Annotated in this window: 106 protein-coding genes (1 of these 106 cut by a window edge); 65 read left to right on the top strand and 41 right to left on the bottom strand. The window is 71.4% G+C overall.

All coding sequences use genetic code 11. From position 1 onward, the window contains the following. Together ACIPKM_RS01840 and ACIPKM_RS01835 are read left to right on the top strand one after the other, a co-directional pair. A protein-coding gene (locus ACIPKM_RS01840) for an ABC transporter ATP-binding protein (RefSeq protein ID WP_071295618.1) crosses the window boundary here: on the top strand, positions 1-351 show its 3' portion. It extends 600 nt beyond the left edge of the window; 351 of the gene's 951 nt are visible here — the last part of the coding sequence; the start codon falls outside the window, past its left edge; the stop codon is at positions 349-351. After that, positions 338-1,228 carry an ABC transporter permease gene (locus tag ACIPKM_RS01835; RefSeq protein WP_309886295.1) on the top strand — a complete coding sequence of 297 codons (891 nt, stop codon included), beginning with the start codon at positions 338-340 and terminating at the stop codon, positions 1,226-1,228. Before ACIPKM_RS01840 ends, ACIPKM_RS01835 begins: the two co-directional genes overlap by 14 nt. On the opposite strand, the gene ACIPKM_RS01830 is transcribed toward ACIPKM_RS01835, so the two are convergent. From ACIPKM_RS01830 to ACIPKM_RS01815, 4 genes are all read right to left on the bottom strand, one after another. Further along, positions 1,225-2,286, bottom strand: coding sequence for an NADP-dependent oxidoreductase (locus ACIPKM_RS01830; RefSeq protein ID WP_402736047.1), 1,062 nt, complete (start codon positions 2,284-2,286; stop codon positions 1,225-1,227). The genes ACIPKM_RS01835 and ACIPKM_RS01830 overlap by 4 nt on opposite strands. A gap of 147 nt (positions 2,287-2,433) precedes the next feature. Further along, positions 2,434-3,348 carry a metallophosphoesterase gene (locus ACIPKM_RS01825; RefSeq protein ID WP_402736046.1) on the bottom strand — a complete coding sequence of 305 codons (915 nt, stop codon included), beginning with the start codon at positions 3,346-3,348 and terminating at the stop codon, positions 2,434-2,436. Positions 3,349-3,451: 103 nt separating this feature from the next. After that, entirely contained in the window at positions 3,452-3,793 is a 342-nt protein-coding gene (locus ACIPKM_RS01820; protein WP_402736045.1) for an L-rhamnose mutarotase, read from the bottom strand. Positions 3,794-3,849: 56 nt separating this feature from the next. Continuing rightward, complete coding sequence (locus tag ACIPKM_RS01815) at positions 3,850-5,211, bottom strand: MFS transporter (RefSeq protein ID WP_402736044.1); 1,362 nt, start codon at positions 5,209-5,211, stop codon at positions 3,850-3,852. 123 nt (positions 5,212-5,334) lie between these two features. Here ACIPKM_RS01815 and ACIPKM_RS01810 point away from each other — a divergent pair, with 123 nt between their 5' ends. The 10 genes from ACIPKM_RS01810 (at position 5,335) to ACIPKM_RS01765 (ending at position 20,163) form a co-directional block, all read left to right on the top strand. Continuing rightward, positions 5,335-6,345 (top strand): LacI family DNA-binding transcriptional regulator, encoded by a 1,011-nt coding sequence (locus ACIPKM_RS01810; protein ID WP_071295613.1) that lies wholly within the window; start codon positions 5,335-5,337, stop codon positions 6,343-6,345. A gap of 347 nt (positions 6,346-6,692) precedes the next feature. After that, positions 6,693-7,787 (top strand): LacI family DNA-binding transcriptional regulator, encoded by a 1,095-nt coding sequence (locus tag ACIPKM_RS01805; protein ID WP_071295612.1) that lies wholly within the window; start codon positions 6,693-6,695, stop codon positions 7,785-7,787. Positions 7,788-8,280: 493 nt separating this feature from the next. Beyond that, positions 8,281-9,603: an ABC transporter substrate-binding protein gene (locus ACIPKM_RS01800; RefSeq protein WP_070418239.1), complete on the top strand. Its 1,323-nt coding sequence runs from the start codon at positions 8,281-8,283 to the stop codon at positions 9,601-9,603. A gap of 79 nt (positions 9,604-9,682) precedes the next feature. After that, positions 9,683-10,537: a carbohydrate ABC transporter permease gene (locus ACIPKM_RS01795; RefSeq protein ID WP_083295454.1), complete on the top strand. Its 855-nt coding sequence runs from the start codon at positions 9,683-9,685 to the stop codon at positions 10,535-10,537. 92 nt (positions 10,538-10,629) lie between these two features. Then, positions 10,630-11,433: a carbohydrate ABC transporter permease gene (locus ACIPKM_RS01790; RefSeq protein ID WP_071295632.1), complete on the top strand. Its 804-nt coding sequence runs from the start codon at positions 10,630-10,632 to the stop codon at positions 11,431-11,433. Between the two features lie 121 nt (positions 11,434-11,554). Next, positions 11,555-13,870, top strand: a complete 2,316-nt coding sequence (locus tag ACIPKM_RS01785) for a family 78 glycoside hydrolase catalytic domain (RefSeq protein ID WP_402736043.1) — start codon at positions 11,555-11,557, stop codon at positions 13,868-13,870. Between the two features lie 210 nt (positions 13,871-14,080). Further along, positions 14,081-15,250: an L-rhamnose isomerase gene (gene rhaI, locus ACIPKM_RS01780; protein ID WP_402736042.1), complete on the top strand. Its 1,170-nt coding sequence runs from the start codon at positions 14,081-14,083 to the stop codon at positions 15,248-15,250. 5 nt (positions 15,251-15,255) lie between these two features. After that, complete coding sequence (locus tag ACIPKM_RS01775; protein WP_402736041.1) at positions 15,256-17,343, top strand: bifunctional aldolase/short-chain dehydrogenase; 2,088 nt, start codon at positions 15,256-15,258, stop codon at positions 17,341-17,343. A 22-nt stretch (positions 17,344-17,365) separates the two neighbouring features. Continuing rightward, positions 17,366-18,841, top strand: coding sequence for a rhamnulokinase family protein (locus ACIPKM_RS01770; protein WP_402736040.1), 1,476 nt, complete (start codon positions 17,366-17,368; stop codon positions 18,839-18,841). Between the two features lie 128 nt (positions 18,842-18,969). Beyond that, positions 18,970-20,163 carry an alpha-hydroxy acid oxidase gene (locus tag ACIPKM_RS01765; protein ID WP_309780466.1) on the top strand — a complete coding sequence of 398 codons (1,194 nt, stop codon included), beginning with the start codon at positions 18,970-18,972 and terminating at the stop codon, positions 20,161-20,163. A gap of 152 nt (positions 20,164-20,315) precedes the next feature. Here ACIPKM_RS01765 and ACIPKM_RS01760 read toward each other — a convergent pair whose 3' ends face one another. Continuing rightward, a complete protein-coding gene (locus tag ACIPKM_RS01760; RefSeq protein ID WP_402736039.1) occupies positions 20,316-20,849 on the bottom strand; it encodes a hypothetical protein in 534 nt (177 codons plus the stop codon). A gap of 51 nt (positions 20,850-20,900) precedes the next feature. Between ACIPKM_RS01760 and ACIPKM_RS01755 the strand changes: the two genes are divergently transcribed. Further along, positions 20,901-21,104, top strand: coding sequence for a hypothetical protein (locus tag ACIPKM_RS01755; protein ID WP_402736038.1), 204 nt, complete (start codon positions 20,901-20,903; stop codon positions 21,102-21,104). Positions 21,105-21,160: 56 nt separating this feature from the next. Here the strand turns inward: ACIPKM_RS01755 and ACIPKM_RS01750 are convergent, their stop codons facing one another. The 3 genes from ACIPKM_RS01750 to ACIPKM_RS01740 are packed head-to-tail and all read right to left on the bottom strand — an operon-like array spanning position 21,161 to position 23,697. Further along, positions 21,161-21,949: a hypothetical protein gene (locus tag ACIPKM_RS01750; protein ID WP_402736037.1), complete on the bottom strand. Its 789-nt coding sequence runs from the start codon at positions 21,947-21,949 to the stop codon at positions 21,161-21,163. Then, the gene (locus ACIPKM_RS01745) at positions 21,939-22,478 is read right to left on the bottom strand and encodes an RNA polymerase sigma factor (protein WP_092386613.1); all 540 of its coding nucleotides are present in this window, start codon (positions 22,476-22,478) and stop codon (positions 21,939-21,941) included. Before ACIPKM_RS01745 ends, ACIPKM_RS01750 begins: the two co-directional genes overlap by 11 nt. 43 nt (positions 22,479-22,521) lie before the next feature. Continuing rightward, positions 22,522-23,697, bottom strand: a complete 1,176-nt coding sequence (locus ACIPKM_RS01740; protein WP_402736036.1) for an ROK family protein — start codon at positions 23,695-23,697, stop codon at positions 22,522-22,524. Positions 23,698-23,830: 133 nt separating this feature from the next. On the opposite strand from ACIPKM_RS01740, the gene ACIPKM_RS01735 reads away from it, so the two are divergent. The 6 genes from ACIPKM_RS01735 (at position 23,831) to ACIPKM_RS01710 (ending at position 31,012) form a co-directional block, all read left to right on the top strand. Continuing rightward, positions 23,831-25,129, top strand: coding sequence for an extracellular solute-binding protein (locus ACIPKM_RS01735; RefSeq protein WP_309886280.1), 1,299 nt, complete (start codon positions 23,831-23,833; stop codon positions 25,127-25,129). A 10-nt stretch (positions 25,130-25,139) separates the two neighbouring features. Beyond that, complete coding sequence (locus ACIPKM_RS01730; protein WP_402736035.1) at positions 25,140-26,108, top strand: carbohydrate ABC transporter permease; 969 nt, start codon at positions 25,140-25,142, stop codon at positions 26,106-26,108. Then, positions 26,108-27,013, top strand: coding sequence for a carbohydrate ABC transporter permease (locus tag ACIPKM_RS01725; RefSeq protein WP_070418228.1), 906 nt, complete (start codon positions 26,108-26,110; stop codon positions 27,011-27,013). The genes ACIPKM_RS01730 and ACIPKM_RS01725 overlap by 1 nt, the downstream gene beginning before the upstream one ends. 36 nt (positions 27,014-27,049) lie before the next feature. Further along, positions 27,050-28,720 carry a glycoside hydrolase family 13 protein gene (locus ACIPKM_RS01720; RefSeq protein WP_092386155.1) on the top strand — a complete coding sequence of 557 codons (1,671 nt, stop codon included), beginning with the start codon at positions 27,050-27,052 and terminating at the stop codon, positions 28,718-28,720. 127 nt (positions 28,721-28,847) lie between these two features. Further along, the gene (locus ACIPKM_RS01715; RefSeq protein WP_070418226.1) at positions 28,848-29,795 is read left to right on the top strand and encodes an ABC transporter ATP-binding protein; all 948 of its coding nucleotides are present in this window, start codon (positions 28,848-28,850) and stop codon (positions 29,793-29,795) included. Next, the gene (locus tag ACIPKM_RS01710) at positions 29,792-31,012 is read left to right on the top strand and encodes an ABC transporter permease (protein WP_402736034.1); all 1,221 of its coding nucleotides are present in this window, start codon (positions 29,792-29,794) and stop codon (positions 31,010-31,012) included. Before ACIPKM_RS01715 ends, ACIPKM_RS01710 begins: the two co-directional genes overlap by 4 nt. Before the next feature lie 22 nt (positions 31,013-31,034). On the opposite strand, the gene ACIPKM_RS01705 is transcribed toward ACIPKM_RS01710, so the two are convergent. Beyond that, a complete protein-coding gene (locus ACIPKM_RS01705) occupies positions 31,035-31,667 on the bottom strand; it encodes a TetR/AcrR family transcriptional regulator (protein ID WP_070418224.1) in 633 nt (210 codons plus the stop codon). Between the two features lie 56 nt (positions 31,668-31,723). Beyond that, positions 31,724-32,389: a nicotinamide riboside transporter PnuC gene (pnuC, locus tag ACIPKM_RS01700; RefSeq protein WP_070418223.1), complete on the bottom strand. Its 666-nt coding sequence runs from the start codon at positions 32,387-32,389 to the stop codon at positions 31,724-31,726. A 345-nt stretch (positions 32,390-32,734) separates the two neighbouring features. On the opposite strand from pnuC, the gene ACIPKM_RS01695 reads away from it, so the two are divergent. The 5 genes from ACIPKM_RS01695 to ACIPKM_RS01675 all read left to right on the top strand — a co-directional run bounded on the left by ACIPKM_RS01695 (position 32,735) and on the right by ACIPKM_RS01675 (position 36,081). Continuing rightward, positions 32,735-33,289, top strand: a complete 555-nt coding sequence (locus ACIPKM_RS01695) for an alternate-type signal peptide domain-containing protein (protein WP_070419449.1) — start codon at positions 32,735-32,737, stop codon at positions 33,287-33,289. A gap of 135 nt (positions 33,290-33,424) precedes the next feature. After that, on the top strand, positions 33,425-34,021 hold the full coding sequence (locus ACIPKM_RS01690; RefSeq protein ID WP_071302732.1) for a TasA family protein: 597 nt from the start codon (positions 33,425-33,427) through the stop codon (positions 34,019-34,021). Beyond that, positions 34,018-34,911 carry a hypothetical protein gene (locus ACIPKM_RS01685; protein WP_071295597.1) on the top strand — a complete coding sequence of 298 codons (894 nt, stop codon included), beginning with the start codon at positions 34,018-34,020 and terminating at the stop codon, positions 34,909-34,911. Before ACIPKM_RS01690 ends, ACIPKM_RS01685 begins: the two co-directional genes overlap by 4 nt. Beyond that, positions 34,908-35,552 carry a signal peptidase I gene (locus ACIPKM_RS01680; RefSeq protein WP_092386607.1) on the top strand — a complete coding sequence of 215 codons (645 nt, stop codon included), beginning with the start codon at positions 34,908-34,910 and terminating at the stop codon, positions 35,550-35,552. Before ACIPKM_RS01685 ends, ACIPKM_RS01680 begins: the two co-directional genes overlap by 4 nt. Before the next feature lies 1 nt (position 35,553). Beyond that, positions 35,554-36,081 (top strand): hypothetical protein, encoded by a 528-nt coding sequence (locus ACIPKM_RS01675; protein ID WP_402736033.1) that lies wholly within the window; start codon positions 35,554-35,556, stop codon positions 36,079-36,081. A gap of 196 nt (positions 36,082-36,277) precedes the next feature. Here the strand turns inward: ACIPKM_RS01675 and ACIPKM_RS01670 are convergent, their stop codons facing one another. Further along, positions 36,278-37,147, bottom strand: coding sequence for an SDR family oxidoreductase (locus ACIPKM_RS01670; protein ID WP_402736032.1), 870 nt, complete (start codon positions 37,145-37,147; stop codon positions 36,278-36,280). 164 nt (positions 37,148-37,311) lie between these two features. Here ACIPKM_RS01670 and ACIPKM_RS01665 point away from each other — a divergent pair, with 164 nt between their 5' ends. Further along, complete coding sequence (locus tag ACIPKM_RS01665) at positions 37,312-38,835, top strand: cryptochrome/photolyase family protein (RefSeq protein ID WP_402736031.1); 1,524 nt, start codon at positions 37,312-37,314, stop codon at positions 38,833-38,835. Between the two features lie 51 nt (positions 38,836-38,886). Here ACIPKM_RS01665 and ACIPKM_RS01660 read toward each other — a convergent pair whose 3' ends face one another. Continuing rightward, positions 38,887-39,816, bottom strand: coding sequence for an NADP-dependent oxidoreductase (locus ACIPKM_RS01660; RefSeq protein ID WP_402736030.1), 930 nt, complete (start codon positions 39,814-39,816; stop codon positions 38,887-38,889). 90 nt (positions 39,817-39,906) lie between these two features. Between ACIPKM_RS01660 and ACIPKM_RS01655 the strand changes: the two genes are divergently transcribed. The 10 genes from ACIPKM_RS01655 to ACIPKM_RS01610 all read left to right on the top strand — a co-directional run bounded on the left by ACIPKM_RS01655 (position 39,907) and on the right by ACIPKM_RS01610 (position 48,013). Beyond that, a complete protein-coding gene (locus ACIPKM_RS01655) occupies positions 39,907-40,401 on the top strand; it encodes a MarR family winged helix-turn-helix transcriptional regulator (RefSeq protein WP_402736029.1) in 495 nt (164 codons plus the stop codon). Positions 40,402-40,520: 119 nt separating this feature from the next. Beyond that, positions 40,521-41,840, top strand: a complete 1,320-nt coding sequence (locus ACIPKM_RS01650; protein WP_402736028.1) for a GNAT family N-acetyltransferase — start codon at positions 40,521-40,523, stop codon at positions 41,838-41,840. Continuing rightward, the gene (locus ACIPKM_RS01645) at positions 41,840-42,295 is read left to right on the top strand and encodes a DUF2087 domain-containing protein (RefSeq protein WP_402736027.1); all 456 of its coding nucleotides are present in this window, start codon (positions 41,840-41,842) and stop codon (positions 42,293-42,295) included. The genes ACIPKM_RS01650 and ACIPKM_RS01645 overlap by 1 nt, the downstream gene beginning before the upstream one ends. A 173-nt stretch (positions 42,296-42,468) precedes the next feature. Then, positions 42,469-43,428, top strand: coding sequence for a prenyltransferase/squalene oxidase repeat-containing protein (locus ACIPKM_RS01640; RefSeq protein ID WP_402736026.1), 960 nt, complete (start codon positions 42,469-42,471; stop codon positions 43,426-43,428). Positions 43,429-43,527: 99 nt separating this feature from the next. Next, positions 43,528-43,776, top strand: a complete 249-nt coding sequence (locus tag ACIPKM_RS01635) for a hypothetical protein (RefSeq protein ID WP_402736025.1) — start codon at positions 43,528-43,530, stop codon at positions 43,774-43,776. Positions 43,777-43,805: 29 nt separating this feature from the next. Further along, complete coding sequence (locus ACIPKM_RS01630) at positions 43,806-44,594, top strand: DUF4129 domain-containing protein (protein WP_402736024.1); 789 nt, start codon at positions 43,806-43,808, stop codon at positions 44,592-44,594. Continuing rightward, positions 44,591-45,127 carry a hypothetical protein gene (locus tag ACIPKM_RS01625; RefSeq protein ID WP_402736023.1) on the top strand — a complete coding sequence of 179 codons (537 nt, stop codon included), beginning with the start codon at positions 44,591-44,593 and terminating at the stop codon, positions 45,125-45,127. Before ACIPKM_RS01630 ends, ACIPKM_RS01625 begins: the two co-directional genes overlap by 4 nt. Continuing rightward, complete coding sequence (locus ACIPKM_RS01620) at positions 45,124-46,155, top strand: AAA family ATPase (protein WP_402736022.1); 1,032 nt, start codon at positions 45,124-45,126, stop codon at positions 46,153-46,155. The genes ACIPKM_RS01625 and ACIPKM_RS01620 overlap by 4 nt, the downstream gene beginning before the upstream one ends. Further along, positions 46,152-47,480 carry a DUF58 domain-containing protein gene (locus ACIPKM_RS01615; RefSeq protein ID WP_402736021.1) on the top strand — a complete coding sequence of 443 codons (1,329 nt, stop codon included), beginning with the start codon at positions 46,152-46,154 and terminating at the stop codon, positions 47,478-47,480. The genes ACIPKM_RS01620 and ACIPKM_RS01615 overlap by 4 nt, the downstream gene beginning before the upstream one ends. After that, on the top strand, positions 47,477-48,013 hold the full coding sequence (locus ACIPKM_RS01610; protein WP_309780183.1) for a hypothetical protein: 537 nt from the start codon (positions 47,477-47,479) through the stop codon (positions 48,011-48,013). Before ACIPKM_RS01615 ends, ACIPKM_RS01610 begins: the two co-directional genes overlap by 4 nt. On the opposite strand, the gene ACIPKM_RS01605 is transcribed toward ACIPKM_RS01610, so the two are convergent. The 5 genes from ACIPKM_RS01605 to ACIPKM_RS01585 all read right to left on the bottom strand — a co-directional run bounded on the left by ACIPKM_RS01605 (position 48,010) and on the right by ACIPKM_RS01585 (position 54,797). After that, the gene (locus ACIPKM_RS01605) at positions 48,010-49,008 is read right to left on the bottom strand and encodes an ABC transporter permease (RefSeq protein WP_071295586.1); all 999 of its coding nucleotides are present in this window, start codon (positions 49,006-49,008) and stop codon (positions 48,010-48,012) included. The genes ACIPKM_RS01610 and ACIPKM_RS01605 overlap by 4 nt on opposite strands. Next, a complete protein-coding gene (locus ACIPKM_RS01600) occupies positions 49,005-49,943 on the bottom strand; it encodes an ABC transporter permease (RefSeq protein WP_229086871.1) in 939 nt (312 codons plus the stop codon). Before ACIPKM_RS01600 ends, ACIPKM_RS01605 begins: the two co-directional genes overlap by 4 nt. Continuing rightward, positions 49,940-51,628 (bottom strand): dipeptide ABC transporter ATP-binding protein, encoded by a 1,689-nt coding sequence (locus ACIPKM_RS01595; protein ID WP_402736020.1) that lies wholly within the window; start codon positions 51,626-51,628, stop codon positions 49,940-49,942. The genes ACIPKM_RS01600 and ACIPKM_RS01595 overlap by 4 nt, the downstream gene beginning before the upstream one ends. Then, positions 51,625-53,292, bottom strand: a complete 1,668-nt coding sequence (locus ACIPKM_RS01590; protein ID WP_070418206.1) for an ABC transporter substrate-binding protein — start codon at positions 53,290-53,292, stop codon at positions 51,625-51,627. The genes ACIPKM_RS01595 and ACIPKM_RS01590 overlap by 4 nt, the downstream gene beginning before the upstream one ends. 212 nt (positions 53,293-53,504) lie before the next feature. Further along, positions 53,505-54,797 carry an MFS transporter gene (locus ACIPKM_RS01585; protein WP_402736019.1) on the bottom strand — a complete coding sequence of 431 codons (1,293 nt, stop codon included), beginning with the start codon at positions 54,795-54,797 and terminating at the stop codon, positions 53,505-53,507. A 56-nt stretch (positions 54,798-54,853) separates the two neighbouring features. On the opposite strand from ACIPKM_RS01585, the gene ACIPKM_RS01580 reads away from it, so the two are divergent. Then, the gene (locus tag ACIPKM_RS01580) at positions 54,854-55,807 is read left to right on the top strand and encodes a DUF5937 family protein (protein WP_402736018.1); all 954 of its coding nucleotides are present in this window, start codon (positions 54,854-54,856) and stop codon (positions 55,805-55,807) included. Positions 55,808-55,821: 14 nt separating this feature from the next. Here the strand turns inward: ACIPKM_RS01580 and ACIPKM_RS01575 are convergent, their stop codons facing one another. The 6 genes from ACIPKM_RS01575 to ACIPKM_RS01550 all read right to left on the bottom strand — a co-directional run bounded on the left by ACIPKM_RS01575 (position 55,822) and on the right by ACIPKM_RS01550 (position 63,379). Further along, positions 55,822-56,658 carry a cation-transporting ATPase gene (locus ACIPKM_RS01575; RefSeq protein WP_402736017.1) on the bottom strand — a complete coding sequence of 279 codons (837 nt, stop codon included), beginning with the start codon at positions 56,656-56,658 and terminating at the stop codon, positions 55,822-55,824. A gap of 96 nt (positions 56,659-56,754) precedes the next feature. After that, complete coding sequence (locus tag ACIPKM_RS01570; RefSeq protein ID WP_402736016.1) at positions 56,755-58,014, bottom strand: D-arabinono-1,4-lactone oxidase; 1,260 nt, start codon at positions 58,012-58,014, stop codon at positions 56,755-56,757. Positions 58,015-58,024: 10 nt separating this feature from the next. Beyond that, positions 58,025-59,566, bottom strand: a complete 1,542-nt coding sequence (araA, locus tag ACIPKM_RS01565; protein ID WP_402736015.1) for an L-arabinose isomerase — start codon at positions 59,564-59,566, stop codon at positions 58,025-58,027. After that, positions 59,563-60,261 carry an L-ribulose-5-phosphate 4-epimerase gene (locus ACIPKM_RS01560; protein ID WP_402716503.1) on the bottom strand — a complete coding sequence of 233 codons (699 nt, stop codon included), beginning with the start codon at positions 60,259-60,261 and terminating at the stop codon, positions 59,563-59,565. Before ACIPKM_RS01560 ends, araA begins: the two co-directional genes overlap by 4 nt. Further along, entirely contained in the window at positions 60,258-61,991 is a 1,734-nt protein-coding gene (locus tag ACIPKM_RS01555) for a xylulokinase (RefSeq protein WP_402736014.1), read from the bottom strand. The genes ACIPKM_RS01560 and ACIPKM_RS01555 overlap by 4 nt, the downstream gene beginning before the upstream one ends. A 338-nt stretch (positions 61,992-62,329) precedes the next feature. After that, positions 62,330-63,379: a LacI family DNA-binding transcriptional regulator gene (locus ACIPKM_RS01550; protein WP_070418201.1), complete on the bottom strand. Its 1,050-nt coding sequence runs from the start codon at positions 63,377-63,379 to the stop codon at positions 62,330-62,332. Positions 63,380-63,544: 165 nt separating this feature from the next. On the opposite strand from ACIPKM_RS01550, the gene ACIPKM_RS01545 reads away from it, so the two are divergent. From ACIPKM_RS01545 to ACIPKM_RS01530, 4 genes are read left to right on the top strand one after another with little or no spacing between them, the layout of a single operon-like run. Continuing rightward, positions 63,545-65,521, top strand: coding sequence for a glycoside hydrolase family 127 protein (locus tag ACIPKM_RS01545; protein ID WP_402736013.1), 1,977 nt, complete (start codon positions 63,545-63,547; stop codon positions 65,519-65,521). 4 nt (positions 65,522-65,525) lie between these two features. Then, the gene (locus ACIPKM_RS01540; protein ID WP_402736012.1) at positions 65,526-66,833 is read left to right on the top strand and encodes an ABC transporter substrate-binding protein; all 1,308 of its coding nucleotides are present in this window, start codon (positions 65,526-65,528) and stop codon (positions 66,831-66,833) included. 51 nt (positions 66,834-66,884) lie between these two features. Continuing rightward, positions 66,885-67,835 (top strand): carbohydrate ABC transporter permease, encoded by a 951-nt coding sequence (locus tag ACIPKM_RS01535; RefSeq protein ID WP_402736011.1) that lies wholly within the window; start codon positions 66,885-66,887, stop codon positions 67,833-67,835. 3 nt (positions 67,836-67,838) lie between these two features. After that, entirely contained in the window at positions 67,839-68,792 is a 954-nt protein-coding gene (locus ACIPKM_RS01530; RefSeq protein ID WP_402736010.1) for a carbohydrate ABC transporter permease, read from the top strand. Positions 68,793-68,940: 148 nt separating this feature from the next. Here ACIPKM_RS01530 and ACIPKM_RS01525 read toward each other — a convergent pair whose 3' ends face one another. Next, positions 68,941-69,990, bottom strand: coding sequence for a substrate-binding domain-containing protein (locus ACIPKM_RS01525; protein ID WP_070418196.1), 1,050 nt, complete (start codon positions 69,988-69,990; stop codon positions 68,941-68,943). Between the two features lie 179 nt (positions 69,991-70,169). Here ACIPKM_RS01525 and chvE point away from each other — a divergent pair, with 179 nt between their 5' ends. The 3 genes from chvE to mmsB all read left to right on the top strand — a co-directional run bounded on the left by chvE (position 70,170) and on the right by mmsB (position 74,128). Then, positions 70,170-71,300, top strand: a complete 1,131-nt coding sequence (chvE, locus tag ACIPKM_RS01520; protein WP_402736009.1) for a multiple monosaccharide ABC transporter substrate-binding protein — start codon at positions 70,170-70,172, stop codon at positions 71,298-71,300. Positions 71,301-71,406: 106 nt separating this feature from the next. Then, complete coding sequence (mmsA, locus tag ACIPKM_RS01515) at positions 71,407-72,960, top strand: multiple monosaccharide ABC transporter ATP-binding protein (protein WP_070418195.1); 1,554 nt, start codon at positions 71,407-71,409, stop codon at positions 72,958-72,960. Further along, positions 72,947-74,128 (top strand): multiple monosaccharide ABC transporter permease, encoded by a 1,182-nt coding sequence (gene mmsB, locus ACIPKM_RS01510; protein ID WP_071295576.1) that lies wholly within the window; start codon positions 72,947-72,949, stop codon positions 74,126-74,128. Before mmsA ends, mmsB begins: the two co-directional genes overlap by 14 nt. A gap of 89 nt (positions 74,129-74,217) precedes the next feature. Here the strand turns inward: mmsB and ACIPKM_RS01505 are convergent, their stop codons facing one another. Further along, on the bottom strand, positions 74,218-75,558 hold the full coding sequence (locus tag ACIPKM_RS01505) for an alpha-amylase family glycosyl hydrolase (protein WP_402736008.1): 1,341 nt from the start codon (positions 75,556-75,558) through the stop codon (positions 74,218-74,220). Between the two features lie 66 nt (positions 75,559-75,624). Between ACIPKM_RS01505 and ACIPKM_RS01500 the strand changes: the two genes are divergently transcribed. From ACIPKM_RS01500 to ACIPKM_RS01490, 3 genes are all read left to right on the top strand, one after another. Beyond that, entirely contained in the window at positions 75,625-76,023 is a 399-nt protein-coding gene (locus ACIPKM_RS01500) for a DUF3253 domain-containing protein (protein WP_070418193.1), read from the top strand. A 37-nt stretch (positions 76,024-76,060) separates the two neighbouring features. After that, positions 76,061-77,161: an SDR family oxidoreductase gene (locus ACIPKM_RS01495; RefSeq protein WP_402736007.1), complete on the top strand. Its 1,101-nt coding sequence runs from the start codon at positions 76,061-76,063 to the stop codon at positions 77,159-77,161. Positions 77,162-77,292: 131 nt separating this feature from the next. Next, a complete protein-coding gene (locus ACIPKM_RS01490; protein WP_139199296.1) occupies positions 77,293-77,469 on the top strand; it encodes a CsbD family protein in 177 nt (58 codons plus the stop codon). A 51-nt stretch (positions 77,470-77,520) separates the two neighbouring features. Here ACIPKM_RS01490 and ACIPKM_RS01485 read toward each other — a convergent pair whose 3' ends face one another. After that, positions 77,521-78,594: a spore photoproduct lyase family protein gene (locus ACIPKM_RS01485; RefSeq protein WP_402736006.1), complete on the bottom strand. Its 1,074-nt coding sequence runs from the start codon at positions 78,592-78,594 to the stop codon at positions 77,521-77,523. Between the two features lie 140 nt (positions 78,595-78,734). On the opposite strand from ACIPKM_RS01485, the gene ACIPKM_RS01480 reads away from it, so the two are divergent. Continuing rightward, entirely contained in the window at positions 78,735-79,046 is a 312-nt protein-coding gene (locus ACIPKM_RS01480) for a biopolymer transporter Tol (protein WP_402736005.1), read from the top strand. Beyond that, positions 79,043-79,483 carry a hypothetical protein gene (locus ACIPKM_RS01475; protein ID WP_402736004.1) on the top strand — a complete coding sequence of 147 codons (441 nt, stop codon included), beginning with the start codon at positions 79,043-79,045 and terminating at the stop codon, positions 79,481-79,483. Before ACIPKM_RS01480 ends, ACIPKM_RS01475 begins: the two co-directional genes overlap by 4 nt. A gap of 12 nt (positions 79,484-79,495) precedes the next feature. Here ACIPKM_RS01475 and ACIPKM_RS01470 read toward each other — a convergent pair whose 3' ends face one another. From ACIPKM_RS01470 to ACIPKM_RS01450, 5 genes are all read right to left on the bottom strand, one after another. Then, a complete protein-coding gene (locus tag ACIPKM_RS01470; protein WP_402736003.1) occupies positions 79,496-79,648 on the bottom strand; it encodes a hypothetical protein in 153 nt (50 codons plus the stop codon). Positions 79,649-79,692: 44 nt separating this feature from the next. Next, positions 79,693-81,546 carry a beta-galactosidase family protein gene (locus ACIPKM_RS01465; protein WP_402736002.1) on the bottom strand — a complete coding sequence of 618 codons (1,854 nt, stop codon included), beginning with the start codon at positions 81,544-81,546 and terminating at the stop codon, positions 79,693-79,695. Between the two features lie 71 nt (positions 81,547-81,617). Continuing rightward, positions 81,618-82,952: an ABC transporter substrate-binding protein gene (locus ACIPKM_RS01460; RefSeq protein WP_402736001.1), complete on the bottom strand. Its 1,335-nt coding sequence runs from the start codon at positions 82,950-82,952 to the stop codon at positions 81,618-81,620. A gap of 98 nt (positions 82,953-83,050) precedes the next feature. Further along, positions 83,051-84,040 carry a carbohydrate ABC transporter permease gene (locus tag ACIPKM_RS01455; protein WP_402736000.1) on the bottom strand — a complete coding sequence of 330 codons (990 nt, stop codon included), beginning with the start codon at positions 84,038-84,040 and terminating at the stop codon, positions 83,051-83,053. After that, entirely contained in the window at positions 84,037-84,972 is a 936-nt protein-coding gene (locus ACIPKM_RS01450; RefSeq protein WP_070418185.1) for a carbohydrate ABC transporter permease, read from the bottom strand. The genes ACIPKM_RS01455 and ACIPKM_RS01450 overlap by 4 nt, the downstream gene beginning before the upstream one ends. 134 nt (positions 84,973-85,106) lie before the next feature. Here ACIPKM_RS01450 and ACIPKM_RS01445 point away from each other — a divergent pair, with 134 nt between their 5' ends. Together ACIPKM_RS01445 and ACIPKM_RS01440 are read left to right on the top strand one after the other, a co-directional pair. Beyond that, complete coding sequence (locus ACIPKM_RS01445) at positions 85,107-86,144, top strand: LacI family DNA-binding transcriptional regulator (RefSeq protein ID WP_402716493.1); 1,038 nt, start codon at positions 85,107-85,109, stop codon at positions 86,142-86,144. A 163-nt stretch (positions 86,145-86,307) separates the two neighbouring features. Further along, on the top strand, positions 86,308-86,601 hold the full coding sequence (locus ACIPKM_RS01440) for a hypothetical protein (RefSeq protein WP_402735999.1): 294 nt from the start codon (positions 86,308-86,310) through the stop codon (positions 86,599-86,601). A 317-nt stretch (positions 86,602-86,918) separates the two neighbouring features. Here the strand turns inward: ACIPKM_RS01440 and ACIPKM_RS01435 are convergent, their stop codons facing one another. After that, complete coding sequence (locus ACIPKM_RS01435; RefSeq protein WP_070418182.1) at positions 86,919-88,421, bottom strand: alpha-N-arabinofuranosidase; 1,503 nt, start codon at positions 88,419-88,421, stop codon at positions 86,919-86,921. Between the two features lie 226 nt (positions 88,422-88,647). Between ACIPKM_RS01435 and ACIPKM_RS01430 the strand changes: the two genes are divergently transcribed. The 4 genes from ACIPKM_RS01430 (at position 88,648) to ACIPKM_RS01415 (ending at position 92,617) form a co-directional block, all read left to right on the top strand. Next, positions 88,648-90,015: an extracellular solute-binding protein gene (locus ACIPKM_RS01430; protein WP_070418181.1), complete on the top strand. Its 1,368-nt coding sequence runs from the start codon at positions 88,648-88,650 to the stop codon at positions 90,013-90,015. Positions 90,016-90,038: 23 nt separating this feature from the next. Next, positions 90,039-91,010, top strand: a complete 972-nt coding sequence (locus tag ACIPKM_RS01425; RefSeq protein WP_070418180.1) for a carbohydrate ABC transporter permease — start codon at positions 90,039-90,041, stop codon at positions 91,008-91,010. Position 91,011: 1 nt separating this feature from the next. Next, positions 91,012-91,926, top strand: coding sequence for a carbohydrate ABC transporter permease (locus tag ACIPKM_RS01420; protein WP_083413944.1), 915 nt, complete (start codon positions 91,012-91,014; stop codon positions 91,924-91,926). Positions 91,927-92,104: 178 nt separating this feature from the next. Beyond that, positions 92,105-92,617 (top strand): hypothetical protein, encoded by a 513-nt coding sequence (locus ACIPKM_RS01415; RefSeq protein ID WP_402735998.1) that lies wholly within the window; start codon positions 92,105-92,107, stop codon positions 92,615-92,617. Between the two features lie 16 nt (positions 92,618-92,633). Here the strand turns inward: ACIPKM_RS01415 and ACIPKM_RS01410 are convergent, their stop codons facing one another. Next, positions 92,634-93,473, bottom strand: a complete 840-nt coding sequence (locus ACIPKM_RS01410; protein ID WP_402735997.1) for a siderophore-interacting protein — start codon at positions 93,471-93,473, stop codon at positions 92,634-92,636. 28 nt (positions 93,474-93,501) lie between these two features. Between ACIPKM_RS01410 and ACIPKM_RS01405 the strand changes: the two genes are divergently transcribed. From ACIPKM_RS01405 to ACIPKM_RS01390, 4 genes are read left to right on the top strand one after another with little or no spacing between them, the layout of a single operon-like run. Next, positions 93,502-94,581 carry an iron ABC transporter permease gene (locus ACIPKM_RS01405; protein WP_254790889.1) on the top strand — a complete coding sequence of 360 codons (1,080 nt, stop codon included), beginning with the start codon at positions 93,502-93,504 and terminating at the stop codon, positions 94,579-94,581. Continuing rightward, entirely contained in the window at positions 94,578-95,702 is a 1,125-nt protein-coding gene (locus ACIPKM_RS01400; protein ID WP_402735996.1) for a FecCD family ABC transporter permease, read from the top strand. Before ACIPKM_RS01405 ends, ACIPKM_RS01400 begins: the two co-directional genes overlap by 4 nt. Beyond that, the gene (locus ACIPKM_RS01395) at positions 95,699-96,565 is read left to right on the top strand and encodes an ABC transporter ATP-binding protein (RefSeq protein ID WP_070418178.1); all 867 of its coding nucleotides are present in this window, start codon (positions 95,699-95,701) and stop codon (positions 96,563-96,565) included. Before ACIPKM_RS01400 ends, ACIPKM_RS01395 begins: the two co-directional genes overlap by 4 nt. A gap of 11 nt (positions 96,566-96,576) precedes the next feature. Further along, on the top strand, positions 96,577-97,599 hold the full coding sequence (locus ACIPKM_RS01390; protein ID WP_071302771.1) for an ABC transporter substrate-binding protein: 1,023 nt from the start codon (positions 96,577-96,579) through the stop codon (positions 97,597-97,599). 72 nt (positions 97,600-97,671) lie between these two features. On the opposite strand, the gene ACIPKM_RS01385 is transcribed toward ACIPKM_RS01390, so the two are convergent. The 5 genes from ACIPKM_RS01385 to ACIPKM_RS01365 all read right to left on the bottom strand — a co-directional run bounded on the left by ACIPKM_RS01385 (position 97,672) and on the right by ACIPKM_RS01365 (position 103,541). Continuing rightward, a complete protein-coding gene (locus ACIPKM_RS01385; protein WP_402735995.1) occupies positions 97,672-99,723 on the bottom strand; it encodes a transglycosylase domain-containing protein in 2,052 nt (683 codons plus the stop codon). Between the two features lie 136 nt (positions 99,724-99,859). Further along, the gene (locus tag ACIPKM_RS01380) at positions 99,860-100,507 is read right to left on the bottom strand and encodes a response regulator transcription factor (protein WP_070418175.1); all 648 of its coding nucleotides are present in this window, start codon (positions 100,505-100,507) and stop codon (positions 99,860-99,862) included. Next, positions 100,508-101,767, bottom strand: coding sequence for a sensor histidine kinase (locus ACIPKM_RS01375; protein WP_402736173.1), 1,260 nt, complete (start codon positions 101,765-101,767; stop codon positions 100,508-100,510). A gap of 2 nt (positions 101,768-101,769) precedes the next feature. Further along, positions 101,770-102,633 (bottom strand): ABC transporter permease subunit, encoded by an 864-nt coding sequence (locus tag ACIPKM_RS01370; protein WP_402735994.1) that lies wholly within the window; start codon positions 102,631-102,633, stop codon positions 101,770-101,772. Continuing rightward, positions 102,630-103,541, bottom strand: coding sequence for an ABC transporter ATP-binding protein (locus ACIPKM_RS01365; RefSeq protein WP_402735993.1), 912 nt, complete (start codon positions 103,539-103,541; stop codon positions 102,630-102,632). Before ACIPKM_RS01365 ends, ACIPKM_RS01370 begins: the two co-directional genes overlap by 4 nt. 113 nt (positions 103,542-103,654) lie before the next feature. Here ACIPKM_RS01365 and ACIPKM_RS01360 point away from each other — a divergent pair, with 113 nt between their 5' ends. Both ACIPKM_RS01360 and ACIPKM_RS01355 read left to right on the top strand, forming a co-directional pair. Beyond that, complete coding sequence (locus ACIPKM_RS01360) at positions 103,655-104,647, top strand: alpha/beta hydrolase (protein ID WP_070418173.1); 993 nt, start codon at positions 103,655-103,657, stop codon at positions 104,645-104,647. 54 nt (positions 104,648-104,701) lie between these two features. Beyond that, the gene (locus ACIPKM_RS01355) at positions 104,702-105,253 is read left to right on the top strand and encodes a GNAT family N-acetyltransferase (RefSeq protein ID WP_402735992.1); all 552 of its coding nucleotides are present in this window, start codon (positions 104,702-104,704) and stop codon (positions 105,251-105,253) included. A 42-nt stretch (positions 105,254-105,295) separates the two neighbouring features. Here the strand turns inward: ACIPKM_RS01355 and ACIPKM_RS01350 are convergent, their stop codons facing one another. The 3 genes from ACIPKM_RS01350 to ACIPKM_RS01340 all read right to left on the bottom strand — a co-directional run bounded on the left by ACIPKM_RS01350 (position 105,296) and on the right by ACIPKM_RS01340 (position 108,034). After that, a complete protein-coding gene (locus tag ACIPKM_RS01350) occupies positions 105,296-105,667 on the bottom strand; it encodes a VOC family protein (protein ID WP_402735991.1) in 372 nt (123 codons plus the stop codon). 95 nt (positions 105,668-105,762) lie between these two features. After that, complete coding sequence (locus tag ACIPKM_RS01345) at positions 105,763-106,458, bottom strand: helix-turn-helix transcriptional regulator (protein ID WP_402735990.1); 696 nt, start codon at positions 106,456-106,458, stop codon at positions 105,763-105,765. Between the two features lie 94 nt (positions 106,459-106,552). Further along, positions 106,553-108,034 carry a mannitol dehydrogenase family protein gene (locus ACIPKM_RS01340; RefSeq protein WP_402735989.1) on the bottom strand — a complete coding sequence of 494 codons (1,482 nt, stop codon included), beginning with the start codon at positions 108,032-108,034 and terminating at the stop codon, positions 106,553-106,555. A gap of 145 nt (positions 108,035-108,179) precedes the next feature. Here ACIPKM_RS01340 and ACIPKM_RS01335 point away from each other — a divergent pair, with 145 nt between their 5' ends. The 5 genes from ACIPKM_RS01335 (at position 108,180) to ACIPKM_RS01315 (ending at position 113,671) form a co-directional block, all read left to right on the top strand. Next, on the top strand, positions 108,180-108,818 hold the full coding sequence (locus tag ACIPKM_RS01335; RefSeq protein WP_139219791.1) for a TetR/AcrR family transcriptional regulator: 639 nt from the start codon (positions 108,180-108,182) through the stop codon (positions 108,816-108,818). 73 nt (positions 108,819-108,891) lie between these two features. After that, entirely contained in the window at positions 108,892-111,528 is a 2,637-nt protein-coding gene (locus tag ACIPKM_RS01330; RefSeq protein WP_402735988.1) for an MMPL family transporter, read from the top strand. Between the two features lie 276 nt (positions 111,529-111,804). Continuing rightward, entirely contained in the window at positions 111,805-112,248 is a 444-nt protein-coding gene (locus ACIPKM_RS01325) for a MarR family winged helix-turn-helix transcriptional regulator (RefSeq protein ID WP_402735987.1), read from the top strand. A gap of 63 nt (positions 112,249-112,311) precedes the next feature. Beyond that, a complete protein-coding gene (locus ACIPKM_RS01320) occupies positions 112,312-112,524 on the top strand; it encodes a hypothetical protein (RefSeq protein ID WP_175473687.1) in 213 nt (70 codons plus the stop codon). Between the two features lie 52 nt (positions 112,525-112,576). Next, complete coding sequence (locus ACIPKM_RS01315) at positions 112,577-113,671, top strand: alkene reductase (RefSeq protein ID WP_402735986.1); 1,095 nt, start codon at positions 112,577-112,579, stop codon at positions 113,669-113,671. The last annotated feature ends 157 nt before the right edge of the window (positions 113,672-113,828 follow it).

Here is a 113,828-nt window from a genome sequence, read left to right as displayed (position 1 = left end):
CTCGCCGAGATCGAGCAGGTGTGCACGCACGCCGCCGTGATGCGGACCGGCAAGCTCGTCGCGCAGGGGCCGCTCGACGAGCTCCGCGCCGCCGGTGCCCGGACGGTCACGGTCCGGACGCCCGACCTCGGGCAGGCCGGCACCGTGCTGAGCCGTCTCGGCCTGACCCCGCGGCACGAGGGCGGTGCCGACGTCCTCGTGGCCGACCTGCCACCAGAGGTCCTGCCCGAGACCATCACGACCGAGCTCGTCCGCGCCGACGTCCGGGTGCGCGGGCTCACCGTCGGCGGCGGCACCCTCGAGGACCTCTTCGTCGCCCTCACCGGAGAGGGCTTCGATGTCGCAGCCTGACGCCGCCACCGTGCCGACGGACGACCCGCAGTCGCACGACGTCCGCGCCTCCCCACGTCCCCGCCAGCGCCCCTTCGCACTCCTCGGCTCCGAGCTCGCCCTCGTCTTCCGACGCCGCCGCACGTGGGCGATGCTCGGGGCGCTCGCCCTCGTGCCGATCCTCATCGCCGTCGCCGTCCGGCTCACGACCGGCGACGACTCAGGCGGCCCCGCGTTCCTCGGCGACATCACGAACAACGGGTTGTTCGTGGCGTTCACCGCGCTGACCGTGTCGATCCCGCTGTTCCTGCCGCTCACCGTCGGCGTGGTCGCGGGTGACACCGTCGCGGGCGAGGCCAGCCACGGCACCATCCGCTACCTGCTCGTGGCCCCGACCGGCCGCGTGCGGTTCATCCTCGTCAAGTACGCGGGGGCGGTGGCGTTCTGCCTCGCCGCGACGCTCCTCATCGTCCTGGTCGGGGCCGCGATCGGTGCCGTGCTGTTCCCGATCGGACCGGTGACCCTGCTCTCGGGCACGCAGGTCGACGGCTGGTCCTACGCCGGCCGGGCCGTGCTGCTCGCGCTCTACGTGACGTTGTCGATGCTCGGGCTGTCGGCGATCGGGCTGTTCGCCTCGACCCTGACGAGCGTGCCGGTCGGTGCGATGGCCGCGACGGTGGTGCTCGCCGGGGCGTCCCAGGTGCTCGACCAGCTACCGCAGCTCGACTGGTTGCACCCGTACCTGTTCTCGCACCAGTGGCTCGGGTTCGGCGACCTGCTCCGCGACCCGATCGCGTTCGACTCGTTCGGGTCGAACGCCGTGCTCCAGCTCGGCTACGTCGTCGTCTTCGGCGCGCTGGCGTACAGCCGGTTCACCACGAAGGACGTCCTGAGCTAGACGCTCGGGCTCGCCGACCCGCCCGCCATCGTCTCGGAGTCGCTCCCCCGCGCGTCGGCGTACCGGTCGCGCAGGTCCCGGGCCTTCTCCGAGCGGTACCAGTCCATGCGTGCACCGGTCTCGACGGTCTGCATCCCGATCACGACCTTGCCGCGGGACTTCATCTCGGCGAGGTCCTCGTACGCCTCGACGATGTACTCGAACGGGTAGAACCCGGAGATGAGCACCTGCACGCGACGGTCCTGCACGGCCTTCGCCAGGAGGGTCAGGAGCTCCCGGGTCTCCTCGTCCTCGGCCGGCGCCCGCAGGAACCGGATCTCGATGTCGCGCCGCGCCTCGGACGACACGAACCGTCCCGGTGCGACGCCGAGGCGTTCCGCGAGTTCCTCGGCCCGGCTCTCCCCGTGGTTGTCGATGAACGCGGTGACCGGGCGGCCGTCCGCGATCGCACGGATGCGTTCCTCCTCGCCCTCGCCGTACACGACGGGCAGGGTGCCGATCTGCCGGAGGTAGTCGTGGTTGCGCGCGCTGCCGAGCGCGATGACGGTCGCTCCGGCGTCGTGCGCGAGCTGGCACTCGATGTGCCCGACGCCGCCGGCCGCGGCGGTGATGACGACGGTGTCCTCCGGTCCGAGCTTGAGGCTGCGGACGACCGACACCGCGGTGCACCCGGCCAGGTAGAGGCCGCCGGCGACCTCCCAGCCGACGTGCTCCGGCTTCTTGATGACGGCAGCGCGCGGCACGACGAGCCAGGTGGCGTGCGACCCGCCGTTCGGTGCGTGCCCCATCACCTCGTCGCCGACGCGCAGGTCCTTGACCCCGTCGCCGCGTGCCCGGACGATGCCGGCGAAGTCGACGCCCTGACGAGCCGGGAACGTGAGCTCGATGTGGTCCTGGAGCTTGCCCTCCCGCAGGAACCGTTCGATGTGGTTGAGCCCCGCCGCGACGATCTCGACGACGATCTCGCCGGGACCCGCCTCCGGGCGTTCCTGCGGGACGAGCTCGACGACGTCGAAGTCGCCGTACCGGTCGTACTGCACTGCACTGCCGATCCGCATGGGGTGCTCCTTCGCTCCAGGTGTGCCACCGGCCTACTCGGAGTTCCCGACTGCAACCCGAACGCGCGGGGTACCGGCGTCCGCACACGACGGACGGGAGGGACGGTGCGGGCCCGCACCGTCCCTCCCGTCCGACGAACGGCGCGTCTACTGCCCGGTGGACGCCTCGATGACGCGCGCCACGGTGTCCGCGTCGAGCGCGAACGCGAGCGGATCGGAGTCCGGTCGCGGCACGCGGACCGGGGTCGACCAGACCGAGCCGTCCTCGGCGACGTCGACGACGAGCGCTCCGGAGTCGACGTACGCGGACTCCTCGTCGTAGGCGCCGGTGACGTCGGTGTCGTTCGCGACACCGGGCGCGACGAGCACGGGCACGCCCGCGAGGGTCCCGGCGAAGTGGTGGTGGTAGTGCCCCGCGAGCACGACCCGGACGTCGGAGCCGCGGATCGCGTCGGCGAGCGCCTCCGGGTTGCGGAGTCGCAGGGCCTCGTGCAGCGCGGTCGGTGCCGGCAGCGGCGGGTGGTGCAGCACGACGACGGTGCCGTGCGGCGCGTGGTCGCCGGCGAGCGCGGCGCGGAGTCGTTCGAGCGACGCCTCGGCGATCTCGCCGTAGCCGACCCCGGGGACGCTCGTGTCGACCGTGACGATCCGCCGCCCCGCGACGAGGGACTGCCCCCAGACCGGCACGGTCGGCGGGTGGTACTCCATGGTGTGCATGAGCGGCCGGCCGCCCTCGCCGAGGACGTGGCCGTTCGCGAGGACCTGTCGGAACCCCTCGCGGAGGTCGTGGTTGCCCGGGACGGTGACGAGCGCCGCACCGTGGCGTTCCGCCCAGCCGCCGACGCGCTCGAGCACCGCGGCGTACGACTCCGGGGAGCCGTCCTCGGAGACGTCGCCGGACACCACCACGAGCCCGATCCCCGGGACGCCGTCGACCCGGGCGAGCACACCCTCGAGCGCGGCGGTCGTGTCGACGGACCCCTGGTGCAGGGCACCGTCGCCCGTGAGGTGGGTGTCGGACAGGTGGAGGACGCGGAGGGTCCCGGCTGCGGGCTGCTGCATGGCCCCACGGTAGCGAGGGCGCCTTGCAGTCCCCGGTGCCCCGCGGGCGTCGTCCGGTGAGCAGGAATGGTCGGGTCCGTCGACGGGACCCGACCATTCCTGCTCACGATGCGCCCGACGCGAGCTGGTCCTCGAGGTTGAAGACCTCCGGCAGCACGCGCGCCGTCTGGTCCGCCCGCCCGGTCGCGCCGTCGAACAGGTCCTGCATGTGTGCCTCCCACGCGGCGGCCACCTCGGACGCGGCGAGCGACGCGTCGGCATCCGCCACCGAGTCCGTCTCGTAGTACCCGATGAGCAGGCCGTCGTCGTCGAGGAACAGCGAGTAGTTCCGACGTCCCGCGGCCGCGATCGCCCGCAGCATCGCCGGCCAGACCGCCGCGTGCCGCTCGCGGTAGGCGTCGAGGTGCTCGGTCCCCACCTGCAGGCGGAAGCAGACGCGGGTCACGTGATCCGCGCCTCCAGTGCCATCCGGGAGGCGCGCATCACGCTGGTCCGCGTCGCTCACCGTGGCGTCCGCTCGTCTCGCGCACCCCGCAGCGTCTGTTGACGCGCGGCGTGCTCCTCGGGCGTGCGGACCGTGCCGGTCGCGCTGGTGACGGTGCCGTAGCGTTCGGCCTCGATCTCCTCGAGGGTCTTGCCCTGCGTCCGCGGCGCCCAGATCGTCCCGACCAGGAACGACAGCGCGAGCAGGCCGAGGATGAGCCCGCCGAGTGCACGGAGCCCGATGTCGGAGAGCAGGAGCGGGAACCAGATGCTCAGCAGCCCGACCATGACCCGCGCGGCGAGGAACAGGACGCCCTGCGCGCTCGCCCGGTACCGGGTGGCGAACAGCTCGCTCGTCCAGAGCCCGTAGAACGCCTGCGCGCCGATGCCCGACGAGATGCCCCACGCGATCGCGAAGAACAGCAGCGTGCCGAGGTTCGCGGGCGCGTAGATGAGGACGGCCCAGGCGACGACCGCGAGCGCGGCGCCGATCGCGTAGAGCAGCCTCCGGCTCATCCGGTCGGCGAAGCGCATGAACCCGAAGTACGTCGCGGCGACGGTGCAGCCCCACACGAGGATCTGCAGCCCGTACTGCTCGGTGACGCTCGTCACGCCGGTGGCGGAGTAGACGCGGGGCTGGAAGATGCCAGCCTGCCCGGCCACGGTGTTCCAGAGCGCGTAGACGCCGAACAGGAACAGCATCGCGCTGAGGTTCTTGCGGCGGCTGAACAGCTGGGTGAAGCCGTGGAAGAAGTTCGCGGAGCCGGTGGCCGCGCGCTCGTCCTTCCAGATCGTGGACTCGGGCAGGCCGCGTCGCAGCCACCACACGATCGCGGCGACGACGAACAGGTGCGCGAAGATCAGACGGCTGCCGAGGAGCCCGAGCGGCGCGGCGGCGATGGCCAGGGCGAAGCCGACCATGGGGCCGATCGACCAGGCGAGCTGCGCGGTGCCGACGTGGGCAGCGCGCTTGTCGGCCGGGGCCTGCTCGGCGATGTAGGTCCAGCTCGCGGGGACGCCCGCACCGACCGCGATGCCGGTGAGGATGAACCCGACGAGGAGCATGCCGTAGCTGCCGGCGAACACCGCGAGCAGGATCCCGAGCATGTAGAGCAGCAGGTCGTAGGTGTAGATGAACTTCCGGCCGTAGCGGTCGCACAGGGGTCCGCCGATGATGGCACCGGCCGCTGCGCCGAACGCGTTCGCGGACAGGCTGGCGAGGAGCCCGACCTGCAGGTCCCCGACGTGGAACTGCGCCTGCCAGAGGCTGAGGCTCGTGGCGATCGCGATGATCGACCCCGACTCGATGTAGTTCGACATGGCGACCGAGATCGTCGCCTTCCAGCCCGTGGTGTTGCGGGCTCCGATACGGACCGCCATTGGTCCTCCGTTCGCGTGTTCGTCAGTGAATCGTTTCAACGGTGCTGCGGAGACGGTACTCGTCGTTCGGCCGGAGGGCAAGTCGCTCCACCGGAACGCCCGCCCCGATGCCAGGATGACCCCATGGCAGTGAGCGTTCGGGACGTCGCAGCGCTCGCCGGCGTGTCACTCGGCACCGTCTCGAACGTGCTGAACCGTCCCGACAAGGTGGCACCGGGGACCGTCGAACGCGTGCAGTCCGCGATCGCCGAACTCGGGTTCGTCCGCAACGACTCCGCCCGCCAGCTCCGCGCCGGCCGCAGCTCGACCGTCGGGCTCATCGTGCTCGACGGCGGCAACCCGTTCTTCACCGACGTCGCGCGCGGCGCCGAGGACGCGGCCATGCAGAAGGGCCTGGCCGTCCTCGTCGGGAACTCCGACGAGTCGGTCGACCGCGAGCACACCTACGTCGACCTCTTCGAGGAGCGACGCGTCGCCGGACTCCTCATCTCCCCCGCCGGGGACGACCTCGGCCGCCTCGAGCGCCTGCGCGACCAGGGCACCGCCGTGGTCCTCGTGGACCGCCGTGCCGACGACGAGCACTTCGCGTCCGTCTCCGTCGACGACGTCGCCGGAGGCCGCATCGCCGTCGCACACCTCACCGCGATCGGACGCCGGCGGATCGCCTTCGTCGGCGGCCCGTTCGGCATCCGGCAGGTCACCGACCGCCACTCCGGCGCGGTCGCCGCGGCCGAGGCGGCGGGTGCGGCGCTCGAGGTGATCCCGACCACGTCGCTCTCCGTCCTCGAGGGTCGGCGCGTCGGCGAGGAGATCCAGGCCCGCCCGGCCGCCGACCGCCCGGACGCGGTGTTCGCGGCGAACGACCTGCTCGCCGTCGGCCTCGAACAGGCGTTCATCATGCGCGGGTCGATCCGGGTGCCGGAGGAGATCGCGATCGTCGGGTACGACGACATCGCGTTCGCCGAGGCCGCGGTCGTCCCGCTCACCTCGGTGCGGCAGCCGGCGCAGGACCTCGGGCGGCGGGCGATCGAGCTGCTGCTCGCCCAGGTGGACCAGGGGCAGGGCACGGACCAGCTGCACGTTGAGTTCACGCCCGAGCTCGTCGTGCGGCAGTCCACCGTCGCCGAGCGCTGAGGCGCGCTGGGCGCTTTGCGCTTCGCCGCGCGCCCGTGATCGTGCCGCCGGAGCGACAGGACACAGGAAGGCCCCGGCATCCGTGCCGGCAGAGCGACAGACCCCTGGCAACCGTTCGCGGCACACCATCGCGTTCGCGGACCGGGCGGCGAGCCGCGTCGGACGGGAGGCGCGGGTCGGCGCCGCACCGCGCCTCCCGTCACGGCCGTCGCCCCGCTGGCGCGGTGCGCCGGAACCGGCTGGTGGGGCCCACCTCCTGTCCGGCGGACGGCCGGGAGGGCGCGCCGGTCCGCCGGCCTGTCCGGCGGATGGCCGGGAGGGCGCGCCGGTCCGCCTACGATCGGAGCATGGTGCATGTCCCCCGGCGCGACGGACCGCCGAGCGTGCACCACGTCGCCGCTCGGGCGGGTGTCTCGCTCGCGACGGTCTCGAACGTGCTGAACCACCCGGAACGCGTGGCCGACGCGACCGCAGCGCGGGTCCGTGCCGCGATCACCGACCTCGGGTACACGCCGAACCGCAACGCGCGGGCACTCGCCTCGGGGACCACGCGGGCGATCGGGCTCGTCGTGATGTCCCTCCGCAACTCCCTGTTCAGCGACATGGTGAACGGTGCGCAGCTCGCCGCGCGTGAGCGTGGGCTGACCCTGCTCATCACGAGCAGCGAGGACGACCTGCAGGCGCAGGGCGAGCACCTCGCGTTCCTCGAGAGCGCACGCGTGTCGGGGATCCTGCTCGCCCCGATGACCCAGTCCCGCGAGCAGGTCGAGACCACGCGGCGGCACGGGCGACCGGTGGTCTACGTGAACTTCGAGCCGACCGAGGTCGATGCGTGCTCGGTGGTGGTGGACAACGAGCAAGCGGCCTTCCTCGCGACGGAGCACCTCATCGAACGCGGCTGCCGACGCATCGGGTTCGTCAGCGCCCGCGCGGAGCTGCAGCCCGTCGAACGTCGGCGGGCGGGGGTGCTCCGTGCGGTCGCCGCTCACCCCGAGGTCACGCTCGTCGACATCGACGCGGGAGACATCGACCCTCCCGGCGGGACCGACGCCGGTGCACGCATCGCCGCCATGCCGGTGGAGGAGCGGCCGGACGGCATCCTCGGCGTGACGGACCTGCTGGCCATGGCGGTCGTGTCCGAACTGCGCGCGGCGGGGATCCGGGTGCCGGAGGACATCCCGGTGTCGGGCTGCGACCACAACTCGGTCGCGTGGGGCGGTGCCGTGCCGCTGACGTCGGTGACGATGCACGGGTCGGAGATGGGCGCGGCGGCGGTCGAGCTCATGCTGGCCGAGCTCGACGAGGACCCCGCGGAGCACGTGCACCGGACGGTCGTGCTCGGGAGCGAGCTCGTGCCGCGCGAGAGCACCCTCGGGCGGGCGGGGGCGGCCGAGGCGGCTGCCCGGACGGCGCCGAGCGACCCGAGGCGCACCGAGGCCTGAGGGGCCGCGCGCGGCGCTCGGCGTTCCCGAGTCTCACCTCGGCGGACACTTTCGCGGGCGCGGAGCCGCGAAAGTGTCCGCCGAGGCGAGTCTCGCGCGGTGGCCCGCGCGCGAAACGTCGCGACCGCCCACCCGCCCCGCTCCGCCAAAGCGACAGTTCACAGGACGGCTCCGCGCTCGACCCCGCCGAAGCGACACATTCCCACGCGGGTTCGGCGGCACGGTGTCGCTTTGCCGCCAGCGCAGCCGCGCCCGCCCCGCCCGCCCAGCGCACCCCGCCCGCCGGGGCCGCCCCGCGCCTCCCGGCTCCCGCGGCCGGCGGGACCGCGCACTTGCGTAACGAATCAGGATCGGTGATTGACACGCTTCAATCCGCATGGTTCCATTCCGATTGAAACGTTCTAAACAGCACCACCGGGAACCGCATCGGCGCGGTGACCGGGTCCGTTTCACCCGGGTTCCCCCAGTCCCGGGCCTTACGAGGAGGTAAGGAATGTCAGCTCGTCCCCTGACCACCAGGTTGCTCGCCATCGGCGGCGCCGCGGTCCTCATCGGCAGCCTGGCCGCGTGCTCGTCGGGCGGCTCCGCCGACACCGGCAGCGGCGGCGGCAAGGTCACGATCACGTACCTCGCCGACAACGCCGAGGCCACCGCCGCCACCGCGAAGCCGCTCATCGCCGCGTTCGAGAAGGCGAACCCCGACATCACCGTCAAGTTCGACACGAAGCCGCAGGGCACCGACGGCGACAACCTGGTGAAGACCCGGCTGTCGACCGGCGAGATGGCCGACGTCTTCAACTACAACTCCGGCTCGCTCATGCAGGCGCTCAACCCGGACAACACCCTCGTCGACCTCTCGAAGGAGAGCTGGGCGAAGGACGTCGACCCGCAGTTCACCAAGGTCGTCAGCACCGACAAGGGCATGTACGGCGCACCGTTCGGCACCAGCTTCGGCGGCGCCGTCCTCTACAACAAGAAGGTCTACGCGGACCTCGGCCTGAGCGTCCCGACCACGTGGGCGGACTTCATCAGCAACAGCGAGAAGATCAAGGACGCCGGCATCGCGCCGATCATCCAGACCTACGGCGACACCTGGACCAGCCAGCTGTTCGTCCTCGGTGACTTCGCGAACATCACCGCGCAGCAGAAGAACTGGGCGACGCAGTACACGAAGCACAAGGAGTCCTACGCGGAGCAGCCGGCACTGGCCGGGTTCCAGCACCTCCAGGAGGGCAAGGACAAGGACCTCTACAACGAGGACTACGCGTCCGCCACGCAGGCGAACGGCCTGAAGATGCTCGCCGAGGGCAAGGGCGCCCAGTACCCGATGCTGACCAACGCGATCTCGGCGATCCAGCAGGACTCGCCCGACGCGGTGAACGACATCGGAGCCTTCGCCCTCCCGGCGGAGAACGCGGACGACACGAACCTCACCATCTGGGAGCCGAACGGCCTCTACATCCCGAAGACGACCACGGGTGACAAGCTCGCGGCCGCCAAGAAGTTCGTCGCCTTCGCGAACTCGTCCGAGGGCTGCAAGGTGCAGAACGACACCGGCACCCCCGGTGGCCCGTACGTCATCTCGACCTGCACCCTGCCCGACTCCGTCCCGCCGATGATCGGCGACCTGCAGAAGTACCTCGACGACGGCAAGGCGAGCCCGGCACTCGAGTTCCTCTCTCCGATCAAGGGCCCGAACCTCGAGAAGATCTGCGTGCAGGTCGGCTCGGGCATCACGAACGCCGCGAAGGGCGCTGACCAGTACGACGACGACGTCGTCCAGCAGGCCCAGCAGCTCGGCATCAAGGGCTGGTGATCCGGTGACCGCGACCCTCACGACGGCGGTGGCCCCGCCGCAGACCACGAAGGCAGGCCCCGGGCCGGCACGGCGCCGCATGCGCTCGTTCTACCCGGCCTGGTTCTTCATCCCGGCGATCGCGCTCTACGTCGTGTTCTTCGCGGTCCCGACCTTCGCGGGGTTCTACTTCTCGCTCACCCGCTGGACGCTGTTCGACCAGACCTTCATCGGCTTCGACAACTTCGTCCGGTTCTTCCAGGACCCGCAGCTCGTCTCCGGGTTCGTGCACACGTTCGAGTACGGGTTCGTGACGAGCGCGGCGAAGGTGGTCCTCGGACTCGCCCTCGCCCTGCTCCTCACGAGCCCCGTGCTCGGGCGCGGGTACCTCCGAGCGGTGGTGTTCTTCCCCGTGCTGGTGTCGACCATCGGCATCGGCATCACGTTCAAGGCGCTGATGGACCCCTTCCACGGGATCATCAACGGCGCCCTCGGGGCGGTCGGCCTCCCCACTCCGGGGTGGCTGACCGACCCGGCCCTCGCCCTCTGGAGCGTCGCCGCGGTGGACGTCTGGAAGGGCGTCGGCATCGCGACGCTCATCTTCATCGCCGGCATCGTGGCGATCCCGCAGGAGTACTTCGAGGCCGCCCGGGTCGACGGCGCCAGCGCGTGGACGATCTTCAAGAACATCACGCTGCCGCTGTCCCGCCCGGCGATGGGGACGGTCATCATCCTGTCGCTCATCGGCGGCCTGCGGTCGTTCGACCTCATCTGGGCGATGACCGGCGGCGGACCCGGCTTCACGAGCGACGTCATCGCGAGCGTGATCTACAAGCAGTACCAGGCCGGGTTCTACGGGCTGTCGACCGCCGGCAACGTCGTGTTGTTCATCGTGGTGACGGCGATCATGGTCCCGATCTCCTGGCTCATCAACCGCAAGGAGGCGGACCTGTGACCGCGATCACCACCAGCCGACGTGCCGGCGCCGGCGCCGCGAAGACGCCCACCCCGCGCCGACGGAGCCCGCACACCGCACGCAAGTGGGTCATCGGCATCGTCGCGATCGTCGTCAGCTTCGTGGTCTTCCTCGTGCCGTTCGTCTTCGTCCTGCTGCAGGCCGCGAAGAGCCCGGCCGAGGCCAACCAGCTCGGCTTCAGCCTGCCGACCCAGTGGCAGCTGTGGCAGAACCTCGTGGCGGTCATGCAGACCGGCGACGGCGGGATCCTGCGCTCGTTCCTGAACAGCGCCGTGCTCACCGTGGGGAGCGTCATCATCATGGTGGTGTTCTCCGCGATGGTCGGCTACGTCCTGCAACGGCGGCCGAGCAAGTGGAACGGCCTGATCAACTTCTTCGTCCTGGCCGGCCTCATCGTCCCGCCCGCGATCGTCCCGACGATCTGGGTGCTGCAGGGGCTCAACCTGTTCAAGACCATGGGCGGGATGATCCTCATCGAGGCGACCTTCGGCCTCTCGTTCTGCATCCTGCTCTTCCGGGCGTTCGTCGCGACGATCCCCAAGGAGCTCGACGAGGCAGCCGTCCTCGACGGCGCCGGTCCGATCCGCCTGTTCTTCGGGGTCGTCCTGCCGCTGCTCAAGCCGGTCATCATCACGGTCGTGCTCGTGCAGTCCGTGACCGTGTTCAACGACTTCACGAACCCGCTGTACTTCCTGCCGGGTTCCGAGAACGCGACGGTGCAGCAGACGCTGTACACGTTCCAGAGCCAGTCGGTCAGCCAGCTGAACCTGCTGTTCACGGACGTGCTGCTCATCACGATCCCGCCGCTGATCCTCTACATCTTCTTCAACCGTCAGATCGTCGCCGGCATGACGAGCGGCGCCGTCAAGGGCTGACGCCCGATCCACGGCCTGGAGGCGCGACCCGCCTCCACCACCCCGCCCCCGCGGGCGGGTGGCCGGGCCCACGACCCCCGCACCGGTCGACGACGACCGGTCGCGTGAAAGGACACACCACATGACCGCCTGGACAGCACCGTTCATCGCCAGCGACGCCGACCTCGGGAGCGCACCGATCCTGCGCCGGGAGTTCACCCTCGACGACGGCCACGGCGCCGTGACGAGCGCGACCCTCGACGTCAGCGCCCTCGGCGTCGTCGAGGCCTGGCTCGGCGGGCAGCGCGTCTCCGACCACCTGCTCGAGCCGGGGTGGACGAGCTACGAGTGGCGCGTCCGCGTCGTCTCGCACGACGTCACGGCACACCTCGCCGGTGCCGAGCCGGGCGGCGCCGCCGTCCTCGCGCTCGTCCTCGGCAAGGGCTGGGCCGCCGGACGCCTCGCCTGGGGCGGCGGTGGCGGCTGGTACGCCGACGAGGTCGCCGGGTTCGCCGAACTCCGCGTCACCTTCGCCGACGGCCACGAGCAGCTCGTCGCGACCGACACCGACTGGCAGGCGCTGTCGAGTGCGATCACGGCCGACCAGCTCTACGACGGCGAGGACGTCGACGCCCGCCTGCGCGACGGCTCCTTCCTCACGCCCGGTGACGTGACGGTGCCGAGCGTGGACGGACACGAGGGCCGCACGAGCACGGTGCACACGGTGGACCTCGGGGAGCGCGAGCTCGTCGCCGACACCGTGCCGCCCGTCCGACCGCTCGCCGAGATCGCCCCGGTCGAGGTCTGGACGAGCCCCGGCGGCGCCACGCTGGTCGACTTCGGCGTGAACCTCGTCGGCTGGATCCGGGTGACCGCGTCCGGCCCGGCGGGGACGGTCCTGACCCTGCAGCACGCCGAGGTCCTCGAGCACGACGAGCTCGGCACGCGCCCCCTGCGCACCGCGAAGGCCACCGACCACTTCACCCTCAGCGGGGACGGCCAGGACGTCTTCGAGCCGCGCTTCACGTTCCACGGCTTCCGGTACGCCCAGGTCGACGGGTGGCCCGGCACGCTCGACGAGCTCCGCACCGCCCTCACCGCGGTGCAGGTCGGGTCGGACCTCCCCCGCACCGGCACGTTCGAGTCGAGCCACGAGCTGCTGAACACCTTCCACGACAACGTGGTGCGGGGCATGCAGGGCAACTTCCTCAGCGTGCCGACCGACTGCCCGCAGCGCGACGAACGACTCGGGTGGACCGGCGACATCGCGGCGTTCGCGCCGACGGCCTCGTACCTCTTCGACACGCGGGCGTTCCTCGGCGACTGGCTCCGCGACGTGTGGCTCGAGCAGCAGCACGCCGACGGCATCATCCCCTTCGTCGTGCCGGACGTGCTGAAGTACTCCCCCGCCGAGGACTTCGGCAAGCCCGACGCCACCGCAGTCTGGTCGGACGCCGGGGTGTGGGTGCCCTGGACGCTCTACCAGGCGTACGGCGACACCGCGGTACTCGAGGAGCAGTTCCCGTCCATGGCCGCGCACCTCCGGCGGATCCGCGACCACCTCTCCCCCGAGGACCTGTGGGACACCGTGTTCCAGTTCGGCGACTGGCTGGACCCGGACGCCCCGCCGGAGGACCCCGCGGCGGCGAAGGCCGACAAGGGCGTCGTCGCGACGATCTGCGCGTACCGGTCCGCCACCATCGCGGCGGACGCGGCCGAGCTGTTGGGCGGCCACGAGGCGGAGGCGAGCGAGTTCCGGGAACTCGCGTCGCGCCTCCAGGCCGGCTTCCGGACCCACTACCTGCAGGACGACGGTCGGATCCTGTCCGACTGCACGACCGTGTACACCCTCGCGATCGTGTTCGGGATCCTGTCCGAGGCGGAGCGGGCCACGGCCGGCGACCGTCTGGCGGAGCTCGTCGAGCAGTCCGGGTACCGGATCTCGACGGGCTTCGCCGGGACGCCGTTCATCACGGATGCGCTGACGCAGACCGGACACCTCGAGGACGCGTACCGGCTGCTGCTGCAGACCGAGTGCCCGTCGTGGCTGTACCCGGTGACGATGGGCGCGACGACGGTGTGGGAGCGGTGGGACTCGATGCTGCCGGACGGCACGATCAACCCGGGCCAGATGACGTCGTTCAACCACTACGCGCTCGGTGCCGTGGCGGACTGGATGCACCGCGTGGTCGGGGGTCTCGCGCCGTTGACGCCCGGGTACGAGTCGGTGCTCGTGGCGCCGCAGCCCGGAGGCGGTCTCACGTGGGCGTCGACCTCGCTCGACACCGTGCACGGGCACGTCGCCGTGCGGTGGGAGCTCGCCGACGGGGAGCTGCTCGTGCGGGTGACCGTGCCCGAGGGCGTCACCGCGGTGGTGCGGCTGCCCGATGCCGCGGAGCAGCGCGTGTCGGGAGGCACGCACGAGCTGCGCGCGCCGGCCGCGGTCCCCGCGGGGTAGCGGCGGCCGCGGGGCGGCGGCGGCGGCTTGCGGGGCGTCGCTCCGCCCCGTGTCGAACCACGTTCCCGACGTCGAACCAGCCTCACCGCCCGGTTCGATGTCGGAAACGTGGTTCGTCGCCCACACCGGCTCGCGCCCACCCCGGCTTGCGCGAACCCCGCGCAGCACGTACCGTATGAAACGATTCAATCGACACGAGGAAGTGACACGATGACATCAGCGAGCTTCAGCTCCGTCGCCGGCCAGCTGGCCCGGCAGGCGATCGAGCTCCCGAGCTGGGCGTTCGGCAACTCCGGCACCCGCTTCAAGGTGTTCGGGACCCCCGGCACCCCGCGCGACCCCTACGAGAAGATCGCCGACGCCGCCCAGGTCCACCGGTACACCGGGCTCGCACCGACCGTCGCGCTCCACATCCCGTGGGACCTCGTCGACGACTTCGCCGACCTGAAGCGCCACGCGGAGGAGCACGGCGTCTCCCTCGGCACCGTCAACTCGAACACCTTCCAGGACGACGACTACAAGTTCGGCGCCCTGACCCACGTCGACGAGACGATCCGGCAGAAGGCCATCGACCACCACCTGCGCTGCATCGACGTGATGGACGCCACGGGTTCCCGCGACCTGAAGATCTGGCTCGCCGAGGGCTCGAACTACCCCGGCCAGGAGGACATGCGCTCCCGCCAGGACCGCCTCCACGACTCGCTGACCACGATCTACGACCGACTCGGCCCGGACCAGCGCCTCGTGCTCGAGTACAAGTTCTTCGAGCCGTCGTTCTACCACACGGACGTCCCGGACTGGGGCACGAGCTACGTGCAGACGGCGGCGCTCGGCGAGAAGGCCATGGTCTGCCTCGACACCGGCCACCACGCCCCCGGCACGAACATCGAGTTCATCGTCATGCAGCTCCTCCGCCTCGGCAAGCTCGGCAGCTTCGACTTCAACTCGCGCTTCTACGCCGACGACGACCTCATCGTGGGCGCCGCCGACCCGTTCCAGCTGTTCCGCATACTCGTCGAGGTCATCCGCGGCGGCGGCTACGACAACCCCGACGTCGCGTTCATGCTCGACCAGTGCCACAACATCGAGGACAAGATCCCCGGGCAGATCCGCTCGGTGCTCAACGTCCAGGAGATGACGGCCCGAGCACTGCTGCTCGACCGCGTCGCACTGACCGCCGCACAGGAGGCGCACGACGTCCTCGGCGCGAACGAGATCTTCATGGACGCATACCAGACCGACGTCCGCGCCGACCTCGCCGCGTGGCGCGAATCCCGCGGGCTCCCCGCGAACCCGATGCGCGCCTACCTCGACTCCGGTTACCAGCGGCAGATCGCCGAGGACCGGGTCGGCGGCGTCCAGGCCGGCTGGGGCGCGTAGACATCATGACAAGCACAGGACTGGAGGCCCGGGTGGACCCCGCAACGCACGGCACCGACGCAGACACGACGATCAGTGCGCTCGTCGCACGTTCGAACGCGCTCGGCTCGGATCCGCGGATCACGAACTACGCGGGCGGCAACACCTCCGCCAAGGGCATCGACACCGACCCGGTCACGGGCGAACCGGTGGAGCTGCTCTGGGTGAAGGGCTCCGGGGGTGACCTCGGCACCCTCACGCCGGCGGGCCTCGCAGTCCTGCGCGTCGACCGGGTCCGCGCACTACAGGACGTCTACCCCGGCGTGGAGCGCGAGGACGAGATGGTCGCCGCGTTCGACCACACCCTGTTCGGTCGCGGTGGGGCGGCACCCTCCATCGACACCGCGATGCACGCCCTCGTCGACGCCGCGCACGTCGACCACCTGCACCCCGACGCCGGCATCGCCATCGCGACCGCCGCCGACGGCCCGGCCCTGACCGAGCAGGTCTTCGGCGACAAGGTGGTCTGGGTGCCGTGGCGCCGACCGGGGTTCCAACTCGGGCTCGACATCGCGGCGGTCAAGCGGGACCACCCCGCGGCGATCGGCACGATCCTCGGCGGCCACGGCATCACCGCCTGGGGCGACACCAGCGACGAGGCCGAGGCGAACTCCCGCTGGATCATCGACACGGCAGAGGCCTTCATCGCCGAACACGGGAAGGACCAGCCGTTCGGCCCCGTCCGCCCCGGCTTCGAGGCGCTCCCGACGGACGAACGCCGCGCGCGCGCCGCCGCCCTCGCCCCGACGATCCGGGGCATCGCCGGCCACGACAAGCCCGTCGTCGGCAGCTTCACCGACAGCCCGGTGGTGCTCGACTTCCTCGCGTCGTCACGGGCAGAGGAGCTCGCGGCCCTCGGGACGAGCTGCCCGGACCACTTCCTCCGCACCAAGGTGAAGCCGCTCATCCTCGACCTGCCCGCCACGGCATCGGTCGAGGAGCGGACCGCCCGCCTGCACGAGCTCCACGAGCAGTACCGCGTCGACTACCAGGCCTACTACGACCGGCACGCCGACGAGACGAGCCCGGCGATCCGCGGCGCCGATCCGCTCATCGTGCTCGTCCCAGGCATCGGCATGTTCTCCTACGGCAAGGACGCCCAGACCGCCCGCGTCGCCGGCGAGTTCTACGTGAACGCCATCAACGTCATGCGCGGCGCGGAGTCCCTCAGCACGTACGCCCCCATCGACGAGGCCGAGAAGTTCCGCATCGAGTACTGGGCCCTCGAGGAGGCGAAGCTCCAACGGATGCCCGCACCGAAGAAGCTCGCCACGCGCATCGCCCTCGTCACCGGAGCCGCGAGCGGCATCGGCAAGGCCATCGCGAAGCGCCTGGCGGCCGAGGGCACCGCGGTCGTCATCGCGGACCTCGACCTCGCCAAGGCGCAGGAGGCCGCCGCCGAGATCGGGAACACCGACACGGCGATCGGCGTCGCCGCGAACGTGACGGACGCCGGCGCGATCGACCACGCGATCGAGCAGACGCTCCTGCACTTCGGCGGCCTCGACCTCGTCGTGAACAACGCCGGGCTGAGCCTCAGCAAGAGCCTGCTCGAGACCACCGAGCAGGACTGGGACCTGCAGCACGACGTCATGGCGAAGGGCTCGTTCCTGGTGTCGAAGGCGGCCGCGAAGGTCCTCATCGAGCAGGGCCTCGGCGGTGACATCGTGTACATCTCGTCGAAGAACTCGGTGTTCGCCGGCCCGAACAACATCGCCTACTCGGCGACCAAGGCCGACCAGGCGCACCAGGTCCGGCTGCTGGCGGCCGAACTCGGTGAGCACGGGGTGCGCGTCAACGGCATCAACCCCGACGGTGTCGTCCGCGGCTCGGGCATCTTCGCGTCCGGCTGGGGTGCGAACCGGGCGAAAACGTACGGCATCGAGGAGCAGGACCTCGGCAAGTTCTACGCCCAGCGCACGATCCTCAAGCGCGAGGTCGTGCCCGAGAACGTCGCCAACGCCGTCTACGCCATCTGCACCGACGACTTCTCGCACACGACCGGCCTGCACGTCCCCGTGGACGCCGGTGTCGCGGCAGCGTTCCTGCGCTGATGTCCGGGACAGAGGGAGCAGCGTGACGAACAGCGGCAGCGTCGCCGCGGTCGACCTCGGCGCCACGAGCGGGCGGGTGATCGTCGGCCACGTCGACACCGACGGCGTCCGGATGGAGCACGTCGCCCGGTTCCCCAACGGCCCGGTCGCGCTCCACGAGGGCGACCACGACGCCCTGCACTGGGACGTCGTCGAGCTGTACCGGCAGGTCACCGCGGGCCTCGGCGACGCCTTCGCCCGGACGCCGGACATCGCCAGCATCGGCATCGACTCGTGGGCGGTCGACTACGGGCTGCTCCGTGGCGGGCGGCTGCTCGGGCTGCCGTCCCACTACCGCGACGCACGACACGAGGGCGGCGTCGCGACCGTGCACGAGCGGCTCTCCGCCGCCGAGCTGTACGCCCGGAACGGCCTGCAGCACCTGCCGTTCAACACCCTGTTCCAGTTCGCCGCCGACCCGTCCCTGCAGCTCGCGCAACGGGCGCTGCTCGTGCCCGACCTGCTCGGCTACTGGCTGACCGGCGTCGAGGCGGCCGAGCGCACGAACGCCTCGACGACCGGGGTCCTGAACGCGACCACCCGCGGGTGGGACCCGGCGTTGCGGGCTGCTGCGCGCCTCCCGAGCGGACTCCTGCCCACCCTGCGCGACCCGGGCCACCGACTCGGTCCCCTGCTGCCCGCCGTCGCCGAGGCGGTCGGCGGCACCGCGCCGGTCACGCTCGTCGGCTCCCACGACACGGCCTCGGCCGTGGTGGCGGTACCGGCCACCGACCCGGACTTCGCGTACATCTCGTCCGGCACCTGGTCGCTCGTCGGCGTCGAGCTCGACGCACCCGTCCTGTCGGACGCGGCTCGCGAGGCCAACTGCACCAACGAGGGCGGCGTCGACGGACGCGTCCGGTTCCTGAAGAACGTGTCCGGGCTGTGGCTGCTCTCCGAGAGCGTGCGCACCTGGGAGCGCGGTGGCGAGCGCGTCGACCTGGAGGCGCTGCTCGCCTCCGCAGCGGACGTCACCGCCCCGGTCCCCGTCTTCGACGTCGCGGACGACACGTTCACCGCGCCGGGTGACATGCCGGAACGGATCGCCGCCTGGTGCGGTGCACACGGACTCGCCGCCCCGGCGTCGCGGGCCGAGACCGTGCGGTCGATCCTCGAGTCGCTCGCCTCGGCGTACGCCTCGACCCTCGAGACGATCGTTGCCGTCACGGGCCGAGACGTCCGACAGGTGCACGTCGTCGGCGGAGGATCGCAGAACCGGCTCCTCTGCCAGCTCACCGCCGACCGCACCGGGCTCCCCGTGCTCGCCGGACCGGTCGAGGCGACCGCGCTCGGCAACGTCCTCGTGCAGGCGCGGGCCGTCGGGCTCGGCGGCCTCGGTGGCGCCTCACTCGAGGCCCTGCGCTCGACGATCGCCCGTTCCGTCGAACCCGTGCGCTACACCCCGCGAGCCGATCACTCCACCCACCGATCCACCCCGAGACGTAGGATGTCTGTATGACCTCGACCGACGACCAGCACCGCGTCGACCCCGCGACGGGCGCTCCGGCAGCGACCCCCGGGGCGCCGTCGGCCCGGCGTACTCCGATCAAGCGGCAGCTGCCGACCGTGCGCGACCTCGCGCCGCTCATGCAGTTCAAGAAGCCGTCGCTGCCGGGTCGGCGACAGCGTCTCGAGTCGGCGCTGACGATCTGGGACCTGCGCGACATCGCCGCCCGGCGCACGCCGAAGGCCGCGTTCGACTACACCGAGGGCGCCGCCGAGGCCGAGATCTCCCTCGCCCGTGCCCGCCAGGCGTTCGAGGACATCGAGTTCACCCCCGCGATCCTGCGCGACGTCTCGAAGGTCGACACGTCGCGCGACGTGCTCGGTGCGCCCGTCGCCCGCCCGTTCGGCATCGCCCCGACCGGCTTCACGCGCATGATGCAGACCGAGGGCGAGCGCGCCGGAGCCCGGGCAGCGGGCCGCGCCGGCATCCCGTTCTCGCTCTCCACGATGGGGACCACCGCGATCGAGGACGTCCGCGACGCCAACCCGTCGGGCCGCAACTGGTTCCAGCTCTACATGTGGAAGGACCGCGAGAAGTCGATGGCGCTCGTCTCCCGCGCCGAGAAGGCCGGGTTCGACACGCTGCTCGTCACCGTGGACGTGCCCGTCGCCGGTGCTCGGCTGCGGGACAAGCGCAACGGGTTCTCCATCCCGCCGCAGCTGAGCGCCCGCACCGTGCTGAACGCGATCCCGCGGCCCTGGTGGTGGTTCGACTTCCTCACCACCGAGCCGTTGGCGTTCGCGTCGCTCGACCGCTGGTCCGGCACCGTCGGCGAGCTCCTCGACCACATGTTCGACCCGACCGTCACCTACGAGGACCTCGAGTGGATCCGGTCGCAGTGGAAGGGGAAGGTCGTCGTCAAGGGCGTGCAGTCACTGGCGGACGCGAAGCGCCTCGCTGACATGGGCGTCGACGGGATCACGCTGTCGAACCACGGCGGCCGGCAGCTCGACCGCGCTCCCGTCCCGTTCCACCTGCTCCCCTCCGTCGTCCGCGAGGTCGGCAAGGACACCGAGGTGCACCTCGACACGGGCATCATGTCCGGCGCCGACATCGTCGCCGCGGTGGCCCTCGGCGCGAAGTTCACGATGGTCGGTCGGGCGTACCTGTACGGCCTGATGGCGGGTGGCGAGGCCGGGGTCGACCGGATGATCCAGATCCTGTCCGAGCAGATCGAGCGGACGATGCGGCTGCTCGGGGTGGCATCGCTCGACGAGCTCGAGCCGGGGCACGTGACGCAGTTGCAGCGGTTGACGCCGGTCGCGCGGGGCTGACCGGCGCGGCGGTCACGCCGGCGGTCCGACGTGGCCGACCTGGCCGACGTGGCCGACGCGGGTGTTGAACCACGAATCCGACGTCGAACCAGGCAGCGCCGCTGGTTCGACGTCGGATTCCTGGTTCGGCGCGGACGAGGCGGCGGCGGGGGTCAGCGGGGGTCGGGCGAGCGGCGGCGCACGACGAGGGTGCCGATGCCCTGGACGACGAAGTACGCGCCACCGCCGACCAGGACGATCGTCCGGATCACGGTGAGGACCGACATGCTCCCGAGCCCGAGCGTGCCGACGGCGAGCGCGATGAAGATCCCGCCCATCACGATCAGGATGACCGGGTTCGGGGCGACGAAGAAGCGTCGGCCGCCGTTCGCGTCGGCGATCGCACGGTCGCGGGCACGGGCGACGGCGCCGGGCGCGCGGCCTTCACTTCGGTCGCGGCGACGTTGTCGAGCGCGCAGCAGCAGCCACGTCGTCACACCGACGGCGATGGCTCCCGCCCACACGACCCATTCGGGCGCTTGGACGAAGCCGAGCACCCAGGACGTGACGAGGCCGACGCCCGCGCCGACCGCCGCCGCAGTCGTAACCCGGTCGGTCCGGCCGTCGATGGCGGTGACGTAGCCCGGGCGCCGGGCGTACGGGTCGTGCTCCGGCTCGGTCTGGTCAGCTGATCGTTCGTTCCCCACGCTCCGACCGTACCGAGATCGTGACCCGATGGACCGCTCGGAGGTGGGGCGGTGACCATCACGCCCGCGTCGACCGGCGACCCGGTGCTGCTCGGGCGGCCGACCCCGCAGGGCGAGCACTTCACGGTCGCCGGGCGCTTCGACCTGCCCGACGACCTGCCGGTGGGCGACGCCGTCCTCGACGTGAGCAGCCACGACGGCGACGGGTCCGGGGCGAGCCTGCCGGTGACGATCAGCGCGGACGGCGCCAGGTGACCGAGGAGCGCCGGTGGAAGTGCGTGTCGTGGTTCCAGTGCCCGGTCACCTCCGTCTCACCGCCACGTCTGCTGGACCAGCACCTCGAGCAGCCCGTCCGTGGGCGTGTTGGTCTGCGTGACCGAGATCCACGTGTCCCCCCGGACGAAGAACGTGTGGGTGGTCTCCAGCGGGTCGCCGTGGTAGTCCGACGACTCGCTGTGCTGACAGGCCCGCCCACCGAGCCGATCGGTGCACGACCAACCCGCCTGCTCGTGTGCGCTGAGTCGCTCGTCGAGGGCCCCTTCCGCGGTCGACCCGATCGCGAGGAAGAGGTTGTCCGATTCTTCCGGGCTCCCGGTCTGGGACCACCGGCAGACGAGGGCCGCGTCGGCGACGAACGGCTCGTCCGGGTCGACCCAGTAGTCCGATCCGACTCCGCCGGGTGCGACGGGTCGGATCTGCTCGACCTTCCGCTGGCCGAACAGCCGCGCGGAATCGGCTGACGGCACTGCCGCGGCGCACGAGTCCGGGATCGATGCCGCGACACCACCGGACGTCGGTGAGGACGGCCGGGTGGTCGGGCGGATGGGAGCCGACGAGGCCGTCCGGTCCGGCCGGGGCTCGGCCGCGGGACTCGAAGCGCTCGGAGCCGGCGGCGCGGCGATCGGACTCGGGATCATCCCGAGCGCGACCGCTCCACTCGCGGTGCCGACACCGAGCAGCGCCACGATCGCGACGGCGATCCCGACACGCTTGCGGACGGAGACCCGACGGGGTTCGGCGTCGAGGTGTGCGACGAAGCGCTGGCGCATGCCGACGATCATCTGCTGCAGGTCGTCTCCGACGGGAGGTTCAGAGCTCATCGTGCGTCACCGCCTTCTTGATCCGGGCCCGCGATCGCGCGACCCGCTGTCTGACCGCTCCGACGCTCAACCCGAGCGCAGTCGCGGCTTCGGCGTACGAACGGCCGTCGATGAGGCACAGCTCGCACACCTGCCGGTCGATCGGCGAGAGCGCGTCGATCTCGGCTCTGACCCAGCGCAGCCGGTCGCGGGCGTCGTCGTCCTCGACCGGTGCCGGCAGGTCGTCCGGCAGTTCGTCGCCCCGGTGCCGCTGGTGCGTGCGCCGGAGGTTCGCCGCGTGGTTGCGGCTGACCACCAGCAACCACGGCAGGATCGACTCGTCGGGGAGCTCGATGGAAGCCGCCCGTCGCCAGAGCGTCACGAACGTGTCCTGGACGACCTCCTCGACGTCCTGGCGCGACGGGACGAGCGCCCAGGCGTACCGGGTCACCGTCGCCACGTAGCGGTCGAAGAGCGCGACGCCCGCTGCCCGGTCGCCGTTCCCCGCCGCCCGGACCAGTGCTGTGTCCGGTTCTCGTGATCGGTCCATGACCACCCCCTTCACACCAGCAGTGTCCGGACCGGTCCGATCGTCACAGTGCGGGGACAGCCGGGCGTGTCGTGAGGGCGAAGGACAACGGCGCCGCCCGGACCGCGTCGACCGCGTGCGCGACCGCACCGAGCACGACGACGTCGGCGCCCAGCGTCGACGCGACGATCTCGGGGACCGGGTCGAACCCCGCGCCGTCGAGCCAGGCCCGGGCCCGGTCGATCACGGCACCGGCGGGCTCGGCGATGGCCCCCGCGACGACCACGCGGTCGATGTCGAGCAGGCTGACGAGCAGGACGCAGACGCGGGCCAACCGGTCCCCCAGGCGGTCGACGATGCCGAGGGCGACCGGGTCGCCGTCGTGCGCCGCGCGGAACAGAACGGAGGCGTCGGCGTCCGCGGCGAGGGGGCTGTCCGGCGGGACGTCTCCCGCGGCGAGCGCTTCGGCGACGAGCCGGCGGGCGGTGGCACCGATGCCGTCGGACGACCCGACGCCCTCGACGAGGTCGAGCACGCGCATCTCCCCCGCGCCGCCGTGGGCACCCCGGAGCAGGACCCCGTCGACGACGAGTCCGCTGCCGAACCGCTCGCCGGAGAGCAGGGCTGCGAACGAGGCGTCGCCCGAGGAGGGCCGTTCGGCGAGCGCGGCGAGGTTGGCGTCGTTCTCGACCACGACCCGGTGCCCCGGGACGGCGTCGGCGAAGCCCGGGTTCATCCGGTCCCAGAACCCGCCGTCGCCGGGCGACGCGCCGCCGGCGTCCACGGGCGCGGGGATGCCGACGACGGAGACGAGCACCCGCAGCGGGTCGACCCCGGCGTCGAGCAGTGCGGCGGCGACGGTCTCGCCGACGACCCCGAGCCGGACCGGGACGTCGAGACCGGAGTCGCCGAGGGCCCCCTCGGCACGGCCGAGCACGGTGCCGCGCAGATCGGCGACGAGCACGGTCACCCGGTGCTGCCCGGCGTCGATGCCGACGACCACGCCGCCGGCGGTGTCGAGCTCGTACCGGCGCGCCGGTCGGCCGATGCGGTACTCCCCCGCGGCCCGGGCGTCGTCGAGTTCGCGGACCCAACCGAGGCGGACGAGCTCCTCGCACGCGGCGAGGACGGTAGAACGGGTCAGGCGGGTCGTGTCGATCGCCTCGGTCGCGGTGAACGCGCGCACGGAGAAGGCGTACGCGAGCAGCGTCTCTGCGCTCGTTCCACGGGGCGGCGGCATGCCCGCACACTACCGCGGAAACAGTTCCTTGCAGAATTAGATTTTGTCGCTAGATTTAGTTCTGCGGGCGGCAGTGGAGCCGGACCGCGAACCGGAACGGCAGGGACGCCGGGTCCGGACGGACGGAGACGACGTGCAGACACACGCCACCACCAGGAACGCCGCCGCGCTCAGCCGCCGCGGGTTCCTGCTCGGGGCGGGCGGCATCGGAGCGGGCCTGGCCCTCGCCGGGTGCGCCCCGCTCGGTTCCTCGAGCAGCCGCCCCGAGACGATCACGTTCTACGTGTCGAAGCCCGAGGTCATCGGCTACTTCGACGAGGTCATCGCGAAGTTCCACGACAGCCAGTCGAGGATCCGCGTCATCCGCGACTCGACGTCCAACATGTCCGCCAACTTCGTCCGGAACCGACCGCCGGACCTCGGCTGCCTGAACTACAACTACGCGATGGTCTCGTTCGTCGAGCACGGCGCCCTCTCCGACCTGTCGGACCTGCCGGAGAAGGACACGATCAACCCCGACCTGTGGCCGCTCATGAAGCAGACCGCGGACTACCCGGGTCGGACGAGCGTGCTGCCGTACTCGGTGACCGCGGCGTCGGTGATCTACAACAAGCAGATCTTCGCCGACCAGGGCATCGACGTGCCGACCACGTGGAGCGAGTTCCGCGACGTCTGCGAACGACTCACCAAGGCCGGCATCACGCCGATGTACGGCACCTACAAGGACAACTGGACGATCGCCCAGGGCATGTTCGACTACTCGGTGGGCGGGATGCTCGACCTGCAGCAGACCTTTGCGGCACTCGACCGCGAGGGCACGAAGGTGGGCAAGAGCTCGAGCGTCTCGTTCGAGAAGGACTTCGCCGCCCCCGTCGACCGCATGGTGGACCTCCTGCAGTGGCACCAGAAGGGCGCGGCGAGCCGCGGGTACGGCGACGGCAACCTCGCGTTCGCGCAGGGGAAGGCCGCGATGTACCTGCAGGGGCCGTGGGCGCTCGGTGAGATCGCGAAGTCGAACAAGGACATCGACCTCGGCACGTTCCCGTTCCCGGCGACCGACGACGCCGCCGACAACAAGGTGCGCGTGAACGTCGACCTCGGCCTCTGGATCCCGGAGGCGTCCCGCAAGAAGGAGGCGGCGCGCGAGTTCCTATCGTTCCTGATGAGCCCCGCCGTGAACGACAAGTACAACGCCGACAACAACGGTTTCGGCGTCCGGAAGGACTCGCCACCCGCATCGAACCCCGCGCTCCGCGGCATGCAGGACTCGTACGACCAGGCGAAGTTCTCCCTGGGCGCCTCGCAGCTCATCCCCGCCGAGATCCCGGTGGCGAACTACCTGCAGTCCATCGCCTTCGGCGGTGCCCCCGCTCCCCAACTCCGCACCCTCGACGGCGACTGGGCGCGTCTCGCGCTCCGTACGGCCGCGTAAGGAGACGACCTTGGCCACCACGACCACAGAATCCGTCACGACGGCGGGCAGCCGCCGACGGGGCGGAGCCGCACCGCGCCTCCAGTCCGGACGACGGGGCGGAGCCGGACTGCGCACGAAGCGCAGCCGGACCGACCCGCTCTTCCTGGTCTTCCTGATCCCCACCCTCCTGCTCTTCACCCTGGCGATCACGCTCCCCGCCGTGATGGGCATCGTGCTGAGCTTCACCGACTCCGTCGGCTTCGGCGACTTCCGGTTCATCGGCCTGACGAACTACGTCGCCGTGTTCAGCGACCCGGCGATCCTGCAGGCGTACCTGTTCACGATCGGGTTCTCGCTCGTCACGGTCCTCGTCGTGAACGCGGTCGCGTTCCTGCTCGCCATCGCCCTGACCTCGAAGATCCGCGGCAAGATCACCCTCCGAGCCGTGTTCGTGCTGCCGATGGTGATCTCGGGCATCGTCATCGCCTACGTGTTCTCGTTCCTGTTCGCGAACAGCCTGCCGGCGCTCGCGACCACGCTCGGCTTCGCGCCGCTCGAGCAGAGCATCCTCGCGAACCCGGACCTGGCCTGGGTCGCGATCGTGGTCGTCACCGCGTGGCAGGCGATCCCGTCGACACTGCTCATCTACATCGCCGGCGTGCTCTCGATCCCGGCCGAGGTGTACGAGGCGTCGGCGCTCGACGGCGCGAGCGCCTGGCGGCAGCTCGTGTCGATCACGGCACCGCTCACGGCGGGCTACATCCTCATCAACCTCGTGATCGGGTTCAAGAACTTCCTGAACTCGTACGACATCATCGTCGGTCTCACCGACGGCGGCCCCGGCACCTCGACCACCAGCGTGGCGATGTCGATCTTCAAGGGCTTCAACGGCGGCGACTACGCCTACCAGATGGCGAACGCCACGATCTTCTTCGTCATCGCGGTCGTCATCGCCGTGATCCAGCTGCGGGCGACCCGCGGGAAGGCAGCGCTCTGATGACCATCCAGGCACCCCTCCAGCCGGGGACCACCGCGACCGGCACCATCCGCTCCGTCGACGCCGATCGGAACGCCGGCCGTCGTGGCGAGCGCTTCAACTGGCCGGTCACGGTCGTCCTCGTCCTCTGCACCCTGTCCGTCCTCGTCCCGCTGTACGTGACGATCACGATGGCGTTCAAGACGACGAGCCAGGCGGTCGACGGCAACGCGTTCTCCCTCCCGGCGCCGTTCAGCGTCGACGGCTTCGTGCAGGCCTGGCAGCTGACGGACTTCCCGCGCGCGTTCGGCGTCTCGGTGCTCGTCGCCGCGATCACCGTCGTCGGCACGATCCTGCTCGCCTCGTTCACGGCGTACGCGATCGCCCGGAACTGGGACCGCAGGCTCTTCCGCTGGTCGTTCTTCTACCTGCTCGCCGCGATGTTCCTGCCGTTCCCGGTGCTCGCCCTGTCGCAGGTGAAGCTCACCGGCCTGGCGCACCTCGACAACCCGTTCGGCGTCGCGATCCTGCACGTCATGTTCCAGCTGTCGTTCAGCGTGCTGCTCTTCACCGCGTTCCTGCGGTCGATCCCGGCCGAACTGGAGGAGAGTGCCCGCATCGACGGTGCGAGCACGGGGCAGGTGTTCTGGCGACTCGTGTTCCCGCTGCTGGCACCGATGAGCGCCACCGTCGGCATCTTCGCGTTCCTCGCGTCCTGGAACGACTTCGTGATGCCGTCGCTGATCACCTCGAACCCGGCGCTGCAGACCCTGCCGGTGCTGCAGCAGATGTTCCAGACGCAGTTCAGCAACAACTACAACGTGTCGTTCGCCTCGTACCTGATGGCGATGGCGCCGGCGATCATCGTCTACCTGTTCACGCAGCGCTGGGTGATGGCCGGGGTCACGCAGGGCGCGATCAAGTGACGACCACCGACTCCGCAACCGAGAGGACCCCCCACCATGACCGACGTCGTCGAGACCGCCGCCGCACCCGCGACCGAGGACGGGAGCAGCACCTGGTGGCGCCAGGCCAGCGTCTACCAGATCTACCCGCGGTCCTTCGCCGACGCGAACGGCGACGGCATCGGCGACCTGCCCGGTGTCACCGCGAAGGTGCCGTACCTGGCGTCCCTCGGGATCGAGGCCGTCTGGCTCAGCCCGTTCTACCCGTCCGCCCTCGCCGACGGCGGCTACGACGTGGACGACTACCGTGACGTCGACCCGCGCCTCGGCACGCTCGAGGACTTCGACGAGATGGTCGCGGCGCTGCACGGTGCCGGGATCCGCGTGATCGTCGACGTCGTCCCGAACCACACGAGCGACCGGCACGAGTGGTTCCGCGAGGCGCTCGCAGCGGAGAAGGGCTCCCCCGCCCGCGACCGGTACGTCTTCCGTGACGGGTCCGGTCCCGACGGGGCGGAAGCGCCCGCCGACTGGGTGTCGATCTTCGGCGGCCCGGCCTGGACCGCGGTCGGTGACGGCCAGTGGTACCTGCACAACTTCGCGAAGGAACAGCCCGACCTCAACTGGGCGAACCGCGAGGTCCGCGACGACTTCCTGCACACCCTCCGCTTCTGGTCCGACCGCGGTGTGGACGGGTTCCGCATCGACGTCGCGCACGGCCTGGCGAAGGACCTGCCGTCGGGACCGCTCCCGACGTGGGCCGAGGTCCTCGCGTCGCCGAAGGACGGCTCGCACATCCTCTGGGACCGCGACGACGTCCACGAGATCTACGCCGAGTGGCGGAAGGTCTTCGACGAGTACACGCCCGCACGCACGGCCGTCGCCGAGGCGTGGGTCGCCGCCGATCGCCGCGCCCGGTACGCCAGCGCCGAGGGGCTCGGGCAGGCGTTCAACTTCGACCTGCTCGAGGCCGACTTCGACGCCGGGCAGTTCCGGAGCATCATCGAGTTCAACCTCGGGCTCGCCGAGGAGTCCGGCTCGTCGACCACGTGGGTCTTCTCGAACCACGACGTCGTCCGGCACGCCACCCGCTACGCCCTGCCGGCACGCAACGGCGCCGAGGAGAAGCAGGGCAGCGCCTGGCTGCTCGCCGGCGGCTCGCAGGACGCGCTCGACCGCTCGCTCGGGCTCCGCCGTGCCACCGCGGCGACGCTGCTCGAACTCGCGCTGCCCGGCTCGGCCTACCTCTACCAGGGCGAGGAGCTCGGCCTGCAGGAGGTCGGCGACATCCCCGAAGCCGACCGCCAGGACCCGGCGTTCTTCCGGAACCCGGGCGTCGACGTCGGCCGTGACGGCTGCCGCGTGCCGCTCCCCTGGACCCGGAACGGCAGGAGCTTCGGGTTCGGCGACGGCGGTGCGCACCTGCCGCAGCCGGCATGGTTCGCCGATGTGTCGGTCGAGGCCGAGGACGCCGACCCCGACTCGACGCTGAACCTGTACCGGAAGGCGCTCGGCCTGCGCGGCCAGCTGCAGTCCGAGGAACACCTCGAGTGGCTCGAGACCGGCCGCGACGACGTGCTCGCGTTCCGTCGGCCGAACGGCTGGACGAGCGTGACGGTGTTCGGCGACGAGCCGTACGACCTCCCCGCAGGCGAGCTGCTGCTCGCCTCCGCGCCGGTGGCAGACGGCGCACTGTCGGGTGTGGGGACGGCCTGGTTGCGTTCCTGACGGAAGGTGCGCGTCGTGGACGCGACCAGGTGACGGACGAGAGGCGCGGTGCGGGCAGGCACCGCGCCTCCAGTCCGTCAGGCGGTCACGCCCGAGCGCCGTCAGGCGCTGCCGGTAGGGTCGCGGCATGAGCGGGGCGACCATCAGCGTGCAGGACTTCGTGATGCGGTTCGGGGACCGGAACGTGGTCGACGGGCTGTCGTTCGACATCGCCCCCGGCGAGACCTTCGGCCTGCTCGGCAGCAACGGCTCGGGCAAGACCACGACCATCCGTGCGCTGCTCGGCATCACCACCCCGACCGCCGGCACCCTCACGATCGACGGGCAGCCCTACCGACCGGCCACCGGCGGGATCGGCTACCTGCCCGAGGAACGCGGCCTGTACCGCAAGGAGTCGGTCATCGACGTGATGACGTACTTCGGGCGGCTCCGCGGCCTGCGCGGGCCCGAGGCGACGGCGTGGAGCATGGACTACCTCGCCCGCGTCGGCCTGGCGGACCGGGCGAAGCTCCGGGTGGACAAGCTCTCCGGCGGCCAGCAGCAGAAGGTCCAGCTCGGCATCACGATCATGGACCGGCCCCGCCTGCTCATCCTCGACGAGCCGACGAAGGGCCTCGACCCGGTCAACCGTCGGTTGCTGCTCGACCTCGTCGACGAGCGGAAGGCCGACGGTGCCACGGTCGTCCTCGTCACCCACCACATGGACGAGGTCGAGCGCCTCTGCGACCGCATCCTGCTCCTGAAGGACGGCACCGCGGCCGCGTACGGCACCATCCCGGACGTGCAGGACGCCTTCGGCGGCGCGGTCGCCCGGGTCGGCCTCGACGGGCCGGTGCCGCCGTCGCCGCTGTACCGCCTCGCCCGGCACGAGGGGCACGTCGCCTACCTCGTGCCGATGCCCGCGGCCGCGGCCGACGGGTCGGACATCCTCGCGTCGCTCGTCTCGGCCGGCGTGCACGTCACCGGGTTCGAGATGCGGCGCATCCCGCTCGACGAGATCTTCGTCCAGGTGTACGGCCACGACGCCGGAGCCGACGCGGCCGCCGACACCGCACGGGCCGGAGCCGCCGCGTGAGCCGCCTCGGGACCGTCATCCGGTTCGAGTTCGTGCGTGCGGTGAAGAAGCCCGCGTTCTGGATCGGCACGCTGGCGCTGCCGGTCGTCATCGTCGTGGTGTCGCTCCTCGTCGGGGTCGGGCAGTCCGCCGGGACCGACTCGGTGGTGTCGAGCTCGTCCGCGACGAAGACGCCCTTCCGGTACGTGGACGACTCCGGCCTGGTGTCCGAGAGCATCGCCGCGAAGTGGGGCGGGTCGCCGTCGACCGACCCCGCCGCCGACCGGGCCGCGGTGCGCTCCGGGACCCTCGACGCGTTCATCACCTTCCCCGAGTCGCCGTCGACGTCGCCGATCCGGGTCGAGGCGGCCGACCGCGGGCTCTTCGGGAACGGCGGGTACTCCTCGCTGGCGGAGCGGGTCCTCGAGCAGAGCGTCGCCGCGACCGTCGACGACCCGGAGTCCGTCGAACTCCTCCGGAACCCGCCGGACACCGACCTGACGACCTACGCGGACGGCCGGGTGGCGCCGGGCTGGTTGTCGATCGTGCCGCCGTTCCTCTACGTCGCCGCGTTCTTCGGGCTCGTCATCCTGCTCGCCACCCGCATGGTCACGGTGGTGGTCGAGGAGAAGGAGAACCGCATCTCCGAGATGATCCTCACGACCGTCACGGCCGGCGACCTCATCCGCGGCAAGGTCATCGCGATGCTGCTCGTCGGGTTCGTCCAGGTCGGGGTGTTCGTCGTCCCGGGGCTGATCGGGCTGCTCGCCGCGCTCCCCCTCGTGGCGTCACGGCTGGGCGGGCTGACCATCGACCCCTGGCGGATGGTGGTCGGTGCGCTGCTCCTCGTCGGCGGGGTCCTGCTGGCGTCGGCGCTGTTCGTCGCGGTCGGGGCCGCTGTGCCCTCGATCAAGGACGCCTCGGCGCTGCAGTCGGTGGCGATCTTCTCGCTGATCATCCCGCTCTACGCGGCGTTCTTCGTGATGACGACGCCGACCTCACCGGTGGCGTCGTTCTTCACGTACTTCCCGACGTTCACACCGATCACCGCGATGGTCCGGAACGCGGTCGGGTCGCTCACCGTCACCGAGTCGGTGGTCTGCATCGTCGAGGTGTTCGTGGTCGCGGCCGTGCTGCTGTGGTTCGCCGAGTACCTGTTCCGGCACTCCGTCGCGCAGTACGGCTCGAAGGTGACGCTCCGGCAGATCGTGTCGTGGCGGCGTCGGTCGCGGGCCTGACCGGCCTGACCGGCCCGACGGGCTAGCTGGTGAGGACGACCTCGTCGAGGTCCCACGCCCGCACCTCGCGTTCGCGCCACCCCTGACGGAGGGTGCGGACGGCACGGTCGAACTCCACGAGCACGTCGATGTGCGGGCGCACGAGCATCTGGATCTGCAGCCCCTCGTACACCGCGAGCAGCTGCGTCGCGGCCTGGTACGCGGGGATCGCCAGGCGCTCGGACCCGGACTCGACGTCGCGCTCGAGCCCGGACGAGAGCTGCTCGGCGTACTCCTCGAAGCGCTTGCGGAAGAGCTCGGCGAAGCCGGTGTCGGCCGCCGCGATCGTGATGGCGCCGGCGAGCACCCGCACGAGGCCGGGGTCGGCGACGTCCTCGGCGAGGGTCATCCGGACGTGCTCGATCGTGCACGTCGGCGGGTTCCTCCGACGCGTCCCGCGCAGCTGCGTCCACCGGTCGTAGGTCACGAGCAGCAGCGCGTCCCACGTCGGGAAGAGCCGCTCCACCGTGGTCACCTCGATGCCGGCGACCTCGGCGACCACCTCGGCGTCGACGCTGTCGAACGGGTGCAGTCGGTAGGCGCGGATCGCGGCGCGGACGATCCGTTCGGCCAGGGACTGTTCGTCCTCGAAGGCCGCGTCGTGGTGGTGTGCCATCCGACCATCACACACTGTTCCCGAGGGTTTGTCTCGTCCCAGAGCGGGGGCCTCGGTCAGCCGACCGTGACCGGGGCCGCCGAGGGCTTCGTGCGCTGGCGCATCCAGACGAAGAACCCGGTCAGGGTGAAGACGCCGTAGAACACGTACATGAGCCCGGAGGCGTAGTACCCGGCCGAGAACAGGAGCGGCACACCGACGAGGTCGACCGCGACCCAGATCAGCCAGAACTCCACCCAGCCCTTGGCCATGCCGTAGGTCGCGAGCAGCGAGCCGACGAAGATCCAGGCGTCGCTCCACACCGGCTCGTACGAGCCGAGGGCGCGGAACACCGGGGTCAGGACGGCGGTGCCGCCCACCATGACGAGGACCATCAGTCCACGAGCCTTCCAGGAGGCCCAGCGCGGCTCGATCACGGTCGTCGCGTCGTCGGGACGGTGCGTCCAGCGGTACCAGCCGTAGACGCTCACGATGATGAACATCACCTGGCGTCCGGCCTGACCGAGCAGGTTCACCGGGTTGGGGGTGTCGAAGAGCGCTCCCATGAAGACCGTGAAGAGCAGGGCGTTGCCGACGATGCCGACCGGCCAGGCCCACACCTTGCGGCGCATCCCACCGAGGGCGCTGAGCAGGCCGAACACGTTGCCGATCACCTCGCGCCAGAGCACGGTCTGGTCGCCGATGACGAGCTGCGCGTCGAACAGCCACCGCACGATGCCCATGGGCCCTCCTCGTTTCCGGACGGTGCAACGGTACGGGGGCGGTCGGCATTCCTTGCACGACCGAGACCGATCGGGGTACAAACCGTGTCGGCACTCTCGGGGACGAAAATGACCCCTGTACTGGGTCCATTCAGACGCATGTTCCCACTTGTCCGCACTTTGGGGGACCGGTAGCGTCGACACCAGAGCGAGTCCAGCCCGCCCGAGACGTATCACGTCGCGGAGCCCGGCGACAGCTCTCCGGCACAGGTCAGCCGCGACCCGCACGAACCACGGGTCGATGACATCGTCCCGTCGGCACTGCCGATGGTCGCAGCGCGCCCGAACGCGCAGAACGGACCCCCCATGCACAAGATCGTGACCGGTGCCATCGCCGGCGCCGCCGGTGTCGCCCTCCTCCTCGGCGGCGCGGGCACCTTCGCCCTGTGGAACGCCAGCGCCAGCACCGCGGCCTCCTCGGTGAGCTCGGGATCGCTGACCCTCAGCGCGAACAACGACGGCGTCTGGACGGACATCACGAACGGCCGCTCCGCGACGATCAACCCGGCGAGCGCCCTCATGGTGCCGGGCAACTCGTACCAGTTCACGCAGACCCTGACGATCGGTGCCACCGGCCAGGACCTCAAGGCGAACCTGACCTACGCGAGCCAGAGCATCACCGGTGACAGCGCCCTGCTCGCCGCGACGACGAAGACCCTCGCGGTGACCTCGTCGAGCGCCTCGGTCGTGCAGTCGACCGCGAACGCGAACACCTTCGTGGTCTCCCCCTCCGCCGCGACCTCGACCGTCAAGGTCGTCTTCACGATCACCCTGCCGTCGTCGGCCACCACGGGCCAGGGCGGCACGCTCAACGTCGGCGCGCTCGCGTTCACGCTGACCCAGACCGCGATCGGTTCCTGACCCGCGGAAGCAACCCGGGCCGTGGAGCCCGTGGTCTCGATGGGTCCCTGATCCGCCGATCGCGACCACGCGCCTCCTGGCCCACCCGCACCGCCGGACGGCGGTGCACACCACCACGACGACCAGGGGACGGACATGACCAGCACACCGAGGACGAGCGGACGCCACGCGGCGCCGCGTCGTCACCGGTGGATCTGGCCCACTGCCCTCGCCCTGGTCGTCGCGGTCGTGACGGCGCTGCTCGGCACGGGCGGCACCTACGCGCTCTGGAACGGCACCGCCAGCACCTCTGCCTCGACGGTGCGGTCCGCGACCGCCACCATCACCACCGGCCCGCTCTCCGCGATGAACACGTCCGTCCTCGGTCCTGGCGGCGGCGTCACCGGCACGTTCACGGTCCGCAACACCGGCTCGATCCCGCTCACCATGCGGGTCGCCACCACCTCGACGAACGTCGCCTACGCCACGAACGCGACCCCGACTGCGGTGCTCGGTGAGCTGACCCTGCGCCTCGCGGTGGTCGGCAGCACCGCCGACTGCCGCACCGGCCTGTCCGGCGCGAGCGGACGGCTCGCCGCCTTCGACACCGGCAGCGGCTCGTTCACCCTCGCGGCCGGCGCGAGCGCGGTCGGGTGCGTCGAGATGGACCTCGACGCCGACGCACCGCAGACCGTCGCCGGGGCCGTCACCGACTTCACCCTGACCGTGACCGGGACGCAGGTCAGCGCATGAGCCGCCGACTCCGCACCGTGCTCGCCGGGCTGCTCGCGCTGGCGTTCGTCGTCGGCGGGTCGTCCGCCGCGTGGGCGCTCTGGAGCGCGACCGGGACGACCGCGTCGAGCGTGACCATCGGGAAGACCGGGGCGTCCCTGACCGGCACGAGCGACATGACGACCACGTTCTCCTCGAGCGTGACGAGCACGACGAAGCCGCTCACCCTGACCAACGCGGGGTCGCTCGCCGGCACCGCCACCACCACCGTCTCCGTCGTGTCCGGCAGCTCGACCGCCCTCGCACAGGCCGTGAGCGTCGTCGCGTGGCCCGTGACCGGGACCGCGGCCTGCACGGCGTCGACCTCGGTCGGCACCGGCTCCGTCTCCGGCACCTGGGCGTCGCTGCCGAGCCTGACCACGAAGCTCGCCGCCGGGGCGAGCGCCGTCTGGTGCACCCGCAGCACGCCGTCCTCGTCCGCGCCGGCGTCGAGCACCGCGAACGTGAACGTGAACCTCACGGTGACGGCCGGCACGTGGAGCTCGGGCGTCGTGTCCGGCGGCTTCTACCTGAACACCTCCGCCGCCACGCCCGCCCTCACGTGCACGGACCACAGCGGCAACTACGTCGAGGTCGCCTGGGCCACCTCGTCCCGTCCGAAGGACACCTGGTACGGCGCCTACGCCGGGCGCGACGCGTCCACGATGGTCGCCCCGAAGCAGCAGGACTACTACGGCCGCTTCACCATCGCGCCGAGCCAGATCCCCGCGAGCGTCGCCACGAGCGGCCCGGTGCTGATCACCGTGAAGATCCTCGACAGCGCGGGCAACCCCACGAGCACCGTGGTCGGGACCGGGCAGATCACCCTCTTCACCCAGAACGACGGGGCGGCCGTCCGGTGCGGCGCATGAGCGCGGCCACCGACGGCGCTGCCCGGCGCGCCCGGCGCCCGCCGCGCACCGGCTGGCGTGCGGTCGTCCACGCCCTCGCGCTCGGGCTGAGCACGGGGCTGCTCGTCATCGTCGCCGGGCTCGCCGTCGTGCTCATCGTCGTGCCGAAGGCGACCGGGTCCACGCCGCTCACCGTGCTCACGCAGTCGATGGACCCGACGCTGCCGCCCGGCACGCTCCTCGTCGTCCGGCCGACGCCCGTCGAGGACATCCGCATCGGCGACGTCGTGACCTACCAGATCACCTCCGGGCAGCCGGCGGTCATCAGCCACCGGGTGGTCTCGGTCGCGTCGTCGTCGGACGGGTCCCGGACGTTCACGCTCAAGGGCGACAACAACGCGCTCGCCGATCCCGCACCGGTGACGGCCGCCCAGGTGCGCGGCGTCGTCTGGTACAGCCTGCCGGACATCGGCCTGGTGAACCAGCTCGTCAACGGGTCGCGCTCGTGGCTCGTGCCCGCGATCGCCGGGGTCCTGCTGGCGTACGGCGCGGTGATGGTCACGATCGGCACCGTGTCGGCCGTGCGTCGCCGACGCGCCGCGGGCGACGCCGACGGACGGGGGCCACGCGGTCGCGGCGCCCACCGGGCTACGCTCGGGTGACGTGACGGACGGCGTGGAACGGGCGAGGGCGCTGCTCGACGGCGCCGCGCGACGGCTCCGCGACGCCGACGTCCCGGACGAGGCCCTCGGCGAGTACGTCGAGCCGAAGGCCGTGCTCGGCATCCGGCGCGAGCCCACCATCCGATCGCTCGGCCGGGTGTGGCGGGTCGGCGCGCTGCTGCTCGGGTCCTCCCCCGAGACCGACGGCCGGGTCTGGGCGACCGGACGGATCACGCGCGTCACCGAACCCGGGCGGTCGCAGTTCGTGTCCGTCTCCGCCGAGGTCCGTCGGGCCTACCGGGCAGCCGCGCAGAAGGGGCACTTCGAGCCCGGGGACACCGTGAACCACGGCGCGACGCCGATCCCGGTCGACGGGTCGCTCGTCGGCTCGGACGGCGTGCTGTTCGTCGAGGACGGGAGCTCCTTCGTCCGCTGGTCCCCCACCGCGGGTGCTGCCGTCCCGCTCGAGGCGTACCTGGCGGACCGCGTCGGGCTGCTGGTCGATCCCCCGCGCGGCGCGACCGACTGACCACAGCACGACCACGCGGCGTCACCACGCGTCCGCCCGCGCCGTCGCGGTGGATGCGACCAGTCGCGGTGGACAGCGACCCGTCGCGGTGGACAGGACCCGCCGTCGGACGGGAGGCGCGGTGCCGGCCCGCACCGCGCCTCCCGTCCGACCGTGGCCACGTCAGGACCGTGGCCGGGTCAGGACCGTGGCCACGTCACAGACTGAAGCCGCCGTCCGACGTGAGGACCTGCCCGACGACCCAACTGCCCGAGGCCGTCGCGAGCCACCCGATGAGCTCGGCCGGGTCCTGCGGCGTCCCGACACGACCGAACGGCGTGCTCGCCAGGTACTCGTCGAGGCCGTCGAGCGACCGGTCCGTGGTCTCCGGGTCCATGTAGCCCGTGTTCACCGGCCCGGGGTTGACGGTGTTCAGCACGATGCCGAGCTCGAGCAGCTCCTTCGCGACCGTGGCGGTCACCCCGGCGAGCGCGGCCTTGCTCGCGGCGTACGCGACCTCGCCGATCATCGCCCCGTGGATCTGCCCCGAGGTCATCCAGAACACGTGCCCCTCTGCCTCGGCGTACGGGCCGGTCCCCACGATCCGGTCGCCCGGCCGTCGTGGCTCGTCCGTCCGTGGTGCGCGGCGCCGGGCGAACTCGGCGGTCAGCAGCATCGTCGCGCGGGTGTTGACCTCCCAGAAGGCGGTGAGCCGCTCCGGCGTCATGTCGAGGATGCTGCCGTCGTCCCCGCTCTTGGCGTGGTTGCACACGAGGACGTCGAGGCGGCCGGTGAGCGCCGTCGCGGTGTCGATCAGCTCCGGGATCACGGAGGGATCGGACAGGTCGCCGGGGACGTCCGCGAACCGGGCGCCCTCGGTGAGGTGTGCGCGCAGTCCGTCGCGGACGGCGTCGAGGTCGTCGCCGCCCCACGGCAGGTCGAGGTCGTGCGGGCGGTGGTGGTGCACGACGATGCTCGCGCCGAGGTCGGCGAGCTTCGACGCGACGGCGAACCCGATGCCACGGCGTCGTGAGACACCGGTGACGAGGGCGGTCTTGCCGGCGAGGGGCAGGGTGGATGCGGGCATGCTGAACCTTTCGACGGCCCCGACGGGGCACTGGAGGGAGTCGGAAGCGGGTTCAGCGGCACTGCATGTCCGCCACCCTACACAGGAGGGCGCGCCCGCGGAACCGCCGTGGAGTCGGGGGACGTCCCGGGCCCGCACCCGCGTGCTCGCGTACCGTCCGCCGCATGACGGACGCGCGCACCGCCCCGGCCGACCGACGCTCCGAGCGGCGCCGGCGCCTCATCCTGCCGGGACAGTACGGCCCGGACTTCGACGACGGCGGCCCGCTCCTCGTGGTCGAGGCCCGCGAGTTCTTCACCGCGCGTCCCGTGCACCGTGCGAAGGCGCACCTGTGGCTGAGTGCGCTCCGGCACCTGGTCCGCGACCTCCGCGACCGGGGCGAGGGCGACCGCGTCGAGCACGTGCAGGTCGACACGCTCCGGCAGGCGCTGGTCGGCCGGGACGACCTCGAGGTCGTCGACCCGCCGTCGCGGACGCTCCGCGCACAGGTGCGGCACTGGGGCAGGGGCACCGAGGTGCTGCCGAGCCGCGGCTTCGTGACCGACGAGGACGAGTTCGCCGAGTGGGCCGCGCAGGGCACCGGCCGCTTCCGGATGGAGACGTTCTACGAGCGGGTCCGCCGTCGCGAGGGCTGGCTGATGCGCTCGGACGCGCCCGTCGGCGGGAAGTTCAGCCTCGACGAGCAGAACCGGGAGTCGCCGCCGAAGGGTGCGACCACGCTCGGACTCCCGGAGCCGTGGTGGCCCGAGGAGGACGAGGTCGACGAGGAGGTCCGACGTGACCTGGACCGCTGGGAGCGGGACGGCATCGCCCGCTTCGTCGGTGCGGACGACCGCCGGCGCTTCGCGGTCACGCCCGACGAGGCCCAGATCGCCCTCGACGACTTCGTGCGCACCCGGCTGAACGACTTCGGCCCGTTCGAGGACGCCACGCTCACGAACGACTGGACCATGGCGCACTCGCTGCTCAGCGTCCCGATGAACCTCGGTGTCCTCGACCCGCGCGATGCGATCGAGGCGGCACTCGTGGCCCACCGCGACGACGACGCCCCGCTCGCGAGCGTCGAGGGGTTCGTCCGGCAGATCGCCGGGTGGCGCGACTACGTCTGGCACCTCTACTGGTGGTTCGGCGACGACTACGGGGCGTCGGAGAACGCCCTCGGAGCGCACGAGCGGCTCCCCCGGTGGTGGCGGGAGCTCGACGCGTCCCGGGTCGAGGCCGCCTGCCTCGGCACCGCGATCGAGGGCCTGCACGACCACGGCTGGCTGCACCACATCCAGCGGCTCATGGTGCTCGGCAACTGGGCGCTGCAGCGCGGGTACGACCCCGTGCACCTCACCGAGTGGTTCACGGACGTGTTCGTCGACGGGACCGACTGGGTGATGCCCGCGAACATCATCGGGATGTCCCAGCACGCTGACGGCGGGATGGTCGCGACGAAGCCGTACGCGTCCGGTGGTCGGTACATCGATCGGATGTCGGACCACTGCGGCGGGTGCCGCTACGACCCGACGAAGCGGCTCGGCGAGGACGCCTGCCCGTTCACCGCCGGCTACTGGGCCTTCCTCGCGCGGACGGAGCCCGCCCTGCGGGACAACAACCGGATGGCCCGTCCGCTCCAGCAGATGCGGAAGCTGGCGGACCTCGACGAGGTGGTGGCCCAGGAGGCGCGGCGCGGCTCCCCCTGACGCGCCCGGCCCGGTGGTGGGTCACGATCCCCCCACCGGGTCGCTGGTCGCTCAGACGAGGACGACGACCTTGCCGGCGATCCGTCCGGCGGCGCCCTCGGTGTGCAGCGCCTGCAGCTCGGTCAGCGGGATGCGCCGCGTCACCTCGACCGTGAGCTCCCCGGCGTCGACGAGCCGGACGAGTTCGGCCAGCCGTTCGCGGTTCCGGAGCACGAACACCGTCGCAGCACGGACCCCGCGGGACTCGTCCCCCGGGGTCGCCATGAACGCCGTCGTGCTCACGACCGCGCCCCCGTCGCGGACGGCGGCCACGAACGAGGCGAACTGCTCCGGCTCGATCGGGGCGAGGTTGAGCAGGAGGTCGACCTGCCCGTCGACCGCCTGCAGCACGTCGGTCGTGGTGTGGTCGACGACCTGGTCGGCACCGGCGGCACGGACAGCATCGGCGCTGCGCGGGCTGGCCGTGGCGACGACCTCGACACCGGCGCGCTTCGCGAGCTGGATCGCGTACTTCCCGACCACACCGCCCGCGCCGACGACGAGCACGCGCTGCCCGGCCTCGAGCCGACCGTCGTCGAAGAGCGCCTGCCACGCCGTGAGCGCCACCGACGGCAGCGCAGCCGCGTCCGCCAGCGGGATGCTCGTCGGGGCGGCGACGAGCGCGTCCGCCGGAGCGACGACGTACTCGGCCGCTCCGCCGTCGCGTTCCATCGGCAGGAAGCCGATCACCGCGTCGCCGACCGCCAGGTCCGTGACGTCGTCCCCGAGGGACGCGACCGTGCCGGAGACGTCGTACCCGGGGACGTGGGGCAGGGCGACCGGGATGGGCAGGAAGCCGGCGCGCATGCCGTTGTCCGCCGCGTTGTACGCCGATGCCGTGACCCGGACGAGGACCTCGCCCGGGCCGGGGGTGGGCTGGTCGACGTCGCCGTAGGTGAGGACCTCGGGACCGCCGACCTCGTGGAACTGCACTGCCTTCATGATGACTCCTCCGTCATTTGCTTCGAAATCGAAGCGATTGATGGAACCGTAGCACTGCTTCGAACTCGAAGCAACAGGTAGGATCGGATCATGTCCGAAACCCCCTCGTCCCTGACGCCGACGCAGCTGCGCGCCTACCTGTCGTTCACCGAGGTCAGTGCGCTCCTGCGCCCCTCGGTCGAGCAGCAGCTCAAGGACGTGGGCGGGTTGTCGTACGTGCAGTTCCAGCTGCTGGCACGACTCGGGGACTCCCCCGACGGGCACCTGCGGATGACGGACCTCGCCGACGGGGTGGTCTACAGCCGCAGTGGGCTGACCTACCAGGCGCAGTTGCTCGAGCAGCGCGGACTCGTCACGCGCGGCCCCTCGCCGGACGACGAGCGCAGCACCGTGGTGTCGCTGACCGACGACGGGCGAGCCGTCCTCGCGGCGGTGTTCCCCGGGCACATCGGCACGGTGCACGGGCTGCTGTTCGCACCGATCACGGACGAGGACGCCGCGGAGCTCGACCGGATCCTCGGGCGGATCAGCGAGCACCTCCGGAAGAACCCGCCCCGATCGGCGTCCCGCCGCACCGCGAGGTGAGCCGACGCGCGACGGCGTGACCGACGCCCGCGGGCGGCGCGTGCCGGGGACGACCCGCGCCTCCTGGCCCGCTCGTCGCGCCTGTCGTTCCGTCACCGGACCCCGATAGGGTCGGGAACGTGAGCAACGAGGCATTCGACGACCGCTACGAGCTGCGCGCCTTCGCGCCCGGGACGGACGAGCAGGGGGCACCGAACGCCGAGACCGAGGCCTGGATGCAGGCCGTCGGACTCGGGTTCCACGAACCGCACCCCGGCGACGAGGCGGCCGCGCGCATGGTCGCGCACTTCATCGAGGACGACGAGACCTGGCTCGGCGCGTACGTCCGCCGACCCGCACCGGGCTCCGTCGACGAGACCTGGCCGGCCGGTACCTTCGCCTGGTTCGGCAAGGAGCTGAGCTGGGGCGACGGTTCGTCGATCGACACCCAGGCGATCTCCGCCGTGACCGTCCGACCGACCGAGCGCCGCCGCGGGATCCTCCGCGCGATGATGACGCACGCCCTCGCGCGCGGTGTCGCCGAGGGCTACGCCATGGCCTCGCTGACCGCGTCCGAGGGCACCATCTACCGCCGCTTCGGCTTCGGCAGCGCGATCCGCGAGCGGGCCGTCCGGGTCCGCCGCGAGCGTGCGCTCCCGCTCCTCGCACCGACCACCGGTGTCGTCAGCGTCGTCACGCCCGAGTGGCTCGCCGGCGGCCCCGGCCGTGCCGTCTTCGACCGGTTCAACGCGCGGACGCCGGGCTCCATGGTGCGCAACGCCGGCACCTGGCCCGTCGTGTTCGGGCTGCGCAACGGTGACGGTGAGAAGGCGAAGGACGTCCGCGCAGCCGTGCACCGCCCGGACGGCTCCGACGAGCTCGACGGCTACGTGACCTGGCGCGTCAAGGAGAGCCGCGACGGCGACACCACGCTCGAGGTCGTCGACCTGGTCTACGCGACCGACGACGCCTACCTGTCGCTCTGGGAGTTCCTGCTCTCGATCGACCTCAACGACGTCGTCACGTACAACCGGTCGCGGCTCGACGACCCGATCGTCGCCGCGCTCGGCGACAACCGCGCGTACGACGTCGACCACGAGGAGGACCACGTCTGGCTGCGCGTCCTCGACGTCGAGCGGGTGCTCGCGTCGCGTCCGTACGCCGTCGACGGTTCGCTGACGCTCGCCGTGACGGATGCGCTCGGGTTCGCCTCCGGCACGTACCGGCTGGACGTCCAGGAGGCGCGGGGCACCGTGACGAAGACCGCCGACGACGCCGACGCGGCCGGGTCCGACCTCCAGCTCGACGTCGCGGACCTCGGTGCGTTGCTCATCGGGTCGGTGTCGCCGACGACGCTCGCGGCGGCCGGGCTCCTCCGCGCGGCGGACCCGGCGGCGCCGGCACTCCTGCGGGCGATGCTGACCCCGCCGCGGACGCCGCACGGCATCACGTACTTCTGATGCCCCTCCGCGAGTCGGTCGCACGGGCTCGCCAGGCCGTCGCGGTGCTGGCGAGCCCGTCGCTCCGGTCCGCGATCGTCGGCGGCGCAGCCCTCGACGAGCGGACGACTGCTGCCGTCGCGGCCTTCGACTGGGTCGGCGACGACGGACCCGACACGGCGCTCCTCGGGCGGACGGCGCAGGAGCTGCAGCGGCTGCAGGGGCCGGCGGCGCTGCTCGAGTTCGACCGGATCGCCCGGATGCCGGTGCCGGACGACCAGCGCCATCCGCTCTCCGTGCGCATCGTGGAGCTCGTGTTCGAGCGGCTCGGCACGGGCAGGCCGGTCCCCGAGCCGGTGCTCAACGCCGCGATCGCCATGTTCGCCGAGGACGTCGCGATCGTGCGGCGGGACGCGGTGGACCTCGGCGTGCTCGTGCGGACGGACGACGGGGCGTCGTACCGCTCCGTCGGCTGACGCGGGGGCGCGGCGGGCCTGGCGCCCGGCGCGGCGCTGGCGCGGTTCGGCGCGGTGGCGCACAACCGAAGTGCGCGCGAACCACGGGAACGCACGGCTCCGATCGACTCCCGTTGTGCGGACCCGGCCGCGCGCAGGCGCCCGCGCGCCGTGGTCGGCGTAGTGTCCGCGCCATGGACGACACGGTGGTCGACTGGCTCCTCGACTCGGACCCGGCCCTGCGGTGGCAGGTGGAACGGGACCTCGTCGGCGCGCCGGCACCGACCTGGCAGGCCACGCGTGCCCGGGTCGCGACCGAGGGCCTCGGCGCCGCACTCCTCGCCCACCAGGACCCCGACGGACAGTGGGCAGGCGGCGCGTACTTCCCCGCCGAACCCGAGCCCGAGGGACCCGGGCAGCCGTACACCGCGACGACCTGGTCGCTCAACGCCCTGCGCGAGTGGGGCCTGGACGCCGCGGTCCTCGGCGACACCGCCGCACGACTCGACGCGAACAGCCGATGGGAGTACGACGACCTGCCGTACTGGGGCGGCGAGGTCGACTGCTGCATCAACGCCTTCACCCTCGCGAACGGCGCGTGGCTCGGCGCCGACGTCGACGGCATCGCCGACTGGGTGCTCGAACACCAGCAGCCCGACGGCGGGTGGAACTGCGAGTGGGTCGAGGGCTCCACGGTCTCGTCGTTCCACTCGACCCTCAACGTGCTCGAGGGGCTCCTGCAGCACGAGGTCCTGACCGACGGACGGCATCCCCGCGCGGCCGAGCTCCGGGACGCCCGCCACCGAGCCGCCGACTACCTCCTCGACCGACGACTGCTCCACCGGAAGTCCGACGGCGCGCTCGTCGGCCCCTGGGCCACGGAGTTCGCGTACCCGTTCCGCTGGCGGTACAGCGTGCTCCGCGCGACCGACCACCTCCGGGCCGCGGCGCTCCGGGACGAGGCGGCGCCGGACCCCCGCACCGCTGAGGCGATCGAGGTGGTCCGCGCTGCCCGTGGTGCTGACGGACGGTGGCTCCAGGGCGTCCGCCCGCCGGGCCGGCAGTGGTTCGAGGTGGACGTGCCGGCCGGCGAGCCGTCCCGCTGGCTCACGCTCGTGGGCACGCGCGTGCTGCGGTGGTGGGACGGCGACTGACGGCTCGACGGCCGCGTCCTGTTGCACGATCGAGACCGACGGGCCGCCCGGACCGTGCGAGCCTGGTCGTCACTGATGACGTCGGGGACGGAGCGGGTCGTGGAGCGAGTGGTGGGGTGGAGCACGGTCGCCGTCATCGTGGCCGTGACGGTGCTGTGGTTGGTCCTGGTCCAGGTGACCAGCTGCTCCGATGCCGCACCCGGCCAGGGCACGAGCTCCTGCGAGACCGAACCCGTGCTCGGGGTCGCCGGATCGTGGATCGCCGGGGCGGCTGGGGCCGCCGTCGTCGCCGTCGCGGTCTGGCAGGTCGTCCGGGCTGCACGGTCCGCCGAGCCGGTCGACGGCTGAGCCCGCTCGACCCGGGGTAGCGTGACGGCATGGCGAACGACGACGGTCCGCACCGCGGCGGCTTCCCGTTCGTCCCCGTCGCTGCCTTCACCCTCGGCGCGCTGGTCGTCATCGCCGCCGGACTCGGAGCGCGCCCCGTCCTGACCGGCGCCCGCTGGTCCCCCGCGGTCGCCCCGGCCCGCGCACCGGTCGTCGAGCCGACCGCCTCGCCGCCCACCACCGACGAGCCGCAGACGCTCGGAGCGCCGGCCGCCCAGCACGTCGACGCATCGTGGGTCCTCGTCGTCCTGGGGGTGATCGGCACTGCCCTCCTCGTGCTCGTGGTCCTGCACCTCGTGAGGAAGCGACGCCGTCGTACTCGCCCGGGTGCGATCGAGGTGGCCGGCCTCGCGGTCGAGGTGCCGGCCGATCCCTCGACGGAGGTCGGGCGCCAGCACCTGCGTCGCGGGATCGGTCGTGCCCTCGAGGTGCTGTCCGGACCCCGCGACCCGTCCGACGCCGTCACCGCGGCGTGGCTCGGCCTGCAGGAGTCGGCAGAGGACGCCGGGTTCCGTCGGGAGGCCGCGGAGACGCCGACCGAGTTCACGACGCGGATCCTGCGACGGCTCGACGTCGACGAGACCGCCCTCGGCACCCTTCGTCGCTGTTACCTCGCGGTGCGTTTCGGCGGGACCCCGGCGACCGATGCCGACGTCGCCGACGTCCGTGCCGCGCTGCGAACGCTCGACGGGCAGTGGGCCGAGGCACCGGCCGACACCCGGGCGGACACGCCGGCCACCACCCCGGCGGACGCCGACACGGCGACGGGCCGCCCGTGACACGCCGCCGCACCGCTGGGGTGCTCGTGCTCGCCGTCGTGGCTGCGGCGATCACGTGGTTCTTCGGCGTCGGCGTGGTGCAGTCGCTCGCCGTGGGCGGCGTCGTGGCCGCGGTGGGTCTGACGTGGAGCGCGGTCCGTGAGGACGTCCCGTTGACCTGGCCCGTGCCTCCCGTCCGGTCCGAACCCGGTGCCCGACGCGACCTGTCCGAGACGGCGTGGGCGCTGCGCGCCCGTGGCGGCGTGCCGGAGCGGACGCTCGCCCGAGCGCGTGCGGTGGCCCGACACCGCCTGTGGACGCGCCACCGACTCGACCTCGACGACCCGCGCGACCAGACGGCGATCGATGCCGTCCTGCCGTCGGGCGTGGTCGCCGTCCTCGTGCGCGAGCGGCGGTCCGAGATCGACCTCGTCGCGTTCGGGAACGTCCTCACCGCGCTCGAGACGCTGGGACCCGCGACCGAGCAACACGGCACCGGGCGTGCCGCCGAGCAGCGCACCACCGACCACACCACGATCGAGAGGCACCCGTGACCGACCCCCAGACGCCGAGCGCACCGTCCCTGCCCATCGCCGACGTCGCCGCGCGCGCCCGCGACGTCCTCGACACGGTCAGCGCGGTCGTCGTCGGGATGCGGGAGCCGCTCGAGCTGGCGTTCGCGAGCATCCTCGCGGGCGGCCACGTCCTGTTCGAGGACGTCCCCGGCCTCGGCAAGACGCTCGCGGCGCGGAGCCTCGCGGCCGCGTGTGGTCTCGACTTCCGCCGTCTGCAGTGCACCCCGGACCTCCTGCCCGCCGACATCACCGGATCGTTCGTCTACGCCCCGGCGACCGCGGACTTCGTCTTCCGCCCGGGCCCCGTCTTCACCGGGATGTTCCTCGCCGACGAGATCAACCGGACGTCGCCGAAGACCCAGTCGGCGCTCCTCGAGGCGATGGCCGAGGGACAGGTCACGGTCGAGGGCGAGGGCTTCCCGCTCCCCCGGCCGTTCCACGTCATCGCGACGTCGAACCCGATCGAGTACGAGGGCACGTACGCCCTCCCGGAGGCCCAGCTCGACCGCTTCATGGTGCGCCTCTCGGTCGGGTACCCGACGCGCGAGGGGGAACAGCAGGTGCTCCTCAACCGGATCGGCCGACGGCAGGAGGTCGCGACGGTCTCCGCCGTGGTCGACGCGACCGACGTGCTGCGCATGCAGGCGACGGTCGAGGGGGTGCACGTCGACGAGGACATCGCGTTGTACTGCGTCGACCTCGCGGCCGCGACGCGCACCCACCGCGACGTGCAGGTCGGGTCGTCGCCGCGCGGCGCACAGGCGCTCATGCTCGTCGGCCGTGCGCGAGCCGTCATGGACGGGCGCGACTTCGTCACCCCGGAGGACGTCAAGACCGCGGCCGTCGCGGTGCTCGCGCACCGGATCTCGCTGACGCCGCAGGCGTGGGCGAACGGGGTGGACCCCGCGGCGATCGTGCGGGGCATCGTCGCGCAGGTGCCGGGGCCGCCGGTGGTCGGGTCGGGAGCGTCCGGAGGGCGGCCAGTGTCCGGCCTGGAGGCACGGTGAGCGTTCCCGACGAGCCGTCGGTCCGACCCGCCTCCGGGTCAGGGACCGCGCCGCTCTGGGTCCGGAACCCGGCGCTGGTCTCGGGGCTCGCCGTCGGCGTGCTGCTCGCAGGGCTCGCTCTCCTCACCGGACGTCCCGAGCTCGCGGTGGTGGCGCTGCCGGCGCTCGTGACCGCCGCCTTCGGCGTCCGCCCCCGACTCGACACGACGCCCGTCCGCACCACGACCACGCTCGCGCCGTCCGACTCCGGTGAGGGCGTGGCGTTCCGGACGGAGGTCGCCCTGCCGTCCGCCGCGGAGGCCGTCGCCGTCGAGTTCCGTGTCGCCGGCGACCGACGGCACGTCGTCGTGGTCGACCCTCGCCGCGCGAGGCGGCTCACCGGTACCGTCCCGGTCACGCACTCCGGCCCCCAGGAGATCCTGCGGACGCACCTGTCGCTCCTCGGCCGGGGCGGCACCGCCGTCTCCGTGCCGGCGGCGGGCCCGGTGCGATCCGCGGTCGTCCCGCCACCGCACCTGCGCGTGCAGCACCTGCCGATGCCGAGCCGGGTGACGGGCATCACCGGTCCGCACGACTCCGCCCGCCCCGGTGACGGCGGCGAGTTCCGCGACGTCGCGCTCTTCGCCCCGGGCGACCGGCTCCGGCGGATCGACTGGCGGCGCACCGCACGGCGAGCCGAGCGCCCGGGAGAGCTCTACGTGCGCCGGACCTTCGCCACGGCGGACGCCCTCGTCGTGCTCGTCCTCGACAGCCGGGACGACCTCGGCGCCGACGTCACGGAGTGGAGCGGCGCCCGGCACGGCAGACAGCAGGCGACGTCGCTCGACCTCGCACGCGAAGCCGCCGTCTCCCTCGCCACCGCGTACATCAGCGCCGGAGACCGGGTCGGCTTCCGAGACCTCGCCGGCACCGCACGGTCCGTCGAACCCGGCGGCGGGATCCGGCACCTCGAGCGGCTCCGGACGACCATCGCCGCGGCGACGCCGCACCAGGACGCGACGACCACGGCACGCATGCCGCTCGTGCCGGCGGCGTCCCTCGTGGTGGTGCTGTCGACGTTCCTCGACGACCAGGCATCGACGATGGCGGTGACCTGGGCCGCGACCGGCCACCGGGTCGTGGCCGTCGACGTGCTCCCGTCGCCCGACGTCCGGCGAGCGACCCGTCACGAACGCGCTGCGTCCCGGCTCATCGCCCTCGAACGATCCGACCGGCTCTCGGAGATGACGGCAACCGGCGTCGAGCTGATCCACTGGCGCACCGGTGACGAGGACGCCCCTGCCGTGCAACTCCGTCTGCTCAGCCGCGCTCGGCGGACCGGATGACCGCCGGGTCGCGCGCGGAGCGCAGCGGAGCACCGTCGATCGGTCCGGCGGTCCCGGCGTGGACGATCGGTGCGCTCGGCCTGGTCGCGGGTGTCGTCGGGTCGGTCGTCGTGATCGGGGCGAGCGGCTGGCTCGTCGTCGCGGTCGTCCTCGCGGCGGCGGCAGCGGTCCTGCCCCGCGGCCCGTTCGCGGCGCTGCTCGTGGGACAGCTCGCCCTGGCCGGGATCGGCGGGACGGACCTCCCGGTCCTCCTCCTGACGACGCACCTCGTCCTCGCCACGAGCCTGCTCTGGGCCTGGACGCCGCGCACCGCCAGGGTGCAGCTCCGCGCACTCCTGCCGTCGGCACTGCGGTTCGTCGCCGTGCAGGTCGGAAGCCAGGCGGTCGCGTTCGTGGTCGTCGCCCTCCTCGGTGGCTCCGGCCCGGTCGGCGGCGTGTGGCTGGCGATCGCCGGGACGGCCGCGCTCCTGGCGCTCGCGATCGGCCTGTTCGTGCCGACGCTGCTGCGCGCCGGAGACGACGCGGAGCGCTAGGCCCGGCGGCGCACCCGCGGGTCGACGAACGCGTACACGACGTCGACGATGACGTTCGCCGTGACGATCAGCAGCGCTGAGAACAGCGTGAACCCCACGACGACCTGCAGGTCGAGCGTGTGCACCGCGTCGATGAGCAGCGCGCCGAGCCCCTGCATCGAGAACACCTTCTCGGTGATGACGGCACCGCCGAGCAGCGACCCGAGGTCGAGCCCGAACAGCGTCACCACGGGAAGGATCGCCGTCCGCAGCCCGTGGCGCACGACGACCTGGCGTTCGCGGAGGCCCTTCGCGCGGGCGGTCCGGACGAAGTCCTGCGACATCGACTCGAGCATCTCACCCCGGGTCAGCCGGGCGTAGATCGCCGCACTGATGAAGGCGAGCACGCACCACGGCAGGACGAGGTGCGTGAACCACCCGACGGGATCGTCCCCGAACGCGACGTAGCCGCTGGTGGGCAGGACGCCGAGCACGAACCCGAACAGCAGGATCGCCAGCAGCCCGACGAGGTACGACGGCGCGGACACCCCGGCGACGGCGATCGTCATGACCGTGCGGTCGACGTACGTGCCTCGGCGCAGGGCCGACAGCGCGCCACCGGCCACCCCGGCGACGAGCCAGAGCACGGCTGCCCCGACGGCGATCGACGCCGTGACGGGCAGGCGCGTGAGGATGAGGTTCGTGACGCTGTCGTGGAGCTGGAACGAGTACCCGAAGCAGGGCGCCGCGCAGTGGATGACGGAGGCGCCGGACCCGAACGTCCGCCCGGTGAAGATGCCCGCGAGGTAGGCCCCGAACTGGGCGATCCACGGCTTGTCCGTCCCGAGGAACGCCTGCACCTCGCGCAGCCGGTCGGGCGTGCAGGGCTTGTCGCAGATCGCGCGCGCCGGGTTCGTCGGCAGCAGCATGAACAGGGCGTAGGTGATCGCGGCCACGACGAGCAGGACGACTGCTGCGCCGAGCACGCGGATCGCGATGAAGCGGAAGGTGGTCACCGGTTGCTCCTCCGCGGGTCGAGGGCGTCGCGCAGGGCGTCGCCGAGCACGTTGAACGCCAGGGTGATGAGGAACAGCGCAAGGCCCGGGAACACGAGGTACATCGGGTCGGTCTGCACCCAACCGATCGCGTCGCCGATGCTGCGGCCCCACGACGGCGTCGGCGGGGTGACGCCGACGGCGAGGAACGACAGCGCGGCCTCGGCGCCGATCATCGACGGGATCGAGATCGTCGCGTAGACGGTGATCGTCGCGGCGAGGTTCGGCAGCAGCTGTGTCCGTATGACGTGCCAACGCCCGGCGCCCATCGCGGTGGAGGCGACGACGTAGTTCCGGGTGACGAGCGACAGCGTCTGCCCGCGCACGACACGGGCGACCGAGGGCCACCCGAAGAACCCGATGACGAGGACGACGAGCACGGGCTTCGGGAACGACGTCGGGACGATCGCGGTCAGGGCGATCATGAAGACGAGCGACGGGAAGCCGAAGATGACGTCGACGACGCGGGAGAGGACGCGGTCGTACCAGCCGCCGAAGAACCCGGTCGTCACGCCGACGAGCACGCCGATGACGATCGAGACGATCGTCGCGGCGATCCCGATGCCGAGCGAGGTGCGGGCACCGTAGGTGACGATCGCGAACAGGTCGCGCCCGGTCAGGGGCTCGACCCCGAACCAGTGCTCGCCGCTGATCCCGCCGCCGACCCCGCGCGGGGCGCCGAACGAGTTGAGCGCGTCGATGTGGTACCCGTACGGGTCCTGGCCGGTGACGGCGGCGATGAGCGGCGCCGCGAGCGCGACGACGACGAACACCACGATGACGACCGCGGACGCGACCGCCCAGCGGTCCTGACGCACGCGGCGGACGACGGCGCGGAAGCCGGTGCTCCGGTTCGCGGATGCCGCGACCGGACGGTCGACGACGTTGGCGGTCACGAGGCCACCCCTTCCCACGCGCGCCAGGCCTCGCGGCGGGCGGCCTGTCGCGCCGGGTCGGCGACGGGCGCTGCCGCGAGGAGCATGCGCGTGTAGTCCTGCTGCGGATCGTCGAGCACGGCGTCGGTCGTGCCGCGCTCGACCACGCGGCCGTCGTGCAGGACGACCACCTCGTCGGCGAGCTGCCGCACCACGGCGAGGTCGTGGCTGATGAGGAGCATGCCGAAGCCGAAGTCCTGCTGCAGCGCCGCGAGGAGGTCGAGCACGGCAGCCTGCACGGTGACGTCCAGCGCCGAGGTCGGTTCGTCGGCGATCACGAGCGCGGGCCGGAGCGCGAGGGCCCGGGCGACCGCCACGCGCTGCCGCTGCCCGCCGGAGAGCTGGTGCGGGAAGCGCTCGGCCCACGACGGGTCGAGCTGGACCGCCACGAGCAGCTCGCGGACCCGTTCGGCACGGTCCGCCGCCGAGGCCGTGCCGTGCACGAGGAGCGGCTCGGCGATGCTCCACCCGATGGTCTGTCGCGGGTTGAGCGAGGACGCGGGGTCCTGGAAGACGATGCCCACCCGGCTGCGGAGCTCGCGCAGGCGTGCACCACGAGCGGTGCGGAGGTCGCTGCCGTCCACCTCGACGGACCCCGCGACGACCGGCACGAGACCGGCGAGCGCACGCCCGATGGTGGACTTCCCGGACCCCGACTCCCCCACGAGTCCGAGCGTCTCGCCCGCGCGGAGCGTCAGGTCGATGCCGGAGACGGTCGGGTCACCGCGGCGCGCGTAGCGCACGGCGACGTCGCGCAGCTGCGCGACGAGGGGCCGGGAGGCGCGGCTCGTCTCCGTCTCGTCGGCCGGCGCGGTGGACGCGACCGTCTCACCGTCCGCAGCGTGCGGTGCGGAGGTGGGTCGCGCCTCCAGGGCCGGTACCGCCGCGAGGAGTGCCCGCGTGTACTCGGCGTCCGGGTGCGCGAACACCTCGGCGACGGTCCCGTGCTCGACCGGGTCGCCGCGCCGCATCACGAGCACCTCGTCGGCGACGTCCGCCACCACGCCCATGTCGTGCGTGATGAGCAGCACGGCGAGGTCGCGCTCGCGACCCAGCGTGCGGAGCAGGTCGAGGATGCCCGCCTGCACCGTGACGTCGAGCGCGGTGGTCGGCTCGTCCGCGATGAGGGCGACCGGGTCACCGGCGAGGGCCATCGCGATCATCGCGCGCTGGAGCTGGCCGCCGGAGAGCTCGTGCGGGTAGGCCTTCCGGATCCGCTGCGGGTCTGGGAGCCCGGCCGCGCGGAGGAGCTCGTCGGCCCGCGCGGACACACCGCGTCGGTCGAGGTCCGTCGGGTGGGCCGTGATCGCCTCGGCGATCTGGGTGCCGATCGAGAGCACGGGGGTGAAGGAGTTCATCGGCTCCTGGAACACGACGCCGATGCCGGCCCCGCGGACCGCTCGGAGCTCGTCGTCCGACGCCCCGACGAGCTCGGTGCCGCGGAAGCGGATGCTGCCGGTGACGCGGGCCTCCGGCGGGAGCAGGCCGAGCACGCTCATCGCGCTGACGGACTTGCCCGAGCCGGACTCGCCGACGAGGGCGAGCACGCGGCCGGGCGTCAGGGTGAAGGAGACGTCACGGACGACGGGCTCCGCGTCGCCGAACGCGACGCGGAGCCCCTCGACCTCGAGCAGCGGTGCACTCACTTGGCGAGCGAGACCTTGAGGTAGTTCGGGTACGCCGGGAAGTCCGCGATCTGGAAGTTCTGCACGTTCGAACCGGCGAGGAAGGACTGCTTCGCGTAGGTGAGCGGGACGATCGGGGCGTCGGCCATGATCTTCTTGTCCGCCTCGGCCCAGAGCTTCTGCGCGTCCTGCTGGTCGATGGTGCCCGTCGCCTGCTTGATCAGGGCGTCGACCTCGGGGTTGCTGTACTTCGAGACGTTGTAGCCGCCCCCACCGATCTGCGACGAGTCGTACAGCGGCTGGATGTTGGCGTTCGCGCTCGGGAAGTCCGGCTGCCAGCTGAACATCGCGAGGTCGAAGTCGTCGCCGTCCGTCGTCGCCGTGTAGAACGAGTCGATGTCGAGCGGCTTGAGCGTCACGGTGATGCCCGCGCGCTTGAGGCCGGCCTGGATCGCCTGCGCCTCAGCCAGGTTCGCCGAGTCGTTCTGCGTGACCAGGGTCAGCTTGAGGTCCGAGACGCCGGCTTCCTGCAGGAGCTTCTTCGCCTTGGCCACGTCACCGGTGGCGCCGGGCTCGTACAGGTCGTACTGCTGGCGCCCCGCGATGCCGGGCGTGATGAGCGTCGTCGCGTAGGAACCGGCGAGGGCACCACCGGCGGCGATCCGGTACGACTTCTTGTCGACGGCGTACTGCAGCGCCTGCCGGACCTTGAGCTCCTTGAGTGAGCCCTTCTGGGTGTTGATCGCGAGGTAGTTGATCGGGCCGGCCTTCGAGGTGGCGAGGCGGTCCTGGGCGGCCGGGTTCGAGCGGACCTGGTTCAGCTCGGCAGCACCGAGGTACGTCGCGCCGAACGAGTCCTTCGCGTCACCGTTGTCGGCGATGAGCGTCTGGGTGACGGTCGACGGGTCCTGGCTCTCCTTGAACACGACCTTCGACGGGCCGGCGGTGCGGACGTCGTCGGTCTTCGCGCTCCACTCCTCGTTCCGCACGAGGGTGATCTGCGAGCCCTGCGTGTTCGACTGCACCTCGTAGGGGCCGGAGGCGACGGGCTTGGCGTCGTACGCACCGGTGTCGGTGCCGTCGCCCTCGGGGACCGGGGCGAACGCGGGCATCGACACGATCCACGGCCAGTCGCCGTACGCCGCGTTGAGCTTGAAGACGATCGTCGAGTCGTCCGGGGTCTCGATGCTGTCGAGGGTCTTGCCGTCGAACGGACCCTTGTAGCTGTCACCGCCGACGAGGAGCGACTTGTGGTAGCTCAGGCCACCGGTGAGCGTCGGCGCGAACGAGCGCTCGATGCCCCACTTGATGTCCTTCGTGGTGATCTCGGTGCCGTCCTGGAACTTCAGCCCCTTCTTGAGGTGGTAGGTCCAGGTCTTGCCGCCGTCGCTCGAGTCGCCGGTGTTCGTCGCGAGGTCCGGGACGACCTTGGCCGTCTTGCCGGGCTCGACGTCCCACGCGGTGAGACGACGGAGCACGAGGCCGAGCGTCGTGATGTTGAGGTTCTGGCTGGTCGCCGGGTCGAGGTGCACCGCGGTGGCCGTCGTCAGGATGTTGAGCGTGCCGCCCTTGGAGGTTCCGCCCGAGGCGTCGTCCGAGGCACCCCCGCCCGAGCAGCCGGTGAGGACCAGGGCTGCAGCTGCGGCGACCGCAGCGGTGATGGTCAGGCGGTTCGGGCGTCTCATGACGGTGGTGCTCCTCGTGGGGAAGTGGTGGTGCGCAGCCGTGGGGTGGCCGTGACGTGTCGCCGTGCTCCGGAGCCGGTGCAGGCTCCGTGTGTCGGGGCGTCGGGCTGTCGGGGCGTCGTCCATCCTGACACCGCGATCGGACCGTGTCCGAATCCCGGGCACGGCCGACGTCGCACGGCGTAACGGTCCAATCGCCGTGTGGCCCCGGTCTATTCCCGATGCGCCCGGACGACGGGTGTCGCGGCCCGTCGGGCGACGTGTGCGGTGCCGAGCGCCGCGCTGAGGAACACGACCGCGAGGACCGCCCACCCCGGGGTGCCGAGGTCGATGGCGGTGACGGTGACCACCGTCGGGGCGACCATCGCGCCGATCGCGAACCCGGTGCCGTACACGCCCTGGTACGCCCCGACCCGGTCGGCCGGCGCCAGCTCGAAGCTCAGCGCCCAACCCGCGGCGCTCGAGGTGATCTCGGCGAGCGAGTGCGCGATTGCCGCGACGACGAGGATCCCGGCGGCGAACGCGATCGGCACCCAGTCATCGCCGCGCACCCACCCGGCCGCTGCCCACAGCCCGCACGCGAGCGCCATCAGCCACCCCGCGTACCGCATCACCCGCGCAGCGCCTCCGACCGTGTCCGTCCCGCGACTCATCCGGACCTGCAGGAGCACGACCGCGAGCGTGTTCACGAGGAGCAGGGGGGACACGAGGACGTCCGGTGCCACGGTGTGCTGCACGACCCACAGCGGCACCGCGACCTCGAACAACCCGAACTGGATGCCGAAGACCCCGGTGAGGACGGTGATCATCAGGAACTGCACGTCACGGTAGGGGCTGCGGCCCTCGGGGTTCCGCACGACGACGGTGCCCGTGTCGGTGCGCTCGGCGGGCGCGGCGTCGACCCGCGCGGCGGGCAGGCCGAGCACGAGGACGGCCGACGCCAGGAAGAGGACGCCCGCGGCGACCATCGTCACCCGGTACGCCTCGCCCGTGCCGACGGCCAGCGGGATCGCCGCGACCGCCGTGCCGAGCCCGATGCCGACGTTCGTGACGGTCCGCATCGTCGCCCGGACCCGGACCCGCTCCTCCCCCGGGAACGCCCGACCGACCGCGGCCGAGCGGACCGAGCTGCCGCCCTGCTGTGCCAGCGTCACCACGGACGCCGTCAGGACGAGCGTCGGGAGGTCGTGGACGAGCACGTACCCGACGAGCGCGAGTCCCTGCACGACGTGCAGCCAGGCGAGCATCCGGCGCGAGCTGAACCGGTCCGCGAGGTGCCCGAACACCAGGGAGCTCGCGACGCCGACGGCTCCCGCGATCGTCAGTCCGAGCCCGACGACGACCGGGGCGATCCCGACGATGGTGGTGAGGTACAGCGTCGTCAGCGTGAAGAACGCACCGCGGCCGAGCGTGTCCACGAACGTGACGACGAGCAGCCGTCGGAGGGCCCGGTCGTCCCGGACGAGCGTGCTGAGCGGGACGCGTGGTGCGGTGGTGCCGTGCATGTCCCAGTTCTCGCACCGACGCGGCGGCCGGGACAACGGATGTAGCGTGGAGCTTCATGATCCGGTACCGACTTGAGCCGAGCGACGTCTCGGCGATCCGCTTCGGCATCTCGCCCCTCTCCGAGCTCGGTCTCGGGCTCCGGGCGTTCCGGGCGCCCGAGCGGTACCCGCTGCAGCAGCCCTGGCTCGACCGGATCGCCGCCGTCCGTCCCCTGCTCGACGACGAGGTCCTGCTCGGACTCGTGGACGAGCGCCGGTGGGTGGCCGACTTCGTCAACCCGCGACCCGCATCGCCGCTGACGTCGATCGACGAGGAGCTCCGGGCGCTCGGTCGGCTCCCCCGCGCGCGGATGCTCGCCGACCTGGAACGCGTGCACGGTACGGTCCCGCGGGTGTTCACCGGCCGGTACGAGAGCGTCGTCGAGCGGCTCCAGCACGCGCTCTCGACCGCGTGGGAGCTCTGCTTCGCACCGCACTGGGCACGGATGCGTGCGGTGCTGCAGGCGGACGTCAGCCACCGGGCGCGGATCGCGTCGCACGAAGGGATCGGCACGGTCCTCGGTGGGCTGTCGGAAGCGGTCACGCACGACGGCACGCACCTCGACGTGCGGCTGACGAGCTCGGTCGCCCGCGATCGACCGATCGACGGTGAGGGACTGACCCTCGTGCCGTCGATGTTCGTCGTCCGCGCCTCGCTCCCGATCGACGACGAGCTGCCGCCGACCGTGATGTACCCCGCCCGCGGACAGGGTGCGATGTGGTCGACGTCGGACCACCCGGACGCGGGTTCCGTCCGGGACCTCCTGGGGGCGACCCGCGCGGCGCTGCTCGACGCGCTCGGGGAACCGGCGTCGTCGACCGACCTCGCGCTGCGGTTCGGGGTGTCGACCTCGGCGGTCAACCAGCACCTGCGCGTGATGGAGCGGGGCGGCCTGCTGAACCGGTCGCGGTACGGGCGGGCCGTGCTCTACTACCGGAGTGCCGTGGGAGATGCCCTGACCCGGACCTGACCGGCGGCACCGGGTCAGCGGTCGAACAGCCCGCCGAGGAAGTCGTTGCCGAGGTTCGACGCCTGCTCACCGAGCCCACCGAGCAGCTGCTCGCCCTCGCCCGCGAGTCCCTCGACACCACCGCCGAGGTCCCCGAGTCCGAGGTCGCCGATCCCGGCGGCCATGCCCTCGAAGTCGACGCCGAGGTTCGCGGCCTCGGCCAGCACCGGCCCCGCGGCCGCGCTGAGCACCGCGCCACCGGCGACCGCTGCGCCCAGACCACCGAGCGCCATCGCACCGGCGCCGACCGCTGCCCCGCCGGCGAACGCTCCACCGCGGCCGCGCCCCGCCGATCCGCCGCCGCCCAGGACGCGTCGGACGAGTCCGGGCCGAGCGACCTCGCCACGGGTCATCGCGCGGGCCATCCCACCGGCGGAGTCGTCGCGGAGGTGCTCGTGCGGCGGCAGCTCGGAGTTCAGGCGGTTGCGGATCTGCTGGCGCTGCGCGGGGGTGAGCCGGGCGAAGGCGTCGTGGTGGACCTGCTCGAGCTGCTCCGGCGGGGCGGTTCGCAGCAGGTAGTCGTACTTGGCGATCGCGACCTGGTCGGAGTCGGCCGACCCGTGCTGCTGCTGGCCCGGCGCCTGGCCGTACGGCTGCTGCTGCTGCCCGTACGGCTGCTGCTGCCCGTGCTGCGCCTGCTGGTTCCGGTCGTCCCCGGTCAGCTTGTCCGCCGCGCTCCGGACGATGTCGCGCCAGTCCGTCCCGCCCTGCTGCTGCCCGGCGCCGGCCGCGGGTCCCGCCTGCCCGCGCTTCTGGAGCTGCTTGTCGATGACCTTGCCGGCCATGCCGATGATGCGGTTGAGGTTCGCCATGCCCCAACCTTTGTGATCGCACATGTGAGCGCTCAGGAACGCCCCGGTGGATCGGCCGGAGATGTCATCCGAAGCCCCTGGGAGCGCCGACCCCGGTCAGGTCAGGATGCGCGCGAGGAACGCGTTCCGGAACCGTCCGGTCGGGTCGAGGTCACGGGCGAGCGCGGCGAAGTCGGACAGCCGCGGGTACACCTCGTGCAGCCGCTCGGCACTCGCCGCCGACACCTTCCCCCAGTGCGGGCGGGCGTCGAACGGCGCGAGGACGTCCTCGATCCGCTCCACCGCGGCTGCCACCGCGCTCGCGTCCCGCCGGAACGTGAAGTGGATGCCGACCGACTGCCGCTCCGAGGACGGCGCGAGCCACGCGGTGTCGGCGGCGATCGTCCGGACCTCGGCCGCGATGAGGATCGGCGCGAACAGCGACTCCAGGGGTCGGAGTGCCTGCAGAGCGTCGACCGCGGAACCGGCCGGCAGCAGGTACTCCGCCTGGATCTCCGCCCCGGTCGACGGCGTGAACGAGGACCGGAAGTGCGGGAGTCGCTCGGACCAGGGCCCCGGCACGCCGCCCTGCTCGGTGACGCCGGCGGGGTCGTTCTCCCCCGGGTGCACCGGACCGTCGGCGGGGCGAGCGCCGAGCGCGACGAGGTCGACGGCCGGGGCCGGTTCGCCCACGCGGTGCTTGACCCAGACCTGCCGGGCCCCGCGGTCGTCGAACGAGGTGAACAGCGACACCGAGTACGCGTCCGACACGACCTCGTCGAAGTGCTCCGCGACGGCGTCCCACGGCAGATCGAGGTGCACGGTCGTGGCGACCTGGAAGGTGGGCTCGATCGCGAGCTCGACCGCGGTGACGACACCGAGCGCGCCGAGCGCCACCCGGTGCGCGTCGAGGGAACCGTCCGGTGTCGACGCATCGACGAACGCCAGGTCTCCGGAAGCGCGGACGACCTCGAGGCCGACGACCGCCTGCGCGAGCGACGGGTTGCGCACGCCGGAGCCGTGCGTGCCGGTGGCGACCGCTCCGGCGGTGGAGATGTGCGGCAGGGAGGCGAGGTTCGCGAGTGCCCAGCCCCGCGCCTCCAGGCCCGCGGCCACCTGGCTGTGGATCATGCCGGCGGCGACGCGCACGACCCGCCGGTCCTCGTCGATGTCGAGCACCGGCGGCAGGTCCGCCAGCGACACCTGGAGCGCGTCCGTGTCGGCGATCGTGTTGAACGAGTGCCGAGACCCGAGCGCCGTCAGGCGCGGCGTCGACGCGACGAGCTGCTGCAGCTCGTCGACCGACGTCGGGCGCGCCAGGCCGGACGCCCGGTAGGTGACGTTGCCCGCCCAGTTCGTCCGCGTCGTCGCGCTCACGGTCACGAGCCTAGAACCCCCGGTCGAGACGGTGCCACGTCTGCTGGAGGCGCAGCTCGTCGCGGAACCCGCGCTCGGTGGTGTGCTCGTCGATGACGAGGAACTCCGTGCCGACCATGGTCGCGAAGTCCTCGACCACCTGCAGTCCGACGGCCGTCGTCATGACGGTGTGGTGGGCGGCGCCGGCGGTGAGCCAGGCTTCGGCGGCGACGGGGAACGACGGGCGCGGCTCCCAGACGGCGCGACCGACGGGCAGCTTCGGCAACGCGGCGGTCGGCGGGACGACGTCCACGACGTTCGCCGTGAGGCGGAAGCCGTCGCGGGTGTCGGAGAGCGCGACCACGACGGCCTCGCCGGCGTCGGCCGTGAAGACCAGGCGCACCGGGTCGTCCTTGCCGCCGATGCCGAGCGGGTGGATCTCGAGCGTCGGCTTCGTGGTGGTGAGGGTCGGCGAGACCTCGAGCATGTGCGCGCCGAGGATCTTCTCGGCACCCGGCGTGAGGTCGTACGTGTAGTCCTCCATGAGCGACGCGCCACCGGGGAGGCCGGCGCCGGCGACGTTCATCGCACGGACGAGGACGGCGGTCTTCCAGTCGCCCTCGGCACCGAAGCCGTACCCGTCGGCCATCAGGCGCTGCACGGCGAGGCCGGGCAGCTGCTTGAGCGTGCCGAGGTCCTCGAAGTTCGTGGTGAAGGCGGCGGACCCGTTCTGCGCGAGCAGGGCGCGGAGGCCGATCTCGATCGCGGCGCCGTCGCGGAGGGACTGGTGGCGGTCACCACCGTCACGGAGCGACGGGTCGACGTCGTAGTCCTGCTGGTAGGTCGCGACGAGCGCATCGACCGCTGCCGTGTCGGCTTCCGCCGAGGCGACCGCCTCGGCCAGCTCGTTGACGGCCCAGGTGTTCACCTGCACGCCGAGCTCGATCTCCGCCTCGGTCTTGTCGCCCTCGGTGACTGCGACGTACCGCATGTTGTCGCCGAACCGGGTGAGCTTGAGCTCCCGGACGGCCGCGGCACCGGCGGCGGCGCGGGTCCAGTTCGCGACCCGCTGCTGGACGCGGGGGTCCGAGACGTGCCCGACGGCGGTGGCGTGCCGGACGCCGAGGCGCGCCAGGGCGTACCCGAACTCCCGGTCACCGTGCGCCGCCTGGTTGAGGTTCATGAAGTCGAAGTCGATGTCCGCCCACGGCAGCGTGACGTTCGCCTGCGTGTGCAGGTGCAGCAGCGGCTTCGTGAGCGCCTGCAGGCCGCCGATCCACATCTTCGCGGGGCTGAACGTGTGCATCCACGTCGTCACACCGATGACCTTGTCGTCCGCGCTGGCCTCGATGAGGGCGCGCCGGATGCCGTCGGCGTCCTTCAGCACGGGCTTCCAGACGAGCTTCACCGGCACGTGCGGTGCCAGCGTCTCGTGCACGTGCTTGCTCTGCGACTCCACCTGGCGCAGGGTCTCCTCGCCGTACAGCCCCTGGGAGCCGGTGAGGAACCAGACCTCGTAGCCCGCCAACGTCTCGGCGGGGTCGACGACGTGCGTCGCTGTCTCGTGGGTCACTGGAGTGCTCCTTCGGGGGTCTGTCCGTAGACGTTCTGGTAGCGATCGAAGAGTCGGTCGATGTCTGCTTCGGCGATCGGGACGACGTCCCCGCCCTGCTTCGCGATGTGCACGGTCCGGGCGACGTCCTCGCACATCACGGCGGCCTTCACGGCGTCCTTCGCGTCGCGGCCGATCGTGAAGACGCCGTGGTTCTGCATGAGCACCGCACGCGAGCGGTGGCCGGCGAGGGTCTCGACGATGCCGTGTCCGATCGAGTCGTCGCCGATGATCGCGAACGGCCCGACCGGGATCGGTCCGCCGAACTCGTCCGCCATCGCGGTGATGACGCACGGGATGGGCTCCGCCCGTGCCGCCCACGCCGTCGCGTACGTCGAGTGGGTGTGCACGACGCCGCCGACCTCCGGCATGTTCCGGTAGACGTAGGCGTGCGCGGCGGTGTCGGAGCTCGGCCCGTGGCTGTTGTCCCAGCCGTCGGCCGGCACCCCGTCGAGCGTGCAGACGACCTGGTTCCCGGGGGTCAGGTCGTCGCTGGACACGCCGCTCGGCTTGATGACGAAGAGGTCCGTGCCCGGCACCCGCTCGGAGACGTTGCCACCGGTCCAGATCACGAGGCCGTAGCGGACGAGTTCGCCGTGCAGGCGGGCGACGCGTTCGCGGGTGGCGGCGACGGCCTGCTGGGTGTCGGTGGTCATCGGGTCGGCTCCTTCTCGGCCTGGAGGCGCGGCTCGCCTGCCGTCGTCGGCTCGGCTCCGGGGGTGGTCGCGCTGGCGCTGGTGTCGGTGCTTGCGGGGGTCGCTTCGGGGCGGGTCGCGGCGGCGGCGACGTCCTGGACGGGCAGTGCCCGCCGGTAGCGCCCGAGGTACGTCTGGAACCCGTCGACGTCGGCCGGCTCGGGCTCGGCCACGTGCACGGCATCACCCCCGAACACCGTCTCGGCGAGGAAGTCCGCCAGGTGCTGGTCGGTGTGCTCGAGGTAGGCGGCGAGCACCGCGATCCCCCACGCACCGCCCTCGCCCGCGGTCTCCTCGAGCGCGACGGGCACGCGGAGGGCGGCTGCGAGCAGGCGTTGCGGTGCGCCGGGCGTCCGGAAGAGCCCGCCGTGGGCAGTCATCCGGTCGACCTGGACCTCCTCGCCGTGCAGGACGTCCATGCCGATCGCGAGGGTGGCGAAGGCACCGTGCACCTCGGAGCGCACGAGGTTGCCGAGCGTGAAGCGTGCGTCCGGGGTCCGGAGCAGCAGGGGCCGGCCGTCCTCGACGTGCGTGACGGGCTCCCCGGCGAGGTAGTTGAAGGAGAGCAGGCCGCCGGCGTCGGGATCCGCGTGCTCGGCTTCGGCCAACAGTGTCGCGTAGACGGTGTCGATGTCCGGTGCCGCGCTGCCGGTGCGCTCGCTCGCGGCCTCGGCGAACCGGCCGAACACGCGCGCCCAGCTCGCGATCTCGCTCGCACCGTTGTTGCAGTGCACCATCGCGACTGCGTCCCCGGAGGGCGTGGTGACGACGTCGAGCTCCTCGTGCGGGGTCGAGAGCGGGTGCTCCAGCACGACCATCGCGAAGATGCTCGTGCCGACGCTGACGTTGCCCGTGCGCGGCGCGACGGCGTTCGTCGCGACCATGCCCGTGCCGGCGTCGCCCTCGGGCGGGCAGAGGGGAACACCAGGGAGCAGGGTGCCGGACGGGTCGAGCCATGCGGCTCCCTCGGGGGTGAGGGCTCCCGCGTCGTCCCCGGCGACGAGCACCTCGGGCAGGAGCGCCCGGAGGTCCCCGACCCCGATCAGGTCCTCGGCCGTCCGGAGCATCGCGTCGTCGTAGTCGCGCGTGCCGGGGTCGCCCGGACCGCTGTCCGCCGGGGTGCTGTCGATCGGGAAGACACCGCTCGCATCGCCGACGCCGAGCACGTCCCGCCCCGTGAGCCGTCGGTGCACGTACCCGGCGAGGGTCGTGACGCTCGCGAGGTCGGCGACGTGCGGCTCGTCGTCGAGGACGGCCTGGTACAGGTGCGCGATGGACCAGCGCAGCGGGATGTTGAACCCGAGGGCATCGCTGAGTCGTTCGGCGGCGGGGCCGGTCGAGGTGTTGCGCCAGGTGCGGAACGGCACGAGCAGCTCGCCCGCGGCGTCGAACGCGAGGTAGCCGTGCATCATCGCGCTCACGCCGGCGGCGCGGAAGGTCGTCGGGGTGACGCCGTACTGAGCCTCGACGTCGGCCACGAGGGCGGCGTAGGCCGCGCGGAGTCCGGTCTCGACGGCCTCGAGCGAGTACGTCCAGCGCCCGTCGACGAACTCGTTCTCCCACTCGTGGGCGCCCGCGGCGATGGGGACGAGGTCCTCGTTCACGAGGCACGCCTTGATGCGGGTGGAGCCGAGCTCGATCCCGAGCGTGGTGCGGCCGTCCACGACCTGCTGCCTGCGGTCGTCGCCCATGCGTTCCTCCAGAACCTCGTCGTCCTCCGTGAGCGCTCACATCCTGGCACGTGAGCGCTCACTCCCGCAACGCCGCCACGCCCGCGCCCGCCCAGGTCGCACGAACCGCCGCTCGCCGCCGCCCCGCCCGGCACTTCGTGCGACCTGGACAGCTCGACCACGGCGAGTCGTGCGACCTCAGCACGCGGACCCGGGCGCCGGCCCGCGTTCGGCGAGGTCGCACGAACTGCCGCCCGCCGCCGCCCCGAACGGCAGGACGTGCGACCTGACCGAGCGGACCACGGCGAGTCGTGCAACCTCGGCCCGCCCACCCGCCGGCTGGCGCGCCGCGCGGGGCCCTACGCGCCGACGGTGCTCTCGCGGACGACCAGGGACGGGGTCACGGTCGCGGACGCCGCAGCGCCCCCGTCGATGAGGTCGAGCAGCGCCCGACCAGCCACGCGCCCGAGCTCCTCGAGGCGCAGGTCCACCGTCGTCAGCGGCGGCCGGCTCGCGAGCGCCATCACGTCCCAGTCGTCGAACCCGGCGACCGCGACGTCGTCCGGCACGGACAGCCCGAGCTCCCGCAGCCGGTCGCACACGCCCCGCGCGATCTGGTCGCTGCCGCAGACGATCGCGTCCACGCCGAGCGCACCCGACCCGGACGCTGCCCCGGCCCCGGTCCCTGCCGACGCGAGCCCCACGCCCCGCGCCAGCACGTCCACCGCCTGCCGCCCCCACCGCTCCGACCACTCGCCGTACAGCGGTTCGGCCACGAGGCTCGCGCCGAGCACCTCGGTGGCGCCGGACACACGCCGGACCGCCGACCGGTGCCGCTCGGGCCCCGTCACGATCGCCACCCGCCGACGCCCGGTCGACAGCACGTGCGCGGCGACGGCCGCCGACCCGGCGGCGTCGTCGAGCGTGACCGACACGTCGTCCGGGTCGGTCGAGGGCGTGAACGCGTACACGACCGGGATCGGCACGTCGATCGGCGGCCGGGCGTCGGCGGAACGGCCGGTCACGATGATGCCGTCGACCCCGCGGGCGGCGAGCGAGCGGAGGTAGTGGGCCTCGCGGACGTGGTCGTCGCGGGTGTCGCACAGCAGCACGGCCATCTGCCCGGCGGAGAGGGCGTCCTCAGCGCCGAGGAGCACCGGGATCGAGAACCGGCCGAACGAGTCCGTCGTGATCATGCCCACCGTGTAGGTCCGCCCCGAGGAGAGCGCGCGGGCCCGGGCGTCGCCGACGAACCCGAGCTTCTCGGCGGCGTCCTTCACCCGGGCGCGCGTCGACTCCCGGAGCTGCCCGGTGCCGTTCAGGGCCTTCGAGGCGGTGCCGATCGACACGCCGGCGAGCGCCGCGACGTCGGTGATCCGGACGGTCCGCCCAGCGCGCTCCAGTGTCACGGCAAACCCCTTTCCGGATGCGGGAAACTGACCATGACTATACGCACGATGTGAGAAGACGCCCTTGCGCGCCTCCAGGTCGTGTCGTAACGTCCTCCGCAGAAACCGTTTTCCGGAACCAGCACGGAACCGGACCCGGCCTGAGTCACATCGCAAGGAGGCGACATGACCACCACGCTCGCGACCGACAGCCGCGCGCACACCGCGACCCCGGTCCTCCCGACCGCGGACGCGCACCTGACGCTCCGTCCGCTGCCCACGGGTGACGCCCGGATCACCGGCGGCTTCTGGGCCCTCCGACAGGAGCGGAACGGCCGCGACGCGGTCCGCGGCGGGTACGCCCTGCTCGAGGCGGCCGGGAACTTCCGGAACCTCCGCATCGCCGCCGGCCTCGAGGAGGGCGACGCGACCGGCCCGATCTTCATGGACTCCGACGTCACGAAGTGGCTCGAGGCCGTGGCGTGGGAGTACGGCCGAGCCCCCGCCGAGGACCTGCTGGAACTCCAGCGCGAGGTCACCGCCCTGTACGCCCAGGCGCAGGCCGACGACGGCTACCTCGACTCCGTGCAGCAGATCCGCGGGAAGGGCGAGCGGTACACGGACCTCAAGTGGAGCCACGAGATGTACTGCGCCGGGCACCTGTACCAGGCAGCCGTGGCGCAGCACCGGGCGACGGGCGACACCGGGCTGCTCGACGTCGCGATCAAGAACGCCGACCACCTCGTCCGCACGTTCGGGGACGGCTCCGGCAAGGTCCGCGACGTCGACGGCCACCCGGTGGTCGAGATGGGCCTCGTGGAGCTCTACCGCGAGACCGGCAACCGCGAGTACCTCGACCTCGCGCACTGGTTCGTCGACGCCCGGGGCACCGGCATCATCGAGCGCGCCGGCGGCGAGCCGACGTACTTCTCCGACCGGGTCCCGAGCCGGCAGGCGACGACCGTCGAGGGCCACGCGGTCCGCGCCGTGTACCTCGCAGCCGGCGCCGTGGACGTCGCGATCGAGACCGGCGACACCGAGCTCCTGACCGCGAGCGAGACGCAGTTCGCGGACATGATGGCCACGAAGGCGTTCATCACCGGCGGCCTCGGCGCGCGCTGGGACTGGGAGGCGTTCGGCGACCCGTACGAGCTCCCGACCGACCGCGGGTACGCCGAGACCTGCGCGGCCATCGGCGGGATCCAGTGGGCCTGGCGCCTGCTCCTCGCGACCGGGAAGCCCGTGTACGCCGACGCGATCGAGCGCCTGCTGTACAACGCGTTCCTCGCGGGCGTGAGCCTCGCCGGCACCGAGTACTTCTACGTCAACCCGCTGCAGCAGCGTGACCACGCGCACCAGGACGAGAACCGCTCCCCCGCGCACGGCCGCCGCGGCTGGTTCGACTGCGCCTGCTGCCCGCCGAACATCATGCGGACGTTCGCGAGCCTCGACGGCTACCTCGCCACCGCGACCGACGGCGGCCTCCAGCTGCACCAATACGCCACGGCCTCGCTCGGCCCGGTCGACGTCGAGACCGGGTACCCGCACGACGGCCGCGTGGTCGTCACCGTCACCGAGGACGGCCCGCTCGCCCTCGGCCTGCGGATCCCGTCCTGGTCGGACACCACGACGGTGCAGGGTCCGGACGGCACGGCCAGCCCCACCGCGGGCACGCTGCACGTCATCGACCGCGAGTGGGCGGCCGGCGACACCGTCGAGCTCGTCTTCGACACGACGCCGCACCGGTACGTCGCCGACGCCCGGATCGACGCCGCACGCGGGCAGGTCGCCATCGAGCGCGGACCGCTCGTGTACGCGGTCGAGCAGGCGGACCAGCAGGGCTTCACGGTCGACGACCTGACGGTCGACGCCGACGCGCCGATCACCGAGGAGCGCCAGGACGGGCTCCTCGACGGCGTCGTCACGCTGCGCGTCGCCGGACACGCCCCGGCCGAGCACGCGCAGGCAGCGTGGCCGTACCGTCGACTGGACGGTCCAGGAGGAACGGATCACGCAGGTGCGGCGACCAGCGTCGATGACGTGGCCGGGTCCACGGCGGCCGCCACGCGCCTCCAGGACGTCACCGCCACCGCGGTCCCGTACTACGCCTGGGCGAACCGCGGAGCCGCGCCGATGCGCGTCTGGCTCCCGCTGGCGCGGTGACACGATGGACCGCAGAGCGTTCCTCGCCGGCGGTCTCGCCGGCGGGGCGGCCCTCGCCCTGGCGGGGTGCTCCGGCACCCTGCCGAAGGTCGACGCGCGCGTCGCGAGCTTCGGCCGGAACGCGACCGGCACCGTGCACGTCTGGTGCCGCTCGGCGACGCAGGCCGGACTGACGGCGGCCGTCGCCGGGTTCAACAAGGCGAACCCGAAGCTGCAGGTCGAGCTGACGCCGGTGCCGGACGGGCAGTACGTGACGAAGCTCGCGACCGCGATCCGTGGTGGCGAGCCGCCGGACGTCGTGGACATCGACGACATCAACTCGCAGCTGTTCATCTTCCGCGAGGCGTTCGCCGACCTCACCGACGTCGTGAAGGGGCTCGACTACTTCGACGCGATCTCGCCCGGCCACCTCCGGCTGCTCGAGTACCGCGACCGGTACTACGGGCTGCCGTACCTGGCGGACAACTCGCAGTTGTTCGTCAACACCGAGCTGTTCGACCGGGCCGGCCTCGACGTCGAGGACGCGACGAAGGACCTCGAGTCGCTGCTCGCCGCCGCGAAGGCGATCCGGAAGACCGGCGACGACGTGTACGGGTGGTCGATCTCGGGCAACGCCGCCGGCATCATCGGGTTCGTCACGCAGCCGCACGTCTGGGCCACCGGCGTCGACATGATGTCCGGCGAGGTCGGCAAGCAGACGGCGAACATCACCGGCAACGAGGCGCTCGAACGCATGCTCGAGTTCTACCGGCAGCTGTGGAAGGACGGCGTGCTGTCGAAGGCGACCTACGCGGACGCCGGGACCACGTGGGGCGCCGACTTCCGGGCCGGCAAGGTCGGCATCTTCCCGACCTCGTTCGGTGCGACCGTGCCCGCCGCGACGAAGGCGATGCGCGCGAAGATGCAGACGGTGCTGATCCCGTCGTGGGACGGCAAGCGCTCGTTCTTCGACGGGGGCGACAACATGTGCATCCCGAACGGGGCGGCGAACCCGTCCGGGGGCTGGGCGTTCATGCAGTACGCGAACGGGCTGCAGCAACAGCAGGCGCTGCCGGACGGCGGGTACTTCCCGACCCGGTCCGACGCCGCGACGCCCGCGTACCGGAAGAAGTACCCGCTCGCGTTCGGCCCGCTCGACGCGATCGAGAAGGGGTACGCGCCGCAGACGCTCGCGTACAACCTGCTCGTCAATCAGCCCTCGTCGCCGTACTTCGCGATGTTCCGCGAGGCGGTGTTCGGCTCGGGGGCCGCTGCGGCCATGAAGACGGCGCAGTCGGACTACACCCGCATCCTCGACCAGGTCCAGGCCTGAGCGACCGTTCGCTCGTTCGCTCGTTCGCTCGTTGCACAGAGAGGTGCAGACATGACCACCGTCTCCAACCGACGGACCGGCGCCGGCCGTCCGACCGTCGGCCGTGGCGTCAGCCGCCCGGGTGCGTCCCGGAACTCGCTCACGCACCCGCCGCGCACCGGCGCCGTGCTCGTCACCCCGGCGATCGTGTTCGTCGCGGTGTTCGTCCTCGCGCCGCTGGTGTTCGCGCTCTACATCTCGTTCACGAACTGGCCCCTGATCGGCCCGTACCGGTTCATCGGGCTGCAGAACTACCTGACGTTGTTCCAGGACCCGACGTTCGTGCACGCCATCGGGTACACGCTGCTCTACACGGCGATCGTGACGGTGCCGATCCTGGCGCTCGGGTACTTCCTCGCCGTGCTCATCCGGGCCCGACGGCGCGGGTCGACGTTCCTGCGCACGGTGTTCTTCCTGCCGTACGTCGTCGGGCTGACCACGCTGTCGTTCATGCTCGTGCTCGAGGCGCAGCCGAACTCCGGCGCGGTGAACATGGTGCTGCGCTGGCTCGGGATCACCGACGGCAGCACGGCGTGGCTCGTGAACGGCCCGCTCGCGACGCTGCTCATCTGCGTGCTCGTCGTCTGGGCGGTGTCCGGGCTGACGATGGTGCTCGTGATGTCCGCCATGCAGGGCATCCCCGACGAGGTGTACGAGTCCGCCCAGCTCGAAGGGGCCTCGTGGTGGCAGACCGAACGCCTCATCACGATGCCGATGATCCGCTCCACGCTCGCCCTCAGCGCGATCATCTCGGTCATCGGGTCACTGCTCGCGTTCAACCAGTTCTACATCCTGACCCAGGGCGGGCCGGGCACGGAGACCACGACGATCGTCAACGCGATCTACAACCGCGGCTTCGTGAACCTGCAGCTCGGCGCGGCGACCGCCGAGTCGATCGCCCTCGTCGTCGTCATCGCCGCCGTCACCGTGTTCCAGTTCTGGGCACTGCGAGAGAAGGACTGAGCCATGAGCACCACCGCTTCCCGTGCAGGCCTCGCGGCCCCGGACCTGTCCACCCGCACGCTGACCACCTCCGGCGACGGAGGCCGCCGTCGCCGCCACCAGGGCAGCGTGCGCCACCCGCGCGACACCGCGGTGAAGCGCACGCTGTACGTCATCGCCGGGGTCGGCGCGACGCTGGTGTTCGGCGTCCCGCTCATCTGGTCGATCCTGCGGGCCTTCCAGTCCGAGGCCGTCATCACGCAGGCGGCCGACCCGGCGACGTTCTTCCAGCTCGGCTGGCAGAACTTCGCCGCGGTCTTCAGCCCCTCGTCGCACCTGCTCACCGGCGTGGTGAACTCGCTCGTCGTGTCCATCGCCACGGCCGTCCTGACCGCCGCGATCGCGACGATGGCCGGGTACGGGTTCGCCCGGTTCCGGTTCCGCGGTTCCGGCGTCGTCTTCGGGCTGGTGCTGCTGACGATGATGGTGCCGTTCCAGGCGATCCTCACGCCGCTGTACCTCGAGATGAACGCGATGAAGCTCACGAACTCGCTGCTCGGGCTCGTGCTCTTCTACACGACGGTGAACCTGCCGTTCGGGGTCTTCGTGATGCGGAACGCGTTCGAGTCGATCCCGACGGAGCTCGAGGACTCGGCGTTCGTCGACGGTGCCTCGCGCTTCCGGGTCGTCGTGTCGGTGCTGCGGCCGCTGCTCCTGCCGGGTGCCGCGACCGCTGCGCTCTACGCGTTCCTGGCGTCGTGGACGGAGTTCCTCGGGGCGCTGACCTTCCTCACGAAGGACTCGCTCTACACGCTGCCCGTCGCCCTGCTCAACCTGCAGACCGGGGCGTACGGGCAGGTGTCGTACGGGAACCTCGTGGCCGGGTCGGTCGTGGCGATGATCCCGTGCATCGCGCTGTACGTCGGGCTGCAGCGGTTCTACGTCGCCGGGCTGTCGTCCGGCGCGCTGAAGGGCTGACGGTCGGGTCAGCCGGGCGGCGCCGTCCTCGCACCGTGCGGGGGCGGCGCTGCGCTCTGCTGTGTGCGAGGTTCCGCGCTCCGTGGGACGGCGCGAGCCTCGCACCGCGCGCGGAACCTCGCACACTGCGGCCCGCGCGCCCCGCGCCCTACGCGCTCCGGCGCACCACCAGCTCGGGCACGAGCAACGTCTCGTCCCGCGGCTCCCCCTCGACGAGGGCCCGCACGGTGTCGAGCACCCGCTCCCCCATCGCCCGGAAGTCCTGCCGCACGGTGGTGAGCGGCGGCGTGAAGTGCGCCGCCTCTGGCACGTCGTCGAAGCCCACCACGGCGATGTCGTCCGGCACCCGCAGCCCCTCGTCGGCGAAGGCGTGCAGGACCCCGAGCGCCATCTGGTCGTTCCCGGCGAAGACCGCGTCGACCGTGTGCACGTCGATCGTCCGGGCAGCCGCGAACCCGCTCGCCGGGGTCCAGTCGCCGTCGAGCACCACGGGCTCGAGCCCCGCGTCGCGCATGATCCGCTCGTAGGTCACCCGGCGGACCTCGGACTCCTGCGAGACCGCAGGGCCGGCGATGTGCACGATCCGGCGGTGCCCGCGGGCGAACAGGTGCTCCATCACGAGCGAGGTCCCCGCCGCCTGGTCGATCGCGACCGCCGCGACGCTCGGTGCCACCGGGGCCCTGGCCGCGTCCCGCTGCACGGCGTTCGCGACGACGACGGGCACCGAGACCGGGACGGTCAGCGAGGCGAGGGCGTCGAGCACCCGGTTGTCGGCGGCGACGAGCACGATGGCGGCGACGTCCTGGGCGAGCAGCGTCACGAGGGCGTTCGACAGGTCGACGGGGCGCGGGTCGTCGGGCAGCGTGGAGAGCAGGACGTGGTAGCCGGCGGACCGGGCTGCCCGCTCGAATCCGATGGCGGTGCTCGACGGTCCGTACAGCGCGTCCCCGGCGGTGATGATGCCGAGCGCCCGACTGCGTCCCCCGGCGAGCGCCCGGGCAGCGGCACGGGGCCGGTACCCGAGCTCGGTGACCGCATCGGACACCTGGGCGCGGAACTGCTCGCGGACCGTCGGGTCGCCGTTGATCACCCGCGAGACGGTCTGGTGGGAGACGCCCGCGCGCTCGGCGACGTCGAAGATCGTGGGTGCCTTGCGACGTTTGCCGCCGGCGTCCCCGAGCGCGGTCGTGGTCGTCACGTCGCCAACCGTACCGCGCAGTCCGGCCGACGCGACAAGATCGCGAAACGGTCACGGTGAGTTGACACCCCGTCACGGAACCCCCAGTATGTGAGCGCTCACACGAGCAAATCCCTCGGGGCACAGCAGCCCCGGCACCGAGCGCGTCGACGTGGACGCGCAGGAACAGAGGTACTTCGATGATGAAGCGCAAGATCGTCGCGGGCGTCGCCGCCCTCGGCATCGCCATCGCACTCGCCGGCTGCTCCGCCGGCGGACGCGCGTCCACCGACGGTGGGAGCAGCAGCGGCGACAACAAGGGCGCCCTGGTGGGCGTCGCGATGCCGACCAAGGTCTCGGAACGCTGGATCAAGGACGGCAACGCCGTCAAGAGCGACCTCGAGAAGGCCGGCTACAAGGTCGACCTCGAGTACGGCGACAACAAGGTCCAGCAGCAGGCGCAGCAGGTCAGCAACATGATCACGAAGGGCGCGAAGGTCCTCATCATCGCGTCGATCGACGGCGGAGCGCTCTCCGACCAGCTCGACGCCGCCGCCAAGGCCGGCATCAAGGTGATCTCCTACGACCGCCTGCTCACGGGCAACAAGAACGTCGACTACTACGTGTCGTTCGACAACGAGAAGGTCGGCGTCGACCAGGCGACGAGCCTGCTCACCGGCCTCGGCGTGCTCGACGCGGACGGCAAGAAGACCGGCGAGAAGGGCCCCTTCAACATCGAGGTCTTCGCCGGCTCGCTCGACGACAACAACGCGGGCTTCTTCTTCGACGGTGCGATGAAGACCCTCAAGCCGTACCTCAAAGACGGCACCCTGAAGATCCAGTCCGGCCAGGACCAGCTCTCGCAGGCCGCGACGCAGCAGTGGGACCCGGCGACCGCCAAGGCGCGCATGCAGAACCTCATCGCGAAGTCGTACTCCGGCGGCACCACACTGAACGGCGTGCTCTCGCCCTACGACGGCATGTCGATCGGCATCATCTCGGCACTGCAGGGCGCCGGGTACGGCTCGAGCGACCGCCCGCTCCCGACCATCACGGGGCAGGACGCCGAGCAGGCCAGCGTGAAGTCGATCATCGCCGGGCAGCAGTACTCGACCATCTACAAGGACACGCGCAAGCTCGCCAAGCAGTCGGTCACCATGGCCGAGGACCTGCTCACCGGCAAGAAGCCCGAGGTCAACGACACGAAGAGCTACGACAACAAGGTCAAGGTCGTCCCGACCTACCTGTTCCAGCCGACCGTCGTGACGAAGGACAACTACAAGGAAGTCCTCGTCGACTCGGGCTACTACACCGAGGCCGACCTCAAGTAGGACGCAACCCATCTGTCGGACTGGAGGCGCGGGTCGACCCCGCCCCGCGCCTCCAGTCCGTCACCACCCGCGCGCCCACGCGCGGACGACGAAAAGGCGGTCCCACATGGCGGACACCATCCTCGAGATGCGTGACATCACCAAGACGTTCCCCGGGGTCAAGGCGCTGCAGGGGGTCTCGATCGAGGTCGAGCGCGGCCAGGTCCACGCGATCTGCGGCGAGAACGGCGCCGGCAAGTCCACCCTGATGAAGGTGCTGTCCGGGGTCTACCCGCACGGCTCCTTCGACGGCGAGATCCTCATCGACGGATCCCCCGTGGAGTTCGGCGACATCAACGGCTCGGAAGCGGCCGGGGTCGTGATCATCCACCAGGAGCTCGCGCTCAGCCCGTTCCTGTCGATCGCCGAGAACATCTTCCTCGGCAACGAACAGTCGAAGGCCGGGTTCATCGACTGGAACAAGACGAACCTCGCGGCCGCCGAGCTCCTGCAGCGCGTCGGCCTCAAGGACAACCCGGTCACGAAGATCGTCGACATCGGCGTCGGCAAGCAGCAGCTCGTCGAGATCGCGAAGGCCCTGTCGAAGCGGGTGAAGCTCCTCATCCTCGACGAGCCGACGGCAGCGCTGAACGACGACGACTCGGCGCACCTGCTCGACCTCATCCGGTCGCTGCAGGCCGAGGGGATGACGGCGATCATCATCAGCCACAAGCTCAACGAGATCAAGGCGATCGCGGACAAGGTCACGATCATCCGCGACGGCAAGACCATCGAGACGCTCGACATGCACGCCGACGACGTCTCCGAGGACCGGATCATCCGCGGCATGGTCGGTCGTGACCTGTCGAACCGGTACCCCGAGCGCGAGGACCCGCAGATCGGCGAGGAACTCCTCCGCATCGAGGACTGGACCGTCCACCACCAGCTCGACGCCTCGCGCGAGATCATCCACCAGGCGAACCTCTCCGTCCGCGCGGGCGAGGTCGTCGGCATCGCCGGGCTCATGGGCGCCGGTCGGACCGAGCTCGCGATGAGCGTGTTCGGCCAGTCCTACGGCACCGGGATCAGCGGCACCGTGTACAAGCGCGGCGTCCCGATCAAGACCCACACGGTGTCGCAGGCGATCGACAACGGCATCGCCTACGTCACCGAGGACCGGAAGCGCTACGGGCTCAACCTCATCGACGACATCAAGCGGAACATCTCCGGGTCGGCGCTCGGGAAGCTCGCGAACTGGGGCTTCGTCAACGCGTCCGAGGAGACCACCGTCGCCGGGCAGTTCCTCCGCAGCCTCAACATCAAGGCACCGAACGTCGACGTCGTCACCGGGAAGCTCTCCGGCGGCAACCAGCAGAAGGTCGTCCTGTCGAAGTGGATGTACGCCGACCCCGACGTGCTCATCCTCGACGAGCCCACGCGGGGCATCGACGTCGGCGCGAAGTACGAGATCTACACGATCATCAACCAGCTCGCGGACCAGGGGAAGGGGATCATCGTGATCTCCTCCGAGCTCCCCGAGCTCCTCGGCATCTGCGACCGCATCTACACGCTCTCCGAGGGCACGATCACCGCCGACGTGCCCCGCTCCGAGGCCACGCCCGAGGCCCTCATGCAGTACATGACCCAGGAACGGGAGACCCCTGTCAATGAACGCGCTTAAGTCCGCCGCCGGCTACCTCACCGGGCAGCTCCGACAGATCGGCCTGTTCATCGCGCTGATCGTCATCGTCATCTTCTTCCAGGTGACGACGAACGGCATCACCCTCGCCCCGATCAACGTCTCGAACCTGATCGTCCAGAACAGCTACATCCTCATCCTCGCCATCGGCATGGTGATGGTCATCATCGCCGGGCACATCGACCTCTCGGTCGGCTCGGTCGTGGCCTTCACCGGCGCCATGGCCGGTGTCATGATCACGCAGTGGGGCCTGCCCTGGCCGATCGCGGTCGTGCTCTGCCTGGTGGTCGGCGCCCTCGTCGGTGCCTGGCAGGGGTTCTGGATCGCCTACTTCGGGATCCCCGCGTTCATCGTCACGCTCGCGGGCATGCTCGCGTTCCGTGGCGCCGCGCAGATCGTCCTGCACAACCAGCAGATCTCGCCGTTCCCGGAGGGCTTCCGCTCCCTCGGCTCCGGCTTCCTGCCGTCGTTCGGCACCACCGGGTACGAACCGCTCACGATGATCCTCGGCTTCGCGGCCGCGATCGTCCTCGTGGTCACGGCGTTCCGCGGTCGTGCCACACGGCGCAAGTACCAGCTCGAGAGCGAGCCGTTCGCCTGGTTCATCACGAAGCTCGCCTTCACGGTCGCGCTCGTCATCTACGTGGCGCTCCTGCTCGCGAGCTACAACGGCACCCCGATCGTGCTCGTCGTGCTCGGTGCCCTCGTGGTGATCTACTCGGTCGTCATGCGGAGCGCGGTGTTCGGCCGCCACATCTACGCGATCGGCGGGAACGCCCTCGCCGCCCAGCTCTCCGGTGTGAAGACGAAGCGGGTCACGTTCCTGCTCTTCGTCAACATGGGCGTCATCTCGGCCCTGGCCGGCGTGGTGTTCACCGGGCAGCTCAACCTCGCGGCTCCGGGTGCCGGCAACGGCTTCGAGCTCGACGCCATCGCCGCGGTGTTCATCGGCGGCGCGGCCGTCACCGGTGGCATCGGGACGGTGCCGGGAGCGATCGTCGGTGGTCTCATCATCGGCATCCTGAACAACGGCATGTCGATCCTCGGCATCGGGACCGAGTACCAGTCGCTCATCAAGGGCCTGGTGCTGCTCGCCGCCGTCGCGTTCGACGTGTTCAACAAGCGCCGGGCGGCGTCCGCGCGCAAGTAGCGCGGGCGCGCGGGCGCGCGGGCGCGCGGGGGCGTTCGTTTCGTGTGCAGAAATGGTCGGGTCCTGTCCGGGGACCCGACCATTTCTGCTCACGATCCGGAGAGCACGGCCCAGGCGGCGGCCTGGAGGCGCAGGGTCCCGTCCCCGACGTCGGCTCCGCCCGCCTCGACGCGCGTCGCACCCGCTGTGGGCAGGTCGACGGGATCGGGCGACAGGTTCAGGGCGGTCACCACCGCGCGCTCCGCGGTCGCGGTCCGCAGCACGATCGCGGTGTTCGTCAGGTGGACAACGTCGGTGTGGGCGCGGTGCAGCCAGGGCTCGCGGCGACGGAGGGCGATGAGCGCCTCGTACGCGTGCGTGAGCGCCACGGACTCGGGCGGAGCGGCCGGGAACTCCGGGCGGACGGCATCGTCCCCGCCGACGCGCTCCTCCTTCACCCCCGTCCAGCCGTACTCGTCACCGGCCCAGACGCTCGGGGTCCCGGCGACCGTGAGGAGGACGGCGGCGGCGTGCCCGGCGAACCGCTCCCCCACGGCGCTCGCGATGCGCGTCACGTCGTGGTTGCCGACGAACGTGCTCGGTGCCTGTGCGGCCAGCAGTTCGTCGTGCCGTTCGACGGCGTGGGCGAGCTCGAAGCAGTTCCGGTCGGCGATGCCGTGCCAGATGCCCTGCCAGAGCGCGTACTGCGTGGTGGAGTCGACCGTCGAGGCGCGGACGAACGCAGCCGTGTCGCCGTGGATGACCTCGCCCGTGAACCAGGCGTCCGGGAAGCGCTCCCGGACGCGCGGCAGCACCCGTGCCCAGAACGCCGTCGGCACCGCGTAGGCCGCGTCGAGTCGCCAGCCGTCGACGCCCCGTGCGAGCCAGTGCGTCATCACCTCGACGACGAGGTCCTCGGTGGCCCGGCTGCCGTGGTCGAGCGCGACCAGGATGTCGTGCCCCTCGAAGAGTCCGACCGGCACGTCGTCGCCGGGCGACCAGCCTGCCCAGTCGATCGCGAACAGATCCGCCGTCGGCGCGTCCGGGCCCTGCTCCTCGACGGCGCGGAAGGCCGGGTGCTCCCGTCCGACGTGGTTGAACACCCCGTCGAGCAGGACCCGGATCCCCCGGTCGTGCGCGGCCGTGACGAGCCGGTCGAAGTCGTCGTCGTCACCGAGCCGCGGGTCGATCCGGAAGTGGTCGACCGTGTCGTAGCCGTGCGTCGAGCTCGTGAAGACGGGGCCCAGCAGCAGCCCGTTCAGCCCGAGGTCCACGACGTGGTCGAGCCAGGGCTCGATGCGGCCGAGCCGGTGGTCGACGGGGCGTTCGTCCACGGGGGTGCCCGGCCGGACGTCGGCACCGACGAACCCGAGCGGGTAGACGTGCCACCACATGACGTGCTCGACCCAGGCGGGCTCGGCGGGACGCTCGGGTGCAGTGTCGGTGTTCACCGACCCGATGCTGCCAGCCGTGCCTGGGCTGGGCGCGAGACCGGACAGCGGGGACAGGATGGTCGCATGGGACGAGCGATCAGGACCGAGGCGGACGCCGCCGCGAACGAGGCGGAGCACGCCGATCGGACGTGTGCCTCGTGCGGCCGCCGGATGCCCGGTTCCGCCGCCCCGGATGCGAAGTACTGCTCGGCCGCGTGCCGGAAGCACGGCGTCGACGAGACCGACCTCGCGCTCGAACAGCGCATCGACGAACTCCTCGCCGCGCGGGCCCGCACGTCCAGCATCTGCCCGTCCGACGCCGCCCGGGCCCTCGACCCCGACGGCTGGCGTGACCTGATGGAACCCGCCCGGCGTGCGGCGCGGCGGATGATGTCCAGAGGCGAGGTCGAGATCACCCAGCACGGCAGCGTCGTCGACCCGTCCACCGCCAAGGGCCCGATCCGTATCCGCCGACCGCGCTGAGGGAACACCTGTCGCACAGCTGCGTTGCACGGAGGTGATGACCTCGATCGACACCGCCGCACAGTCCCCCGACCGTCTCCGAGCCCTCGTGGTGGGTGCCAGCGGCATCACCGGATCGGCGCTCGTATCGCACCTGCTCGACCTCGGGTCGGAGGTGACCGCGCTCTCCCGCCGGCCCCTCGCCCGCGACGGTGTCCGCACCGTGGCCGCGGACCTGCGGGACCCGGACTCGCTGGGCACCGCCCTCGCCGACGAGCGCCCGACCCACGTCTTCTTCACCGCCTGGCAGCGGCAGGACACCGAGGCCGAGAACATCCGCGTGAACGGCGGCATGGTGCGCGACCTCCTCGCTGCCCTCGCCCACGCGCCGCTCGAGCACGTCGCCCTCGTCACCGGGCTGAAGCACTACCTCGGCCCGTTCGAGGCGTACGCCGCCGGCGAGATGCCCGACACCCCGTTCCACGAGGAAGAACCGCGCCTCGACACCCCGAACTTCTACTACGCCCAGGAGGACGAGCTCTTCGCCGCCGCCGACCGCCAGGGCTTCACCTGGTCGGTGCACCGCTCGCACACGGTGATCGGCCACGCGGTCGGCAACGCGATGAACATGGGGCTGACGATCGCGGTGCAGGCGACCCTGGCGAAGGAGCTCGGTCTGGACTTCGTGTTCCCGGGCAGCGAGGCGCAGTGGAACGGCCTCACCGACATGACCGACGCCGGCATCCTGGCCGAGCACATGGTCTGGGCGTCGACCACGCCCGAGGGTGCCGACGAGGCGTTCAACATCGTGAACGGCGACGTGTTCCGCTGGCGCTGGATGTGGCTCCGGCTCGCGGCCCACCTCGGTGTCGACCCGGCGCGGGTCGTGGGGTACGAGGATGCGCCGCGTCCGCTCGAGGAGCAGATGGCGCCGCACGAGGCTGCGTGGGCCGACATCGCTGAGCGCCACGGCCTCGTCGAACCCGACATCACCCGGCTCGCCTCGTGGTGGCACACCGACGCCGACCTCGGTCGTGCGATGGAGGTCGTCACCGACATGGGCAAGAGCCGCGACGCCGGGTTCACCGCCTTCCGTCGCACCGAACGTGCCTTCGCCGAGCTCTTCGACCGCTACCGCGCTGACCGGCTGATCCCCTGATCCGTACCCCGGTGGAAGCAATCGGGGGACACGAACCTGCGGCCCGGCCGCGAGCCGCGCTGCTGCCCCTGGTTGTCTTCGTGGCACAGGCCCCGAGGACCCTCGGCGGTCCCCGGAGGAAGGAAGACAGCATGTCGCTCGGAGACAAGGCGAAGGACGTCACCCAGAAGGTCGTCGGCAAGGTCGAGGAAGCGGTCGGCAAGCACACCGACGACGACGAGCTCAAGCACCAGGGCCAGAAGGACCAGGTCATGGGCGAGGGCCGTCTCGAGACCGAGAAGGCGAAGGACCACCTCGACGGTCACTGAGCCCGTCGCACCACGCAACGCCCGCGCCCGACGGCGCGGGCGTTCGTCGTCTCAGAAGGCGTAGCGGATGCGGCAGCTCGGCAGGTGCTCCGCGACGAGTTCCCGGAACCGCTCGATCAGCTGCCCCTTCATCCCGGAGCGGTAGCGGACGTTGACCGCGCCGTTCTGCGACACCTTCTGCTCCTGCAGGTCCGGGCGCCACAACAGGTCCTCGGCCTTCGGGTGCCAGCCGAGGTTGACCTCGTGCAGGGGCTCGTTGTGGGTGAGGAAGATGACCTCGGCCGCGAGCTGCGCCTTCGCGGCCGGGGACAGGACGTCGTCCACCTGACGCAGGAGGTCGGCCCAGTCGGACTCCCACGTCGGGGTCAGGATGACGGGCGAGAAGTTGAGATGGACCTCGTACCCGGCGTCGACGAAGTCGTTCACCGCGGCGATCCGCTCGGCGATCGGGCTGGTGCGGATGTCGGTGACCTTCGCGGTCTCGTGCGGCATGAGCGAGAACCGGATGCGCGTGCGGCCCATCGGGTCCCAGTCGAGCAGGTCGCGGTTGACGTACTTCGTCGCGAAGGAGGCCTTGGCGGTCGGTGACATCCGGAACAGGTCGCAGAGGTCCCGCACGTTGTCGCTGAGCATCGCGTCCACCGAGCAGTCGCTGTTCTCGCCGATGTCGTAGACCCACGCGTGCGGGTCGCACTGGTTCGGCTCGGTCTTGGGCCCCTGCTTCGCGATGTTGCGGGCGACGTGCTTCGTGATCTGGTCGATGTTCGCGAAGACCGTCACGGGGTTGCTGTAGCCCTTGCGCCGTGGGACGTAGCAGTAGGCGCACGCCATGGCACAGCCGTTCGCCGTCGACGGGGCGATGAAGTCCGCGGAGCGTCCGTTCGGCCGGGTCACGAGCGACTTCTTCACGCCGAGGACGAGCGCCTCGGTCTTGATACGCACCCACCGCTGGACGTTCCGTTCGTCGCCGTGCACCTCGGGGATGTTCCAGTGCGACTCGACGGGGACGATCTCGGCGTCGGGCCACTGCCCGACGACCTCCTGCCCGCGCTGGAGCTCGAGGGCTGCCGGCTCGGCGTAGATCCGGCGGACGTCGAGCAGGGCGCGGGCGCGGGGTTCGAGCATCACCGCCGTTCTACCGCCCACCCCTGACACCGTGCACCGGATCCGCGCGGTGACCGTTCTGGTTCGCGATCCCCGGACTCCACGAACCAGAACGGTCATCCCTCCGGACGAACCCGGCGTCCGCTGCAAGACTCGGGTGCATGACCGCGACGCCCGACGACCACTTCTTCGTGGTCGACGGTCGGCGGTGGCGACGGACCGACCCGGCGCTCCCCGAGGACGTCGCCGCAGCCCTCCGGTCGCACCTCGGTCGGGGCCGCAACGCCGTCAAGCAGGCCAAGCGCTCCGGCGACGAGGACGCCCTCGCCGCAGCACGGCACCGCAACGGCCTGGCGAAGCACGGGCTCGGCGAACGCGGGCCCGAGTGGTGGACCCGCCCCGAAGCCGACCGGATCGCCGACGCCCGGCGAGCGCTCCACGACCTCGACGCCCTCGACGAGGACGCCGGATGACCACCATTCGTCCGCCGCGGTGGGAAGCCGTCGCGACGACGTGCTCGCTCTGGTTGCTCGCAGCGACCTGCACGGGGATGGCGCTCGCCGGCATCGTCGAGGGCACCGTGCTGATCACCGTCATCGGCTCCATCGGCGCTGTCCCCAGCACCTGGGCTGCTTTCCGAGCACCCCGCGTGGGCGTCGGACTCGACGCGGATCGTCTTCGCTACCGAGGCTGGGTCGTCTGGTGGACCGTGCCCCGTGAGGCGATCACCACGGTGCTCGACGACGCGTTCGTCGAGTGGCGCGATGACGGCGGCACGGAACACCGGCGGCAGATCTGGATGCTCACGCAGGCGTGGGAGGACGACGGCACCAAGTTCGCCCCACTGTGGCGCTGGCGACGTGCGGCGCTGCTCGAGGTGCGGGAGTGGGCCGGGGCTCGAGCAGTCTGACTCCCGGAACGGTCAGGAGCGGTAGTCGTCGGGCTTGTTCGGGGTCGGGGTCGGCGGCGCTCCCGCACCGACGATCCCGCCGGAACCGAACGAGGTGAGCACCCCCGCCAGGACGTGGAGCACGGAGACGACCACGCGCCCGACCCACTGCAACACCCGCACCATCGCATCCCCCTCGGCTGCTCGGACTCCAGCGAATCCTAACTCCCTCAGCCCTCCGTGTGCCCGAGGTCCGGCTCGACCCGCAGGCACACCGACCGGGACGCGGCGGCGTGCAGTTCGAGGACGATGACGTCGTTCCTCCCGGCGCGGAGCACCGGTCCGGGGACGGCCAGGGTGCGCTGCGGTCCGCGGGACCAGTACCGGCCGAGGCAGAACCCGTTCACCCAGGCGACGCCCTTCCGGAACCCGTCGAGGGCGAGGTAGCGGTCCCCTGCTTCGGCGAGGTCGAACGACCCCGTGGCGAACACCGGTCCGGCCAGCACGTCGCCGTCGGTCGGCAGGGCGTCGGCGAGGATCGTCAGCGCGGCCTCGGGCATCGGGTCGAGGGCCAGGGGCGACGCGGTCCAGCGGGCGAGCGGGACTCCGTCGACGGCGATCCCGCCGATCAGGCCCTTCGGCTCGCCGATGCGCGGGCCGTAGTCGACGCGGCCCTGGTCCTCGACGAGGAGCTCGAGCGTGCCGGTGACCGGGGGCAGGACGATGGCGCGGTCGTGGTGCTCCCGTTCGAGCACACCGACGACGATCCCGTCCACGGAGACGACGGCGCGGTCGCGGACCTCCTCGCCGACGGTGAGCACGCCGCCGGACGGCAGGTCCACCTCGGTCCGGTACAGCACGAAGCCGCTCGCAGCGCCGAGGGCGTCGAACGTCGGCGGGGTGTCGTGCGCGGACCACGACGTGAGGGACGGCAGCAGGGCGCGCAGGGGTGTGACGCGGTCGAGGCGGACGGCGACGTCCGAGGCGGGGGCGAGCCGCGCCTCCTGGCCCGGAGCCGACCCGACGGGACCGACGGGTCCGACGGGACCGACGGACCCGAGCCGACCCGACCCACCGGGCTGCATCGCAGCGGGCAGCGGCGGCACAGGCGCGTAGCGCTCGATGACCGAGCGGAAGGCGTGGAACTTCTCCGTCGGACGGCCGGCCTCGTCGAGCGGTGCGTCGTAGTCGTACGACGTCGCGATCGGGCGGTACACACCCTTGTCGTTCGCGCCGTTCGTGAAGCCGAAGTTCGTGCCCCCGTGGAACATGTAGATGTTGACCGAGCCACCCGCGGCCAGCAGGTCGTCGAGGTCCGATGCCGAAGCAGCGGCCGGCGTGGTGTGGTGGTGCTCGCCCCAGCTGTCGAACCAGCCGTCCCAGAACTCGGAGCACATCAGGGGGCCGGTCGGCTGGGCCTGTCGGAGTCGCGCGAGCCGTTCGACGGAACGCGAGCCGAACGACCCGGTCTTGTGCAGCGAGGGCAGCGAACCGTCCTCGAGCATCGTGCCCATCGGCTGGTCGACGCTCGTGAAGGGGACGGTGAGCCCGATCGCGCGGTGCATCGCCTCGAGCTTCGACAGGTAGACGGGGTCGGAGCCGTAGGCGCCGTACTCGTTCTCGACCTGCACGAGCACGATCGGCCCGCCGTGGTCGATCTGCCTCGGGACCAGCACCGGCGCGAGATGCTCCAAGTACCCCTGCACGGCGGCGAGGAACCCCGGCTCGTCGCGGCGGACCCCGACGGTGCCGTCGGCGAAGAGCCAGTACGGCAGGCCGCCGTTCGTCCACTCCGCGCAGATGTAGGGGCCGGGACGGACGATGGCGTGCATGCCCTCGGCGGCGACGAGGTCCAGGAAGCGGCCGAGGTCGAGACCGTCCTCGAAACCGAACGAAGAAGGCGACGGCGCGTGCGCGTTCCAGGCGACGTACGTCTCGATGGTGTTGAGCCCCATCAGCTTCGCCTTGCGGATCCGGTCTGCCCACAGGTCGGGGTGGACACGGAAGTAGTGGATCGCGCCGGACAGGATCCGGTGCGGCTCGCCGTCGAGCAGGAAGTCGGTGTCGCCGATGGCGAAGCGCATGGGGGAACTCTTTCAGGAGACGGGGCCGTGCGGAAGGTTCCGCACGGCCCCGGGTCGAACTGGTGTGGTGACTACTTGGACGAGACCGTGAAGCCCTGGTCCTCGCCGTACTTCGCGAGGGCCTTCTGCCAGGCGGCGAGACCGCTCTCGAGCGAGGTGCCGTTCTCGTACGACTGGCCGACGGTGTCCGCGTACACGCTGTTCGCGTACACCTGGTAGGGCAGGTAGGTGAAGTCGTTGTCGGACGACTTCGACGCGTCGACGAGCACCTTGTTGATCTGCTGGCCGCCGAAGTACTCCGGCTTCTCGTCGAGGAACGCCGAGGACTCGAGGTCGGCGGTGGTCGACGGGAACCCACCGGACTTCATGAAGATCCCGGTCGACTCCTTCGAGGAGTTCAGCCACTTGAGGAAGCCCGCCGCGAGCGCCGGGTTCTTCGACTGCTTCATGACCGCCTCGGCACTGCCGCCGTTGTTCGCGGTCTGCGCGGTGCCGCCGTCGTAGGTCGGCATCGGCGCGACGCGCCAGTCACCGCTGGCGTCGGCGACGCTCGCCTCGAGGTTGCCGGGCATCCAGGCGCCGGTGATGAGCGTGGCGATCTGGCCGTTGCCGAGCTGCTTGTACCAGTCGTCGCTCCAGCCGACGGTCTTCGACAGCAGACCCTGCTCGACGAGCTGGTCCCAGGTCTTGGTCCACTTCTTCGTGCCGGCGTCCTCGAGGTTGATCGTGACCTTGTCGCCCTTCGTGGTGAAGGGCGTGCCGCCGGCCTGGGCGATCATGCTCGTGGTGAACCCCGCGTCGCCGGAGTCCGCTGCGATGTACGCGTCCGGGTCGGCCTCGTGCAGCTTCTTGGCCGCTGCGACGTACTCGTCCCACGTCTTCGGCACGGCGATGCCGTACTCGTCGAAGACCTTCTTGTTGTAGAACAGCGCCATGGGGCCGGAGTCCTGGGGCAGACCGTAGATCTTGCCGTCCATGTCGACCGAGTTCCACGTGCTCGTCGCGAACTTGTCCTTGAGGTCGCCGAACCCGTACGAGGACAGGTCGAGCAGCGAGTCGGACAGCGCGAACTGCGGGAGTGCGTAGTACTCGACCTGGGCGACATCGGGGGCACCCGAGCCGGCCTTGATCGTGTTCTGGAGCTTCGTGTACTGGTCGGCGCCGGTGCCGGCGTTGACGAGCTTGACCTTCACCTTGGGGTAGGCCTTCTCGAACGCGGCGACCTGGTCCTTCGCGGACGGGGTCCACGACCAGTAGGTCAGCGTGCCGCCGTCCTTGAGGGCCTTCGAGATGTCGTCGGACGAACCGCCGGACGAGGAGCCGCCGGAGGCGCAGGCGGCGAGGGCGACGGCTGCGGTGACGCCGATGGCGACGGCGCTGAGGCCGCGCCGGAGACGCTTGTTCATGGAGGTGCCTTTCACTTCTTCGTGGAGAGGGGGTGGAGCTGCTGTGTGTCGGGCAGGAGGCGCGTGGCGGGGCCGCTGCGTGCCTCCCGTCCGACGGATCAGGCCTTGACGGAACCGGCCGCGAGGCCGGACTGCCAGAAGCGCTGGAGGAAGAGGAACGCGACCACGATCGGGATGATCGTGAGGAGCGATCCCGTGACGACGAGGTTGTAGATCGGCTCGGCACCGGACCCGGTGGCCTGCGCGTTCCACTGGTTGAGGCCGACCGTCAGCGGGTACCACTTCGGGTCGCTCAGCATGATGAGCGGCAGGAAGTAGTTGTTCCAGGTGGCCACGACCGCGAAGAGCAGGACCGTGACGACACCGGGTGCGAGCAGGCGGAGCGCGATGGTGAAGAAGATCCGGAACTCGCCGGCGCCGTCCATGCGGGCGGCCTCGAGGAGCTCGGCGGGGATCGCGTCCACCGCGTAGGTCCAGATCAGGTACATGCCGAACGGGCTGATGAGCGACGGCAGGATGATCGCCCACGGGGTGTTCGTCAGGCCGAACTGCGAGAAGAGCAGGAAGGTCGGGACGGCGAGGGCGGTGCCGGGGACGGCGATCGCTCCGAGGACGACGGCGAAGACCGCACGGCGGCCGGGGAACTGGAACTTCGCCATGCCGTAGCCGGCGATCGTGGCGAGGAGGGTCGCGCCACCGGCACCGACGACCACGTAGAGCAGCGTGTTGCCGAGCCACTGCACGAAGATGCCGTCGTTGTACGTCAGCGTGTCGACGATGTTCTGCCAGAGGTTGAACTTCCCGCCGAACCACAGGCCGAAGGTCGACAGGAGCGAGGCCTGCGTCTTCGTGCTGTTCACGAGCAGGTAGAACAGCGGCGCGAACGAGTAGACGACGAAGACGATCATCACGCCCGTGAGGAGGCCGGAACGCTTCGGCTTGCGTCCGTCGACGTGCTGCTCGGCCTTCCGCTCGGCACGCCTGGAGGCGCGGGTCGACCGGGCCTGCGGGTCGCGCAGCGTCGTGGTCGCCTCGGTGACGGTGGCCGGGCCGGACGCGCCGGTCGCCGGGTGCTGCAGGGTGCTCATCGGTTCTCCTCGCGGGTGCCGCGGACCTGGACGACGTAGGCGATCACCGCGGTGATCACGCCCATGACGATCGCGACGGTGGCGGAGTAGTTGAACTGCTGGCCGCTGAAGGACAGCGAGTAGGCGTACATGTTCGGCGTGAAGGCACTGCCGATGACGTTCGGGGCGAGCGTCTTGAGCAGGTTCGGCTCGTTGAAGAGCTGGAAGCTGCCGATGATCGAGAAGATCGTGGCGATGACCATCGGGCCGCGCAGGGCCGGGAGCTTGATCGAGAAGACCGTGCGCATCGGGCCGGCGCCGTCGAGCTCGGCCGCCTCGTACAGCTCGCCGGGCACGGTGCGGAGCGCGGCGTAGAAGATCAGCATGTTGTAGCCGAGGAACTCCCACGTGACCACGTTGCCGATCGACGTGAGGACCCAGTCCGGGCTGAACGGCTGCAGCAGGTCGATGCCGAGCGCGTGGTTCGCGGTACCGGTGAGGCCGAACTGGTTGCCGTAGATGAAGCCCCAGATCAGCGCGGCGACGACACCGGGGACCGCGTAGGGCAGGAACACCGCGATGCGGAAGAAGCTCGTTCCCCAGAGCCGGGCGCTGTCGAGCGCGAGGGCGGCGACGAGCGCGAGGCCGAGCATGATCGGGACCTGCACGACGAGGAACACCGCGACCCGGCCGAGGCCCGACCAGAACTTCGCGTCCTGGAAGAGCTGCACGTAGTTGGCGAACCAGACGAACTGGTTGCCGCCGATGAGCTGGTCGCGGAAGAGGCTGAGCCAGAGCGCGTAGCCGATCGGGACGATGAGCATCGCGACGAGGACGACGACGAACGGGCCGACGAAGAGCCATCCCGTGTACCGGCCGCGCGGTCTGGCGCGGCGCCGCGGTGGCACGGCCGGGGCGGTGGCTCCGGCTGCGCGCGCTTCCAGCGTGCTCATGTGACTCCCTTGTCGTGCTGTGTTCGGGTCCGTCGATGTTGACGTCAACATCGAACGGCGCGACGATAGCATGGCAACGTCAACATGCGCTAGCGTCCGGTGCAGGCCGTCGCGCTCGACGTCCACTCGCACCGATGGGAGACCCCGTGACGACCGACCTGTCCGCCACGCGCCGGTCCCCCTCGATGGCCGCCGTGGCCGAGGCTGCCGGGGTCTCGATGCAGACCGTGTCCCGCGTCGCCCGTGGCTTCGACAACGTCTCGCCGGACACCCGCGACCGGGTCCAACGCGTCATGGACGACCTCGGCTACCGCCCGAACCGCGCTGCCCGGGCCCTCCGCTCCGGGCGCTTCCGGACGATCGGCGTGATCATGTTCACCCTCGCGTCGTACGGCAACATGCGGACGCTCGAGGCGATCGCCGACGCGGCCGGTGTCGCCGACTTCACGATCACGCTGCTGCCGATGGCCTCCCGCACCGAGGAAGGCGTCCGCTCGGCCTTCTCCCGCCTGCACGAACAGGCCGTCGACGGGGTCGTCATCATCATCGAGTCGCACATCATCGACACGGCCGAGGTCGTCCTGCCCGACGGCGTCCCGATGGTCGTCGTCGACTCGACCGGCACCACGCAGCACCCGGCGATCGACACCGACCAGGCCGACGGCGCCCGCCGGGCCACGCAGCACCTGCTCGACCTCGGGCACGACACCGTCTGGCACGTCGCCGGCCCCGAGTCGTCGTACTCGGCCGCCCGACGTCTCGCCGCCTGGCAGGCCACGCTCGAGGCCGCGGGGCGCACCGTCCCGCCGGTGTTCCGCGGCGGCTGGGGCGCCGAGTCCGGGTACCGCGCCGGGCAGGAGATCGCTCGACGCCCCGAGATCACCGCCGTGTTCGCCGCGAACGACCAGACTGCCCTCGGGGTGCTCCGCGCCGCCCACGAACTCGGGCGTCCCGTGCCGGAGACCCTCAGCGTGGTGGGCTTCGACGACTCCCCCGAGTCCGACTCCTTCTGGCCGCCGCTGACAACCGTGCACCAGTCCTTCGACGAGGTCGGGCGCCGGGCGGTCCGGAACCTCCTCGCCCAGATCGACGGGCAGCCGGTCCGCGCCGAGGCCGACCTCGTGCCGGTCCGCCTGGTGGTCCGGGCGAGCACGGCGCCGCCGCCGGCCTGACCGACCCCGCGGCCACGGCGTCCGTCACACGGTCAGCGCGCGGGGCGTACCGTGCACACGGAGCCGGTCTGCTGTCCCGGCCCCGGGTGTGCGCCACTTCCGTGTGTCCGGAGGACGAGCCACCGCTGCGGTCCTCATCTCCCCACCTCGGCGCGTTCGGATCATGAAGAACATCGTGTACGGCCTGACCGCCGTCCTGACCTCCGACGAGGCCGCGGACGCCGTGCTGGACTACGCCGCAGCACTCGCGCACGCCGGACTCGCGGACACCGTCGCCGTCCCCACCGTCGACGCGTTCGGGAGCACCACGACGACGTCGTTCCTGCTCGCCCCAGCGCTCGGGCTCCTCATCGAGGACGCCGCCGACGATCCGCTCGGCCCCGACACGACCGCCTTCGTCGAGGAGATCTCGTGGCGGGCGCGCGCCGTGCGCTGCACGCCGCCGCCGCACGCCTGACGAGCGCACGCGCGCGGCGACACCTCACGCGCGCGGCACTCCGTGAACTGTCGCTGCGCGCGTGCGGACGCAACCGCCCGACGGACGGGAGGCGCGGCGCCAGCCCGCACCGCGCCTCCCGTCCGCCGTCGCGCACCGCACGCGCCCACCGACACCTCACGCGCCAGCAGCCCCGTGAACTGTCGCCCACCCCGTGAAGTCGCGACCGCCCGCCCCGCGCCGCGGCCGCTCCGCACGGCAGAAGGCGCCGGCACCGCGAAGCGGTCCGACGCCCTCTGTGCTCACTCGACGCCCGCCGCAGCGTGCGCCGAGGCGTCTCAGCCGATCGACACGGCGGTCCAGGAGACCGGCGGGAGCTCGATCGTGATGGTGTCACCCTCGCGGCGGACGGACTCGTTCGTGCGGAGCCCGACGCGCTCGGTGTTCGCCAGGTCGTTCACGGCGTGCAGGTCGTCGTCCCAGACGCCCTCGGCACGGACGTCACCGTCGACCGACAGGCCGGCGAGGTCGATCGTGACAGTGGTCGACTCCGACGGGTGCCGGTTCACGAGGAACACCGCGGCGCCGTCGTCCGAGACCGTGGCGGCCGAGTCGACGACCGGGACCTCGCCGTACTTGCCGCCGTCGACCGTGTCACCCGAGGCCTTGACCTGCAGCGACGTGCCGTTGGCGAGCTTCGACGTCAGCGAGAACGGGAAGAACGTCGTCTGGCGCCAGGCCGGACCACCGGGCTCGGTCATGATCGGGCCGATGACGTTGACGAGCTGCGCGAGCGAGGCCGAGGCGACGCGGTCGGCGTGCCGCAGCAGCGAGATGAGCAGGCCACCGACGACGACGGCGTCGGCGACCGTGTAGACGTCCTCGAGCAGGCGCGGGGCGACCGGCCAGTCCTGCAGCTCGAAGGTCTTCTGCTGTTCGTTCCACTTCGAGATGGACCAGACGTTCCACTCGTCGAAGGAGATGTCGATCCGCTTGTCGGACTTCTTCTGCGCCTGCACGTGGTCGGCGGCGGTCGTGACCGTCTTGATGAAGTGGTCCATGTTCACGCCGGAGGCGAGGAAGGAGGCGAGGTCGTCACCCTCCTCGTAGTAGGCGTGGGCGGAGATGTAGTCGACGTCGTCGTAGGTGTGCTCGAGGACGGTGCGCTCCCACTCACCGAACGTCGGCATCGACGCCCCGGAGGATCCGCAGGCCACGAGCTCGAGGTCGGGCTGGATCTGCCGCATGGCCTTGGCGGTCATGGCGGCGAGTTTGCCGTAGTCCTCGGCGTTCTTGTGACCGAGCTGCCACGGGCCGTCCATCTCGTTGCCGAGGCACCACATCTTGATGGCGAAGGGCTCCTGGCGACCGTTCGACTTGCGGTACTCGCTGAGGGCGGTGCCGGCGTCGATGTTCGCGTACTCGAGGAGCTCGATGGCCTCCTGCGTGCCGCGCGTGCCGAGGTTGACGGCGAGCATGAGCTCCGAACCGACCTGGTCGAGCCAGTGCTGGAACTCGTGCAGGCCGACCTCGTTCGTCTCGGTCGAGTGCCAGGCGAGGTCGAGGCGGCGGGGGCGCTGCTCGACGGGGCCGACGCCGTCCTCCCACTTGTAGCCGGAGACGAAGTTGCCGCCGGGGTAGCGGATCGCGGACACGTTGAGTTCCTTGACGAGCTCGACGACGTCCTTGCGGAAGCCGTGCTCGTCGGCGGTCTCGTGCGACGGCTCGTGGATGCCGTCGTAGACGTGGCGTCCGAGGTGTTCGACGAACCCGCCGAACAGGCGACGTCGCACCGGCCCCACGGTGAACGCGGCGTCGAGGACGAGGTGTGTGCGGGGCATGGATCTCCTTCGATCGTGGGGCTGCCTGCGCTCGGCGAAAGTGAGCGCTCACGTTCCCGAAACGCTAGCGGCTTTCCGCGCGACACGAAAGGGGGCGGCCACGAACATCACGGATCGGTCGTCACCCGCGCCGAAAGGGTGGCGGCACGCCGGGACGCGCGCTAATGTGAGCGCTCACGGAGCACCGACCCTGCTCCGACTCGGCCCGTCCCGATGGAGTGATGCCATGCCGAACCGAATCCCCGTACCCACCCCGCACCCACGAGGCGGCGCCTTCACACGGCGGAGCCTCCTCGCCGCGGGCGCAGCCGCCGCGACGGTCCTGCCGCTCGCCGCCTGCTCCAGCCCCCTCGCCGCCGGCATCGCCGGTGCACCGCTCAACCCGGAGACGCTCGTCTTCTGGAACCTGTTCGGTGGCGGTGACGGCCTCCGCATGCAGGAGATGGAGGCCGGCTACGCCAAGCAGCACGGTGGCTCGTCCTCGCTGCAGGCGACCACGTTCGCGTGGGGCAACCCGTACTACTCCAAGGTCACACTGGCCACCGTCGGGAACAAGCCGCCGGACGTCGCGATCGCCCACCTCACCCGTGCGAAGCCGCTCTGGGACGGCGACCTGCTCGACCCGATCACGAACGACGACCTGGCGAGCGTCGGCCTGAGTGCCAGCGACTTCAACCAGAAGGCGTGGACGGCGCAGAAGACCGACGGCAAGAACATCTGCATCCCGCTCGACACCCACCCGTTCGTGCTCTTCTACAACGTTGATGTCTGCCAGAAGGCCGGCCTCATCGACAGCGACGGCAACCTCAAGGACCTGACCGGGATCGACGCCTTCGAGAGCGCGCTCGCCGCGGTCGCGAAGGTCACCGGCGGCACGGCCCTCAACGTCGCCAACGTCAGCGAGATCGCGACCCCGTGGCGGTTCTTCTGGACGATGTACAACCAGATCGACGGTGCGACGCCGTTCATCAGCGACGGTGGCGCGAAGCTCACCGTCAACGAGGACGCGTACACGAAGGTCACCGACATGACCCAGAAGTGGGTGAAGAACGGCTGGCTCAACAAGGGCCTCGACTACGCCACCGCGCAGACGCTGATGTTCACCGGCAAGGCGGGCTTCTTCATGCAGGGCGAGTGGGAGATCAGCACGGCGCAGTCCATCAAGGGCCTGAAGTTCGGCATGGCGCCGATCCCGCAGCTCTTCGACAAGCCGGCGACGCAGGCCGACTCGCACACGTTCATCCTCCCGAGGAAGGACCGCACGCCCGAGCAGCGCAAGGCGCACATGCTCTTCATCAAGCAGATGCTCGAGCAGAGCCTCACGTGGGCGCAGGGCGGTCACGTCCCGGCCTACATGCCGACGTACGACAGCACCGCGTACAAGAAGCTCACGCCGCAGTCGAACTACGCCTCGGCCGCCGAGAGCGCCGTGTTCGACGACCCGGCCTGGTACGGCGGATCGGGGTCGACCTTCGAGAACACGGTCGGTGCCCAGCTCGCCCTCGTCCAGCAGGGCAGCAGCTCCCCCGCGCAGGCCATGTCCGCGATCAAGTCCCAGCTGTCCACCTACCTCAACACCCCGAGCCCGCTGTAAGCCCGCGCGAAAGGCACGATGACGTGACCACAGCACCTGTCCTCGACCGGCCCACCGACGCCACCACGGCGCCGCGTGCACGCCGGGCCGGCTCCTTCCGGACCAGCCTCACGCGCGGCCAGGGCCGCACGGGGTGGCTCTTCCTCGCCCCCTTCGGCCTGTTCTACCTGGCCTTCCTGCTCGGCCCCACGGTGTGGATGATCGTGTCGAGCTTCTTCAACACCTCGACGGTCCGCACCGGGCTCGGCAGCTTCGCCGGGTTCGCGAACTACGCCGAGATGCTCGGCCGTGACGACTTCTGGTCGTCGCTCTGGCACACCCTGCAGTTCACGCTCTACACGACGCCGCCGCTCGTCATCCTGGCGTTCCTCTTCGCCGTGCTGACGAACCGGATGAACCGCGGCCAGTGGTTCTTCCGACTGGCGTTCTTCCTGCCGTTCATCCTGCCGTCGGCGACGATCTCGCTGATCTGGGTGTTCATCTTCACCCCTGCGACCGGCCTGTTCGCGTCGATCCAGTCGGCGCTCGGGCTGACCCCCGGCGCCGGCGTCCTGGCGAGCCCGAACACCGCGATGATCGGTGTCGCGATCGCCACGGTCTGGTGGACCCTCGGCTTCAACTTCGTGCTCTACCTGGCCGGCCTGCAGGAGATCCCGCGCGAACTGTACGAGGCGGCGGCCGTCGACGGCGCGTCGAACTGGCAGCAGATCAAGTCGATCACGCTCCCGCTGCTCGGCCGCACCACGACGCTGGTCATCCTGCTGCAGATCATCGCCAGCCTGAAGATCTTCGACCAGGTGTACCTGATGACGAACGGCGGACCGGGCATCTCGACCCAGGTCTCGCTGCAGCTCATCACCGGCGTCGGCTTCACCGACAACCGACTCGGCGCAGCATCGGCCGCATCGGTGCTCCTGTTCATCGTGATCGTCGCGATCGCGATCATCCGGCAGATCGTCGAGCGCGCTGCCGCCAAGCGAGAGATGGGTGCCTGACGTGACCACCACCGAGAGCATCACGACCGACCGCCCGAAGCTCCGCACCGGGGTCTCCGCCGCGGCACCGGCGAACGCCGCCAAGATCGGCGTCTCCGGCAAGGGCTTCAACCTCGTCGCCGGCATCATCCTCGGCGTCTTCGCGGTGATCTGGCTCATCCCGAGCCTGTTCGCCCTGAAGACGTCCTTGTCCGACAACGGCGTCGCGGCCCTCGGCGCCAACTCGATCCTGTCGAACTGGAACCCGACGCTGCACTCCTACGCGGCACTGTTCCAGGCCGGCGACATCTGGAACTGGTACCTGGCGAGCGGCATCACGAGCCTCGTGACGACCGCCCTGACGGTGCTGTTCGCGTCGATGGCGGCGTTCGCGCTGTCCCGGCTCGCGTTCCGCGGGCGGAACGTCGCGTTCCTGCTCATCATCCTGGGCATCATGATCCCGACGCAGGTCCTGATCATCCCGATCTTCCAGGAACTCAACTCGGTCGGCCTGCTGAACACCTACTGGTCGGTCATCTTCCCGCAGGTGCCCGCCGTGATCGCGGTGTTCATCTTCAAGCAGTTCTTCGACGGCATCCCCCGGGAGCTCGAGGAAGCGGCGCGCATCGACGGCGCCGGCATGTGGAAGATCTACTGGTCGGTGATCCTGCCGCTCTCGCGTCCGGTCATCGCCGCGGTGGCGATCCTGACGTTCGTCGGGGTCTGGAACAACCTGCTGCTGCCGTTGTTCGTGCTGTCGAACCCGGACCTCATGACGATCCCGGTCGGGCTCGCCACGGTCCAGGGCAGCTTCGGTCAGCGCTACGCGGACATCCAGGCCGGGGCGATCCTGGCGGCGCTGCCGCTGATCATCCTGTACCTGATCTTCCAGCGGCAGATCGTCGAGGGCGTGACGGGTTCCGGCCTCAAGGGCTGACGCGACCACAGGACGGACGGGAGGGACGGTGCCAGCTGGCACCGTCCCTCCCGTCTCGGCCGTCACCCCGCTGGCGCGGTGCGCCGGAACCGGCGGCTGGGGCCCACCTCCCGTCCCGCATGTGAGGACCCCGGACGCGGGGTCGCCGGCCCGCCGCGTCGTCCGGCATGATCGCGGGGTGCCGAAGACCCACCGGCGGCTGCTCGCCGCCATCGCCGCCACGGGCGTCGTCCTGTCCCTGACCGGGTGCGCGCACCACGACGCGTTCCCGAAGGACTACGGGCACGCGTGGCTCGACCGCATGACGACCCTCCTCGGCGGCGGCGAGGAGGGGGAGGGCGGAGCGGGTGGGCAGCTCCTCGCGGACGACGACGACCACGGACCGGTCACCGGGTCAGCCGCGCTCCAGTACGATCTCTCCGGCCCGTACGACGTCCTCGCGGTGTGCCGCTCGACGGCGACCGTGCACCTGACGATCCGCGACTTCACCGCGCGGAAGGAGCACGACGGCGAGTCGACGGATCCCCGCACGGTCCTCGACGAGGGCGACATCGTGTGCGGCGCCACCACCCGCCTGTCCATCACGGTGCCCGCCGACGCCGACGGCATCATGCTCGACGTCCGCACCGCCGATCGGTCGGGACGGGCGCTCTGGGACGCGGCCATCGTGCCGCGGGGCTGGACGCCCTGACGCGACGGGGTGCGGATCAGGCGGAGACGGACTCGCGGGCCTGGTGCTTCCAGAAGCCGGAGAACGTGATCCGGGACTTCGGCAGCCCGGCACGGTGCAGGTGTCGACGCCCCTCGGTCGCGAGCGTCGACTCGCCCACCACGAAGGCGTACCCGCGGTCGTCGGCCGGGACGTGCCGCTGGAGCTCGGCGAGCGCCGCCCGACCCGGGACCGCGTGCGGGGCGACCTCGTCGCGGACGATCCAGGTGACGGAGACACCCGCGGGTGCGTCGAGGGGGCGGACGTCGCCTCTGGACGGGACCTCCTGGATGATGCGGCCGACCGCGTCGCGCGGGAGCGAGGCGGCGATGCCGACGACCCCGGGGAGGCCGGTCTCCTCGGCGGCGACCAGCACCTCGCTCGTGTCGGGCGGGCAGTCGAAGATGCAGCCCTGGTCGAGCATCGCGAGCTCGTCACCGGGGCGGGCGTCGCAGGCCCAGATGGCTGCACGACCCTCGGGGGTGCCGTCCGCGTCGGTGTGCACGACGAAGTCGACGTCGAGTTCGGGTGTGCCGTCGGCGAGCCGGCGGAAGGCCGCGACGGTGTAGTTCGCGCAGTGCGGGCGGACGTCCTCGGGGATGGCGAGGTAGGTCGGCCACCACTTGGTGCCGTCGAGGTCGGGCATCCGGAAGGCGTCCTGGTCCGGGCGCTGCACGAACAGGCGGAACCAGTGGTCGAACCCGAGGTACCGGAACTCGTGCAGGTCGTCGCCGGTGACCGTGACGCGGTGCATCGACGGGCTGGCCCGTTCGGTGCGGACGACCCGCGCGCGGAAGAGCCGGGGGTTCTCGGGCAGGAGCCGCGGGATCTTCGCCATGAGGCAAGGCTAACCTAAGATGATCTCCGTGCCAGCCCCCATCCCCACCCTGGCTCCCGTCCGGGAGGCCCCTGCCACGCGTCCGACCGACGCGCTCGGCGTGCACCGAACCGCCGTCCGACGCCGGGCCCTGGTGATCGTCGCGCTCGTCGTGGTGCTCGCCCTGGTGGCGGTCGCGAGCCTGCTCCTCGGCAGCAACCGGATCGGTGCCGACCGGGTCCTCGACGGGCTCATGCGCACCGGCAGCAGCACGGACGAGGCGATCGTCTGGGGCTCCCGCATCCCCCGGACCCTCATCGGTGCCGCGGTCGGAGCGGCGCTCGGGATCGCGGGCCTGCTCATGCAGGGGCACACCCGGAACCCCCTCGCCGACCCGGGCCTGTTCGGCGTCTCGTCCGGTGCCGGCCTCGCGGTCGTGATCGGCGTCTACGTGTTCGGCATCACGAGCACGGGCGCCACGGTGTGGTTCGCGCTCGTCGGGGCCCTCGTGGCGAGCGTGGTCGTGTTCTCGGTGACGATCGCGGGCAGCGGGACCGCGAGCCCGGTGCCCCTCGCCCTCGCCGGAGCCGCGGTCTCGGCGCTGCTCGGTGCCCTGACGTCGTTCGTGGTGCTCACCGACCAGGACTCGCTCGACGCGTACCGGCTGTGGGTCGTCGGGTCGCTCGCGGCACGGCAGCTCGACGTCCTCGGAGCCGTCTGGCCGTTCCTCGTCGCCGGACTCGTGCTCGCCGTGCTGAACGTGCGGGCGCTCGACGCACTCGGGCTCGGGACGGACCTGGCGAAGGGCCTCGGCGAGAACGTGCTCGTCGCGCGGCTCGTCGGACTCGGCGGCATCACGCTCCTCGCCGCCGGGGCGACCGCCGCCGCGGGCCCGATCGGGTTCGTCGGCCTCACGGTGCCGCACGTCGCCCGGGCACTCGTCGGCACGGGGCACCGCTGGACCCTGCCGGTGTCCGCGCTGGTGGGTGCGGCGCTCGTCGTGCTCGCGGACGTGGTCGGTCGCCTGATCGGCGGCTTCGCCGAGGTGGAGGTCGGCATCGTCCTGGCCGTCATCGGCGGGCCCGTGTTCGTCGCCGTCGCACGTCGCCGATCGCTGGTGTCGCTGTGAGCGCGGCGGAGCAGGCGCGCACGCGCACGGGCACGGGCACGGGAGCACACCCCCGCGCGCAGGCCGCCGCCGGTCGTCGCGGCGTCGTGGTGGGTCCCGTCGGGCTCGCCTGGCGCCCCCGCGTCTTCTGGTACACGGTCGCAGCACTCGGTACCGTCGGCGTCCTGATCGTCCTCGGTGTCGCGATCGGCTCGACCTGGATCGCCCCGGTCACGGTCCTCCGCTCGCTGTTCGGTCTCGAGACGGGGCCGGACGCCTTCATCGTCTCCACCCTGCGCCTCCCCCGTGTCCTCACCGGCGCACTCGTCGGCCTGACCCTCGGCGTCGCCGGCGCCCTCACCCAGACCTTCACGCGGAACCCCCTCGGGACGCCCGACATCATCGGGGTGACGTCCGGCGCGAGCGTCGGAGCGGTGGCCGCGATCGTGCTCGGCGGCGGGTCGTACTCGGTCTCGGCGATCGTCCTCGGCGGGGGCATCCCGATGGCCGCGACGATCGGTGCGCTCCTCGCGGCCGCGGCGGTGTACGGGTTCGGGTGGCGCGGCGGCGTGCAGAGCTACCGGCTGATCCTCGTCGGCATCGGGGTGAGCGCCACGCTCGACGCCGTCACGAGCTACCTGCTCGTCCGCGCGAAGATCACGGCGGCAGCGGCGGCCTCGCAGTGGCTCGTCGGCAGCCTGTCGAGCACCTCGTGGTCGAGCGTGTGGCCGCTGCTCGTGGTCGCCGCGATCGCCGTCCCCCTGGCCCTGGCCACGAGCGCCGCACTCGGCATCGGGCAGCTCGGCGACGAGGTCGCGACCGGGGTCGGCCTGGCCGTGCAGCGACACCGACTCGTCGTGATCGCGCTCGCGGTCGTCCTGACCGCCGCCGCCGTCGCCGCGGCCGGCCCGGTCGGCTTCGTCGCGTTCGTCGTCCCGCAGGTCGGGCTCCGGCTCGCCGGCACGAACCGTCCACCCCTGCTGCTCGCCGGAGCGCTCGGTGCCGCCCTCGTCCTCGCCGCGGACCTGCTCGCCCGGTCGGCGTTCCCGTGGCAGGTGCCGGTCGGCATCATCACGACCGTGATCGGCGCCCCGTACCTGATCTGGCTCCTCATCCGTCACCGCAAGGAGATGTCCCGATGACCCCCACCCCGGACACCACGACCGACGCCACCGTCCCCGTGCTCGAGGCCCGCGGGCTCGCGGTCGGCTACGACCGGCACCCCGTCCTCTCCGACCTCGACCTGCGGATCGAGCGGGGCACCGTCACGACGTTCCTCGGCGCGAACGGCTGCGGGAAGTCCACGCTCCTCAAGGCCTTCGGCCGGGTGCTCAAGCCCCAGGCCGGCGAGGTCCACCTCGACGGGACCCCGATCCGCCGGGAGTCGAACCGAGCGGTCGCGAAGAAGCTCGCGATCCTGCCGCAGTCCCCCGTGGCCCCGGCCGGCACGAGCGTCCTCGACCTGGTGATGCGCGGCCGGAACCCGCACCAGTCGTGGGCGAAGCCGTGGACCGCCGACGACGCCGACGTCGCCGAGCAGGCCATCGCGGCGACCGGTCTGACCGAGGTCGCCCACCGGGACGTCGCGAGCCTGTCGGGCGGGCAGCGGCAGCGCGCCTGGATCGCGCTCGTGGTCGCGCAGCAGGCCGAGACGCTCCTGCTCGACGAACCGACGACCTACCTCGACCTGGCGCACCAGCTCGAGGTCCTCCGGCTCGTCCGGCGCCTCAACCGCGAACAGGGATCGACCGTGGTCATGGTCCTGCACGACCTGACGCTGGCGGCCCGGTACTCGGACCGGCTCGTGGTCCTGCACGAGGGCGGTGTCGCAGCGGACGGCACCCCGGCGGACGTCCTCACGCCGGAGCTGCTGGAACGCGCGTTCGGGTTGCACGCCCGCGTCGTCGCCGACCCGGTGACCGGGGCCCCGATGATCGTCCCCGAGGCCGACGAGCACGACGTGGTCCGCCACGACGAACTGGCGGGCGCGCTCAACTTAGGTTAGCCTCTCCTAACGTGAAGACCTTCCGCCGCGGCTCCTTCCGCGCCGCCCTCGTGACCTCCGTGGCCGTCTCGGCCCTCCTCCTCGCCGGCTGCTCCAGCACGAACAGCTCCGACGACAGCGCCGGCAGCGGCAGCAGCGCCGCAGCCGACGGCGCCTGGTCGTACAAGGACGCCACCGGCACGACCGTCAAGGTCGACCACACCCCGAAGCGCGTCGTCGTGCTCAACGACATCGCGATCTCGTTCATCGAGTACGGGCTCAAGCCGGTCGGCACCTTCGGGCAGCTCACCATGGCGAAGGACGCCCGCTTCGACGACCTCGACACCGACGGCATCACGCAGCTCGGCGAGGCCTACGGCGACATCGACCTCGAGCAGCTCGCCGCGCTGAAGCCCGACCTCGTCGTCACCTCGGTCTACCCGACGGACGAGAAGGGCACGCTCGACACCACCCAGCCGGGCTACGGCTTCAAGGACAAGGAACAGCAGAAGCAGGTCCAGGCGATCGCTCCGGTCGCCCAGGTCAAGTGGGGCGGCAAGGGCGAGGACGTCATCAAGACGATCGCCGACCTCGCCGAGTCCCTCGGTGCGAAGGAGTCCACGGTCGACGCGGCCGAGGACCGCTTCGAGACCGCAGCGGACGACCTCGAGAAGGCCGCGAAGGAGTCCGACCTCTCGGTCGTCTCGATGTACGCCGACGGCGACGGCGCCTACGTCACCCGCCCGAGCGACGAGCCGACCCTGCAGATGTACACGTCCTTCGGCGTCGACTTCGTGAACCCGAAGCCCAAGGGCTTCTACTGGGGCATCTACTCGTGGGAGAACGCCGGGCAGATCTCCGGTGACGTGATCCTGCTGTCGCAGCAGGGCTACCAGGTCGCCGACCTCGAGAAGCAGCCGACGTTCGCCGACAACGCGGCGCTCGAGGCCGGCCAGGTGCACAGCTGGACCTTCCCGGCGCTCGACTACGCCTCGCAGGCCGGCTACATGACGAAGCTCGCGGGCTGGCTCGAGGACAGCAAGAAGCTGTCCTAGTCGCCACCGGACGACGGACGGGAGGCGCGGTGCCGGCTGGCACCGCGCCTCCCGTCGTTCGTCCGCTGCAGCTCACCCCACGGACACCGCCGCGTTGACCGCCGTCTGCGCCTGCCGCCACACGGCGGCACGGGTGCTCGCGTACGTCCCCTCGACGTTGTCGAAGTGGCGCAGGTTCGCCTTCCCACCGTCGATGTTCCCCTGCCAGTAGGCCGTCACCGCGCGGGTCGTCCCGCCGATGAGCCAGATCTGGTCGGCGTCGTCGGTGGTGCCGGTCTTGCCGAACAGGGTCGCACCGTCCGGGGTCTGCCCGCCGTTCGCGGTACCGCCGCGGAACGCGCCCTGCATGACCTCGAACGCGGTGGTCGCGACGGCGGTCGGGACGGCCTGCCGGCACGAGCGCTGCTGGCCGCCGAGTTGCTCGCCGTCCCGCGAGGTTACCTGGTCGATGACGACCGGCGCGCAGTACACGCCGCCGTTCGCCACGCCGGCGTACGCGGCCGCCATGGTGAGCGGCGCGATGCTCGTCGTGCCGAGCACGGCCGCGGGGTTCGCCGGCAGGGCTCCCCCGGTCGCCGGGTGCACGCCGAGCGCCGCCGCGGTGTCGCGGATGTCGCACAGGTCGAGCTGCTCGGCCATCGATGCGTAGGCGGCGTTCACCGACTGCGCCGTCGCCGCGCGGACCGTGAAGCGACCGGTCTGCCCCGGCGAGTCGTTCTTCGGGTTCCAGTACGAGTCGATCGTCTGCCCGCACTGCGTCCACGAGCTCCGACCGTGCCGGGTGCCGTCGACGACCGCGTCGGGGCTCTTGCCGGCGGCGAGCCACTGCAGGAGCGTGAACATCTTGTAGGTCGAGCCGACCTGGAACCCGGTCGAGTCGCCGTTCGCCTCGTCGGTCGCGTAGTTCAGCGAGGTCGCGCTCGCGGGCGCGTTCGACGAGCGGTCGTAGTCCTTGTTCTGCGCCATCGTCAGGACCCGACCGGTGCCGGCCTCGACCGTGTCCAGCGTGGCGCCGAGTGCGAACCGGGACTCGGTGGCCGGGTCGTAGCGGTCGAGCAGCGCCTTCTGCTGCCCGTTCAGGTCGAGGTCGAGGGTCGTCTGCACGCGGTAGCCGCCCTTCCGCCAGGCGTCGTCGCGGCGGTCCTGCGTCGGGCCGAGCTGCGGCAGTCCCCGAGCGGCCTCGACCGCGTACTGGCAGAAGAACTCCGCGCCGCGGGCGACGGCCTCGCACCCCTGCTGCGGGGGCGTCAGGCGGACGTACTCGGCCGGCTTCGACGCCAGTGCCTCGGTGAGCTCCGCACGGCTCAGGTGCCCCTGGTCGTGCATCGACCGGAGGATGACGTCGCGACGGGCGACGTTGTCGGCGTAGTGGCTCGGGCGCGACAGGTCCCGCCGCTCCGGCCACTGCACGATCGCGATGAGCGACGCGGCCTCTGCCGGGGACAGGTCGGTGGCGTCCTTGCCGTAGTAGCGCTGCGCGGCGGCCTGCACCCCGTACGTCTGGTCGCCGAAGTACGCGATGTTGAGGTACGCCGACAGGATCTCCTGCTTCGAGTACTCCTTCGCGAGGCCGATCGCCAGCTTCATCTCGGCGAGCTTGCGCTGCGCGGAACGCTTCGTCGCCTCCTTGTACGCGGCGTCCCGCTCCTCGGCCGTCGGGAGCTCGCTCGCCTGCTGGATCTTGATGTTCCGCACCAGCTGCATCGTGATGGTCGACCCACCGGAGCCACCCTTGCCGCCCGCGGCGACCACGCTCACGAGGGACCGGACCATGCTCGTCGCGTCGACGCCGCCGGTCTCGTAGAAGCGCTTGTCCTCGCCGTCGACGGCCGCGTGCTCGAGGGTGTCGCTGATCTGGTCGAGGCTGAGCTCCTGCCGGTTCTGCGCCCAGACGTTCGCCAGGTGCACCGGCTTCCCGCCGCGGTACGCCCAGACCTCGTTGCGCTGCGGCAGCTCACCGATCTCGATGTACTCCGGCATCGAGTCGAAGACCCCGATCGCCGAGGTCGTCCCCACCCCGGCCACCGCCAGCACCGGCGTCACGCCGACCCCGACCAGCAACCCGGCGAGCACACTCCCGCCGACGAAGCCGAGCGCGGCTCCTCCTGCACGTCTGAACGTCATCCCCTGGGCCTCCCCCTCGTGTGGATCACCGCTGCTGCGGTTCCCGGAGCGTCCCAGCCGAGGTCGGACGACAGCCGGGACTTCCCCGGGGAAGTCCGTCACGGCGGCTGGGAAGGTCCCGAGGCGGTACGGATCGTTACAGGAGGCCGTGCTCGTACGCGAAGATGACCGCGTGCACGCGGTCCCGCAGGCCGAGCTTCGCGAGGACCCGGCCGACGTGCGTCTTCACCGTCGACTCGCTCGTGTGCAGCGACGACGCGATCTCCTGGTTCGACAGTCCCCGCGCCATCGCGAGCAGCACGTCCCTTTCCCGGGGTGTGAGCGCGGCCGCGGGGTCCGGGCCGCCGTCCCCCGGATCCGGCAGCCGGGTGCCGAACAGGTCGAGCATCCGCTGGGTGACGCGGGGTGAGACGACCGCCTCACCCGAGGCCACGGCACGGATCGCGTCGAGCAGCTGCGCGGAGCTGATGTCCTTGAGGAGGAACCCGCTCGCCCCCGCTCGCAACCCGCCGAACGCGTACTCGTCGAGGTCGAACGTCGTGAGCACGAGCACGCGGGTGTCGGGGAGCTGCTCGACGATCGCGGCGGTCGCGGTGACCCCGTCGACGCGGGGCATGCGGACGTCCATGAGCACGACGTCCGGGTGGTGGGCGCGAGCCAGCTGGACGCCGGCAGCACCGTCCTCGGCCTCTCCCACCACCTCGATGTCGGGCTGGGCGTCGAGCAGGAGCCGGAACCCCGTGCGGATGAGCTGCTGGTCGTCGACGATCGCGACGCGGATCACTCAGGCCTCCTTCCGGACCGGGATCGTCGCCCGGACCTCCCAGCCGTCCGCGGGGCGCGGACCGGCGTGGACGCTGCCGCCGAGGGCGTGCACGCGCTCGCGGATGCCCACGAGCCCACGCCCGGCACCGATCTGCGGTGCGGGGGCGGTCCGTCGAGCGTCGTCCGTCACGGTGACGACGACCTCGTCGGACGAGGTGGTCACGGTGGCGGTCACCGCGCGGGCACGGGGGGCGTACCGCACGACGTTCGTGAGGGCCTCCTGGACGATGCGGTAGACCGCCAGCTGCAGGGCGTCGTCGTCCGGCGGACCACCGGCGACCTCGAGCGCGACGGGGGTGCCGAGCGCGCGGAAGCCGTCGACGAGTTGCGGGAGGTCACGGACGGCCGGCTGCGGGGCGAGGGAGTCCGCAGCGTCGGCGCCGCCGCTGCCGGCACCCGGCTCGGACAGCACGCCGAGCATGCGCCGCATGTCGGTCATCGCGCTCCGGCCGACGTCCGCGACGCCGCGCATCGCCGTCGCGGACGGGTCGTCGTCCGGCAGCCCCGCCGCGGCGCCCTCGGCCAGTCGGACCATGACCGTGACCGAGTGCGACACGATGTCGTGCATCTCGCGGGCGATCCGTGCGCGTTCGGATGCCGCAGCGAGCCGGGCCTGCTGATCGCGCTCGCGGGCGAGCTGGCGTGCCCGGTCGATGAGCGCCTCGGTGTAGCGGCGGCGGTCCCCGGTCGTCGTGCCGATCAGCACCGCGATGACCAGGAAGGCCGGCAGCGCGGGTGCGAAGACCTCGCCGAGTCCACCCGATCCCGGGGCCACGACCCACACCCGGACCGCGGTTGCCGCCGCACCGAGCACGGATGCGACGGCGATGCTCCACCACCCCGCTGCGCGCGACCACCACACGCACGCGGCGAAGGCGGCGAACAGCATCGGCGAGTACCCCGCCTCGGTCCACGCCATCGCGACGACGGACACGAGCCCGGCCACGACCGTGACCTGCGGCCGGGTCCGACGGAACGGGATGCCCGCGACCGCGATGCCGACGAGGACCAGCACCACGACCGTGTTCGTGACCGAGGAGTCCGCGCGCCAGACACCGCCGATCGCGAAGGCGACCTCGGGGCCGCCCCAGAACAGGATGAGCAGGACGTCCGCCGCACGCGGGTGTCCGGCCCACCAGCGCCGGATCCGCCCGGGTGCGACGGGCAGCGTGAGGTCCCCGGCGCCGTCGTGCACGGCGCCGGGGACGGGCTCGGTCATCGTCACGCGTCCCGCTTCTGCGCCAGGACGAGTGCCGTCGCCGACGCCGCGACCACCCAGGCCGCCAGCACCGCGAATCCGCTCCACCCTCCCAAGGCTAGGACGCCGTCGTGCCAGCCCGAGGTGTCCTCGGTGCCGAACTGCATGAGCGGCTGCCCGGCGTTCTGCGGGAGCAGGTTGTTCAGCGTGCCGAGCCACGTCGCGTGCGTGAACCCCTGCACGAGCTGGACCACCACCGGGGCCACCAGCATGAGCCCGAGCACGGTGGCGATCGCCCCCGCGGTGGAGCGCAGCACGATGCCCACGGCGAAGGCGAGCAGCGCGATGAGGGTCAGGTACACCGACGCACCGAGCAGCGGCATCGCGACGCTGGCGTCGAGCGAGGCCTCGACCCCGTTCGCGTCGGCGATCGGCAGCGTCGTGAACGCCGTCGCCCACACGCTGACGGCGCTCGTCACGAACACGGTCGCGGCGAGCACGATGCCCTTCGCGGCGAGCGCCTCCCACCGCCGGGGCACCGCCGAGAACGTCGACCGGATCATGCCGGTGCCGTACTCGCCGGTCACGACGAGGGCGCCGATGACGGCCACGACCAGGACGGCGATCGTCGCACCGCTGGTGCTGTACTGCACGAGCGCGTTCCGGGCGGCGTCCCCGGTGACGGTCCGGCCCCCGTCGTCCGCCAGCGAGGCGAGCAGGACGCCGATGCCGATCGGCACGAGGACGAGGACGAGCAGGCTCCAGATCGTGGAGCGGAGGGACCGCAGCTTGATCCACTCGGAGTGCAGCACGCCCGAGAACCGGATGCGTGCGGCGTCGTGCTGGTGCAGCGTGCGGGGCCGGTCCGTCGTCATCGTGGCGCTCATCGTGCGACCTCCGACCGGTACTCGACCTCGTCGTGCGTGAGTTCGAGGTACGCCTGCTCGAGGCTCGCCTCGGTGGAGGCCAGCCGGTGCAGGACGATCCCGGACGCAGCGGCCGCCTCGCCGATCTGTTCCGCGCCGAGTCCGCGCACGTGCAGTGCGCCGTCGTCCTCGTACGTCACCGTGACGTCCGGACCGGCGATGGCGGTCATGAGCCGGTCGGGCTCCGGCGTCCGGACGGAGACGGAGCGCTCGGTCGAGGACGCGACGAGGTCGGCGAGGTCCGTGTCGGCGAGGACCCGGCCACGGCCCATCACGACGATGCGGTCCGCGGTCAGCGCCATCTCGCTCATCAGGTGGCTCGAGATGAAGACCGCACGGCCCTCGGCGGCGAGGCTCCGGGCGAGCTGCCGCACCCACACGACGCCCTCGGGGTCGAGGCCGTTGACCGGCTCGTCGAGGATGAGCGTCTGCGGGTCGCCGAGGAGCGCCGCGGCGATGCCGAACCGCTGCCCCATGCCGAGGGAGAACCCACCGACGCGCTGCTTCGCGACCCGCTCGAGACCGGTCATGCCGATGACCTCCTCGACCCGGGCCTTCGGGATCCGGTGCGTCGCGGCGAGGGCGCGCAGGTGGTCGTACGCGCTGCGGCCCTTGTGCACGGCCTTCGCCTCGAGCAGCGCCCCGACGCGGCGGAGCGGGTCGCGGAGCTCGCGGTACGGGCGCCCGTCGACCACGGCGCTGCCCGAGGTCGGGCTGTCGAGGCCCATCACGGCCCGCATGGTCGTGGACTTGCCGGCGCCGTTCGGGCCGAGGAAGCCGGTGACCACCCCGGGGCGGACGGTGAACGACACGTCGTCGACGGCGACCTTCTCGCCGTAGCGCTTCGTCAGGTTCTGGATCTCGATCATGCGGCAACCGTACGGAGACCGCACCCGCCCGCACATCGGCACCGGAACCGATCTCCGGGCGCGCTGCGTGGTACCCCGGTACCACGCGGAGGGGCTCCGGATACGCTCGACGGATGGCGGACCACGGGTGGCGCGAGGACGTCCTCGGAGCGCCGTTCGAGCGCCTCGAGCTCCCGCTCGGCGAGGACCACGAGGGACCGGTGGTGGCGACGCTCGTCCGACGACGCCGATCCGCCGCGGACCTCCTGCTGCACGCACGCGGTCCGCTGCACGGCGTCGACGTGCTGTACGTGCACGGCTGGTCGGACTACTTCTTCCAGGTCGAGCTCGCGGAACGCGTCGAGCGGCTCGGCGCCCGGTTCCACGCCCTCGACCTGCGCAAATACGGGCGGAGCCTGCGACCGCGGCAGACCCCGGGGAACGTCGACGACCTCGCCACCTACGACGAGGACATCGCCGCCGCGCTCGACGCCATCGCCGCGGAGCACCACGGCGAGACCGGTCGTCGGCTCGTGCCGATGGGCCACTCGACCGGCGGTCTGACCCTGTCGCTGTGGGCGGCCCGGCACGCCGACCGGGTCGACGGTCTCATCCTGAACAGCCCGTGGCTCGAGTTCCAGGCGAGCGCGGTCGGCCGTGCGATCGTGGCGCCGGTCATCAAGCTCGGCGCCCGTCGGAACCCGCTCGCGCCGATGCCCGCCGTCGACCCCGGCTTCTACACCCGCACGGTGTCCGCCGCGGGCGAGGGCTCGTGGACGTACGACCAGCAGTGGCGACCCGACCGGGGCTTCCCCCTGCACCCGAACTGGCTCGCCGCGGTGTTCGACGGCCAGGCCACGGTCGAGGCCGGACTCGACCTCGAGGTGCCCGTGCTCGTCCTCCTCAGCGACAAGAGCATGCTGCAACCCCGGTGGGACGACGGGATGGCGCGGGCGGACGTCGCGCTCAACGTGGACGTCGTCGCGCACCGTGCCCTGTCCCTCGGCAGCGAGGTCACGGTCCGACGCCTGCACGGCGCCGTGCACGACGTCGTGCTCTCCGCCCCCGAGGTCCGCGAGCGCGCCTACGACGCGATCGGCCGCTGGGCCGCCTCGCTCCCCCGCTAACACGACGCCGCTGAACACGACGCCGCTGAGCACGACGCCGCTACCCTGATCGCCATGTCCTCCGTCTCACTCGTCCGGCTCGACCCGACCGGCGCCGACCGCGCCGACCTGATCGCGTTCCTCACCGGCGAGGAGTTCCCGTTCCACGTCCGGCGCACCATCCCCCGCGCCGACGCCGAGGCCGCCGTCGACTCCGGTGCGTACCGCGACGACGAGCACGACACCTCCTGGTTGGAGCACGACGAGCTCGGCCGCGTGGGGATCGTCCGGCTCGAGGACCTGGCCGACCCCGTCCCGCTCTTCGACCTCCGGATCGCCGGCCGGTTCCGCGGGCAGGGCCTCGGCGTCCCGGCACTCCGCGCGACGACCGACCACGTGTTCCGCACCCTGCCCGAGGTCACGCGCTTCGAGGGACAGACGCGCGAGGACAACGTCGCGATGCGCCGCGTGTTCGTCCGCGCCGGCTGGGTGAAGGAGGCGCACTACCGCGAGGGCTGGCCCGTCGAGGGCGGATGCCCCGTCGCCTCGGTCGGGTACGGCGTGCTCCGCCGCGACTGGGAGACGGGCACGACCACGCCGGTGGCGTGGGACGACGACGAGCGCTGACCGTCGCGGTTCGCGATCCCCGGGATCGACGAACCGGAACGGTCACGCGGGACGGCTGAACAGGTTCACCAGCGTGCCGTCCGGGTCCCGGAGGATCGCGGACCGGTTGCCCCACGGCATCGTCGTCGGCGGCAGCACCACGTCGGCGGGACCCCCCTGCAGGCGGTCGACCGTCGCGTCCACGTCCGCCACGAGGAACTCGACGATCGCGCTGCCCGCCGCACCCGCCCGGGGCGCGTCGACGCCGAGCACCGCGACCGTCGCCGGCGTCCCGAGCGCGAGCACGAGGCCGCCGGTCACGATCTCCGCGAAGACCGGAGCCGGACGTCGGGCGGTGGTGCCGGTGACGCGCTCGTAGAACGCCACCATCCCGTCCAGGTCGTCGGTGATGATGCGGATCGATGCGAACTCCACGGTGTGCCTTCCCGGGTGACCACCGTGGCCACCCGGGGTCGAGCATCCTCGCCGTCCGCGACACCGTCCTGTCGGGGTTTCCGCGGATCGGTCCGTCAGTCCCCGAGGACGGGTCGGAGCACCCCGTGCGGGATGTCGAGCTCCTCGGTCCGGACGACCCGCGGCGGCGCGACCTCGTCGGTCTCCTCGACGGCCAGCACCCGGTCGCCGCGGAACGCCCGGACCCCGTCGCGCAGTCGGCACCAGGCGATGAGGTACCAGTCCTCGCCCTTGCCGACGTACCCGAGCGGCTCGACCGTGCGGTCGGTCTCGGTGCCGTTCGCGTCCCGGTACCGCATCCGCACCACGCGTCCGCCCGTGAGCGCCCCCGCGAGAGCGACGGGTGCCGGGGCCCGGTCCCCCGCCTCGAGCAGGAGCACCCGTGCCGCGAGTCGGGCCGTCCGTCGGGCGTCGTCCTCGGCGAGGACCGCGGTGACCTTGCGCGCCGCGCTCCTGGCGGCGTCGCGGAAGGGGCTCGCACCGAGGGTCCCGAGGCCGATCGCCACGGCGAGCGCCTCGTCCACCGTGAGCCCGAGGGGCGGGAGCGTCGCACGGGCGTCGATGGTGTACCCGCCGGTGCGTCCGGGCTCGGACCAGATCGGGAGGCCGGCCTCCTGCAGCGCGCGCAGGTCCCGTTCGACGGTGCGGACGCTCACCCCGAAGTGCTCGGCCAGGCGACGAGCGCTCCGTCGGCCGGGTGCCGCCGCGCGCAGCTCCTCGACGAGCTCGTACAGGCGGTCGGTCCGGTTCACGACGCGACCATAGCGCCCTGGACGCACCACGGGACGGGCCAGGAGGCGCGGTGCGGACTGGCACCGCGCCTCCTGGCCCGTGGACGGTCGCGTCTCAGGAACGCGACAGGCGCGTCACCGTCGCGTGGGCGCCGTCCGCGATCAGCCCGTCGAGGGCGTCGCGGTAGGCCGTGACGAACCGGTCGTCGTCCACGAGGTCCCCGAAGACCTGGCGGTTCCGGATGAAGGCGAGCCGGTCGTCCCGCTGCGTGAGCGCGATGCGGTGCAACGGCTCGGCCAGCCGGTCGACGATCTGGATCGGCTCGCCGGACTCGTCGGTGCCCTCGTCGTAGCGTGCCCACGAGGCCACGATGCCCGCGGACAGGGTGACGGGTCGGTCGGCGGCGAGGTTCTCGCGCACCACCGGCAGCAGCCACTTCGGGATGCGGTCGCTCGACTCGGCGCAGAGCCGGGCGAGGGTGTCGCGGACCTCGGGGTTCTGGAAGCGCTCGATGAGGGTGGACTTGTAGTCCTCGAGGTCGATGCCGGGCACCGGGTGCAGGGTCGGCGTGCCCTCTTCGTCCATGTACCGGCGCAGGAAGGTCGCGATCGCCGGGTCCTGCGTGGCCTCGTGCGCGTAGCGGTACCCGGACAGGTACCCGAAGTAGCACAGGCCCTGGTGGCTCGCGTTCAACAGCCGCAACTTCATGAGCTCGTACGGCTCGACGTCGTCGACGATCTGGACGTCGGCCTGCTCGTACGGCGGGCGGCCCGCGGGGTGGTCGTCCTCGAGCACCCACTGGAAGAACGGTTCGGCGACGACGGGCCAGGCGTCCTCGATGCCGAGCTCGTCACGGACCCAGGCGCGGTCCTCGTCGGCGGTGACCGGGGTGATCCGGTCGACCATCGAGTTCGGGAACGAGACGTGCTCGTCCATCCAGTCGGCGAACGCCGGGTCCTGCAGCCGGGCGTAGGCGGTGAACATCTCGCGGGCGACGTGCCCGTTCCCCTGGATGTTGTCGCAGGACATCACGGTGAAGGGCTCCAGCCCACGGTTCCGCCGGCGCCGCAGGGCCTCGACGACGAGTCCGAACACGGTGTGCGGCGGGCCGTCGCCGCGCAGATCGGCCGCGACGCCCGGCTCGTCGGCGACGAACTCGCCGGTGACGTGGTCGAAGTTGTAGCCGCCCTCGGTGATGGTCAGGCTGACGATCCGGGTGTCCGGGTGCGCCATCTTCTCGACGACGGCGTCGGGGTCGTCGACGGCGAGCAGGTAGTCGACGATGCTGCCGATCACGCGGGACTCGCGGGTGCCGTCGGGGTGCTTGAGGACGAGCGTGTACAGCCCGCCCTGCTCGGCCATCGCCGTGGCCATCCGACGGTCCTGCTCGAGCACGCCGACGCCGCAGATGCCGTACTCGCGGGCCTCGCCCTGCTGGAGCAGCCGGTCGATCACCATCGCCTGGTGCGCCCGGTGGAAGCCGCCGACGCCGAAGTGCACGATGCCGGCGGTGATCCCGTCGCGGTCGTAGGTCGGGACGGCGACACCGCTCGCGGCGATCTCGTCGAGGTGCTGCGGGGACAGACGGACGGGCATCGGGTACTCCTTCGTACGGCGGACGTGCTCGCCCAGTCAACCACGTGCACATCTGTTCAGAACCACGGTTCCCGACGGGGTACGTACCTGAAGATGCTCTCCACGTCGTTGCACCGAGTGCATCGATGCACCTAGTGTCGTGGCCGTGACCCTGTCGATCGACCGCCGTGCTGCCCTCAAGGCGAAGCACCGTGCGGCGATCCTGCAGGCCGCCCGCGACCTCGTCGAGGAGCGCGGGGGCCGCGGGTTCAGCGTCGAGGACCTCGCCTCACGGGCCGACATCGCCCGACGGACCGTGTTCAACCACTTCGGGTCCCTCGACGAGGTCCTACTGGCCGTCTGCGAGCAGGAGCTCTCGGTCATCATCGACCGCTTCCTCGCCGACATGGCGAAGACCCCGGTCGGCGACGGCAGCCGCTCGTCGATGTTCGACGAGCTCGAGTCCGCCGCCCGCGGTGCCGACCTGGCGCCCGCGATCGCCGGGATGTACCGGATCCTCGGCGACCCCGGCAAGGACGACCCCAAGGCCGCGGTGCTCACCCAGACCGCCTTCGCACGGGTCACCGAACGGCTCCGCGACGAGGTCGCCCGACGCCACCCGGCCGCCGACGCCCTCGACGCCGCACTCCTCGTCGAGTCCCTGATGAGCGGGATCGTCGTGATCGCCGAGCACTGGCTCACGACGACCGGACCCCGCCTCGACCAGGACGCGCTCGACGACTGGGACGCCCTGCTCGCACGACTCGTGCACAGCGTCCGCAGCGGCTACATGGCCGACGACTGACACTTCCCTCCCAGGGGTCCACCGGCGCACCCCGCTCCACAGCAGCTGACAACGAAAGGATCGGGGCAACCGCATGGCCGGTCTCCTCTACCGTCTCGGACGGTTCTCCGCACGACGCCACTGGCTCGTGATCATCGCGTGGGTGGTGATCATGGGCATCGCGGGTGTCACGTACTCGCTCTTCGCCGGCACCATCTCGTCGTCGATCACGATCCCGAACACCAAGACGAGCCAGGTGCAGGACGAGCTCGCCGACAAGTTCCCGTCCGCGAACGGCGGCACCGGCACGATCGTCTTCGAGACGACGAACGGCAAGGCCTTCAGCGACGCCCAGAAGTCCGACGTCGCCGACTTCCTGCAGAAGGTCGAGAAGCTCGACGGCGTCAAGGGCGCCACGAGCGGGTTCGACACCCAGCAGCAGCTCGACGACCAGCGGCAGAAGATCGTCGACGGCCGCGAGCAGATCACCGACGGCCGTGCGCAGATCGAGAGCGGTCAGAAGGAGCTCGACGCGCAGAAGTCGCAATTGGCGTCCGGCAAGGAGCAGATCGCCAGCGCGCAGGCCCAGCTGGACGCGCAGAAGACCCAGGCCGAGGCAGCGGGAGGTGCCGCGGCGGCGGCCGCCCAGACCCAGCTCGCCCAGGCACAGGCACAGATCGACGCGCAGCAGCAGCAGATCACCTCGGGCGAGCAGCAGATCGAGGCCGCACAGCAGAAGATCGACGACAACACGAAGAAGCTCGACGACAGCGAAAAGGAGCTCGAGCAGGGCTCCAAGCTCCTCGACCTGTCGAAGGACATCCGCTTCGTGTCGTCGAACGGCAGCGCCGTCATCGGCACCGTGCAGTTCACGAAGTCGACCTACGAGGTCCCGGCCGACACGAAGACCCAGATCGCGGACGACGCCGAGGCGGCCGACATCAGCGGCGTCGACGTGTACGTCTCGAACGACATCGCCCAGGGCGTCCCGTCGATCCTCGGCCCCGGTGAGATCGGCGGCGTGATCATCGCCGCGATCGTGCTGTTCCTCATGCTCCGCACGATCATCGGCGCCGCCGTCCCGCTCGTCTCCGCCGTGCTCGGCGTCGGCGTCGCATCCCTCGCGGCCCTGTCGTTCTCGAGCCTCGTCGAGTTCATCTCGGTCACGCCGGTGCTGGGGGTGATGCTGGGCCTGGCGGTCGGCATCGACTACTCGCTCTTCATCCTCAACCGACACCGGACCCAGCTGAAGCAGGGCATGGGCGTGCACGAGTCCATCGGGCTCGCGAACGGCACCTCCGGCAACGCCGTGGTCTTCGCCGGCGCGACCGTCATCGTCGCGCTGCTCGCCCTGAACATCACGGGCATCCCGTTCCTCGGCCTGATGGGCACGGTCGGTGCCGTCGCCGTGTTCTTCGCGATCCTCATCGCGACGTCCTTCACCCCGGCGCTGCTGTCGCTCATCGGCATGCGGATCCTCCGGAAGAAGGAGCGCGCGAAGATCGGCAACACCGACTCGACGCGCGTCCCGAACAAGCCGATGTCGACCTGGCGCGCGGTCATCACGCTCGTCGCCGGCGTCGCGGTGCTCGGCACCATCGCCCTGCCCGCCACGCAGATGCGCCTCGGCCTGCCGACGGGTGCGTCCGAGTCCGTGGAGTCCAGCCAGTACAAGGCGTACAAGGCCCTCGACGACGAGTTCGGTGCCGGCCAGAACGGTCCGCTCCTCGTGGTCGCCACCCTGCCGGACTCGGTCAGCGAGGACGACGTCACCGCGACCGAGGTCACCATCGGTGAAGCGATCGCGAAGAACGACGACGTCAAGGCCGTCCTGCCGATCGGCGCCTCGAAGGACCGCGACATCATCGCGTTTCAGGTGAAGCCCGCCGGTGGCCCGGACAGCGTCTCGACCGAGACCCTCGTGAAGGACCTCCGCGAGCAGACCGTCTCCACCGACGACGGGAAGGTCACGCTCGGGGTCGCCGGCAACGCGTCCGCCAACATCGACGTGTCCGAGAAGCTCTCGAACGTGCTGCCGCTCTACCTCGTGGTGGTCGTCGGCCTGTCGCTGATCATCCTCATCATCGTGTTCCGGTCGTTCCTCGTGCCGATCACCGCGACGGCCGGCTTCATCCTGTCCGTCCTCGCGTCGTTCGGTGGCCTGACCGCGATCTACCAGTGGGGCTGGCTCGGCAGCGTCTTCGGGGTGCACGACCCCGCACCGATCCTGAGCTTCCTGCCCATCATCGAGATCGGCATCCTGTTCGGGCTCGCGATGGACTACCAGCTCTTCCTGGTGTCGGGCATGCGCGAGGCGTACGCCCACGGAGCCACGGCGAAGGTCGCGGTCCAGCGAGGCCTGCACGCCGGTCGCGCAGTGGTCACGGCGGCCGCGATCATCATGATCTCGGTGTTCGCGGGCTTCATCTTCTCGGATTCCTCCACCATCAAGCCGATCGGCTTCGGCCTGGCGTTCGGTGTGCTGGTCGACGCGTTCGTCGTCCGGATGCTGCTCATCCCGGCCGCGATGCACCTGCTCGGCGAGAGCGCGTGGTGGTTCCCGAAGTGGCTCGACCGGATCGTGCCGGACGTCGACGTCGAGGGCGCCAAGCTCGAGCGGTCGCACCCGGCCGGTGGGCACGAGAACACCCACACCGGGTCGCACGCGCTCCCCGTGGAGCCGGACGCGAACGCGCACGAGTCGGGGCACCCGCCGGCGCACCGCGCGTAGGCACGACGCGACCACCCAGGAGGCACGGGTCGACCCACACGGGTCGGCCCGCGCCTCCAGTGCGTACGTCTCGCACCGTGGATTCGACACTCCGCCGGTCGATCGACACGCGTGTTGTCGCATTGTGCCCGCGCATCCTCTGCGTGCGCATGTTCCGACACTCCGCCCGTCGATCGACTCGCGGGTTGTCGCAACCCCGCGCCCGCAACCACTCGACCGAGCACCGCGCGCGCAGACCCCGCCCGCTCGTTCGTACACGAACGGTAGGGTGGGCGGATGACCGAGACCGACGTCGACCCGCTCGCCCTCGACCGACAGCTCTGCTTCGCGCTCGCGGCGACGAGCCGCAGCGTCATCGGGCTCTACCGCGACCTGCTCGAACCCATGGGCCTGACGCACCCGCAGTACCTGGTCATGCTGGCCCTCTGGGAGCAGGACCCGCGCTCCGTCCGCGAGATCGCCCGCGAACTCCGGCTCGACTCGGCCACCCTCAGCCCGCTGCTCAAGCGCCTCGAGGCCTCCGGCTACGTCCGCCGCACCCGGAGCGCCACAGACGAACGCCAGCTCGAGGTCTCCCTCACCGTCGCCGGGCGCTCCCTGCGGGAACAGGCCCGGGCGGTCCCCCTCGCCGTCGCCGACCGCCTCGGCTGGCCGCTCGAACGCCTCGAAGCACTGAAGGACGAGCTCACCGAACTGCTCGAACGCGTCGACACCGTGTGATCGACCGTGTGCTGCGAAGCCGTTCGTGGCACAATGGTTCGTGTACGAACGAAAGGACGGACCGTGGGTCGCTTCGGACAGTGGTACGAACGGTGGAACAGCACGCTCATCGCCAAGATGGGCCCGTCGCAGATCGGCGCCGGCCACCCCGAGGGCATCGACGACCGCACGATCGACCGCGGCTGCCCGATCTGCGGCCAGCCCCTCTCCCAGCACCAGGTGATCCGCCCCGAGGGGCAGGTGCGCTCCTCGACGCTCGTGTGCCCCCGAGCCTGACGATCCGCCCCGAGCGGGAATTGCACCCGGCAACACGTCGTTCCACCCGGGCGTGAAGCTCTTCGAACCCGCCGACTTCGGCGCACTCCCCCTGTCGAACCGCATCGTGATGGCGCCCCTCACCCGCACGCGCGCCGGTGAGCACGGCATCCCGAACGATCTGCTCGTCGAGCACTACGCCCAGCGCGCCGGCCTCGGGCTCATCGTCACCGAGGGCACCTGGCCCGTGCAGGAAGGCCGCTCCTACCCCGGGCAGCCCGGCATCGAGACCGACGAGCAGATCGCCGGGTGGCGCCGCGTCGCCGACGCCGTGCACGCCGAGGGCGGTCGCATCGTGATGCAGCTCATGCACGGTGGCCGGGTGTCCCACACAGCCATCTCGGGCACGCCGCGCATCGTCGCCCCGTCCGCGATCGCTGCTCCCGGGCAGACACACCTCCCCGACGGCTCGAAGGCGGACATGCCCGTCCCCCACGCGCTGACCACCGACGAGGTGCACGAGGCCGTCCAGGGCTTCGTCCGCGCCGCCCGCAACGCGATCGCCGCCGGACTCGACGGCGTCGAGGTGCACGGCGCGAACGGCTACCTCGTGCACGAGTTCATGTCGGCAGCGTCGAACACGCGCACCGACGAGTACGGCGGGTCGCCCGAGAACCGCGCCCGCTTCGCGATCGAGGTCACCACGGCCGTCGCCGAGGCCATCGGCGCCGACCGCACCGGCATCCGCCTCTCCCCCGAGCACGGCATCCAGGGTGTCCTCGAGAGCGACCCGGCGGACGTCCACGCGGTCTACACCGCCGTCGCCGAGGGCCTCGCGCCGCTCGGACTCGCCTTCGTCGACATCCTGCACGCCGAGCCGACCGGCGACCTCGTGCAGCACATCCGCTGGACCGCGGGCGCCCCGTTCATCGCCAACTCCGGCTTCAGCGCGCTGACCACCCGTGACGAGGCCATCGCCCTCGTCACGCAGGGCCACGCGGACGCCGTGGGCGTCGGTCGCGCGGCGATCGCGAACCCGGACCTCGCGTACCGCTGGGAGCAGGACACCGAGCTGAACGAGCCGCGCCCGGAGCTGTTCTACGGCAACGGCGCCGAGGGCTACACCGACTACCCGACGCTGGCCGAGGTGCGCGCGCAGGTCGCGTAGTCGACGCGACCGGGTCACGGACGGGAGGCGCGGGGGCCCCCGGGCCCCCCCCCCCCCGCCCGCCGCCCCCCCCCGAGGGGGGGACACCCGGGCCCACACCCCCCCGGGGGGGCGGGGGGTGTGGGGGGGGGGGGTGGGGGCCACCCCCCCGCCGGGG

This window comes from Curtobacterium sp. NPDC086286 (assembly GCF_044746255.1).
Lineage (GTDB): Bacteria > Actinomycetota > Actinomycetes > Actinomycetales > Microbacteriaceae > Curtobacterium.
This window is presented reverse-complemented; position numbering and strand designations above follow the sequence as displayed.

What these genes read in the sequence shown, in the direction of transcription:
- ACIPKM_RS01835 (WP_309886295.1), top strand. Translation starts at nt 338, where the DNA reads ATGTCGCAGCCTGACGCCGCCACCGTGCCGACGGACGACCCGCAGTCG.
- ACIPKM_RS01830 (WP_402736047.1), bottom strand. Translation starts at nt 2,286, where the DNA reads ATGCGGATCGGCAGTGCAGTGCAGTACGACCGGTACGGCGACTTCGAC.
- ACIPKM_RS01825 (WP_402736046.1), bottom strand. Translation starts at nt 3,348, where the DNA reads ATGCAGCAGCCCGCAGCCGGGACCCTCCGCGTCCTCCACCTGTCCGAC.
- ACIPKM_RS01815 (WP_402736044.1), bottom strand. Translation starts at nt 5,211, where the DNA reads ATGGCGGTCCGTATCGGAGCCCGCAACACCACGGGCTGGAAGGCGACG.
- ACIPKM_RS01810 (WP_071295613.1), top strand. Translation starts at nt 5,335, where the DNA reads ATGGCAGTGAGCGTTCGGGACGTCGCAGCGCTCGCCGGCGTGTCACTC.
- ACIPKM_RS01805 (WP_071295612.1), top strand. Translation starts at nt 6,693, where the DNA reads ATGGTGCATGTCCCCCGGCGCGACGGACCGCCGAGCGTGCACCACGTC.
- ACIPKM_RS01800 (WP_070418239.1), top strand. Translation starts at nt 8,281, where the DNA reads ATGTCAGCTCGTCCCCTGACCACCAGGTTGCTCGCCATCGGCGGCGCC.
- ACIPKM_RS01795 (WP_083295454.1), top strand. Translation starts at nt 9,683, where the DNA reads ATGCGCTCGTTCTACCCGGCCTGGTTCTTCATCCCGGCGATCGCGCTC.
- ACIPKM_RS01785 (WP_402736043.1), top strand. Translation starts at nt 11,555, where the DNA reads ATGACCGCCTGGACAGCACCGTTCATCGCCAGCGACGCCGACCTCGGG.
- rhaI (WP_402736042.1), top strand. Translation starts at nt 14,081, where the DNA reads ATGACATCAGCGAGCTTCAGCTCCGTCGCCGGCCAGCTGGCCCGGCAG.
- ACIPKM_RS01775 (WP_402736041.1), top strand. Translation starts at nt 15,256, where the DNA reads ATGACAAGCACAGGACTGGAGGCCCGGGTGGACCCCGCAACGCACGGC.
- ACIPKM_RS01765 (WP_309780466.1), top strand. Translation starts at nt 18,970, where the DNA reads ATGCAGTTCAAGAAGCCGTCGCTGCCGGGTCGGCGACAGCGTCTCGAG.
- ACIPKM_RS01750 (WP_402736037.1), bottom strand. Translation starts at nt 21,949, where the DNA reads ATGAGCTCTGAACCTCCCGTCGGAGACGACCTGCAGCAGATGATCGTC.
- ACIPKM_RS01745 (WP_092386613.1), bottom strand. Translation starts at nt 22,478, where the DNA reads ATGGACCGATCACGAGAACCGGACACAGCACTGGTCCGGGCGGCGGGG.
- ACIPKM_RS01740 (WP_402736036.1), bottom strand. Translation starts at nt 23,697, where the DNA reads ATGCCGCCGCCCCGTGGAACGAGCGCAGAGACGCTGCTCGCGTACGCC.
- ACIPKM_RS01725 (WP_070418228.1), top strand. Translation starts at nt 26,108, where the DNA reads ATGACCATCCAGGCACCCCTCCAGCCGGGGACCACCGCGACCGGCACC.
- ACIPKM_RS01720 (WP_092386155.1), top strand. Translation starts at nt 27,050, where the DNA reads ATGACCGACGTCGTCGAGACCGCCGCCGCACCCGCGACCGAGGACGGG.
- ACIPKM_RS01715 (WP_070418226.1), top strand. Translation starts at nt 28,848, where the DNA reads ATGAGCGGGGCGACCATCAGCGTGCAGGACTTCGTGATGCGGTTCGGG.
- ACIPKM_RS01705 (WP_070418224.1), bottom strand. Translation starts at nt 31,667, where the DNA reads ATGGCACACCACCACGACGCGGCCTTCGAGGACGAACAGTCCCTGGCC.
- pnuC (WP_070418223.1), bottom strand. Translation starts at nt 32,389, where the DNA reads ATGGGCATCGTGCGGTGGCTGTTCGACGCGCAGCTCGTCATCGGCGAC.
- ACIPKM_RS01695 (WP_070419449.1), top strand. Translation starts at nt 32,735, where the DNA reads ATGCACAAGATCGTGACCGGTGCCATCGCCGGCGCCGCCGGTGTCGCC.
- ACIPKM_RS01690 (WP_071302732.1), top strand. Translation starts at nt 33,425, where the DNA reads ATGACCAGCACACCGAGGACGAGCGGACGCCACGCGGCGCCGCGTCGT.
- ACIPKM_RS01685 (WP_071295597.1), top strand. Translation starts at nt 34,018, where the DNA reads ATGAGCCGCCGACTCCGCACCGTGCTCGCCGGGCTGCTCGCGCTGGCG.
- ACIPKM_RS01680 (WP_092386607.1), top strand. Translation starts at nt 34,908, where the DNA reads ATGAGCGCGGCCACCGACGGCGCTGCCCGGCGCGCCCGGCGCCCGCCG.
- ACIPKM_RS01670 (WP_402736032.1), bottom strand. Translation starts at nt 37,147, where the DNA reads ATGCCCGCATCCACCCTGCCCCTCGCCGGCAAGACCGCCCTCGTCACC.
- ACIPKM_RS01665 (WP_402736031.1), top strand. Translation starts at nt 37,312, where the DNA reads ATGACGGACGCGCGCACCGCCCCGGCCGACCGACGCTCCGAGCGGCGC.
- ACIPKM_RS01660 (WP_402736030.1), bottom strand. Translation starts at nt 39,816, where the DNA reads ATGAAGGCAGTGCAGTTCCACGAGGTCGGCGGTCCCGAGGTCCTCACC.
- ACIPKM_RS01655 (WP_402736029.1), top strand. Translation starts at nt 39,907, where the DNA reads ATGTCCGAAACCCCCTCGTCCCTGACGCCGACGCAGCTGCGCGCCTAC.
- ACIPKM_RS01645 (WP_402736027.1), top strand. Translation starts at nt 41,840, where the DNA reads ATGCCCCTCCGCGAGTCGGTCGCACGGGCTCGCCAGGCCGTCGCGGTG.
- ACIPKM_RS01640 (WP_402736026.1), top strand. Translation starts at nt 42,469, where the DNA reads ATGGACGACACGGTGGTCGACTGGCTCCTCGACTCGGACCCGGCCCTG.
- ACIPKM_RS01630 (WP_402736024.1), top strand. Translation starts at nt 43,806, where the DNA reads ATGGCGAACGACGACGGTCCGCACCGCGGCGGCTTCCCGTTCGTCCCC.
- ACIPKM_RS01610 (WP_309780183.1), top strand. Translation starts at nt 47,477, where the DNA reads ATGACCGCCGGGTCGCGCGCGGAGCGCAGCGGAGCACCGTCGATCGGT.
- ACIPKM_RS01590 (WP_070418206.1), bottom strand. Translation starts at nt 53,292, where the DNA reads ATGAGACGCCCGAACCGCCTGACCATCACCGCTGCGGTCGCCGCAGCT.
- ACIPKM_RS01585 (WP_402736019.1), bottom strand. Translation starts at nt 54,797, where the DNA reads ATGCACGGCACCACCGCACCACGCGTCCCGCTCAGCACGCTCGTCCGG.
- ACIPKM_RS01580 (WP_402736018.1), top strand. Translation starts at nt 54,854, where the DNA reads ATGATCCGGTACCGACTTGAGCCGAGCGACGTCTCGGCGATCCGCTTC.
- ACIPKM_RS01575 (WP_402736017.1), bottom strand. Translation starts at nt 56,658, where the DNA reads ATGGCGAACCTCAACCGCATCATCGGCATGGCCGGCAAGGTCATCGAC.
- ACIPKM_RS01560 (WP_402716503.1), bottom strand. Translation starts at nt 60,261, where the DNA reads ATGACCACCGACACCCAGCAGGCCGTCGCCGCCACCCGCGAACGCGTC.
- ACIPKM_RS01555 (WP_402736014.1), bottom strand. Translation starts at nt 61,991, where the DNA reads ATGGGCGACGACCGCAGGCAGCAGGTCGTGGACGGCCGCACCACGCTC.
- ACIPKM_RS01545 (WP_402736013.1), top strand. Translation starts at nt 63,545, where the DNA reads ATGACCACCACGCTCGCGACCGACAGCCGCGCGCACACCGCGACCCCG.
- ACIPKM_RS01540 (WP_402736012.1), top strand. Translation starts at nt 65,526, where the DNA reads ATGGACCGCAGAGCGTTCCTCGCCGGCGGTCTCGCCGGCGGGGCGGCC.
- ACIPKM_RS01535 (WP_402736011.1), top strand. Translation starts at nt 66,885, where the DNA reads ATGACCACCGTCTCCAACCGACGGACCGGCGCCGGCCGTCCGACCGTC.
- ACIPKM_RS01530 (WP_402736010.1), top strand. Translation starts at nt 67,839, where the DNA reads ATGAGCACCACCGCTTCCCGTGCAGGCCTCGCGGCCCCGGACCTGTCC.
- chvE (WP_402736009.1), top strand. Translation starts at nt 70,170, where the DNA reads ATGATGAAGCGCAAGATCGTCGCGGGCGTCGCCGCCCTCGGCATCGCC.
- mmsA (WP_070418195.1), top strand. Translation starts at nt 71,407, where the DNA reads ATGGCGGACACCATCCTCGAGATGCGTGACATCACCAAGACGTTCCCC.
- mmsB (WP_071295576.1), top strand. Translation starts at nt 72,947, where the DNA reads ATGAACGCGCTTAAGTCCGCCGCCGGCTACCTCACCGGGCAGCTCCGA.
- ACIPKM_RS01500 (WP_070418193.1), top strand. Translation starts at nt 75,625, where the DNA reads ATGGGACGAGCGATCAGGACCGAGGCGGACGCCGCCGCGAACGAGGCG.
- ACIPKM_RS01495 (WP_402736007.1), top strand. Translation starts at nt 76,061, where the DNA reads ATGACCTCGATCGACACCGCCGCACAGTCCCCCGACCGTCTCCGAGCC.
- ACIPKM_RS01490 (WP_139199296.1), top strand. Translation starts at nt 77,293, where the DNA reads ATGTCGCTCGGAGACAAGGCGAAGGACGTCACCCAGAAGGTCGTCGGC.
- ACIPKM_RS01485 (WP_402736006.1), bottom strand. Translation starts at nt 78,594, where the DNA reads ATGCTCGAACCCCGCGCCCGCGCCCTGCTCGACGTCCGCCGGATCTAC.
- ACIPKM_RS01480 (WP_402736005.1), top strand. Translation starts at nt 78,735, where the DNA reads ATGACCGCGACGCCCGACGACCACTTCTTCGTGGTCGACGGTCGGCGG.
- ACIPKM_RS01475 (WP_402736004.1), top strand. Translation starts at nt 79,043, where the DNA reads ATGACCACCATTCGTCCGCCGCGGTGGGAAGCCGTCGCGACGACGTGC.
- ACIPKM_RS01470 (WP_402736003.1), bottom strand. Translation starts at nt 79,648, where the DNA reads ATGGTGCGGGTGTTGCAGTGGGTCGGGCGCGTGGTCGTCTCCGTGCTC.
- ACIPKM_RS01465 (WP_402736002.1), bottom strand. Translation starts at nt 81,546, where the DNA reads ATGCGCTTCGCCATCGGCGACACCGACTTCCTGCTCGACGGCGAGCCG.
- ACIPKM_RS01460 (WP_402736001.1), bottom strand. Translation starts at nt 82,952, where the DNA reads ATGAACAAGCGTCTCCGGCGCGGCCTCAGCGCCGTCGCCATCGGCGTC.
- ACIPKM_RS01455 (WP_402736000.1), bottom strand. Translation starts at nt 84,040, where the DNA reads ATGAGCACCCTGCAGCACCCGGCGACCGGCGCGTCCGGCCCGGCCACC.
- ACIPKM_RS01450 (WP_070418185.1), bottom strand. Translation starts at nt 84,972, where the DNA reads ATGAGCACGCTGGAAGCGCGCGCAGCCGGAGCCACCGCCCCGGCCGTG.
- ACIPKM_RS01445 (WP_402716493.1), top strand. Translation starts at nt 85,107, where the DNA reads ATGGGAGACCCCGTGACGACCGACCTGTCCGCCACGCGCCGGTCCCCC.
- ACIPKM_RS01440 (WP_402735999.1), top strand. Translation starts at nt 86,308, where the DNA reads ATGAAGAACATCGTGTACGGCCTGACCGCCGTCCTGACCTCCGACGAG.
- ACIPKM_RS01435 (WP_070418182.1), bottom strand. Translation starts at nt 88,421, where the DNA reads ATGCCCCGCACACACCTCGTCCTCGACGCCGCGTTCACCGTGGGGCCG.
- ACIPKM_RS01430 (WP_070418181.1), top strand. Translation starts at nt 88,648, where the DNA reads ATGCCGAACCGAATCCCCGTACCCACCCCGCACCCACGAGGCGGCGCC.
- ACIPKM_RS01410 (WP_402735997.1), bottom strand. Translation starts at nt 93,473, where the DNA reads ATGGCGAAGATCCCGCGGCTCCTGCCCGAGAACCCCCGGCTCTTCCGC.
- ACIPKM_RS01395 (WP_070418178.1), top strand. Translation starts at nt 95,699, where the DNA reads ATGACCCCCACCCCGGACACCACGACCGACGCCACCGTCCCCGTGCTC.
- ACIPKM_RS01385 (WP_402735995.1), bottom strand. Translation starts at nt 99,723, where the DNA reads ATGACGTTCAGACGTGCAGGAGGAGCCGCGCTCGGCTTCGTCGGCGGG.
- ACIPKM_RS01375 (WP_402736173.1), bottom strand. Translation starts at nt 101,767, where the DNA reads ATGACCGAGCCCGTCCCCGGCGCCGTGCACGACGGCGCCGGGGACCTC.
- ACIPKM_RS01370 (WP_402735994.1), bottom strand. Translation starts at nt 102,633, where the DNA reads ATGAGCGCCACGATGACGACGGACCGGCCCCGCACGCTGCACCAGCAC.
- ACIPKM_RS01365 (WP_402735993.1), bottom strand. Translation starts at nt 103,541, where the DNA reads ATGATCGAGATCCAGAACCTGACGAAGCGCTACGGCGAGAAGGTCGCC.
- ACIPKM_RS01360 (WP_070418173.1), top strand. Translation starts at nt 103,655, where the DNA reads ATGGCGGACCACGGGTGGCGCGAGGACGTCCTCGGAGCGCCGTTCGAG.
- ACIPKM_RS01355 (WP_402735992.1), top strand. Translation starts at nt 104,702, where the DNA reads ATGTCCTCCGTCTCACTCGTCCGGCTCGACCCGACCGGCGCCGACCGC.
- ACIPKM_RS01340 (WP_402735989.1), bottom strand. Translation starts at nt 108,034, where the DNA reads ATGCCCGTCCGTCTGTCCCCGCAGCACCTCGACGAGATCGCCGCGAGC.
- ACIPKM_RS01330 (WP_402735988.1), top strand. Translation starts at nt 108,892, where the DNA reads ATGGCCGGTCTCCTCTACCGTCTCGGACGGTTCTCCGCACGACGCCAC.
- ACIPKM_RS01325 (WP_402735987.1), top strand. Translation starts at nt 111,805, where the DNA reads ATGACCGAGACCGACGTCGACCCGCTCGCCCTCGACCGACAGCTCTGC.